The 115,343-nt window shown below is 71.2% G+C and carries 95 protein-coding genes (1 of these 95 running past the window's edge); 54 read left to right on the top strand and 41 right to left on the bottom strand.

What is annotated here, in order from left to right; all coding sequences use genetic code 11:
- Window positions 1-482 precede the first annotated feature (482 nt).
- From WME75_RS39465 to WME75_RS39455, 3 genes are all read right to left on the bottom strand, one after another.
- Entirely contained in the window at window positions 483-1,361 is an 879-nt protein-coding gene (locus tag WME75_RS39465; protein WP_437481769.1) for an inositol monophosphatase family protein, read from the bottom strand.
- Window positions 1,358-2,845, bottom strand: a complete 1,488-nt coding sequence (locus WME75_RS39460) for a UDP-N-acetylmuramate--L-alanine ligase (protein WP_437481768.1) — start codon at window positions 2,843-2,845, stop codon at window positions 1,358-1,360. The genes WME75_RS39465 and WME75_RS39460 overlap by 4 nt, the downstream gene beginning before the upstream one ends.
- Before the next feature lie 174 nt (window positions 2,846-3,019).
- Window positions 3,020-3,622, bottom strand: coding sequence for a ComEA family DNA-binding protein (locus tag WME75_RS39455; protein ID WP_437481767.1), 603 nt, complete (start codon window positions 3,620-3,622; stop codon window positions 3,020-3,022).
- A 369-nt stretch (window positions 3,623-3,991) separates the two neighbouring features.
- Between WME75_RS39455 and WME75_RS39450 the strand changes: the two genes are divergently transcribed.
- Together WME75_RS39450 and WME75_RS39445 are read left to right on the top strand one after the other, a co-directional pair.
- Window positions 3,992-5,092 (top strand): DUF362 domain-containing protein, encoded by a 1,101-nt coding sequence (locus WME75_RS39450; RefSeq protein ID WP_437481766.1) that lies wholly within the window; start codon window positions 3,992-3,994, stop codon window positions 5,090-5,092.
- Between the two features lie 190 nt (window positions 5,093-5,282).
- Window positions 5,283-5,912 carry a hypothetical protein gene (locus WME75_RS39445; RefSeq protein ID WP_437481765.1) on the top strand — a complete coding sequence of 210 codons (630 nt, stop codon included), beginning with the start codon at window positions 5,283-5,285 and terminating at the stop codon, window positions 5,910-5,912.
- A 45-nt stretch (window positions 5,913-5,957) separates the two neighbouring features.
- On the opposite strand, the gene WME75_RS39440 is transcribed toward WME75_RS39445, so the two are convergent.
- The 3 genes from WME75_RS39440 to WME75_RS39430 form a co-directional block, all read right to left on the bottom strand.
- A complete protein-coding gene (locus WME75_RS39440) occupies window positions 5,958-7,163 on the bottom strand; it encodes a serine/threonine-protein kinase (RefSeq protein ID WP_437481764.1) in 1,206 nt (401 codons plus the stop codon).
- Window positions 7,164-7,485: 322 nt separating this feature from the next.
- Entirely contained in the window at window positions 7,486-9,213 is a 1,728-nt protein-coding gene (locus WME75_RS39435) for an acyl-CoA dehydrogenase family protein (RefSeq protein WP_437481763.1), read from the bottom strand.
- Window positions 9,214-9,270: 57 nt separating this feature from the next.
- Window positions 9,271-11,118 (bottom strand): HDIG domain-containing metalloprotein, encoded by a 1,848-nt coding sequence (locus WME75_RS39430; RefSeq protein ID WP_437481762.1) that lies wholly within the window; start codon window positions 11,116-11,118, stop codon window positions 9,271-9,273.
- A 344-nt stretch (window positions 11,119-11,462) separates the two neighbouring features.
- Here WME75_RS39430 and folP point away from each other — a divergent pair, with 344 nt between their 5' ends.
- Genes folP through WME75_RS39415 form a run of 3 tightly spaced genes read left to right on the top strand, consistent with a single transcriptional unit; the run spans window position 11,463 to window position 14,657 of the window.
- A complete protein-coding gene (folP, locus tag WME75_RS39425) occupies window positions 11,463-12,404 on the top strand; it encodes a dihydropteroate synthase (protein WP_437481761.1) in 942 nt (313 codons plus the stop codon).
- Complete coding sequence (cdaA, locus tag WME75_RS39420; RefSeq protein ID WP_437481760.1) at window positions 12,397-13,722, top strand: diadenylate cyclase CdaA; 1,326 nt, start codon at window positions 12,397-12,399, stop codon at window positions 13,720-13,722. The genes folP and cdaA overlap by 8 nt, the downstream gene beginning before the upstream one ends.
- Complete coding sequence (locus tag WME75_RS39415; RefSeq protein ID WP_437481759.1) at window positions 13,719-14,657, top strand: CdaR family protein; 939 nt, start codon at window positions 13,719-13,721, stop codon at window positions 14,655-14,657. The genes cdaA and WME75_RS39415 overlap by 4 nt, the downstream gene beginning before the upstream one ends.
- Window positions 14,658-14,732: 75 nt before the next feature.
- On the opposite strand, the gene WME75_RS39410 is transcribed toward WME75_RS39415, so the two are convergent.
- Window positions 14,733-15,221, bottom strand: a complete 489-nt coding sequence (locus WME75_RS39410; protein WP_437481758.1) for a nitrate reductase associated protein — start codon at window positions 15,219-15,221, stop codon at window positions 14,733-14,735.
- Window positions 15,222-15,308: 87 nt separating this feature from the next.
- Between WME75_RS39410 and WME75_RS39405 the strand changes: the two genes are divergently transcribed.
- Window positions 15,309-16,025 (top strand): hypothetical protein, encoded by a 717-nt coding sequence (locus tag WME75_RS39405; protein WP_437481757.1) that lies wholly within the window; start codon window positions 15,309-15,311, stop codon window positions 16,023-16,025.
- A 666-nt stretch (window positions 16,026-16,691) separates the two neighbouring features.
- Here the strand turns inward: WME75_RS39405 and WME75_RS39400 are convergent.
- Window positions 16,692-16,922, bottom strand: a complete 231-nt coding sequence (locus tag WME75_RS39400) for a hypothetical protein (RefSeq protein ID WP_437481756.1) — start codon at window positions 16,920-16,922, stop codon at window positions 16,692-16,694.
- A 362-nt stretch (window positions 16,923-17,284) separates the two neighbouring features.
- Between WME75_RS39400 and WME75_RS39395 the strand changes: the two genes are divergently transcribed.
- A complete protein-coding gene (locus WME75_RS39395; RefSeq protein WP_437481755.1) occupies window positions 17,285-18,709 on the top strand; it encodes a carbohydrate porin in 1,425 nt (474 codons plus the stop codon).
- A 99-nt stretch (window positions 18,710-18,808) separates the two neighbouring features.
- Here the strand turns inward: WME75_RS39395 and WME75_RS39390 are convergent, their stop codons facing one another.
- Both WME75_RS39390 and glpK read right to left on the bottom strand, forming a co-directional pair.
- Entirely contained in the window at window positions 18,809-19,600 is a 792-nt protein-coding gene (locus tag WME75_RS39390; RefSeq protein WP_437481754.1) for a UPF0158 family protein, read from the bottom strand.
- Between the two features lie 275 nt (window positions 19,601-19,875).
- Window positions 19,876-21,387 (bottom strand): glycerol kinase GlpK, encoded by a 1,512-nt coding sequence (gene glpK / locus WME75_RS39385; protein ID WP_437481753.1) that lies wholly within the window; start codon window positions 21,385-21,387, stop codon window positions 19,876-19,878.
- 239 nt (window positions 21,388-21,626) lie between these two features.
- On the opposite strand from glpK, the gene WME75_RS39380 reads away from it, so the two are divergent.
- From WME75_RS39380 to WME75_RS39335, 10 genes are all read left to right on the top strand, one after another.
- Window positions 21,627-23,549, top strand: a complete 1,923-nt coding sequence (locus tag WME75_RS39380) for an adenylate/guanylate cyclase domain-containing protein (protein ID WP_437481752.1) — start codon at window positions 21,627-21,629, stop codon at window positions 23,547-23,549.
- A 157-nt stretch (window positions 23,550-23,706) separates the two neighbouring features.
- On the top strand, window positions 23,707-24,660 hold the full coding sequence (locus WME75_RS39375) for an acetyl-CoA carboxylase carboxyltransferase subunit alpha (RefSeq protein ID WP_437481751.1): 954 nt from the start codon (window positions 23,707-23,709) through the stop codon (window positions 24,658-24,660).
- Between the two features lie 63 nt (window positions 24,661-24,723).
- Window positions 24,724-25,125, top strand: a complete 402-nt coding sequence (locus tag WME75_RS39370) for a hypothetical protein (protein ID WP_437481750.1) — start codon at window positions 24,724-24,726, stop codon at window positions 25,123-25,125.
- Window positions 25,122-26,111, top strand: coding sequence for a Gfo/Idh/MocA family protein (locus WME75_RS39365; protein WP_437481749.1), 990 nt, complete (start codon window positions 25,122-25,124; stop codon window positions 26,109-26,111). The genes WME75_RS39370 and WME75_RS39365 overlap by 4 nt, the downstream gene beginning before the upstream one ends.
- Before the next feature lie 228 nt (window positions 26,112-26,339).
- Window positions 26,340-26,678, top strand: a complete 339-nt coding sequence (locus WME75_RS39360; RefSeq protein WP_437481748.1) for a gamma-butyrobetaine hydroxylase-like domain-containing protein — start codon at window positions 26,340-26,342, stop codon at window positions 26,676-26,678.
- Window positions 26,675-27,442, top strand: a complete 768-nt coding sequence (yihA, locus tag WME75_RS39355) for a ribosome biogenesis GTP-binding protein YihA/YsxC (RefSeq protein WP_437481747.1) — start codon at window positions 26,675-26,677, stop codon at window positions 27,440-27,442. The genes WME75_RS39360 and yihA overlap by 4 nt, the downstream gene beginning before the upstream one ends.
- A gap of 222 nt (window positions 27,443-27,664) precedes the next feature.
- Window positions 27,665-30,250, top strand: a complete 2,586-nt coding sequence (locus tag WME75_RS39350) for an NADH-quinone oxidoreductase subunit L (RefSeq protein WP_437481746.1) — start codon at window positions 27,665-27,667, stop codon at window positions 30,248-30,250.
- Between the two features lie 7 nt (window positions 30,251-30,257).
- On the top strand, window positions 30,258-32,504 hold the full coding sequence (locus WME75_RS39345; RefSeq protein ID WP_437481745.1) for a complex I subunit 4 family protein: 2,247 nt from the start codon (window positions 30,258-30,260) through the stop codon (window positions 32,502-32,504).
- 3 nt (window positions 32,505-32,507) lie between these two features.
- The gene (locus WME75_RS39340; RefSeq protein WP_437481744.1) at window positions 32,508-34,028 is read left to right on the top strand and encodes an NADH-quinone oxidoreductase subunit N; all 1,521 of its coding nucleotides are present in this window, start codon (window positions 32,508-32,510) and stop codon (window positions 34,026-34,028) included.
- Window positions 34,029-34,130: 102 nt separating this feature from the next.
- On the top strand, window positions 34,131-36,281 hold the full coding sequence (locus WME75_RS39335) for a beta-galactosidase (protein ID WP_437481743.1): 2,151 nt from the start codon (window positions 34,131-34,133) through the stop codon (window positions 36,279-36,281).
- A gap of 199 nt (window positions 36,282-36,480) precedes the next feature.
- Here WME75_RS39335 and WME75_RS39330 read toward each other — a convergent pair whose 3' ends face one another.
- The gene (locus WME75_RS39330) at window positions 36,481-36,921 is read right to left on the bottom strand and encodes a TM2 domain-containing protein (protein WP_437481742.1); all 441 of its coding nucleotides are present in this window, start codon (window positions 36,919-36,921) and stop codon (window positions 36,481-36,483) included.
- Window positions 36,922-37,440: 519 nt separating this feature from the next.
- Between WME75_RS39330 and WME75_RS39325 the strand changes: the two genes are divergently transcribed.
- On the top strand, window positions 37,441-38,583 hold the full coding sequence (locus WME75_RS39325) for an AI-2E family transporter (RefSeq protein WP_437481741.1): 1,143 nt from the start codon (window positions 37,441-37,443) through the stop codon (window positions 38,581-38,583).
- A gap of 40 nt (window positions 38,584-38,623) precedes the next feature.
- Here WME75_RS39325 and WME75_RS39320 read toward each other — a convergent pair whose 3' ends face one another.
- Window positions 38,624-39,376, bottom strand: coding sequence for an HAD family hydrolase (locus WME75_RS39320; RefSeq protein WP_437481740.1), 753 nt, complete (start codon window positions 39,374-39,376; stop codon window positions 38,624-38,626).
- Entirely contained in the window at window positions 39,373-40,185 is an 813-nt protein-coding gene (gene mrtC, locus WME75_RS39315) for a myxosortase MrtC (protein ID WP_437481739.1), read from the bottom strand. The genes WME75_RS39320 and mrtC overlap by 4 nt, the downstream gene beginning before the upstream one ends.
- A gap of 196 nt (window positions 40,186-40,381) precedes the next feature.
- Between mrtC and WME75_RS39310 the strand changes: the two genes are divergently transcribed.
- From WME75_RS39310 to WME75_RS39290, 5 genes are all read left to right on the top strand, one after another.
- Complete coding sequence (locus tag WME75_RS39310) at window positions 40,382-41,683, top strand: extensin family protein (RefSeq protein WP_437481738.1); 1,302 nt, start codon at window positions 40,382-40,384, stop codon at window positions 41,681-41,683.
- A gap of 186 nt (window positions 41,684-41,869) precedes the next feature.
- Complete coding sequence (locus WME75_RS39305; protein ID WP_437481737.1) at window positions 41,870-42,862, top strand: serine/threonine-protein kinase; 993 nt, start codon at window positions 41,870-41,872, stop codon at window positions 42,860-42,862.
- Complete coding sequence (locus tag WME75_RS39300; RefSeq protein WP_437481736.1) at window positions 42,859-44,250, top strand: serine/threonine-protein kinase; 1,392 nt, start codon at window positions 42,859-42,861, stop codon at window positions 44,248-44,250. Before WME75_RS39305 ends, WME75_RS39300 begins: the two co-directional genes overlap by 4 nt.
- Before the next feature lie 51 nt (window positions 44,251-44,301).
- Window positions 44,302-45,270: a hypothetical protein gene (locus tag WME75_RS39295; RefSeq protein ID WP_437481735.1), complete on the top strand. Its 969-nt coding sequence runs from the start codon at window positions 44,302-44,304 to the stop codon at window positions 45,268-45,270.
- A gap of 87 nt (window positions 45,271-45,357) precedes the next feature.
- Window positions 45,358-47,475: an ATP-dependent helicase gene (locus WME75_RS39290; protein WP_437481734.1), complete on the top strand. Its 2,118-nt coding sequence runs from the start codon at window positions 45,358-45,360 to the stop codon at window positions 47,473-47,475.
- A gap of 159 nt (window positions 47,476-47,634) precedes the next feature.
- On the opposite strand, the gene WME75_RS39285 is transcribed toward WME75_RS39290, so the two are convergent.
- On the bottom strand, window positions 47,635-49,302 hold the full coding sequence (locus WME75_RS39285; protein WP_437481733.1) for a nitrite/sulfite reductase: 1,668 nt from the start codon (window positions 49,300-49,302) through the stop codon (window positions 47,635-47,637).
- Window positions 49,303-49,393: 91 nt separating this feature from the next.
- Between WME75_RS39285 and WME75_RS39280 the strand changes: the two genes are divergently transcribed.
- Window positions 49,394-50,590, top strand: coding sequence for a trans-sulfuration enzyme family protein (locus WME75_RS39280; RefSeq protein ID WP_437481732.1), 1,197 nt, complete (start codon window positions 49,394-49,396; stop codon window positions 50,588-50,590).
- Here the strand turns inward: WME75_RS39280 and WME75_RS39275 are convergent.
- From WME75_RS39275 to WME75_RS39195, 17 genes are all read right to left on the bottom strand, one after another.
- Window positions 50,587-51,162 carry a response regulator transcription factor gene (locus WME75_RS39275; protein ID WP_437481731.1) on the bottom strand — a complete coding sequence of 192 codons (576 nt, stop codon included), beginning with the start codon at window positions 51,160-51,162 and terminating at the stop codon, window positions 50,587-50,589. The genes WME75_RS39280 and WME75_RS39275 overlap by 4 nt on opposite strands.
- Before the next feature lie 7 nt (window positions 51,163-51,169).
- Window positions 51,170-52,621: a sensor histidine kinase gene (locus WME75_RS39270; RefSeq protein WP_437481730.1), complete on the bottom strand. Its 1,452-nt coding sequence runs from the start codon at window positions 52,619-52,621 to the stop codon at window positions 51,170-51,172.
- A gap of 219 nt (window positions 52,622-52,840) precedes the next feature.
- A complete protein-coding gene (locus WME75_RS39265; protein ID WP_437481729.1) occupies window positions 52,841-53,329 on the bottom strand; it encodes a cytochrome C oxidase subunit IV family protein in 489 nt (162 codons plus the stop codon).
- Window positions 53,330-53,344: 15 nt separating this feature from the next.
- Complete coding sequence (locus tag WME75_RS39260; protein WP_437481728.1) at window positions 53,345-54,031, bottom strand: cytochrome c oxidase subunit 3 family protein; 687 nt, start codon at window positions 54,029-54,031, stop codon at window positions 53,345-53,347.
- On the bottom strand, window positions 54,028-55,665 hold the full coding sequence (ctaD, locus tag WME75_RS39255) for a cytochrome c oxidase subunit I (protein ID WP_437481727.1): 1,638 nt from the start codon (window positions 55,663-55,665) through the stop codon (window positions 54,028-54,030). Before ctaD ends, WME75_RS39260 begins: the two co-directional genes overlap by 4 nt.
- Before the next feature lie 19 nt (window positions 55,666-55,684).
- Window positions 55,685-56,629: a cytochrome c oxidase subunit II gene (gene coxB / locus WME75_RS39250; RefSeq protein ID WP_437481726.1), complete on the bottom strand. Its 945-nt coding sequence runs from the start codon at window positions 56,627-56,629 to the stop codon at window positions 55,685-55,687.
- A 31-nt stretch (window positions 56,630-56,660) separates the two neighbouring features.
- Window positions 56,661-57,503 carry an SCO family protein gene (locus WME75_RS39245; protein ID WP_437481725.1) on the bottom strand — a complete coding sequence of 281 codons (843 nt, stop codon included), beginning with the start codon at window positions 57,501-57,503 and terminating at the stop codon, window positions 56,661-56,663.
- On the bottom strand, window positions 57,503-58,237 hold the full coding sequence (locus WME75_RS39240) for a hypothetical protein (protein ID WP_437481724.1): 735 nt from the start codon (window positions 58,235-58,237) through the stop codon (window positions 57,503-57,505). Before WME75_RS39240 ends, WME75_RS39245 begins: the two co-directional genes overlap by 1 nt.
- A gap of 10 nt (window positions 58,238-58,247) precedes the next feature.
- Window positions 58,248-59,453, bottom strand: coding sequence for a hypothetical protein (locus WME75_RS39235; RefSeq protein ID WP_437481723.1), 1,206 nt, complete (start codon window positions 59,451-59,453; stop codon window positions 58,248-58,250).
- Window positions 59,450-60,055, bottom strand: a complete 606-nt coding sequence (locus WME75_RS39230) for a c-type cytochrome (RefSeq protein ID WP_437481722.1) — start codon at window positions 60,053-60,055, stop codon at window positions 59,450-59,452. The genes WME75_RS39235 and WME75_RS39230 overlap by 4 nt, the downstream gene beginning before the upstream one ends.
- Window positions 60,052-60,819, bottom strand: a complete 768-nt coding sequence (locus WME75_RS39225; protein ID WP_437481721.1) for a DUF3341 domain-containing protein — start codon at window positions 60,817-60,819, stop codon at window positions 60,052-60,054. Before WME75_RS39225 ends, WME75_RS39230 begins: the two co-directional genes overlap by 4 nt.
- A complete protein-coding gene (nrfD, locus tag WME75_RS39220; protein WP_437481720.1) occupies window positions 60,809-62,242 on the bottom strand; it encodes an NrfD/PsrC family molybdoenzyme membrane anchor subunit in 1,434 nt (477 codons plus the stop codon). The genes WME75_RS39225 and nrfD overlap by 11 nt, the downstream gene beginning before the upstream one ends.
- Window positions 62,239-65,235, bottom strand: coding sequence for a TAT-variant-translocated molybdopterin oxidoreductase (locus WME75_RS39215; RefSeq protein ID WP_437481719.1), 2,997 nt, complete (start codon window positions 65,233-65,235; stop codon window positions 62,239-62,241). The genes nrfD and WME75_RS39215 overlap by 4 nt, the downstream gene beginning before the upstream one ends.
- Window positions 65,232-65,927, bottom strand: a complete 696-nt coding sequence (locus tag WME75_RS39210) for a cytochrome c3 family protein (protein WP_437481718.1) — start codon at window positions 65,925-65,927, stop codon at window positions 65,232-65,234. The genes WME75_RS39215 and WME75_RS39210 overlap by 4 nt, the downstream gene beginning before the upstream one ends.
- Before the next feature lie 343 nt (window positions 65,928-66,270).
- A complete protein-coding gene (locus WME75_RS39205) occupies window positions 66,271-67,056 on the bottom strand; it encodes a phytanoyl-CoA dioxygenase family protein (RefSeq protein WP_437495014.1) in 786 nt (261 codons plus the stop codon).
- A gap of 56 nt (window positions 67,057-67,112) precedes the next feature.
- Entirely contained in the window at window positions 67,113-68,093 is a 981-nt protein-coding gene (locus WME75_RS39200; protein ID WP_437481717.1) for an aldo/keto reductase, read from the bottom strand.
- 10 nt (window positions 68,094-68,103) lie between these two features.
- On the bottom strand, window positions 68,104-68,346 hold the full coding sequence (locus tag WME75_RS39195; protein WP_437481716.1) for a hypothetical protein: 243 nt from the start codon (window positions 68,344-68,346) through the stop codon (window positions 68,104-68,106).
- A 130-nt stretch (window positions 68,347-68,476) separates the two neighbouring features.
- Here WME75_RS39195 and WME75_RS39190 point away from each other — a divergent pair, with 130 nt between their 5' ends.
- From WME75_RS39190 to WME75_RS39175, 4 genes are all read left to right on the top strand, one after another.
- Entirely contained in the window at window positions 68,477-70,492 is a 2,016-nt protein-coding gene (locus WME75_RS39190; RefSeq protein ID WP_437481715.1) for a SpoIVB peptidase S55 domain-containing protein, read from the top strand.
- 61 nt (window positions 70,493-70,553) lie between these two features.
- Window positions 70,554-72,659 carry a hypothetical protein gene (locus tag WME75_RS39185; protein ID WP_437481714.1) on the top strand — a complete coding sequence of 702 codons (2,106 nt, stop codon included), beginning with the start codon at window positions 70,554-70,556 and terminating at the stop codon, window positions 72,657-72,659.
- A 454-nt stretch (window positions 72,660-73,113) separates the two neighbouring features.
- A complete protein-coding gene (locus WME75_RS39180) occupies window positions 73,114-73,827 on the top strand; it encodes a hypothetical protein (protein ID WP_437481713.1) in 714 nt (237 codons plus the stop codon).
- 89 nt (window positions 73,828-73,916) lie between these two features.
- A complete protein-coding gene (locus WME75_RS39175) occupies window positions 73,917-75,113 on the top strand; it encodes a metallophosphoesterase (RefSeq protein WP_437481712.1) in 1,197 nt (398 codons plus the stop codon).
- Between the two features lie 13 nt (window positions 75,114-75,126).
- Here the strand turns inward: WME75_RS39175 and WME75_RS39170 are convergent, their stop codons facing one another.
- On the bottom strand, window positions 75,127-75,594 hold the full coding sequence (locus WME75_RS39170; RefSeq protein ID WP_437481711.1) for a hypothetical protein: 468 nt from the start codon (window positions 75,592-75,594) through the stop codon (window positions 75,127-75,129).
- Between the two features lie 358 nt (window positions 75,595-75,952).
- On the opposite strand from WME75_RS39170, the gene WME75_RS39165 reads away from it, so the two are divergent.
- A complete protein-coding gene (locus tag WME75_RS39165; RefSeq protein ID WP_437481710.1) occupies window positions 75,953-77,323 on the top strand; it encodes an OmpP1/FadL family transporter in 1,371 nt (456 codons plus the stop codon).
- Between the two features lie 40 nt (window positions 77,324-77,363).
- Here WME75_RS39165 and WME75_RS39160 read toward each other — a convergent pair whose 3' ends face one another.
- Window positions 77,364-78,152, bottom strand: a complete 789-nt coding sequence (locus WME75_RS39160; protein ID WP_437481709.1) for a response regulator transcription factor — start codon at window positions 78,150-78,152, stop codon at window positions 77,364-77,366.
- A gap of 59 nt (window positions 78,153-78,211) precedes the next feature.
- On the opposite strand from WME75_RS39160, the gene WME75_RS39155 reads away from it, so the two are divergent.
- The 3 genes from WME75_RS39155 to WME75_RS39145 are packed head-to-tail and all read left to right on the top strand — an operon-like array spanning window position 78,212 to window position 80,614.
- Window positions 78,212-79,273, top strand: coding sequence for a DsbA family protein (locus WME75_RS39155; RefSeq protein WP_437481708.1), 1,062 nt, complete (start codon window positions 78,212-78,214; stop codon window positions 79,271-79,273).
- A complete protein-coding gene (locus WME75_RS39150) occupies window positions 79,270-80,043 on the top strand; it encodes a 3'-5' exonuclease (RefSeq protein ID WP_437481707.1) in 774 nt (257 codons plus the stop codon). Before WME75_RS39155 ends, WME75_RS39150 begins: the two co-directional genes overlap by 4 nt.
- A 4-nt stretch (window positions 80,044-80,047) precedes the next feature.
- On the top strand, window positions 80,048-80,614 hold the full coding sequence (locus WME75_RS39145; protein ID WP_437481706.1) for a hypothetical protein: 567 nt from the start codon (window positions 80,048-80,050) through the stop codon (window positions 80,612-80,614).
- Between the two features lie 39 nt (window positions 80,615-80,653).
- Here the strand turns inward: WME75_RS39145 and folK are convergent, their stop codons facing one another.
- From folK to WME75_RS39115, 6 genes are all read right to left on the bottom strand, one after another.
- On the bottom strand, window positions 80,654-81,151 hold the full coding sequence (folK, locus tag WME75_RS39140) for a 2-amino-4-hydroxy-6-hydroxymethyldihydropteridine diphosphokinase (protein WP_437481705.1): 498 nt from the start codon (window positions 81,149-81,151) through the stop codon (window positions 80,654-80,656).
- 91 nt (window positions 81,152-81,242) lie between these two features.
- Complete coding sequence (locus WME75_RS39135; protein WP_437481704.1) at window positions 81,243-81,512, bottom strand: hypothetical protein; 270 nt, start codon at window positions 81,510-81,512, stop codon at window positions 81,243-81,245.
- A 168-nt stretch (window positions 81,513-81,680) separates the two neighbouring features.
- Window positions 81,681-82,637, bottom strand: coding sequence for a glutathione synthase (gshB, locus tag WME75_RS39130; protein WP_437481703.1), 957 nt, complete (start codon window positions 82,635-82,637; stop codon window positions 81,681-81,683).
- A gap of 86 nt (window positions 82,638-82,723) precedes the next feature.
- Entirely contained in the window at window positions 82,724-83,608 is an 885-nt protein-coding gene (locus tag WME75_RS39125; RefSeq protein WP_437481702.1) for an anti-sigma factor family protein, read from the bottom strand.
- On the bottom strand, window positions 83,605-84,291 hold the full coding sequence (locus WME75_RS39120) for a sigma-70 family RNA polymerase sigma factor (RefSeq protein ID WP_437481701.1): 687 nt from the start codon (window positions 84,289-84,291) through the stop codon (window positions 83,605-83,607). Before WME75_RS39120 ends, WME75_RS39125 begins: the two co-directional genes overlap by 4 nt.
- Window positions 84,292-84,325: 34 nt before the next feature.
- Window positions 84,326-85,069, bottom strand: a complete 744-nt coding sequence (locus tag WME75_RS39115; RefSeq protein ID WP_437481700.1) for a polyhydroxyalkanoate synthesis regulator DNA-binding domain-containing protein — start codon at window positions 85,067-85,069, stop codon at window positions 84,326-84,328.
- Window positions 85,070-85,157: 88 nt separating this feature from the next.
- Here WME75_RS39115 and WME75_RS39110 point away from each other — a divergent pair, with 88 nt between their 5' ends.
- The 20 genes from WME75_RS39110 to WME75_RS39015 all read left to right on the top strand — a co-directional run bounded on the left by WME75_RS39110 (window position 85,158) and on the right by WME75_RS39015 (window position 111,839).
- Window positions 85,158-85,964, top strand: coding sequence for an ABC transporter ATP-binding protein (locus tag WME75_RS39110; RefSeq protein WP_437481699.1), 807 nt, complete (start codon window positions 85,158-85,160; stop codon window positions 85,962-85,964).
- A 76-nt stretch (window positions 85,965-86,040) separates the two neighbouring features.
- Window positions 86,041-88,017 carry an NADH-quinone oxidoreductase subunit NuoH gene (gene nuoH, locus WME75_RS39105; protein WP_437481698.1) on the top strand — a complete coding sequence of 659 codons (1,977 nt, stop codon included), beginning with the start codon at window positions 86,041-86,043 and terminating at the stop codon, window positions 88,015-88,017.
- A gap of 49 nt (window positions 88,018-88,066) precedes the next feature.
- Window positions 88,067-89,896, top strand: coding sequence for a hypothetical protein (locus WME75_RS39100; protein ID WP_437481697.1), 1,830 nt, complete (start codon window positions 88,067-88,069; stop codon window positions 89,894-89,896).
- Window positions 89,893-91,059 (top strand): trypsin-like peptidase domain-containing protein, encoded by a 1,167-nt coding sequence (locus WME75_RS39095; protein WP_437481696.1) that lies wholly within the window; start codon window positions 89,893-89,895, stop codon window positions 91,057-91,059. The genes WME75_RS39100 and WME75_RS39095 overlap by 4 nt, the downstream gene beginning before the upstream one ends.
- Before the next feature lie 394 nt (window positions 91,060-91,453).
- Window positions 91,454-93,064 carry a hypothetical protein gene (locus WME75_RS39090; RefSeq protein WP_437481695.1) on the top strand — a complete coding sequence of 537 codons (1,611 nt, stop codon included), beginning with the start codon at window positions 91,454-91,456 and terminating at the stop codon, window positions 93,062-93,064.
- A 45-nt stretch (window positions 93,065-93,109) separates the two neighbouring features.
- Entirely contained in the window at window positions 93,110-94,657 is a 1,548-nt protein-coding gene (locus WME75_RS39085; protein WP_437481694.1) for a hypothetical protein, read from the top strand.
- Between the two features lie 531 nt (window positions 94,658-95,188).
- Window positions 95,189-96,169: a hypothetical protein gene (locus WME75_RS39080; protein WP_437481693.1), complete on the top strand. Its 981-nt coding sequence runs from the start codon at window positions 95,189-95,191 to the stop codon at window positions 96,167-96,169.
- Window positions 96,170-96,714: 545 nt separating this feature from the next.
- Window positions 96,715-98,130, top strand: coding sequence for a hypothetical protein (locus WME75_RS39075; protein ID WP_437481692.1), 1,416 nt, complete (start codon window positions 96,715-96,717; stop codon window positions 98,128-98,130).
- Window positions 98,127-100,334 (top strand): hypothetical protein, encoded by a 2,208-nt coding sequence (locus WME75_RS39070; RefSeq protein WP_437481691.1) that lies wholly within the window; start codon window positions 98,127-98,129, stop codon window positions 100,332-100,334. The genes WME75_RS39075 and WME75_RS39070 overlap by 4 nt, the downstream gene beginning before the upstream one ends.
- On the top strand, window positions 100,331-101,383 hold the full coding sequence (locus WME75_RS39065) for a hypothetical protein (RefSeq protein WP_437481690.1): 1,053 nt from the start codon (window positions 100,331-100,333) through the stop codon (window positions 101,381-101,383). Before WME75_RS39070 ends, WME75_RS39065 begins: the two co-directional genes overlap by 4 nt.
- A gap of 29 nt (window positions 101,384-101,412) precedes the next feature.
- Window positions 101,413-102,474, top strand: a complete 1,062-nt coding sequence (locus tag WME75_RS39060) for a hypothetical protein (RefSeq protein ID WP_437481689.1) — start codon at window positions 101,413-101,415, stop codon at window positions 102,472-102,474.
- Between the two features lie 167 nt (window positions 102,475-102,641).
- The gene (locus tag WME75_RS39055; RefSeq protein ID WP_437481688.1) at window positions 102,642-104,042 is read left to right on the top strand and encodes a hypothetical protein; all 1,401 of its coding nucleotides are present in this window, start codon (window positions 102,642-102,644) and stop codon (window positions 104,040-104,042) included.
- A complete protein-coding gene (locus tag WME75_RS39050; RefSeq protein ID WP_437481687.1) occupies window positions 104,039-105,097 on the top strand; it encodes a hypothetical protein in 1,059 nt (352 codons plus the stop codon). The genes WME75_RS39055 and WME75_RS39050 overlap by 4 nt, the downstream gene beginning before the upstream one ends.
- Window positions 105,098-105,127: 30 nt before the next feature.
- On the top strand, window positions 105,128-106,186 hold the full coding sequence (locus WME75_RS39045; RefSeq protein WP_437481686.1) for a hypothetical protein: 1,059 nt from the start codon (window positions 105,128-105,130) through the stop codon (window positions 106,184-106,186).
- Between the two features lie 12 nt (window positions 106,187-106,198).
- Window positions 106,199-107,737, top strand: coding sequence for a hypothetical protein (locus tag WME75_RS39040; protein ID WP_437481685.1), 1,539 nt, complete (start codon window positions 106,199-106,201; stop codon window positions 107,735-107,737).
- On the top strand, window positions 107,734-108,786 hold the full coding sequence (locus tag WME75_RS39035; protein ID WP_437481684.1) for a hypothetical protein: 1,053 nt from the start codon (window positions 107,734-107,736) through the stop codon (window positions 108,784-108,786). Before WME75_RS39040 ends, WME75_RS39035 begins: the two co-directional genes overlap by 4 nt.
- Window positions 108,787-108,815: 29 nt before the next feature.
- Complete coding sequence (locus WME75_RS39030) at window positions 108,816-109,880, top strand: hypothetical protein (protein ID WP_437481683.1); 1,065 nt, start codon at window positions 108,816-108,818, stop codon at window positions 109,878-109,880.
- 639 nt (window positions 109,881-110,519) lie between these two features.
- Complete coding sequence (locus WME75_RS39025) at window positions 110,520-110,837, top strand: hypothetical protein (protein ID WP_437481682.1); 318 nt, start codon at window positions 110,520-110,522, stop codon at window positions 110,835-110,837.
- 41 nt (window positions 110,838-110,878) lie between these two features.
- Window positions 110,879-111,355, top strand: a complete 477-nt coding sequence (locus WME75_RS39020; RefSeq protein ID WP_437481681.1) for a hypothetical protein — start codon at window positions 110,879-110,881, stop codon at window positions 111,353-111,355.
- A 10-nt stretch (window positions 111,356-111,365) separates the two neighbouring features.
- On the top strand, window positions 111,366-111,839 hold the full coding sequence (locus WME75_RS39015; protein WP_437481680.1) for a hypothetical protein: 474 nt from the start codon (window positions 111,366-111,368) through the stop codon (window positions 111,837-111,839).
- Window positions 111,840-111,873: 34 nt separating this feature from the next.
- Here WME75_RS39015 and WME75_RS39010 read toward each other — a convergent pair whose 3' ends face one another.
- Both WME75_RS39010 and WME75_RS39005 read right to left on the bottom strand, forming a co-directional pair.
- Window positions 111,874-112,938 (bottom strand): hypothetical protein, encoded by a 1,065-nt coding sequence (locus WME75_RS39010; RefSeq protein ID WP_437481679.1) that lies wholly within the window; start codon window positions 112,936-112,938, stop codon window positions 111,874-111,876.
- A 202-nt stretch (window positions 112,939-113,140) separates the two neighbouring features.
- Window positions 113,141-114,202 carry a hypothetical protein gene (locus WME75_RS39005; RefSeq protein ID WP_437481678.1) on the bottom strand — a complete coding sequence of 354 codons (1,062 nt, stop codon included), beginning with the start codon at window positions 114,200-114,202 and terminating at the stop codon, window positions 113,141-113,143.
- A gap of 349 nt (window positions 114,203-114,551) precedes the next feature.
- Here WME75_RS39005 and WME75_RS39000 point away from each other — a divergent pair, with 349 nt between their 5' ends.
- Together WME75_RS39000 and WME75_RS38995 are read left to right on the top strand one after the other, a co-directional pair.
- Window positions 114,552-114,830 carry a hypothetical protein gene (locus WME75_RS39000; protein WP_437481677.1) on the top strand — a complete coding sequence of 93 codons (279 nt, stop codon included), beginning with the start codon at window positions 114,552-114,554 and terminating at the stop codon, window positions 114,828-114,830.
- A gap of 234 nt (window positions 114,831-115,064) precedes the next feature.
- Window positions 115,065-115,343, top strand: the start of a protein-coding gene (locus tag WME75_RS38995) for a 3-hydroxyacyl-CoA dehydrogenase/enoyl-CoA hydratase family protein (protein WP_437481676.1). It continues 2,094 nt past the right edge of the window; 279 of the gene's 2,373 nt are visible here — the first part of the coding sequence; its start codon is at window positions 115,065-115,067; the stop codon falls past the right edge of the window.

Below are 115,343 nucleotides of genomic sequence, written 5' to 3'. Positions count from 1 at the left end.
TGTCGCGCGCACAAAAAAACTGCGGGCCGCGTGGGCGGCCCGCAGGGGAGAGATGTTCCGTACCGCCGAGGACGTGGGCAGAAGGACATGAACCCCTAGCATCGCTGCTAGGTGGGAGCCTAAGTACCGCTTCAGGCTTCCCGGTGAATGGTTCCGGGCCTAGCTCACCACGGTATCGTTGTTGGCTCCCTGGTTCTCGCTTACTCGGGATTCAATCGTCCAACGCCTCACGAAGTCGGCAGAGGGAACGACCATAGGATAGTTCCCTGGGCGGCTCAGTCAACCGCTCCTCCGCACGGCGCCGACATTTTGCGTTTCTCGCTTCGCGAGCGTCGCTGTCGTTTGTTTCGTTTGTTGTTGCGCTTGTCGTGCTTGTTGCGCTTGCTGCGCTTGCTGCGCCTGTAGCCCCCTCGTGTTCACGCCGCTCGTGCGCGAGCGCCCGACGCGCGTTGCGGCTGGCCCTGAGCCGGCCGTCGAGCCGCCTAGCGGGTCGGCGGGCCGGGATGCGACAAGAGGGCAACGATGGGATCGTGGACGAGGCCGTTCGACGCCATGATGTCGCCTGCGTGGTAGTCCGGCGGGCCGCCGGCGAGCGCGGTGATCACGCCGCCCGCACCGCGCACGATCGCGCTCCCGGCGGCGACGTCCCAGGCGTGGAGCCGGCGCTCCCAGTAGGCGTCGTAGGTCCCGTCGGCGACCATGCAGAGATCGATCGCCGCGCTGCCGCAGCGCCGCACGGCCTGAGCGTTGCGCTTGACGGTCATGAAGGCGTCGAAGTTGTTGTCCGGAGCCCGGTCGCGCACCGGCGGGAAGCCGGTCGCCACCATCGCGTGCTCCAGCGACGCCGTGGCGCTGACCGTGCAACGCTCGCCGTTGCGGCGCGCCTCTCCGGCGGTCGCGGGCCGCTCCGGCGCGGCGCCGCGCGGCTGCGGCTCGCGCGACCGGAAGCCCGTCCAGCGGATCCCGAGCACGGGCGCGACGACGGCGCCGGCGACGGGCGTGTCGTCCTCCATCAGGCCGACGGAGACGCACCAGAACGGGTGACCGTGGACGAAGTTCGTCGTGCCGTCGAGCGGATCGACGTACCAGACGAGCCCGCCGCGCGGCTCCGTGGCGCGCGCGGCGCTCTGCTCCTCGCCGACGACGGCGATGCCCGGCGTGAGCGCGCCGAGCCGCGCGACGAGCAGGTCCTCGCTCGCCTGGTCGAACTGGGTCACGAGATCGCGCGGCGCCTTCTCCGCCACGCGCAGGCCGCCCGCGCCCGCGCGGAACCCGGCCTGCACGAGCGCCGCTGCCTCCTCGGCGACGCGCAGCGCGATCCCGGAGAGCTCGAGCAGCTCCGCTGGCCCGCGCCCGCTCATCGCGACCTCGCCGACAGCGCGCCGCGGAGCTTGTCGTAGATGCCGCCGAACGCCCCGTTGGACAGGAGCGCGACCGTGTCACCCTCCTGCGCGTCGCGCGCGATCGCGGCGACGATCTCGTCCACCGAGCCCGCCGTCTCTGCGCGCCTGCCCGCCTGCTCCAGGTCGCGCACCAGCCGGTCGAGGTCGAGCCGCTCGCCCGCGGCGATGTCCGGCCGCCCGAGCGGCGCGAGAACGACGCGATCGGCCGCGCCGAAGGCGCGCGCGTAGGGCTCCTGGTGGAGGGCGCGGCACGCGGTCGCGCTGCGCGGCTCGAACACCGCCCACAGCGCGCCTCCCGGGTGCCGGGACCGGAGCGCGCGGAGCGTCTCGTCCACGGCGGTCGGGTGGTGCGCGAAGTCGTCGTAGACGCGGACCCCGCGCGCCTCGAACAGGAGGTCCTGCCGGCGCCGCACGCCCTCGAAGCTGGCGAGCGCCGCGGTCACGGTCGAGAGCGGCGCGCCGAAGCCCTGCGCCGCGGCCGCGATCGCGGCGACGGCGTTGCGCACGTTGTGGTGCCCCGGCATCTTCAGGGCGACGCGCCCCGCCATGACGCCGCCGGCGTACAGATCGAACGACTGGCCGTCGGCGCCGGCCTCCGCGGGCGCGGCGAGCCAGTGCGGCGGCTTCCCGTGCGTGTCGTCGCCCTCGAGCGCGAACCAGGCGACCTCTGCGCGCGCCGACCGCGACACCACCTCGACGACGCGCGGATCGTGCGCGGCCGCCACGAGGAGCCCCGTCTCCGGGATCCGCTCGACGAACCCGCGGAACGCCGCCTCGTACGACGCGGCGTCGGGGTAGATGTCGACGTGATCGTGCTCCACCGACGTGACGATGCCGACCTCGGGTCGGTAGTGCCAGAACTTCGGCGTCTTCTCGAAGAAGGCGGTGTCGTACTCGTCGCCTTCGACGACGAACGGCGTCCTGCGGCGATCGGCGCCCGCCTCGTTGAGGAGCGGCAGGCCGCGGCGGTCGCTCGCCGAGGCGGCGCTCCGGGGCAGCCGGAAGCTCGCCTCGAAGTTCTTCGGCAGGCCGCCGATGAGGAAGCCGGGGTCCCTGCCGGCCTCGTGCAGGAGCCACGCGCACATCGAGCTTGTCGTCGTCTTGCCGTGCGTGCCGGCCACGACGAGCGGCGAGCGGCCGGTGAGCATGGCGTCCGCGAGCGCGTGCGCCATCGTGGTCACCCGCAGGCCTCCGTCGATCGCGGCGCGCGCCTCGGGGTTCGTCGGGCGGCAGACGTTGCCGATCACGACGAGATCGGGCCGAGGGTCGAGGTGCGCGGGGTCGAACCCGGTCATGAGCCGGATGCCCCACCGCTCGAGGGCCGGCCCCATGGGCGGGTAAAAGGAGACGTCGGACCCCGAGACCTCGTGCCCCGCGGCCCGGAAGAGCCCCGCCAGCGCACCCATGCCGGTGCCCGCGACGGCGACGAAGTGGACGTGCATCGCGGCGCAGTGTGCCCGAGCGCCCTCGGAGGGCAAGGGGGCTCCCGCGCGAGAGCTCGCCAGGCCGCGGTCCCCGCCGTGTCCGCACATCCGCACAGGGCCTCCGCGTCATCAAACATCGACTCTGCGCGGCCCGGCGTGCTCGCAGGTCATGAGTCCGGAGCCGCCTCCAGATCAAGGTGGATCGACGAGCAGGAGCGGCCTTAACCGCTTGAGGGACCGCCGGCCCAGCCCCTTGACCCGCAGCAGGTCGTCGATCTTCCGGAAGCGCTTGAGCTTGGCGCGGAGCGCCAGGATCGCCGCCGCCTTCGCCGGACCGACGCCCGGGAGGCGCATGAGGTCCGCCTCGGTCGCGAGGTTCAGCACGACCTTTCCGTCCGCGGTCACGCCGCCGCCCGCCGGAGCGACCGCCCCGCCATCGCCGGCCGGCGGCGGCTCTGCCGCTGCGGCCCCCGCGTCGGCGGCAGGCTCGGCGGTGGCCTGGGGCGCCGGGCTCCCGGCGGCGCCGAACGGCGCCGGGTCGCCGGCCACCATCGCCAGCCCGGCGGCCGGATCTGCCGGGCGCTCCGGGAGCAGGCTCAGCGCGTGCCCGGAACCCACGAGCGCAAGCGCGAAGAACCCCGCGACGTACGCCGCGACCTTGCCGCCCAGCGCGGTCCAGGCCGAGTCCCTCAGCGCTGCCAGCGCCCGCTCCCGCCACGGGCGACACGCCTCGGTGTCTTGCCCTGCATCAGCCCGCCCATCGGGCGAGCCCGTCCCCTTCGATGTCGCTTGCATCGTGCCGCGCCTTCTTTCTGGTGCAAAGGACGTCGCCTCCGCGCACGCGAGCGGCGTTCGTCTCCTCGGCGAGGCCGCCAAGCGAGCGGCATGCCGGCGCGCGATCGCCTGAAACCCTGGGCAAATCGCGGGCGTCCAGCGCTCCCCGGCGTGGCGCCGCCATGGCGGAGGCGCACGGTAAGGTCGAGCTCGCCTCCAGGGAGCTCGGGTAGCCCCCGGGGAGGACGGGCGCCGCCGCCGGCAGGCCGGCGCCCCCGGGGGAGGACGGGCGCCGTGTCACGAGCGAGAAGCTCGGCTACCATCAGCGCCCCGGGCGCCCGGCGACCCGGCGGCATCCACCCCGCCGCAAGGCGCTCACCACGAGGTCTTATGCCCCACGATCCCCGTCGCTTTGTTGATCCCGGCCCTGCGGGTCGCTCGCGCCGAGCCTTCCTCGGCGGCCTCGCTGCCGGCACCGCGGGCGCCGTGCTCCTGGGCCCGAGCGCGGCGCTCGCGGAAGCGCCGCCGAGCCTCGCGGCCACGCCGCCTCCCGGCTTCACGCCGCTCTCCATTCCCGGGAAGATCGTGAAGGTCACGAAGTCGAACTCGATGCAGCCAAACGGCCTCTGGCCCGAGGCGTCCGCGGCGAAGGCGATGCTCGAGCGGGCCATGGCGGAGCTCACCGGGAAGGGCGATCTCGGCGCCGCCTTCGGCCGCTTCGTCCACAAGGACGACCGCGTGGCGATCAAGGCCAACGGGATCGCCGGCCAGAAGGGCGCGACCATGGCCACCAACAAGGAGCTCGTGCTCGAGATCGTGCGCGGGGTGATCGCGGCGGGCGTCCCCGCCGAGAACGTCCTGATCTTCGAGCAGTACCCCTCGTTCCTCGCCGGCACCCGCTGCGCCGACCGCACCGCCAAGCCGGCCGCCGAGTTCCCGGCCGGGATCCGCGCCGCGGTGCACGAGAACAAGGACGCGGTGATGCCGAGCATCTCGGTCTTCGGCATCCCCACCAAGTTCGTCCGCCCCTTCACCGAGGCGACCGCGGTGATCAACGTCTCGCTGATCAAGGACCACTCGATCTGCGGCTACACCGGCTGCCTCAAGAACATCACCCACGGCGCGACCATCAACCCGCACGCCTTCCACCAGCACACGGCGAGCCCGCAGATCGCCGAGCTCTACGCGCAGGACGTCGTGAAGAGCCGTGTCCGCCTGCACATCACGGACGGCTTCAAGCTCATCTACGACCAGGGCCCGCTCGACAAGAACCCGAAGCGGCGCGTCCTTCACGAGTCGGTGTACGCCACGACCGATCCGGTCGCCATGGATGTGATCGGCTGGGGCGTGGTCGAGACCTGGCGCAAGGAGAACGGGCTGCCCACGCTCAAGGAGGCGAGCCGGGAACCTTCGTACATCCGCATCGCGGGCGAGTTCGGGCTGGGCGTCTTCGACAAGAATAAAATCGCGATGCGCGAGGTCCGATTGTAGCGGCGCTGCGGGATCTGCTCGCGGGACTGCCGTCGCTGAGAACCGCTTGCCGAGGCTCGTGTTGCCCATGCTCTGCTCCAGGCCGACTGCGCGATCTTCCACAGGGTGGGGGACCGCATCGGCGGTCCCTCTCCTCGCATTCCTCGCCGCCACCGCCTGCAGCAGCACCCCCCCGTCGAGGCCGCCGGGGTTGCCCCCGACGCCCGCGTCGATCACCCGCGAGAACCCGGGGGGCGACGCGGCCGACCCCGAGCGGGCCGCGCTCGAGCGGCTGCTGGCCGAGCCATGGGGGAGGCGGCGGGACCGGTTCAACACGCTCGAGGTGCCGCTCGTCGACTGGCAAAGCTGGCGCCGGGTGCGGATCTGGACCCATCCGACGCGGGCGACCTTCCGGTACGGCGACGAGCACTACGCCGCCCTGACGGTCCTCTACTCGAGCACCGCGGGGCCGAGCGATCCCGACAGCTGCCTCGACGAGTTCTGGGCGAAGAACGCGGCGCTCGCCGACGGCTATGGCGTGCGGCTCGGGGAGGCGCAGATCCTCCGGACGACGCAGGAGATCGACGGCGAGGTGCGGCCGCTCGTGTTCAAGGTCCTCGACGGCAGCATCGCGTCGGTGTTCGCGAGCGACGAGTACGCCGGAGCGATCGCCGTCTACGAGTCGTGGCCGGGGACGTGCCTCGTGTCCGTGCTGGCCGTGAAGGCGAGCGAGCACCCCGAGCTCGCGCGCCGGGTGCGCGACCGCTGGATCGACGAGGGCGCCCCGAGGCTCCGGTGGATGTCCGGCATCACCGAGGCACCCAAGACCGACGCGCGCTGAGGCGCGGTCCGCAGCACGTCGACGGGCGCGCGACGCCCCGCCGGGTCACGGAGCCATCGACGCCGGGCTCTCCGCGGTATCCGGCGACCAGGACGCGCCCTGGGCCATGCTGTGGCAAACGACCGAAGCGGCCGCGAGGAGCAGCGCGATCGCGACCAGCCAGGGGACCCGAAGCGGCGGCAGGACACGGCTGTCCAGCGCGACCTCGCTCTGCCGGTCGTCCGGGGCGGGGTCGGCTTCGCCCGCCTCCGGCGCGCCGCCGAGATCGTTCGCCGGCGTCGCCAGCATGGCGGCCATGGTCGTCTGATCCATGGCGCAGCGAGGCGGGGCCGCGGGCACGCCCAGCGCGGCCCGCTGGATGATGGCGCTCCGCTCGGACGGCGGCGCGCCGGGGATCGCGCGCAGCGCCTCCAGCGACCGCATGGAGGCCAGCGTCTGCGCAGGGAGGAGCGCGGTGAACGCTTCCATCATCTCCCTGCCCGACGGGTGCCGCGCGTCGGGCTCGAAGGCGAACGCCCGGGAGAAGAACGCATCGACCCCGGGTGGGAGCTCCGGCGCGAGCTCGGAGGCCCTGGGGAACGAGGTCTGGCAGATGTGCCTGACCAGCTCATTGATGTTGGTGCCGGCGAAAGGACACTGGCCGGTGATCGCGCGGTAGAGGATCACGGCCATCGACCAGAGATCGCTCCGGTAATCGACCTGCCTGGGCGCCATGGTCTGCTCGGGGCTCATGTACCGGGGGGTCCCGAGGACCATGCCTGTCTTCGTGATCCGGTCGCGCGAGCAAGACGACTTCGCGACGCCGAAGTCGAGCACCTTGAGCAGCTCATCGCCGCCCGAGCACGTGAGGAAGATGTTCCCCGGCTTCAGATCCCGGTGGATCACGCCCGCGGCGTGGATCGCATCGAGGGCCTTGCCGAGCTGCGTGAACAGGAGCGCCGCCTGCGCGAGCGGGAGCTTCGGCTCCCGTTCGAGGCGGCGGTTCAAGTCCTCCCCCTCGAGGTACTCCATGACGATGAACGCGCAGCCGCGATCGACCCCGTAATCGTACGTCTCGATGACGTAGGGGCTCCGGACGCGGGCGGACGCGCGCGCCTCACGCTCGAAGCGGGCGACCAGCTCCGGCTCCGTGGCGGCGAAGCTCCGGATGAACTTGATGACCACCCGCCGCCTGAGCTTGATGTCGAAGCCCAGCCAGAGGTCGCCCATGCCACCGCCGCCGAGCCTGCGCTCGAGGCGATACTTCTCCATGACGGCCCGACCTTCAGCAGTCTCCTTCATGGCTCCGCACCTGCCACCCAATGCCCAGGCCTGGGACAAGTGATCACCCGATTCCTGTCGAAGAGTCTACGCCAACGCTACTCCCAGTAGATGATATCGCAATCCGTCCAGGTCGTGCGGTGAAAACTTCCTGAAACGGAGCGTGTCGTTCGGATTCGCTCGATACGCATCTTGCGTTGGATGCGCGGGCGAGCGCGTCGCCGGCGTGCGCCGGAGCGGCGCGGCGCGGCGCTCGTGTCCCTGGAGGTGACTCCATGTAACTGGATGTCAGCCGAGGTGCGCCGGGAGGCGATCAGAGAATATCGAACGGGTAGGCGCGATCGGCATAGGCTCGCACCGCGATGGCCTTGCGCAGCTCGTCGTCGTTCTTCTGGAAGTCCGCGACATGCTGCCTGAGCCGCTTTTGCGCCATGCCGGTGAACACGGTTGTGAGATCGATCTCACGCCGCGCCCCCTCCTCGCCGCGCCGCTCGATGGCCCGGGTCGTACGTGAGATGCACGCGGCCATACAGTAGAGGTCGATGACCATCTCCGCGATGCGGCGCTGCGCATACTGCATCTCGGCGATCTCGCGCCCGTGCTTCCGGAGCATGTCCTCGCTGTGCGTGGCGAGCTCGGCGGTGTAGTCCTCGAAGATCACCGCCTCCCGGCTGAGCAGCGGGTGCGCCTTCGACATCCGCTCGCGCCCGAGCACCGACCGCGCCTTGCGGATCGCGAAGTCGCTGAGCAGGCCGAAGCCCTTGATGGGCTCTCGCATCGCCTTCGCCACGTCCGCGAGCGCCTTGCCCGGGCCGCTCATCCCGGAGAGCGCCATGAAACAGCGCAGGATCTCGTTCGTCCCCTCGAAGATCATGTTGATCCGCGCGTCGCGCAGGTGCCGCTCGTAGGGATAGTCCTGCATGTATCCGATGCCGGCCGCGATCTGGAGCGTCTCGTTGACCACGAACCACAGCGTCTCACTCCCCATGACCTTGCAGATCGCGCTCTCGATGGAGAAGTCCGGGACCTTGGCGTCGACGAGGCTCGCCGTGAGGTAGGTGATGGACTCGAGCGCGTACGTGTGCGCCAGCATCGTCGCGATCTTGTCCTTGATGAGCCCGAAATCACCGATGCTCCGGCCGAACGCGCGCCGCTCCTGGACCCTGTCGAGCGCCAGGCGGATCAGCGTGTTGCACGCGCCCACGCACCCCGCCGAGAGCCCGAGCCGCCCGTTGTTGAGCACCTCGACGGCCACCTTGAAGCCCTTGCCGACGTCGCCGAGCACGTTCTCGCGCGGCACCCTCACGTCGTCGAAGAAGAGCTCCGTCGTCGACGAGCCCCGGATCCCGAGCTTGTGCTCGTCCGGGCCGTTCTTCACGCCCATGCCCCGCTCCACGATGAAGGCCGTGAGCTTCGGCTTGTTCCCCTCCTCGAGCGCGGAGGTCCGGGCGAACACCGTGAAGACATCGGCGATGCCGCCGTTCGTGATCCAGATCTTCGACCCGTTCAGCGTGTAGTACGAGCCGTCGGCCGACACCTCGGCGCGCGTCCTGATCGCCGCCGCGTCGGAGCCGGCGCCCGGCTCCGTCAGCGCGAAGGCCGCCATCCACTCGCCGGTCGCGAGCTTCGGGAGGTAGCGCTGCCGCTGCTCCTCCGTCCCGAAGAGCTGGATCGCCTTGAAGCCGATCGACTGGTGCGCGCCGAGCGTGACGGCGATCGACGCGTCGAGCCCGCCGACCTCCTGCATCACGCGCGCGTACGCCATGTTGCTGAGGTTGACGCCGCCGTGCTCGGACGGGACCTGCAGGCCCATCAGGCCGAGCTTCTTGATCTCGGCCAGGAGGCCGGGGTCGATGGCGTGCTCCCGATCGATCTTGGTGCTGTCGACGCTCGACGCGAAGAACCTCCGCACGCTGTCGAGCATCATCGACGTCGCCTCCCGCTCCTCGGAGGGCAGCTCGGGGTACGGGAAGATGATGTCCTCGGCGATGATGCCGTGGAAGAGGGCCTTCATGAAGCTCTGCTCGATCGTCGGGGGCATCGGACCGTCCTTTCAAGGGGCAGGCCGTCGCGCCTCCGCGCGAGCCGCGCGGCCTGCTCAGTGCGTCTTCTTCGGCGTCCGCACGGACTCCGCTGGGCGCTCGTCCTTCGTGGCCCCCCCGGCGTCGTCTCTGACCGCGGGCGCCGCCGCGGCCGCGCCTCGCGCCGTCGAGGCGGGCGGCGGGGCCGCGCTCCCGTCCCGCCCCACCGCGCCGGACGGCGGCACGGGCGTGGGCGTCGTGGGGCGCGGCGTGGCCGTCGGCGGCGCCGGCGTGTGCCCGGCGCGATCGGCCTCGCGCTGCCACGGGTACTTGATGCGCCCGTGGTACATGTTGACCAGCGTCGACGCCATCCGGCTCGTCATGATGCGCAGGTCCTCGATCGTCAGCCCGGACTGATCGAGCTGGCCGGAAGCGAGCTTCGAGAACATCACGCGCTGGATCATCTCCTCGAACTTCTTGTGCTCGGGGGGCCAGATGGTCCGCGACGCCGCCTCGATGGAGTCGACGAGCATCAGGATCGCCGTCTCCTTCGTCTGCGGCTTCATGCCGGGGTAACGGAAGTGCTCCTGCGTCAGGTCCTTCGGGTTCCCCTGCTCGACGCACTTGTGCCAGAAATACTCGACGACCTGCGTGCCGTGGTGGGTGTACGCGAACTCGACGACGGGCTCGGGGATGTTGCCCTCCCGCAGGATCTTCGTGCCCATCACGACGTGCGCCATGATGGCGTCGGCGCTCACCTCCGGCTCGAGATCCTCGTGCGGCGAGCGCTCGCCGGGCGCGAGGTTCTCGATGAAATACTTGGGCTGCACCGTCTTGCCGAGGTCGTGATAGTAGGCGCCCACGCGCGTCAGCAGGGCGTCGGCGCCGATCGCCGCGGCCGACGCCTCGGCGAGGTTCGCCATCGCGCGCGCGTGCTCCCAGCTGCCCGGCGCCTCCGCCGCCATCTTCTTGAGCAGCGGCTGCTCCAGATCGGTGAGGTCGAGCAGCTTGTCGCGGGGCACGTGCCCCATCGCCCGCTCGGCGACCTCCCTGAGGCCCCGCCCGAGCACACCGACGATCAACCCCCCGCCGATGCAGGCCAGCACGTTCGACCCGAGCCAGCGCTTCAGATCCGCGACGAGGTCGAAGCCGCCCTCGAACAGCACGGTCAGCGCGACGAACCCGATCGCGCCGGCGAGGCCCGCGAGGCTGCCCGCGACGAGCAGCTGCCGCGAGCCCTTGCGCTTGAAGAAGAACATGGTCGCGGCGATGCCGCGCACGAGCAGCACCGACAGGAGGACCACGTCGAACCGGAGCAGCGACGCGGCGATGAACGCGACGCCCACCTCGACGAGGAACGCGGTCCGCCGATCGAACGCGATCGCCACCCAGAGCGGGAGCGCGGCGACGGGCATCCAGAACTCGGGCAGCGCCGTGAAGAGCAGGAGGAGCTTCGCGACGATGAGCGAGCCCGTCATCAGGACGAACATGCCCACCTGCGTGCGCAGCAGCCGCACCCGGTTCTGCCCGAAGCGACGCAGGTAGACCGTCAGCATCAGGCAGACGATGAGGTAGATGACGTACGTGCTCGCGACGCGCGCGCCGAGCCCGGGCTGGCGCATGCGCCGCACCGTCTCGTACGCCATCGCGGCGTCGTGGTCCTCGTTGTGCTCCGAGAGGACCGTGCCGCGCGGCACGATGACGCGCGCGTGCTCGTACGAGAGCGTGAAGCTCCCGTCGTGCGTGTCGCGCACGATCCGCGGCCCGTACGGGACCCGCAGCGTCAACGGCGCGGGCTCGCCCATCTCGGGCGCGAGCGACGGGATCAAGAGCTCGCCCACGCAGAGCACGGCGAAGAGCGCCGCGAAGAGGACGCTCAAGACGAAGCCGGCGAGGGGACCTGCCCGGATACGCGTGCGCAGCATGGAACCGCTCGGTCTCGTCCGCTGGATACAGCTTGAGAAACGGTTGACGGGGCGCGCTCGCGCGTCGCCCCGCCGCCACCGACGGCCGCGGGCGGTCGCCGATGTCAAGGTGTGGGCGGGACCCTAGCAAAGAAGCGCGGCCGAGTCAGCGTCGCGCGGAGCGCGACCCCCGGGCGCCGAATGTCGGCGCCGGCGCGCCGTCCAACGCCGGCGCGCGCCCGCCGGCCACGCCAGCGACGCCGAGCGCGGCGCCGGACCTCCCTCGCGATGTTCCAATTGCTCCCGGTAAACATCGATTCGAGCAGACAATTGCCGTTCGGCGCAAAAGTTGCTACCCACAGGAAATGTCCCCGCTGCGCATGCTGCTCGAACGCCGCGGGAGCCTGGTGATCATGGGGGTACTGAACCGCACGCCGGACTCGTTCTCCGACGGCGGTCGCTTCTTCGCGGATGAAGGGACGGCCCTCGCGCAGATCGATGCGATGCTCTCCGAGGGGGCAGACATGATCGACATCGGCGCGGAGTCGACGCGGCCGGGGGCGCAGCCCGTGGCGGACGACGAGCAGATCGCGCGCATCGGCGGGAGCGTCCGCGACGCGGTGAGGAGGGGGGCCGTCGTCTCCGTCGACACGACCTCTCCCGTCGTCGCGGCGCGCGCGCTCGACGACGGCGCGGCGGTGGTCAACACGATCTCGCTCGACAGCGCGGCAGAGCTCGGCGCGCTCTGCGCGCGCCGCGGGGCGTCGCTCGTGCTCATGCACAGCCGCGGCCCGATGTCGGCGATGGCCGGCTTCTCCGCCTACCCGGACGACGCCTACGGCGATGTCGTCGCCGACGTGGCGCGCGAGTGGTCGCGCGCCGCCGAGCGGGCGCTCGAGGCGGGCCTGCCGAAGGGCGAGCTCGTCCTCGACCCGGGCCTCGGCTTCGCCAAGAACGCGCGGCAGTCGCTCGAGCTGTGCGCCAGGCTGGACGAGCTGTGCGCCCTCGGCTTTCCGGTGCTCGTCGGGCCGAGCCGCAAGTCGTTCCTCGCGCGCGCCGCGGCGGCGGAGGCCTCGGCGCGGGGCGACCGCGCGGGCGCCGCGCTCGCGCCGCCCCCGGAGCGCCTCGGCGGCACCGTCGCTGCCGCGCTCGCTTGCGCCGCGCGCGGCGCCGCGGCGGTGCGCGTCCACGACGTCGGCCCCGTGCGCCAGGCGCTCGACGTGATGCGCGCGATCGAGCGCGCGGGCCCGGGCGACCGCCGCGGCGCCGGCGCACCCCTCACCCAGGGGGCGCGCGGCGATGGTTGATGGGTTCCTCCGCCTCTTCTCGGCGAGGCCGGCGACGCAGGTCATCCGGGACCTCGTCGACATCTTCATCGTCGCCTACGTCGTCTACCGCGCGCTGCTCGTGCTGCGCGGCACCCGCGCGATGCAGATGGGCCTCGGGCTCGGCATCGTCTTCCTCATCTATCTCGGGGCGAAGATCTTCGGCCTGACGACGCTCCTCAACCTCCTCTCGTGGCTGCTCTCGTCGATCATCCTCATCGTGGTCGTCGTCTTTCAGAACGACATCCGCCGCGCCCTCATCCGCGTGGGCGGCAGCAACTGGTTCACGAGCGGCCGCGAGCAGCAGTCGCGGGTCATCGACGAGGTCGTCGCCGCCGCGACCGAGCTCGCCCGTCACCGCATGGGCGCGATCATCGCCTTCGAGCAGGACGCCAACGTGCTGGAGTTCGTCAAGAGCGACGGCATCCACATCGACTCGGTGGTGACCCGGGAGCTGCTCGTCTCGCTCTTCGTCCCCGAGTCGGTGAACAAGCTGCACGACGGCGCGGTGCTGATCCGCGACCTCAAGATCGCGCGCGCCGGCGTCTTCTTCCCGATGCCAGAGACAAAGATCCTCGACGCGAGCCTCGGCTCCCGGCACCGCGCCGCGCTCGGCATCACCGAGGAGACGGACGCGGTCGTGGTCGTGGTCAGCGAGGAGCGCGGCACGATCAGCTTCTGCTTCAGCGGCAACATCGTCTCGAACCTGGACGGCCAGTCGCTGCGGCACGCGCTGCTCGGGCTCTTCGGCCGCTCGTCGCGCAGGCGGCGCTTCGCGAAGAAGGTGGCCCAGAGCGGCCGCACGAGCCTGCCGACGCCGCCGTCGCGCGGCCCCGCGGTGAGCCCCGCGCAAGGCGCCGCCGCGCAGGGGATCGAGCCCGGCAAGCCCGCCGCGGCGAAGCCGGCGCCGATGGAGGCCAAGCCCGCGGCGCCCGTCACGAAGACGTCGTCGATGATCAAGCCGCCCGCCGAGGCCGACGCGCGGCCGGTGGCGCGGATGTCGACCTCCACGCCGATGCGCTCGGGCGCCGAGGCGCGCACGACGCCGGGGTCCAGCGCCGACCTCCGCGCCGCGGCGGGGTCCGGCGCCGACGCGCGGAGCCCGGGGAGCACCACCGCCTCGCAGGACGGGGATCGCCCGTCCGAGCGCGGCCGGCCGGCGCTCGTCGACGCCACCGCGGCGGCCGCGACGGACTCCCCGGTTCCATCGCAGCGCACCTTCGTTCCGACGGGGCAGGTCGCGACGACCGCCGCGTCCAAGGGGAGCGCGGAGGGAATGCCTCCGCGAGATGAGCCATGACGCTCGCCGGCATCCGTGAGGCGCTCCGCTCGGCGCTGCTCGACAACCTCGGCCTCAAGCTGCTCTCGATCACCTTCGCGCTGTGCCTCTACGCCTTCATCCACGGCGCGGAGAACGCGCAGCGCACGTTGTTGCTCAGCGTCGTCTTGATCCTCCCGCCCGAGTCGAGCAACCGGCAGCTCATGACGCAGATCCCGAACGAGGTCGCGATCACGGTGCAGGGCCCGCGGACCCAGCTCGACGACCTGCGCGCCGAGAGCCTCGGGACGCTGCGGCTCGACCTCCGCGACGGCACGGTGACGCGTTACGATCTGGAGCCTTCGGATTTTCACGTGCCCGCGGGGCTGGTGGTCGAGCAGATCTACCCGTCGACGATCGAGCTCAGCTGGGACGACGTGGTCGTGCGGGCCATCCCGGTGCACGTGCCGCGCACGGGGGACGCGGCGCAGGGGTTCCTCGTGAAGGGGATGGTCTCGGTCGAGCCGCCGGCGGTCAACGCCCGCGGCCCGCGCTCGGTGGTCGACGTGATGCAGCTCGCGCGCACCGCGCCGTTCGACATCAGCGGGCTCACGGAGGGCACCTACCAGCGGCAGCTCGCCCTCGATCGGCCGCCGAAGCTCGTGACGTACGACGTCGACAGCGTGATGGCGACGCTCGAGATCGGGCGCGAGCTCGCCACGCGGACCTTCGATCGCAAGGTCGAGGTGGTCGGGATCCCGCGCGCCACGGTCGCGCCGGCGGTGGTGCAGGTGAGGATCACGGGGACGCCGGAGGACGTGAGCGCCGTCAACCCCGACTCGATCATGGCGCGCGTGGAGCCCAAGGCGGCGCAGCTCGACATGAGCCAGCCGGGCAGCGACTTCCTCGACGTGCTCGTCGACGTCCCCCGCGTCACCGCCGAGGTCAACCCGGCGAAGGTCATGGTGAAGTGGTGAGCGCGACGCGCTGACGCTCCGCCCCGGCGGAGGTCAGCGCGGCGGGCATGGGCTCGAGCGGCGCCGCTCGGCGGCTCAGCCGGGCGGCCCCTCGCCGCCGTCGCCCCGGGACAGCCCGAGCTCGCCGAGCAGCGCGCGCAGCTTCTCGGGCCCGCGCTTCGGATCGGCGAGCTTGACGATCGCGTAGCGCTCCTCCTCGGTCAGCGCCGCCAGCCGGTCGAGCGCGGCGTCGTCGAGCGCGCCGTCCGGGCCGAGCCGCTCGCGGAGCCGCGCGCTGACGCTCTCCGCGTCCCAGGCGGCGCGGCGCACCGGCGCGCTCGCGAGGGGGGTGAGGTCGACCCCGGCGCGCACCGCGAAGCCGCGGAGCACGTCGGCGTAGACGGTGAGCTCCTCGTCCGTGTCGACCGGCAGGTGACACAGGGCGAGCCGCTCCGCGCGCGACAGCGCTTGCCATCCCGCGAGCGAGATCTTGAGCTCTGCGAGGTCCAGCTTCCGCCGCACCGAGAGCGGCACACAATCGAGCGAGGCGTGGACCTCGCCCTCGAGCGCGAACTGCCTGTACATACTTCCCTTCTATAGCTGCGGCCCGATCCCGCCGCGAGCCGTGGTTGCGCCTGGGACGCGCGGCGCGGTTTGCGCTAGCCTGCCGCCGTGCGCCGCCTCGGGCTCCTCTCGATGCTGACCGCGCTGCTCGCGCTCGTATCGCCGGTGCGGAGCGCCCACGGTCAGGGCGCCGCGGTCGAGCCGCCGGCGCCCGCGGCGGCCCCCGTGCCGCTCGACCGCGTCGTCGTGCGCTGGCATGCGCCGGAGACGGGCGGCGTGCGTCGCCCTCAGTTCATCTTCGAGCGGGAGCTCGCCTTCGAGGCGCGCATCGAGGCGCTCGCCGATCCCGACGCGGAGCCCGGGCTCTACCGGGACCGGCACGTCCGCGCCGCGCTCGATCGGCACATCGCCGAGACGCTGCTCGCCAGCCTGCCGATCTCGCCGGCGCCGACCTCGGTGGAGGTGGCGCAGCGCGCCGAGGCGGCCCGGTTCGCGCTGGAGCTGCGCGCCCGCGGCCGCGCGCGCCTCCTCGCCGCGGCGGCCGCCGAGGGGGTGAGCTCCGACGAGCTGGACGCGCTGCTGCGCCGCCAGGCGCGCGCGAGCCTGTACCTCGACCGCATGGTCGCGCCGATGCTCGAGCCCAGCGATTTCGAGCTCAAGCTCGTCCTGCGCTCCGGCGCCACGCCGTTCAAGGAGCAGCGCTACGAGGACGTCGCCCCGGCGCTGAAGCGCTGGTACGTGGCACAGCGGCTCGCCCAGGCGCTCGACACGTACTACCAGAACGCGCGGGCCCGGGTGTCCCTGAACATCGTGTCCGCGCGCTGAGCATGCGAGCGCGCGAGTGACGCGTGAGCGAGAGGACGCCGCGTCTACAGAGCGCCTGCAGCGCCTGCGGCGGGTACAGCGCCTGCGGCGGGTACAGCGCCTGCGGCGGGTACAGAGCCCACGGGGCACGGGCCGGGCTGCTCGAAGCAAGCAGGAGCGACAACGCAGGTCGACTCTATCCCTTGAGATCGAGGGACAACGAATCACGGCCTGCCAGAGCCCTTCGACGAGATCGGTTGGAACCGCCTGCTCGACGGCACCGACGTGAGCGTCGCAGTCGCCGGCGCGTGCTGAGCGCCCGGCGCGGCCCGCGACAGGCTCTCCCGGCCAGCGATCCGCGCCAATGCGCCTCGCGCGCCTGGGACCGTGCCTGTCCTCCGAGCGCCCGAGCGCCCGAGCGCCGCTGCCCGCACGCGGCGAACGACATGACGTGTATCGAGGCGACCGCGTAACGCCCTTCCTGGACGAAAACGCGTCCACCCCACGCTGCACTGCAGTCGCGACTGACCCGCTCGCGATCTGCGTCGCGCGCTACGCTGTTACGGCGCATTGCGTTATATTGCGTACCCAGAGCGGGCTTCATCCCGCGGCCGCGCGGCGCCGCCCGGCCCTGCGCACGCGCGCAGGGGCCTCTCGCGGTCGCCGCGCGCGGCGCGCCCGCGATCGTCAATGACGCTCCTCGGCGCCTCGAAACGAAAAACCAAGTTCGAGGTCCCGAAACAATCCGCGCCAGCGCGCTCGACGTGGCTCCGCCGCCGCACGAAAGCCCGCGTCGCCCAGGCGCGCGAATGCAGCCTTCCAGTCCGCATCGCGCGCGCCGCACTCCCCGCAACGCGCGAGGCGCCGCGTAAATTCTTTCGGCAGCGCTTCATCCAGATCGAGCTGCTTTTGGTGCATCGCGTCATCCGACGCCTCGGCTCCTGGCCCAGGAAGCGGCCGAGGTTGGGCTAACACAAGTGATTTCGGTTACTTAATAATAACGCATCGCGGAAGGCAACAAACTGCTGTGGGTGCTTCGGAGACCTTTGACATGAACAGAACGTTCCTGTTAACTGTGCCCCCCGCGAGCCCCACGTGTGTGGCAGCGGGCGGCTCTGTCGCACAGAGCCAACCTTAGATTCTCTTGATAGGCCGCTTCCTCTGCCGCGCTGGCCATCTGGCCAAATCACCTCCCCATCACCACAAGCACACTCCAGAGACATGGATAGGAGCGTCGTTCGATGACATCACTTAAGAGAGACAGGTCGTCGGTTCCCAGCATGCGAATCGCGGGTCGGCGCGCCGCAGTCCGAGCCCTCGGGCTGGTCACCGTCTCCGCTATTTGCCTCACGGCGGCGCCGAAGTCGGCCCACGCCGTGGGCAGCGAGAACTTCGAGTGGCACTGGTACTCACGCCTCGGCATGGCGTGGTCGCTCTACGGGCAGAAGGCCCAGGGCCAGTCGTTGAACCTGCTCGGGTTCGGCATCGGCGGCCGCTACGAAGAGGATGACTACTCCGAGCCGTCGTTCGTCGCGCACGTGGTGAAGGGCGCGACACCGCAGGACTTCTTCGTGAAGTCCGAGATGACCTTCGCCATCTGGCGTCAGCACGGCGGGCAGTTCATGCAGCCGGGCTCGAACGACGGCCAGGCGATCACGATGCAGTTCAACCAGGCCTACATCGAGGCCGGCAACTTCCTCGTCCCGGGCCTCAGCGTCTGGGGCGGCGCGCGCTTCTTCCGCGAGCAGTACGCGCCCATCGGCGACTACTTCTACCTCGACGACCTCAGCGGCCAGGGCGGCGGCATCACGTACGAGAACCTGAAGCTCGCCATCCTCGGGTACCGGCGCTCCGCGGACGAGACTGGCGGCCCCCCCGTCTACAACTTCGCCAACGGAGTCGAGCGCTTCCGCACCATCTTCGCCGGTAACTACAAGTTCGAGTTCGGCGGCGAGGCCAAGCACCACGTCAAGGTCCACGGCGAGTTCCACGTCCTGCCGGCCGCGACGCGCGGGCCGGATCAGGATGCGCCCGACAACGGCAAGGGTGACGTCGGCGGCGTCATCGGCGCGAAGCTCCACCTCGGGCTCGGCCAGGGCAACTGGAGCGATACGTCCGTGCGCTTCGGCACCGGGATCGCCAACGGCGCCGCCGGTGGTGGGAAGACGTACCAGACCTGGGGCGCTCCGAACGACGAAGGCACCTACTCGGGCTCCTTCGCCATCGAGGCCGTCGAGCACGTCGGCTTCCGGGTCGGCGACATCGTCGCCCTCGAAGGCCTCGGCACCTTCCACTACACGAAGGCGGCGTACGAGGCCACGGGCGCCGCGGTCGCCGAGGGCCCCCACGAGAAGCAGATGGACTTCTCGGTCCAGGCGAACGCCACGATCTTCGCGCACAAGAACTTCCACCCCGTCGTCGAGGCCTCGTTCCAGGGGCGCAAGGACGGCGAGCAGGATCTGGGGACCGCGATCAAGCTCTCGGTCGTCCCGACCCTCGTGCCGACGGGCGAGCTGAGCACCGGCGCGCGGCCGCACTTCAAGCTCATCTACACGGCCGCCATCTACAACGAGGCGGCGGTCCTGAACAACCAGTCGCCGTACATCCGCGCCTTCGGCCTCCGCGACGAGTCGGACCCCCTCAACTTCACGACCCGCTCGACCGTCGGCCACTACATCGGCGCGCGCACCGACTGGTACTTCTAGACCGCTCGGCCATCGAAGCGGTCCGCTCCCCTCCGTTCCTTCCGTCCCACCCTCAGGCCAGCGCCCCGGCGCCGCGATCGCGGCGCCGGCGGCGCGCCCTCACGCCGTGTCGCTGCGCGACTCGCTCGCGATCTCCTGCGAGGCGGGCCCGGACTCCTCGTCCGCCGGGCCCTGGGCCTCGTGGTAGTGGTGCGCGAACGACCGCGCCGCGCGGCGCGCCTTCAGGAACTCCGCGAACGCCGTGAGCGTGTCGAGATCCCGCGGGCCGAGCGCCTCGGCGATGTCGCGGAGGTTCTTGCGCAGGCTCTCCACGCTCTTGCCGCGGCGGGGCTCCCGCACCTCCTCGCGCTCGCGCTCGCGCGGCGGCGCCTCGACCGCAGGGGTCGCGGGCGCGGCCGCCTCCGGGCGAGCCGGCGCCTCCGGAACCCAGAGCGGGCGGGGGACCGGGTTCAGCGCGTGGGCGCTCAGCCACGCCTCCATGAAGATGCGCAGCCGCTCGCTCCGGAACGCGAACCAGCGCTCCCGCTCCGGGCCGTAGGACATCAACACATCCTTGAAGCGCCGGAACGCGCCCTTGCCGTCGATCGCCTGGCTGAGCTTCGCCTGGAGCTCCATGTCTTCCACCATCGGGATGTAGCGCTCCATCCACCGGTACTGCTCGCGGGAGCTCACGGGATCGATCCGGAGGTAGTTGGCATCGGCCGCGATGCGCGCGTGCATCTGCGGATCGGCCACGCCGTCGACCACTCGCAGCACGTCGCCCGTGCCGAGGTGCAGGTACGAGTGCACCTCTGGGGCGTTGTTCTCGAAGGCGTCCTCCAGCGCCTCCCAGTCGATCGGGATGTCGCGAACGGCCGTCCCGCCGGCTGAAGCATTCTCGGTAGTCGGCATGTCCTCCTCGTCTCCATCGAAAGCAGCGAGGCGGCGGTGGGCTGGCCGCGCGCCTCGGTTCAAGTGCACCAAGTTTGAACGGAAATGCGCCGTCGTCATAGCACTCTACGCTGGTTGGGGGCTTCTGGGCCTAACTCTCGCAACCTAGGGTTGATTCCTTGATCCGGAAGCCCGTTCGGTCGCCGAGCCGGGGCGCGATGACGGTTCGGGAGCGAGCTTCGGAAGACCTGGTTCAAGCGGAAAACAGCGTGGAAATTCGGAGAATCGGCGCTTCGTCATTCGCGCTGCGAGCGCGCGCGGGCGACGGCGTCGGACCAGCGGCGGAGGTGGGAGGAGCGATCCGCCTCGCTCATCGCGACCTGGAAGCTCTGCCCGACACGGGACATGCGGGCCGAGTCCTCCTTCGTCCGGAAGAGGCCGGCGCCGACGCCGGCGAGCATTGCGGCGCCCCGCGCCGTCGTCTCCAGGTCGGTGGGGCGCTCGATAGCGACGTTCGCCACGTCCGCCTGGAACTGCATGAGCAGGTCGTTCACAGCGGCGCCGCCGTCCACGCGCATCCGGCGCACCGGGTGGCCCAGGTCGTCGGCCATGGCCTGCACGAGATCCGTCACGGAGAGCGCGATTCCCTCGAGCGTCGCGCGGGCGAGGTGCGCCGCGGTCGTGCCGCGCGTCACCCCGGAGATGATCCCGCGGGCGTCCGGATCCCAGTAGGGCGCGCCGAGGCCGGAGAGCGCCGGGACGAACGTGACGCCCTCGCTGGAGGGTACGCTGCGGGCGAGCGCCTCGACCTCCGCCGCGCTCTTGATGAGGCCCAGGCCGTCGCGGAGCCACTGCACCGCGGCCCCGGCGATAAAGGCGCTTCCCTCGAGCGCAAAGACCACCTCGGAGCCGATCTTCCAGCCCACGGAGGTGAGCAGGCCGAAGCGGCTCCGGAGCGGGCGATCGCCGATGTTGGCCAGGACGAAGGCGCCGGTGCCATAGGTGCACTTGGCGTCGCCCGTCGCGAAGCAGGCCTGGCCGAAGAGGGCCGCCTGCTGGTCGCCGGCGATGCCGGCGATCGGGATGCCGTCGGGCAGGTGAGGGAAGCCGCGAGTCGCGGCGACGCGGCCCGCCGAACCGACGATCTCCGGCAGGAGCGGGCGCGGGATCCGGAGCATCGCGAGCATCGCGTCGTCCCAGCTCAGCGACGCGAGGCTCATGAGCAGGGTGCGCGACGCGTTGGTGACGTCGGTCGCGTGCACCGGCGAGCCGCCGGCCACGTCGCCCGAGAGGCGCCAGACGAGGAAGCTGTCGACCGTGCCGAAGCAGAGCTCGCCGCGCTCGGCGCGCGCGCGGGCGCCGGCCACGTTGTCCAGGATCCACTCGAGCTTCGTGCCGCTGAAGTACGGGTCGAGCACGAGGCCGGTCGTCTCCTCGACCGCCTGCTCGTGGCCCGCGGCGCGGAGCTCGGCGCAGCGCGCCGCCGTCCGGCGGTCCTGCCACACGATCGCGCGGTGGATCGGCCGGCCGGTCGCGCGGTCCCAGACGAGCGTCGTCTCGCGCTGGTTCGTGATGCCGATGGCCTTGATCGCGCTGCCGGCCACGCCCGCCGCCCGGAGCGTCTCGCCCACGGCGTCCTGAACGCTCTGCCAGATCTCCTCCGGGTCGTGCTCGACGAGCCCGGGCTCCGGGAAATGCTGGTGAAACTCGCGCGTGGCGCGGGCCACCGTCGCGCCCGCCGTGTCCATGAGGAGGGATGTCGTTCCGGTGGTGCCCTGATCGATCGCGAGGAGGTACGCGGAATCCATGCGGCCGACTAACGCGGCGGCCCGTGGGCGCATAGCCGTTCCAGGCGACACTTCCATACGGATCCCGGCTTGGAATACTGATCATATGAACAGTGTTTGCCGCTGGAGGCCGCCCTGGGCGATCGCGCTGGGTCCGGGCGCGTTCTCGCGGATCCGCGCGGTCGCTTACCTTGGCCGGTGCTGGACTCCGCCCGGAAAGATTGTCGGTCCGTGCTCGGCTGAGTAATCTCCCAGAACCGATGGCCCGCCTCATCCTGCAGACCGCTGAGGGCCAGCAGGCGATCGAGCTGCGGCCCGTGAACTCGCTGGGGCGCCACCCGAACAACTCCATCCAGCTGCTCGACAAGATCGTCTCGAAGGAGCACTGCATCATCGAGCAGCGGGGCGATCACTTCGTCCTGCGCGATCTCGGGAGCCTGAACGGCACGTTTATCAACAGCGAGCGTGTCCGGGGCGAAGCGCCGCTGAAGCACGGGGACGAGATCGCGCTGGGGTCCACGCGCGGCCGCTTCGACGACCCGGGCGCCCCGGTCGCTTCGCCGCTCGTCCCGGGTTGGCCTCCCGCGGTCAACCACCAGGGCGCGATGCCGGCGCAGCCTCCGGGCGGTTACGGACACCCGCCGCGCGAGGGCGCCTCCTATCCGGCGCCGGCGCAGCCTCCGTACGCGCGCCAGCAGCAGCCGGCGCCGCTGCCGGGCACGCCGGCGGCGCCGCCGGTGACGCGGCAGCCGCCGTATGCGCCGCCGCTGGTCGCCGGGCCGGGCGGGACCGCGCCGCTGCCGGGGCGGTCGGGGGCGCACGGCGGCTCGTATGTCGCGCAGGGCACCCGCATCGACGTGAACGATCAGGCCCGCCAGATCGGGACGCAGATCGCCGCGGTGGACAAGGGGTTCCTGGCGTTCGACCGGATCGCCAACGACATGAACCAGCTGCGCGCGGACTACGAGCGGCTGCGGCTGTCGCACGAGCTGTCCCGCGAGATCGCCGCCGAGCGCGACACGACGAAGCTGCTCGAGAAGATCCTCACGAGCGTCTTCAAGTTCATCCGCGCCGACCGCGGGGTGATCTTCCTGCGCAACGAGAGCGGCGAGCTCACGCCGCAGGCCATGCAGCGGCGTGACGGGACGACGGCGCCGATCAGCGTGTCCTCGACGATCCTGAACCACGTCGTGCACGAGCGCGCCGCGGTGCTCACGCACGACGCGGCGATGGACTTCGCGGCGTCGAAGGGCAAGAGCATGATCCTGAACCGGATAAGCTCGGCCATCGTCGCCCCGCTCGTCGCGCCGCTCCAGCACAACAACGAGGTGCTCGGCGTGCTCTGGCTCGACTCGGAGACGCTCGCCCAGTTCCAGCCCAAGGACCTCGAGCTCGTGACCGCCATCGCCTACCAGGCGGCGATGTTCATCGAGATCAACATCCTCGGGAAGAAGATCGAGAACGAGATCGTCACGCGCGAGCAGCTGCGCCGGCTGCTCTCGCCGAACATCGCCGAGCGCGTCCTCAGCGGTCAGCTCGCCGTGAAGCAGGGCGGCCAGCACGTCGAGGAGTGCACCGTCTTCAACAGCGACATCCGCGGCTTCACGCGCATGGCCGAGAGCAAGAAGCCGGAGGAGCTCGTCGTGATGTTGAACCAGTACTTCGAGCGGATGGTCGACACCCTCTTCCAGTTCGAGGGCACGCTCGACAAGTTCATGGGCGACGGGATCATGGCGCTCTGGGGCGCGCCGGTCGCTCACCGGGACGATGCGGTCCGCAGCGTGGAGTGCGCGCTGAAGATGGGCGAGGTGCTCGGCGAGTTCAACCGCGAGCGGCTCGAGCGGGACGAGCAGCCGCTCGCGGTCGGCATCGGGATCCACACCGGGCCGCTCGTCGCGGGGTACATCGGCAGCTCGAAGGCGCTCAGCTACACGGTGATCGGCGACGTGGCGAACACGTCGGCGCGGCTCTGCGCGATCGCGCTGGCCGGTCAGATCGTCATCAGCGAGACCACGTACGCGCAGCTCGGGGGCAGGTTCGAGACCGAGGAGCTCCAGCCCGCCAAGGTCAAGGGCAAGGACAAGCCGATCCCGATCTACAACGTGATCCGGAGCCGGCCGATGGTGCAGGTCCCGGCCAACGCCCTCGCCAACGTCGAGCCGACAAACGCCGCCCAGGAATGAGCGCCATGGACGCCGCGTCTCCGCCCCGGGCGGGCGAGGCGCGCGCGTGGGTGTCCGCGAGCGTGCGATCTGCGAACGCGCGAGCGTGAACGACGCGATGCGGCGCGGCAGCACAGCCCCGTAGCCGTCCGCCCGCTACAGCGTTAGGGTCCGCGCCGTGGCTGCTTCGATTCTACCTTTTGAGAAACCTGTCGCAGAGCTCATCGAGAAGGTGCGGGAGCTGCGGTCGCTCGCCGCGGCCGACCCGCGGTTCGAGCCGGAGCTCGCTCAGCTCGAGGACAACACGGGCCGGCTGGCGCGCGAGATCTTCGCCGGGCTCACGCCGATGCAGAAGGTGCTGCTCTCGCGGCACGCGAACCGGCCGTACACGCTCGACTACATCAAGCGGCTCTTCACGGACTGGGTCGAGCTGAAGGGCGACCGGCGCTTCGCCGACGACTGCTCGATCGTCGGCGGGCTCGCGACGTACCACGGGCGGAGCGTGGTGGTCGTGGGCCACCAGAAGGGGCGCGGCGCGAAGGAGAACGTGAAGCGCAACTTCGGGATGCCGAACCCGGAGGGCTACCGGAAGGCGATACGGCTCTACGAGATGGCCGACAGGTTCGGGCTCCCGATCCTGACGTTCATCGACACGATGGGGGCGTACCCGGGCATCGGCGCCGAGGAGCGCGGCCAGAGCGAGGCGATCGGCTCCGCGCTCGCCGCGATGGCGCGGGTCGGGGTGCCGATCGTGGCGACCGTCATCGGCGAGGGCGGCTCGGGCGGCGCGCTGGCGCTCGGCGTCGCGAACCGCGTGCTGGTGCTCGAGTTCAGCTGCTACTCCGTCATCTCGCCCGAAGGCTGCGCGGCCATCCTCTGGAAGGACGGGTCCCGGGCCGACGAGGCCGCGGCGCGGCTCAAGATCACCGCGCCTGACCTCCTGCAGCTCGGCATCGTCGACACCATCGTCGAGGAGCCGACCGGCGGCGCGCACCAGGACCACGACGAGGCCGCGGTGCGGCTCGACAAGGCGCTCTGGACGACGCTCTCGTCGATGGACGGGCTCAGCCCGGAGGAGCTCGTGGACGACCGGTACCGCAGGTTCCGCGGGCTCGGGTCGTTCGTGGGTTAGGCGGCGCGTCGCCCGGGCGCTCCGGCTGGCCCTCCCCGGGCGCCGGGGCTATACGGCTCGCGGATGGACTACGGCAAGGCGATGCGGACGCTGCTGCTCGTGGGCACCAGCGCGGTCGCCGCGGGCGTGGTCCTCCAGGTGCAATCGCGGTTCAACGCCTCGGATCGCAGGGCGGCGCTCGGCATCGTGCAGCAGTACCGGCCGGAGGGCGGCCGGAGCGTGCCAGAGGCGATCGGCGCGCGGCACCCGGGCAAGGCGCCTGTGTGGAGCACCGCGACCGAGTCGGCCTGCTTCCAGCACGTCCGCGTGCGCGCGACGATCGAGGGCGAGCCGAGCGCGGCGTACGACCTCCTTGTCGACATCAACGGTCCGTCGATCCACCCGGGGAACCGCGAGGGCGAGGCGATCCTCGGCGAGCTCTCCCGTCTGCCGGCCGAGTCCGCCGCCGCGCCGGGGGCGCCGTGAGCGTCCGCGTGGCGCTGGTGGGCTGCGGGCGGTGGGGGGAGAAGCTCCTCCGCGCGCTGTCGGAGAACGCGCGGGCGCGCGTCGTCGCGGTGGCGGACGTCGACCGTGGGCGCCTCGCGCGGGCGCGCGCGCTCGCCCCGCGGGCGCGGCTCGTGCGCACGGTCGACGAGGCGCTGGCCGCGCGCGTGGACGCGGTGCTCGTCGCGACGCCGCCGTCGAGCCACGGCGAGCTCGCGCTGCGCGCGCTCGAGGCCGGCGCCGACGTGTTCGTGGAGAAGCCGCTGGCCCTCTGCGCGGCGCAGGCCGACCGCTGCGCCGCGCGCGCGGCGGCGCTCGGCCGGATCGGCATGGTCGGCCACCTGCTCCGCTATCACCCCTCGGTGGTGCACCTCGTCGCGCTCGCGCGCGAGCGGCGCCTCGGCGATCTCGTGAGCTTCAGCGCGGCGCGCCTCTCGACGGGCGGCGCCTTGGGCGGGGCCCGCTCGGCGCTCTGGACGCTCGGGCCGCACGACCTCTCGGTGCTCTCGGCCCTCGACCCGAGCCCGCTCGTCGAGGCGCGGGCCCACCTCTCGCCAGGCGGCGAGCACGTCACGCTGGCGGCGCGCCTCGAGAGCGGCCTCGCCGCGCAGATCGAGCTCTGCTCGTCGAGCCCGACCAAGGAGCGGCGGCTGCGGCTCTCCGGCAGCGCGCGCGTCGCGCTCTTCGACGACGTGCGCGCGCCCGACCGGCTCGTGCTCCTCGACGGGCGCGGCGCGGCGGCGGGCGCGGTGGTCGGCGCTCGCGACGCGCTCGCGCCGGCCGGGCACGAGCTCGAGGTGCCGTGGCGCGAGCCGCTCTCGGTGGAGATCGAGCATTTCCTCCGCTGCGTCGAGGACCGCGCGCCGCCGCTGACGCCGCTCGACGAGGGCGCCGCGGTCGTGAGGCTCCTCGAGCGCATCGAGGCGACGCTCGCGCCGGTCGAGGCGCGGGCCGTCGCCGTCGGGTAGCCGCGTAGCCGCGTAGCCGCGGCCGCGCGCCGCTTTCGGGGAGCGCCCGGGCGGCGCGGCGAGGCCGGCGGCCGGGGCCGGTGGCCGCCGCGGGGACAGGCGAGGACAGGCGATCACAGGCGATCACCGTGAAAGACCGCGCGAAAAGACGCGCGGCGCGCGGTCGGGGTCCCGCTGCGCTTTGCAGCGCCGGATCGGCGTGGTACTGCCGTCGGCTGGAAGGATACGATGCCGCAGGATCCGAAGATCACACCCACGCAGCTCAAGGCGCCGCACGGAGCGCGCGTGATGGAGATCCACTGGGCTGACGGCCACCGCAGCGTCCTTCCGCACGAGATCCTGCGCGGGTACTGCCCGTGCGCCAGCTGCCAGGGGCATGGCGGCACGATCAACTTCGTGCCCGGAGGCGATCTGAACGTCCGCGAGATCGAGCAGGTCGGCAACTACGCGATCCAGTTCACGTGGGGAGACCAGCACGACTCCGGGATCTACACCTTCCGGTACCTGCGCTCGCTCTGCCAGTGCGACGAGTGCAAGCCGCAGTTCCAACCGCCCCGATCCAAGTGACCACCCGCCGCGCACACAAGCCTCAAGCTGCTCCTCCGCCGGCGCGCGCCGAGCGGCAGCTCGATCCGTTCCAGATCGTCGACGCCTCCTTCGTCGCCGGCGCGGGCTCGCTCGCGTCGCTCCCTCCGCCCGTCAGCGCGGAGGTGGCGTTCGCGGGGCGCTCGAACGTCGGCAAGTCGAGCCTCATCAACACGCTGGTCGAGCGCAAGGGGCTCGTCCGGACGAGCTCGAACCCCGGCTCGACGCGGCAGATCAACCTCTACGAGGCCCGGGCGCGCGACGGCGTGGTGTTCCAGCTCGTGGATCTGCCGGGGTACGGCTTCACGAGGCGCTCGAAGTCCGAGAAGGCGGCGTGGGCGTCGCTGATCGAGGGATACCTGCGCGGTCGCATCACGCTCGCCGCGGTGCTGCTCCTTGTCGACGCGCGCAGGGGCCTCGAGGAGGACGATCTCGAGCTCATCCACTTCGTCGAGGCGTCGCACGACGTCGCGCGACGGCCCGTGGAGCTGCTGCTCGTGGCGACGAAGATCGACAAGGTGCCTCGCTCGTCGGTCCGGCGCGCGCTCGACCAGGTGTCCGCCGCGGCGCCGCGGGCAGCGGGCGGCGCGCTCCGTCGCGCTGTGGGCTTCTCGTCGATCACCGGAGAGGGCAGGCGGGATCTGTGGCTCGCGCTCCGGCGCGCGACGCAGCTCGGCGGCGCGGCGCCGCCGCCGAACAGCGGCGCGGCGGGCGAGGACGAGGACCGACGGGCGCCCGACGGATGACCGACGGATGACCTCGCCGAGGTGCGAGACGCGCGGAGAAACGGCGCATCTCGCACCGGTGCGGGTCCGATGGAGGTATTGACCCGCCCTCTGGCCCTCCATTAACGTGCGGCTCCTCCGGCTTCGCGGGGGAGTCACCAGAGCCGACAGTTCCGCTGTCGCGCCGCGTGTCGCAGCGCAGAGCGCGCGCGCCAGCCCACGTTCTCACCGGCTGACCCTACGATGCCCGACTACTCCGGCCAGGTCACGCACGTCCACGCGTCGCTGACGCCGCTCTGGTGGATCCCGCTCCTGCCCTTGCTCGGCGCGGTGACGAACGCGCTGTTCGGCCGCGCGCTGCAGCGGAGCGCGTTCGGTCGTGGCCTGTCGAAGCGGCTCCACATCGGGAGCTTCGGCGTCACGCTCGTCGCGGTGGGCGCCATGCTGGGCGCCTTCGCCCTCGGGCTCGCGAACTTCATCCAGCTCGCCGGGCTCGATCCGGGGGAACGCGCTCTCTACAGCTTCGCCTGGCAGCTGGTCCGCATCGGGTCGCTCGACGCGAACTTCGCGTTCTTGATGGACCCGCTGAGCGGCCTCATGACGCTGATCATCACCGGCGTCGGCGCGCTCATCCACGTTTATGCCGCGTCGTACATGGAGGCGGACCCTTCGTACTGGCGATTCTTCACGTACCTGAACCTCTTCGTCTTCTCGATGTTGCTCCTCGTCCTCGGGGACAACTTCATCGTGATGTTCTTTGGCTGGGAGGGCGTCGGCCTCTGCAGCTACCTGCTCATCGGGTTCTGGTACAGCGACTACAAGAAGGCCTCTGCCGGCATGAAGGCCTTCGTCGTGAACCGGATCGGCGACTTCGGCTTCGTGTGCGGCCTCATGCTCCTCTTCTGGGGCCTCGGCGCCAGGTGGCTCGACGACGGCCGGTTCCTGTCCGATTACCGGGCGCGCTTCATCGCGGTGGCCGCCGAGGCGCGCGGCGATCACGGCGCCTCCGCCGGGACGAACGGCGGGCCGGCGGGCAAGCCGGGCGAGCGCAGGACGCCGCGCGCCGGCGCGAAGGGCCATCTCACCTTCACCGGTCACCCCGGCGCGCGCGTGTACCTCGGTATCGCCGACGCCGCGCAGCTCGCCTCGAACCCGCGGCCGTTCGGCGTATCTCCCTTCATTCGGAGGGAGATCGACGCCGGGGTGCACTCCGTGGTGATCGTGCCGGGCGACGGCGCCGTCGTCGGGGGCGACGGCCTCGAGATCGCCGCGATCGAGCGGATGCGCGTCGAGCCGGGCAAGGAGGTCGTGCTGGCGACCGTGGGATCGACGGTCACGTTCCGCGAGATCCACGACCAGCTCGTGATCAAGGACGCGGGCGGCAAGGCGTTCCTGAAGGATGCGCTCGAGTCGAAGACGGTGTGGGGCGTCGCGCTGATCACGCTGGCCTGCCTCTTCCTGTTCGTCGGCGCGGCCGGCAAGAGCGCCCAGATCCCGCTCCACGTCTGGCTGCCCGACGCGATGGCCGGCCCGACCCCCGTCTCCGCGCTGATCCACGCCGCCACCATGGTCACGGCCGGCGTCTACCTGATCGCGCGCCTCGGCTTCCTGTTCTCGCTGAGCCCGGTCGCGGGCGGGGTCGTCGCGCTGATCGGGGCCTCGACGGCGCTCTTCGCGGCCACGATCGGCTTCTTCCAGTACGACATCAAGAAGGTGCTCGCCTACAGCACGGTGAGCCAGCTCGGCTTCATGTTCATCGGGGTCGGCGTCGGGGCGTACTGGGCCGCCGTGTTCCACCTGATGACGCACGCCTTCTTCAAGGCCTGCCTCTTCCTCGGCTCCGGCTCGGTGATCCACGGGATGCACGCCGTGGAGCACGACGAGGCCGCGGCGCAGGACATGCGCAACATGGGGGGCCTCCGCCGCGTCATGCCGCTCACGGCGCGGACGTACCAGGTGGCCTGTTTCGCCATCACCGCCGCGCCCATCCCGTTCTTCGCCGGCTTCTGGTCCAAGGACGAGATCCTCTGGAGGGCGTTCGGCACCGAGAACACCGGCCCGATCCCGGGGCTGCTCATCTACGGGATGGGGCTCGCGGCGGCGCTCTGCACCTCGTTCTACATGTGGCGGAGCTACTACCTGACGTTCGAAGGGCCGCACGCTCGCAAGGAGATCGAGACCCAGGTCCACGAGTCGCCGCCGGCGATCACCTGGGTGCTCGCGGCGCTGGCGGTCCTGTCGACGTTCGCGGGCGCGGTGTTCGGCTTCTCCAGCCACTTCGTCGGCGGCCACGGCGAGCCCCTGCTCGAAGCGTGGCTCCATCCGGTGTTCGCCCACGCGGACGCCTCGTTCCGGCGCCACGGGCTGGGGCTCGAGCTCGCGCTCATGGCGCTCTCGGTCGGCGGCGCGATCTTCGCCTTCTCGCGCGCCCGCGCCCGCTACGGCGAGCGGCGCTCCGCGCGCTGGGCGGAGGAGGAGCGGCGGTTCCCGGGCTTCCGGCTCCTCTCGAACAGGTACTACGTCGACGAGATCTACGGCGCCACGGTGGTGCGCGCCGTCCTCTCGCTGCGCCTCTTCTTCGCCGAGATGGATCGGTGGATCGTCGACGGCATCGTCAACGGGGTCGCGGTCCTGGCCCGGGCCGCGGCCTGGGTCACGGGCGCCATCGACACGTACCTCGTCGACGGGGTCGTGAACCTCGTCGCCGAGGGCACGCTGAGCGCGGGCGCGAGGCTCCGCACCCTGCAGACGGGGCGAATCCAGAGCTACGTCTACTTCCTCCTGGGCGGGGTCGCCTTGATCAGCATCGTTCATTACTTCCTGCGGTGAACGGCGGATGTCGAACCTCTCCTTCGTCAACACGCGCCGTGGCGTCGCCGTCGCGAGCCCGGCCAGGTCCACCTCGATGAAGCTCCTGATTCCCCTCCTGGCCGCGCTCTCCCTCGTGCTCGGCGCGGCGCTGCCCGCGGCGGCGCAGACCCTCGAGGCGCCGCGGGCGCTCGAGCCACGCGGCCAGATCGCGCTGCGCGCGGAGGCGCCCGGCGCGCCGGTCGAGCTCGCCGCGAGCGGGCCGGACTACGCCGGCTCGTTCACGATCGAGAACCGCGGAGACGGCCCCCTCAAGGTGACGCGGGTGATCGTGCGCACGTCGCCCGAGGACCCGCGCGTCCCGCCGGGCGTCAGCGCGGAGCTCGAGGGCGGCGGCACCGCGGCGAGCCTCCCGCCGGGCGCGCGCCGGAAGGTCGTGGTCCGGTGGAGGACCGAGGGCGTGCGCGCGCGCGAGCTCTACGGGCACGTCATCGTCGAGTCGGACGCGGTCGCCGCCGGCGCGGTCGCGCCGGGGCGGACCCTGGCGATGGGCATCCACGCGGAGCGCGGGCGCGGCCTCGGCTTCGTCGGCGACCACATCCTGTCGATCCTGACGTTCCTGCCGCTGCTCGGCGTGGTCGCGATCTTCCTCGCGCACCTCCTGCGCTACAACGACGACCGGAAGCTCCGGCTGATGACCGTCGTGCTGATGGGCGTGAACCTCGTCCTCGCGGGGTGGCTCTACGCCCAGTTCGACCGGAGCTTCACGCGCGCCGACGGCAACGACGGCTACCAGTTCATCGAGCACGGCGTGTGGATCCGCTCGCTGAACGTCGAGTACTTCGTCGGCGTCGACGGCGTGTCGATCTCGATGGTCCTGCTGACGGCGCTGATCTCGTTCGTGGGCGCCCTCGCGAGCTACAGCGTCCATGACCAGCTCAAGGGCTACTTCGCGATGTACAACCTCCTCGTCACGGGGATGTTCGGCGTCTTCATCGCCCTCGACCTGTTTCTCTTCTTCGTCTTCTGGGAGGTGATGCTCCTGCCGATGTACTTCCTCATCGGCATCTGGGGCGGCCCGCGGCGCGAGTACGCGGCGATCAAGTTCTTCCTCTACACGCTCGCCGGCAGCGTCTTCATGCTGCTCGCGTTCATCTGGTTCTACCTGAACGCCGGCCACACCTACCTGGTCGACGGCCAGGCGACCGAGCGCATCTTCTCGATCCCGGAGCTCTCGCGCGTCGCCTGGGCGGCGCAGGGCCTCGAGATCCTCGGCGTCGCCGCGGTGAAGGTCGTCTGGATCTGGCTCTTCGTCGCGTTCGCCATCAAGATCCCGATGTTCCCGTTCCACACCTGGCTGCCGGACGCCCACGTGGAGGCGCCCACGGCGATCAGCGTGATCCTCGCGGGGGTGCTCCTCAAGATGGGCACCTACGGCATCCTCCGCATCAACTTCACCCTGCTGCCCGAGGCGACGCAGTGGGCCGCGCCGGCCATGGCGACGTTCGGGGTGATCAACATCCTCTACGGCGCCTTCTGCGCCATGGCGCAGAGCGACCTGAAGAAGCTCGTGGCCTACTCCTCCGTCAGCCACATGGGCTTCGCGCTGCTCGCGCTCGGCGCGATGACGCCGCAGGGCATCCAGGCTTGCCTCGTCCAGATGTTCAACCACGGCCTGATCACCGGGATGCTCTTCACCCTGGTCGGCGTCGTCTACGACCGCGTGCACACGCGCGACATCGACAAGTTCGGCGGCCTCGCCTCGGAGATGCCGCTCTACACGGCGTTCATGGGCTTCGCGTTCATGGCGTCGCTCGGCCTGCCCGGCCTGTCCGGCTTCTGGGGCGAGGCGTTGACCTTCATCGGCGCCTTCCCGCGCTACCGCGCCCTCACGATCCTCGCCGCCGTCGGCGTCATCCTCACCGCGGCCTACCACCTGTGGGCGCTCCAGCGGATGTTCCTCGGCTCGTTCCGCGCCTCGTGGCGGCAGAGCAAGTACCTCGAGCCGTTCGGCGGGAAGTTCCCGGAGATCAACGGGCGAGAGATCGCGTCGATCGCGCCGCTCGCGGTGCTGGTCCTCCTCCTCGGCTTCTGGCCGCGCCCGCTCCTCCGCCTCATCGATCGCGGGGCCCTCGAGGTGCACCGCCTCGTCGACAGGCCGGGGCCGTCCCAGATCGCCGGCGCGCCCGGCGTGGACAGCGGCGCGCCCGCCCGCGCGGCCGGCCCGGAGGCGGGCGCGGCGGCGGGCCGGGGCGTCCTCGCCAGCGCCAGATAAGCCGTGGAAACCCGCACCTTCGACAACGTGGCGAGCCTCGCGTACTTCGCGCCGGAGCTCGGCCTGATCGCCGCCGTCCTGCTGCTCGTCGTGTGGGACCTCGTGTCGCCGGCGCGCCTCAAGATCGCCGGCCTCGTCGTCATCAGCCTGGCGGCGCTCGCCTGGTCGGGCGGCATGGGCGCCTACTTCCTGGCGAAGGACGCCGGGCCCCACGAGCTCTTTCACGGGCTGCTCGCGTTCGATCGCTTCTCCAACCTGTTCCGCGTGATCTTCGCGTTCGTCACCGGGGCGATCGTCCTCTTCTCGGTGCCCCCGCGGGGGCCGGGCGTCGCGCCCGAGCTCCGCCGCGACCAGGGGGAGTTCTTCACGCTGATCCTCGTGCTCTCGCTGGGCATGAACCTCATGGCGGCGAGCCGCCACCTGCTGCTCATCTACCTGTCGCTCGAGCTCGTCAGCGTGATCAGCTTCGTGCTGGCCGGCTTCAAGATCAACGACGCGAGATCGAGCGAGGGGGCGCTCAAGTACGTCATCTTCGGCGGGGTCGCGTCGGGGATCATGCTGTACGGGATGAGCTGGATCTTCGGCATCACGGCGTCGATGCACCTCGGCGAGTGCGCGGCCCGGATCGCCGCGCTCACGGCGCAGCAGGGCAAGGTGCCCGAGGTCGTCTTTGTCGGCACGGCCTGCATGCTCGCGGGCTTCGGGTACAAGATCAGCGCCGCGCCGTTCCACATGTGGACGCCGGACGTGTACGAGGGCGCGCCGACGCCGGTGACCGCGTTCCTCTCGGTCGGACCCAAGGCGGCCGGCTTCGCGGTGCTGGTCCGCTTCTTCTCGGACGCGCTCGGCGCCGGGAGCGCGTCGCCGGCCGTCGCGACGCCGTGGCCGGTGCTCGCCGGGTGCCTCGCGATGGCGACCATGACCATCGGCAACCTCTCGGCGCTCGGGCAGGAGAACGTGAAGCGCATGCTCGCCTACTCGAGCATCGCGCACGCCGGCTACATGCTGCTCGGCTTCTCCGTGTTCAGCGACGCCGGCGTCGCCGCGATCGCGTTCTACATCGTCACCTACTGCTTCATGAACCTCGGCGCGTTCATGGTGGTGATGGCCGTGGCCGAGCAGAGCGGCGGAGACGAGACGCTCTCCGCCTTCCGGGGGCTCGGGCGCCGCGCGCCGCTCGTCGCCGCGGCGATGGCCGTGTTCCTTGTCTCGCTCACCGGCCTGCCCCCGACGGCCGGCTTCGTCGGCAAGTTCTACCTCTTCTCGGCGCTGCTCACCGCCGGGGGCGCGTGGCGCTGGGTCCTTGCGATCGTCGGCGTGGTGAACAGCGTGATCTCGCTCTTCTATTACGCGCGCGTCCTCCGCGCGATGTACCTCGAGAAGGGCGAGCGCACCGAGCCCGTCGCCGTGCGGCCGCTGCTCGGCGCGACGACATGCGCGCTCGCGGTCCCGACCCTGCTGCTCGGCGTCTACTGGGGGCCCGTTTACGACTTCGTGGCGAGCTCGCTCTCGATGCTGCGCTGACCTGCGCGCCGAGCGGCGGCCGCCCTCCTCGCCGGGCGCGCGCTCGCCCGGCCGCACGCGGCGGTATCGATCTCCCTGCGATCCTTGCTAGTGTGCGCGCGCGTGGCGACGACGCAGGACTCGAGCTCTCCAGAGGACCGTTTCACGCGAGGGGTGCGCCTTGTCCCGGGCGGCCTGGACATCGGCGGCAAGCTGGTCCCGCTGTACGCCGGCAGCCTGCATTACTGGCGCCTCGATCCGTCGGACTGGCGCGCCTGCCTCGAGGCCACGCGGGCGCTCGGCGTTCACCTGATCGACATCTATGTGCCCTGGGCCGTTCACGAGACCGGTCCGGGCCAGTTCGATTTCGGCCAAGTCGATCTGCGCCGCGACGTCGGCGCCTTCCTCCGCCTCGCGCACGAGCTCGGCTTTTACGTCATCGCCCGCCCGGGCCCGCACATCAACGCGGAGCTCACCTGCTTCGGCATCCCCGAGCGCGTCATCTGGGACCCGAGCTGCCAGGCCCGCTCCGCGCGGAACAACCCGGTCGTGCTCCCGATGCTCCCCTACGGGTTCCCGGTCCCGAGCTACGCGAGCAACGCATTCCACGACGAGGTCGCCCGCTACTTCCACGCGCTCGCCCCGGTGCTCAAGCCGTACCTCTATCCGGACGGGCCGATCGTGCTCCTCCAGATCGACAACGAGGGCGCGCTCTACTTCCGCGACGGGGCGTACGACCAGGACTACCACCCGGACGCGATCTCCCTGTACCGCGACTTCCTGCGCGACAAGTACCGCACGATCGAGGCGCTCCAGCGCGCGTACGCGCGGCGGGCGGATCCCTCGCCGGAGGGCGCCGCGGCCGAGGACGCCGGCGCGGCGCTCCTGCGCGCGGTGGCCCGCGAGCGCGCGCCCGTCGAGGAGGGCGGCCTGCGGTTCGCCACGATCACGCCGCCGGTCGCGTTCGACGCCGAGGCGCCGGCCGATCTCGCGCGCCACCTCGACTGGAGCGAGTTTCACGAGCACCTCCTCGAGGTCGCGATGGGCCGCTTCGCGAAGGCGCTCGCCGCGGCCGGCCTCGACGGCCTGCCCACGATGCACAATTTCCCGATGGGCCAGGACGCGACGCCGCTCAACCCGGCCCGCATCTCGCGCGTCGTCGACCTCGTCGGCCTCGACTACTACAGCGTCGCGAGCCCGAGCAGCCGTCAGATCATCGCCCGCCGGACGAGCGAGCTCGCCGTGCGCTGCGAGGCGCTCTCCCTGCCGCCCTTCGCGTGCGAGATGGGCGCCGGCTTCCCGCCGTTCTTCCCGCCGCTCGACGAGCGCGACAGCATCTTCGTGATGATGGCCGCGCTCGCCTACGGGCTGCGCGGGTACAACATCTACATGGCGGTCGAGCGCGATCGCTGGATCGGCGCGCCGATCGATCCGCACGGCCGCCCGCGCCCGTTCGCCGCCTTCTGGCGGAAGCTCGCCATGGCGCTCGAGGCCACGAGGTTTCACGCGCTCCGCCGCCCGGCGCCGGTGCGCATCGTCACGCCGCGCACCGAGCGCCGGCTCACCCGCGTGATGCACGCCTTCGGCCCGCTCACCGGGGCCTTCTTCTCGATCATGAACTTCGGCGCGCGCGACCGCTGCCTCGAGGACGATCTCGGGCTCGGCTACCCGCTCGCGGTGGAGCCCGACACGTTCGTGCGCGCGTTCGAGGAGGCGCTCGACGCGCGCGGCGTCCCCTACGCCCACGTCGGGGGCGAGGATCGCGACATCTCGCTCGTGGGGGCGCGCTGGGTCATCTGCGCGACCTCGGGCGGCCTGAGCCCGGAGCTGTTCGCGTGGCTCGAGGCGACGGCGGGGCAGGGGACGCTGATCACGCTTGGCCCGCGCGAGCCCGCGTTCGACGGCGCCTTCCGCCCGCTCCCGCAGCCGTACGACCTGCGGCGGCTCCTCGCCCCCGGGCAGAACCTGCCGGCGCTCCTCCAGGACGACCCGGCTGCGGCGGACTCCGCGGTGTCGCGTGCCATCGACGCGCTCGGCCTGCCGACCTTCGCGTGCGATCCCGACAGCGTGTTCGCCACGCTGCACGAGGACGCGTCCGGCACGCCGCGGGTGCTTTTCCTGCTGAACCCCGGGGACGCGGACGTGGTGGCGCGCGTCACCGTGAGCGCGTCGCGCGCGCGCGACGTCCTGGACGACGCGCACTTCGAGGCGCGGCGAGGGGCGCTGGAGGTTCGGCTCGTGCCCCGCTCGGTGCGGATGCTCGCGCTGGAGTGACGGCGTGAGAGCGAGAGAGCTCGCCCGTCTCGGCTCTCGAGTATCGCATCGACCAAGCTCGTCCCTGGTTTTGTGAGAGAAGCAGCCACAGAGACGCAGAGGGCCTAGAGGAGAGAATAAAGATCCTCTGTGCCTCTGCGGTCCTGATTCTTTCCATCAGGGAACCAGGAACGAGCTTTGGCGACGCGCTGCCTCGCGGTCAGCGCTCGAACCGCAGCGAGTTCCCTTCGGCGTCGCGGAAGCGGCCCATGCCGATCACGAGCATGTCGATCAGCGACCAGATGCCGAATCCGCCGCACGTCACGAGCTTGGCGATGCCGAGCCCGGTCTGTCCCAGATAGAAGCGATCCGCGCCCACGGTCCCCAGGAAATACGAGAGCAAGAAGAGCGTGGACTGGCTCTTTGTCGGATAACCGACGGGCGCGTCGCGCCTGAGCACGAGGCCCTGAGCGTCTCGCATGGATCCGGTGCCGATGAGGACCAGATCGATGAGGGTCCAGAATCCGAGACCGCCGCACGTGAACAGCTTCAGGAGGCCGAGCCCGGTCTGGCCGAGGTAGAGGCGGTCGGCGCCGAAGATCCCGAGAAAGGCCGCGAGCAGGAAGGCTGTCGCCTGGTCCTTGTCGGAGGTGAGCTGCATCGCGCCGGGGTGGGGCGGTCCGCTGCCGTGAGCAGGCGGCGGGCCCCAGCCGCCCCCAGGCGGCCCGCCCTGTCCTCCCGGCGGTGCGCCCCATCCTGCGCCCGGCGGCGGGTATCCTCCGCCAGGAGGCGGGTATCCTCCGCCAGGAGGCGGGTATCCCCCGCCAGGAGGCGGGGTTCCGCCCGCCGAGGAGGCGCCGCCGCCCGGCGCCACGCCCTGGCCGCCCGGAGGGCTCGAGCCCCAGCCTCCGCCGTTTCCCCAGCCTCCGCCTCCGTTTCCCCAGCTTCCGCCCCCGGGCGGAACCCCGCCACCGCTCGTGCTCATGCTCGCTCCCTCCAGCTGACGCGGCGGTGAAGGCTGCCGAGAGCCTCCGCGGTCGTCGGCCGAGCTTGACTGTATCCCGGAACCGCCGCGCTGCGCTCGTGCAACGCGGAAATCGCTGGTGGTTGCCGGGGGCCCACCCTACCTTGGCGCCCAGCGCGCCGCTGAGCGCGGCGTAACAGGCGAGCGCAACCGGCGATGAACCAAGATACCCAGTCCGATCGATGGCTGTCGTTCGCCCTCCGGGCGGGGCTCATCGCGCTGTTCTTCTGGATGGTGAAGGGGCTGCTCGTCCCCGTCCTGCTCGGCGGCCTGGTGGCGCTCCTCGTCTCCCCGCTCCAGCGCCGCCTCGCGCCTCGACTCGGCCGCTTCCGCCAGCTCGCGCCCGCGATCTCCACGGTCAGCGTGGTGATCCTCGTGTGCATCCCGCTCGCGGTGATCATCATCGAGGCCTCTGCCTCGATCAGCCGCTTCTTCTCCCGGGACTGGTCGAGCACCATCGAGGGCGTCCAGGGCCTCCTGAACGACGGGCGGCTGACGGGGCTCCTCAACAGGGCCGGCCTGTCCGGGGACGACGTCCGCGCGTACGTGAGCAACCTGTTCCAGCGGGTGGGCAGCTCGATGGCGGGCTTCGCGGGGGGCATGGTCGCCGCGGTGCCGCAGACGATCGTCGACGCCTTCCTGTTCATCGTGGCGCTGTACTACCTGCTCCGCGACGGCGGCCTGCTGCTGCGCTGGCTGCTCAAGCAGTCGCCGTTCAGGAACGAGGAGACCGACGTCCTCTTTGCCTCGATCCAGGACACGGTGAACGGCGCCGTCCTCGGCCTGCTCGCGACGGCGGCCGTCCAGGGGACGCTGACGACGATCGCGCTCTTCGCCTGCAAGGTCCCGGGCGCTTTCCTGCTCGGCCTGCTCGCCACGCTGCTCTCGCTCGTCCCCATGATCGGCACCACGCCGGTGACGCTGGGCGCGGCCATCTACCTGTTCGTCATCGGGCGCATCGGCGGGGGCATCGGCATGTGCGCCGCGGCCGTCCTCGTCGGGCTCTCGGACAACGTGATCCGGCCGTGGGTCCAGAGCTCGCACGGCGGGATGCACCCGCTCATCGCCCTGCTCTCCATCTTCGGTGGGCTCGAGCTGTTCGGCGCAGCAGGCATCTTCATCGGTCCGGTCGTCGCCGCGTTCGTCCTCTGGGCGGTCAACACCCGCGCGAGCCTCTCCCGCCCGAGCCTCCCGCTGGGGCCGCACACCTCGCAGCCGCCGCCCTCGATGGGCTCGCCGACGTCGCGGCCGCCGCCGGGCTCGCGGCCGCCGCCGGGCTCGCGGCCGCCGCCCGCGTGAGGCGACGGCGCGCGCGGCGAGCGAGCCGCGCGCGGCGCCTTCACCAGCGCTCGATCCGGTAGCCCCGCCGCTCGGCGACGCGGCGCAGCCGCGGGTCGGGGTTCACGGCGACCGGCTCTGCCACGAGCTCGAGGAGCGGCAGATCGCTGATGCTGTCCGTGTAGAACGTCGCGTCCTCCAGCCGGAAGCCCTGCGCTTCGGCCAGCGCCCCCGCGCGCGCGACCTTGCCCTCTCCGAGGCAGAGCGGGGGCGCGGCGCGGCCGGTGAAGTGCCCGCGCTCGTCGATCTCGAGCTCGCTCGCGACGAGGTGCTCGATCCTGAGCCGCCTGGCCAGCGGGCGCGAGGCATAGAGGGACGCGCCGGTCACGATGGCGCAGAGGTCTCCCGCCGCCTGGTGCCGCCGCACCGCCTCGCGCCCCGCGTCGGCGATGTGCGGCTCGACGTGGAGCCGGAACCAGTCGTCGCAGCGGGCCGCGAGGACGGTCTCGGGCACGCCCCGGAGCGCGATCAGCGCCCGCTCGACGACCTTCTCGGCGTCGAGGATGCCGAGCGTGTAGAGCCCGACCCAGTAGAGGGTCCTCAGGAGATCGCGCGCCGTCGCCTCGCCGATCTGGCGCTGGTACTTCACGTAGAGGCTCGCCGTCTCCTTGCGCAGCAGCGTGCGGTCCATGTCGAACAGCGCCGCGCGCCGCCGCGCCGCGCCGCCGTCCCGCGGCGCGGCGCCGTCCTGCTGCGCCGGCGGGACGGCGCTGCGCGCGGGGCCGGGCGCCGTCTCGTCGAACGAGGTGCTCACGGCGATTGAACGTAGCTGTTGGCGAGGGTCAGGGAGAAGAGATTGCACGCCGCGTGGAACAGCAGCGGCGCCCCGATGCCGCCGGTGCGCGCCCGCAGCCACCCGAAGAGGAGCGCGGGGAAGAACACGGCGAGCCGCGCGGGGTGCAGGATCGTGAGCACGTGGCCGAGCGCGAAGATCGCCGACGAGATGAGCCACGCCGGGCCGAGCGTCGCGCCGAGGACGCGGACGCGCGCCGGGAAGACGCGGTCGAGGGCGCTCTGGAGGTAGCCGCGGAAGAACGCCTCCTCGGGCAGCGCGACCACGAGCAGCTGCGCGGCGATCTCGTCGGCGGACGGCGGGCGCAGCACGAACGGCGAGGTCACGCCCCAGTACATCCGGTAGCCGAGCCAGAACGGCGGGAAGACGAGCGCGGCGGCCAGGGCGGCCCAGGCGACGGCGTGGAGCGCGGCGCGGGCGAGCCGCCCTGCCGACAGCGGCACGGGCTCGAGGATCCCCCCGAGCGACAGGCCGTGGGCGCGGATCGTCGCCTCGTCGTACCGCAGCACGAGCCAGAACGTCGCCGCGAGGAACGTGAGGCCCACGAGCGTGCCGGCGTAGCTCTTCGGCGCCGCGTAGGACACCGCCGTCACGGCGGCGGTCGTGATGGCCGCGGCGAGGAGCGTGCGCGCGGCGGTCGGCTCGGGAGGCCGTGGGCGCTCGCCGTGGAGCGCGCCCGCGGCGTCCACCTCGGCCGGCGCGCCGGGCGCCTCGGCGCCGGCTCGGGGGTGCACGTCGCGGCTCGGTTCGATGGGCGTCGGCGGTTGCAAGGCGTGTTCGTCGCGGAGGGATGCGCGCGGGGGATGGCGGCGTCGCGGGCGTCGCGGCCGCGCGCGCCCAGCGTAACCGCGAGCCCGGCGCTGCGCGACGGCCAGCGCGGCGGGCTCGCGCGCCGGCGCTGCTCACAGGTCCAGCCATCGCCCGTTTTCTGGCCTTCCCGCCCGGTCACGTTAGAGTGCGGCCGCTGTGGCGTTTTCCCGACTTCGCTGTCTGCTGAAGCCGCTGGCCTGCGCGCTGCTTGCGTCCTCTGTGGCGCTCGGTCCGGCGCCCGCGATGGCCGCGTCGCCGTTCCTCATGACACCGGCGGCGAGCGTCGCCGAGGCCTCCCCGGCGTACCGCTACGCCAACATGACGGACGACGAGGCGCTGGCCGAGCTGGATCGCCGGAAGATCCTGTACCTCAGGGTCGACCACGCGCCCGGCGTGCGCGCGCCGATCCGGCTGACGGGCCGGCTGAACGGCGTGTACTTCCATTCGGTGCTCCCGCCCGAGCAGCGCGTGACGAGCATGTTCGAGATCCTGGACGCGCGCCTTGCGCTCGCCCTCGACGATTTCGCGGCCGTGCTCTCGCGGCACGATATCGACGAGGTCGTTCATTACACGATGTATCGACCCAACGTGCCGATGCCGGGCCGCGGGGGGGGCGACGACGAGGGAGCGCACGGGCACGGGACCGCGCAGGCAAAGGCCGCGGACAGTGACGTTCGCAAGGAATCGACAAAGCCCGCACCGCCGGTCGAGCTGGGCGAGAAGGGCGCGCTCGACGGGACGTCGAAGGCGCCCGAGGAGCGACCGCGACGCCTGAAGGAAAAGGGCGCGGCGGAGGGCGGCGCGAAGGAGAAGGGCGGCGCGAAGGAGAAGGGCGGCGCGAAGGAGAAGGGCGGCGCGAAGGAAAAGGGCGGCGCGAAGGAAAAGGGCGGCGCGAAGGAAAAGGGCGCGGCGGAGGGCGGCGCGAAGGAAAAGGGCGCGGCGGCGGCTACTCGAAGCGCGGCGTCCAGCGCTCCGGGCAAAGCGGCGCGGACGGCCGCAGCGCGCAGTGCGCCGGTCAAGGCCGCGGACAACACCGGCGCGCGCCGCGCCGCCCGCCGCAAGCCCGTGGCGTCGACCCGGGCCACGGCGTCTCCGGCCAAGCGCCGCGGCGATGTCGTGCTGCGCAGCGACGCTGGCCAGAAGCCCCGCGGCGCGTGGGCCCCGCCCGGCACGCGTCACCCCGCGGGCCTGGCCATCGACGTCGGCGCGCTCAAGAAGCGCGACGGCACCTGGATCAGCGTCGCTCGCCACTTCCAGGGCCGCATCGGGGACAAGACCTGCGGCGAGGGGGCGCCCCAGCCCGAGCTCCCCGAGGCGCGCGAGCTCCGGTCGATCGTGTGCGAGGCGGCGGATCTCGGGATTTTCACGTACGTGCTGACGCCCAATTACAACGCGCCGCACGCCGACCATTACCATATGGAGATCAAGCCGGGCGTCCGGTGGTTTCTCTATCACTGAGCGCGCGCCGCGCCCCTGTACAGCCCTGAACGGCCCGCCGCGCCCCACTGCACATCCGTTGATTGCGCGTTTTTTGATGAGCTGAGCGGTTTCTGCGCGCAACTCCCGTCGCGAGAGCGACGATTCCCTTCCCGAACGAAGGCGCCGGCGCTCCGCCGCGCGCCCCCGCAAGGGAGGTCGACGGACATGGTGCAGAAGAAAGACGGACAGCCGCTCCCGGGGACTTCCTACCGCCTGCTCCGGAGGATCGGGGCAGGCTCGTGCTCCGAGGTCTTCGAGGTGACGGGCCGCCGCGGCCAGCTGCGCGCGCTCAAGCTGCTCCGCGCCATGCACGAGGGGTCGAGCGAGGTCGGCGCGCGTCTCGTCCAGGAGGGGCGCGCGCTCTCGGCGCTGAGCCACCGGCACATCGTGAAGGTCGAGGAGGTCGGCGTGACGAGCGATGGCCGTCCCTTCCTCGTCATGCCGCGCCTCTTCGGTGAGACGCTGCGCGAGCGGCTCGACGCGCGCGGGCCGCTCGCGGCGCCCACCGCCGTGCGCATCGCCATCCAGGTGCTCGGCGGGCTCGCCGCGACCCACCGCGCCGGCATCGTCCACCGCGACATCAAGCCGGCGAACGTCTTCCTCGTGCAGGCGAGCGGCGCCGAGCAGGGCGTGGCCGACCTGGAGAGCGCGCCCGGCGCGCCCGAGGCCGAGCACGCGGTGCTGATCGACTTCGGCATCGCCAAGGTGAGCTGCGAGGCGTTCGGGCCGCCGACGGGCTCGAACGTCCTCGGCACGCCGCGCTACCTGTCGCCCGAGCAGATCCGGGGCGAGGAGGTCGACGCGCGCACCGACGTCTACGCGGTGGGGCTCCTGCTGTTCGAGGCGATCACCGGGCGAGGGCCGTTTCCGGTGGTCGACTCGATGGCGGTGATGCGGGCGCACCTCAGCACGCCGGCGCCGCGGCTCCGCTCGCTCCTCTGGGTACCTCCGGCGCTCGACCACGCGGTCGCGCGCGCCCTCGAGAAGGACCCGGGGCTCCGCTGGCAAACGGCGGACGCGATGGCCGCCGCGCTCGCGGAGGCGCAGGGAGAAGACGGAGGCCGGGAGACGCCCGTTCACGACGATCCGGGGGGGGCCGCGCCGCCCGGCGACGCGGGCAGCGCGCGGGCGCAGCTCGCGGACGGAGGGGCGCGATGAACGGCGCGTCCGCTGAGGGCCGCACGCTCCTGTACGCGGGCGGCGCGTTGCGCGCGCCGCAGGCTCCTCGCGCGCGGCCGCTCCACGCGCTCGGCGAGGTGGAGCCTTCCGAACGCGCGCGGCTGCTCCGCGCGCTGGGCGAGGTCGAGCCTTCCGAGGAGGCGTGGCCGCTCCGCGCGCTCATCGAGGGCGAATCGCTCCCCGGTACGCCGTACGTCGTGGTGCGTCTGCTCGGCCAGGGCGGCATGGGCGAGGTGTACGAGGTCGAGCACCGCGAGCTCGGCCGCCGGTTCGCGGTGAAGCTGCTGCACCGCATCCACGCTGGCCGCAGCGATCTTTCGGCGCGCATGCGCGCCGAGGCGCGCTCGATCGCCCGCCTGCGCCACCGGAGCCTGCCCGAGGTGTTCGATCTCGGCACCACCGAAGGCGGTCGCCCCTACTTCGCCATGGAGCTGCTCGAGGGGCGCGACCTCAGGACCGAGCTCGCGCGCCTCGGCGTGGTCGCCGTCCCGACCGCGCTCCGCCTGGTCCTGCAGGCCCTCTCCGCGCTGTCGCTCGCCCACGCAGCCGGCATCGTCCACCGCGACCTCAAGCTGGAGAACCTGTTTCTGTGCGACGACGGCACGCTCAAGGTCCTCGACTTCGGCATCGCCAAGCTCCTCCACGCCGGCGCCTCGCTGACCGCCCCGGACGCGGTCATCGGCACGCCGAGGACGATGGCGCCCGAGCAATGCGCCGCCCGGCCGATCGATCCGCGCGCGGACATCTACGCGATGGGCCTCGTCCTCTATGAGCTCGTCGCCGGCCGAGGCCCGTTCGACGAGCTGCGCGGCCGGCGCGATGAGCTCCGCTTCGCCCACTGCGAGCGGGAGCCGCCCCCGCCGTCGCGCTTCGCGCCGCAGCCCATCCCGGCCGCCCTCGATCCGCTGATCCTTCGCGCCATCGCGAAGGCGCCCGAGCATCGCTTCCAGACGGCCGCTGACATGGAGGCCGCTGTGCGCCGCCTGCACGACGGAGCGCCGTCGTGCGCGGCGCCGGCGGCCAGCGCGACGGAGCTCACCCCGACCGCCTTTGACGCCTGCGCGGGCGCCCGCGCCGTCGCGCCCGCCGCCGCGCAGCGCCGGCCGCCGCTCGCCTCGCCGGGCCGCGGCGGCGCCGGAGCCGCGCTCCACCCCCGCCGCTCACGGGCGCGCTCGAAGCCGCGCGCATGCCCGGCGCAGCACGTCGCGCGGGCCGCGTCGCGCGCCGCCGCCCTCGGCGTCTGCGCGCTCGCCCTCGCGTCCGCCGCGCTCGGGCTCACGCTCGCGCAGCGCTGGATCGCGGCGGACGATCACCCCGCGCCGCGGTCCGCGCACGCCGCGGCGCAGGCGCGCTCGGCTGTAAGGTAGCCTCGTCGAGCCCGTTCTCCTGTCGACGCCGCAATGCGGAGTGGAGGGACCATGAACCGGACGCGACGAATCGGGCTGGCTTGTTTGGCGATATCGCTCCTCGCGGGCGCCGCCTCGTGCGGCGGCAGCACCGCGACGCGGCCGGCGGACTCCGCGCCGAAGGGCGCAGGCGCGACCGCCAGCGCTCCCGGGCTCTCGGACGGCGCCGCCTCCGATCCGGGCGCGCCGGCCCCGCTGCCGTCCGAGGCCTCGCCCGCGGCGCCTTCCGCCGAGCTCGAGCGACCCTCGTCCACGCGCAGCGAAGGCCGCGCCGAGGGGGCGGCGCGCAAGGCGCCGAGCCGCCAGGTCGCCCCGGAGCCGATCGACCGCCCGGGCCTCGGCACCGAGTGGGGCGAGACGCGCGTGTCCCGCATCTCGACCGCGCCGTTCGTCCGCGCCGACGTCGCGCGGCCGTTCGTGGTCGCGAGCCTGTTCTACAACGACGCCGAGGGGGCCCGCGCCATGGCGAGCGCGTCCGGCTTCCGCCGCACGTCGCCGCAGGCCTTCACGCTCGCCGGCGGCGCCGTCGCGATCGGGCTGCGCGGCGAGGGCGGCGGCTTCCTGAGCGGCTTCGTCGCCGGCGAGACGAGCCACGTCGTCGGCGAGGCCGGCCAGCGCTACAGCATCGTGCTGCGCAACCTCACGCCGAACCGGGTCGAGTGCGTCGTCTCGGTCGACGGCCTCGACGTCATGGACGGCCAGCCCGCGGCGTTCGGCAAGCGCGGTTACCTGGTCGATCCCCACGGCGAGCTCGAGATCGACGGTTTCCGTCAGAGCCAGGACACGGTCGCGGCGTTCCGCTTCGGCTCGGTCCGCGGCTCCTACGCCAACCAGAAGCACGGCGACACGAGGAACGTCGGTGTGATCGGCGTGGCCCTCTTCCACGAGCGCGGCACGGCGCCCTGGACGCTCGATGACGTCCGGCGCCGCCGGGAGGCGAACCCGTTCCCGGGGCAGTTCGCCACGCCGCCGGGACAGTGAGCCTTTCCAGCCGCATTCCGCGGCTGCGCCGCGCTCCGGTAAAATCAAGCTCCCGCTCCGGCGCCCTCCGGGCTAGTCCACGGCACGGTGTCGAGCTCATTGAACCCGTCTCAACGTGCGGCCGTCGAGCACGAGCTCGGGCCAATGCTGGTGCTCGCCGGCGCCGGATCCGGCAAGACGCGGGTCGTGACCACGCGGATCGCCCGCCTGCTCGATCGCGGCGTCTCGGCGCGCTCCATCCTGGCGATGACCTTCACCAACAAGGCCGCCGCCGAGATGCACGAGCGCGTCGGCAAGCTCGTCGGCTCGAAGGTCGCGCGCGAGCTCAAGGTCTGCACCTTCCACCGCTTCGGCCTCGACGTGCTCGGCGCCGAGACCCGCGCCCTCGGCCTGCGAGGCGGCTCCTTCGCCATCTTCGACCAGTCCGACGCGCTGGGGGTCATCCGCGAGATCCTCCGCGAGCTCCGCGCCGGCAAGAGCTACGACGTCGGCGCGATCCTCTCTCGCATCTCGAACGCCAAGAACGCGTTCCTCGACGCCGAGACGTGGGCCGAGGCGCAGCGGCAGGGCAAGGGCATCGACGATTACGACGAGATCTCGATGCTCGTGTACCCGCGCTACATCGCGGCGCTGCGCTCGTTCCAGGCCTTCGACTTCGACGACCTCATCTGCGAGGTGGTCCGCCTCTGGCAGGCGCGCGCCGACGTCCTCGAGCGCTGGCGGATGCGCTACCGCTTCGTGATCGTCGACGAGTACCAGGACACGAACCGCGCCCAGCTCGAGCTGCTGCGCCTGCTCTGCGGAGAGCACCGCAACGTGTGCGTCGTCGGCGACGACGACCAGTCGATCTACGCCTGGCGCGGCGCCGACGTGCGCAACATCCTCGATTTCGAGGAGCATTTCTCGGGCGCGAAGGTCGTCAAGCTCGAGCACAACTACCGCTCGCGCAAGCCCATCCTCGACGTCGCCAACGCGGTGCTCGCCAAGTCCGGCGCCCGGCGGCACAAGAAGTCGCTCATCGCCACCCGCGAGGAGGGCGACACGGTGCGGTCCATCATCTGCGCCGACCCCGACGTCGAGGCGAGCTTCGTGGCCACGGAGGCGCAGCGCCTCCTGGAGCGCGAGGCCGCGCGGCCGAAGGACATCGCCGTGCTCTACCGCTCGAACCTCCAGGCGGCCGCGATCGAGTCGGCCCTCAAGGAGCGGCAGATCCCGATCCGGATGATCGGCGGCCAGCAGTTCTTCGAGCGCAAGGAGGTCAAGGACCTCATCGCTTACCTGCGCGTCGCGATGAACCCGAACGACGAGATGTCGCTGCGGCGCATCCTGAACTACCCGGCGCGCGGCGTCGGCGACGCCGCGGTCGCCAAGCTCGGCGCCTACGCGACGGCGCACGACACCTCGCTCTGGACGGCGGTGTCGCGGCCGCACGCCATCCACGAGCTGAGCGCCGCCGCGATCGAGGGGTGCCGCCAGCTGCTCCGGATCATCGAGGCCTCGCGCGCGCGGCTCGAGCGCGGCGAGCCCTCCGCGGCGGTCGCCCGCGCGCTCCTCGTCGACGCCGGCTTCAAGGAGGACATCACGGCCGGCTCCTCCACGAACAACGCCGCCGCGCGCCGCTGGGGCAACCTCGAGGGCCTGCTCAACGTCTTCGGGCGCCGCGACGAGAAGGGGAAGGGGGACCGCGCGAGCTTCGCCGAGTTCCTGCGGCTGCTCGCGCTGCGGCAGGACTCCGAGGAGGACGAGGCCACCGACCGCGTGACCCTCACCACGATGCACGGCGCGAAGGGCCTCGAGTTCCCTTACGTCTTCGTGATCGGCCTGGAAGAAGGGCTGATGCCCCACCAGCGCAGCCTCGACGAGCGCGCCACCGACGCCGCCCCGATCAGCGCCGAGGGGGGAGAGGCGGGCGGGCACAGCATCGAGGAGGAGCGGCGGCTCTTCTACGTCGCGGTCACGCGGGCCCGCGATCGGCTCTACCTCATGCGGGCGAAGCACCGCGGGTCGCGCGGCAAGGTGGTGCCGAGGACGCCGAGCAGGTTCATGCTCGACATCCCCCCCGAGCTCCTGGACGAGCGCGAGGAGATCGCGGCCGTCGCTCCGGCGATGGAGAAGGTCAAGGCGGGGGCTGCCGGCGTGCTGGCCGCGCTGTCGATGAACCCGTTCGCCGGGGATCCCCCCGTCGTTCCCCGCCGCCGCACCTGAGCGCGGTCGTTCCCGCTCTCTTCCACACGGGAACAGAGCGACGGCCACCCGCACAGGAGACGGGCCCAGATCGGCGTTTTCGGCGCGCAGGCGTACTCTCGTACGCCGAGCACCGAAAACGTCGAGGTGGGCCCGTATCCGCAGCGGGTGACCGCCGCTCTAGATCGCGGAGCCCTCGGCGGCGGCGAAGCCGGCGCGGGTGATCTCCTGCACGCCCTTGCGCGTGACGAAGTCGCGGAAGCTCTCGCCCTCGGCGCGACCGGCCATGTAGTGGCGCGCGATGGCGGCGATCACCTTGGGCGTCTCCTCCTCGGGGATGCGGCCGTCGAGGCGCTCGCCGATGCGCGCGCTCGGGCCGCAGCAGCCGCCCACCCGGAGCGAGTAGTGCGGGCGCTCGACCCCGTCCTTGCCCTTCACCATCAGGCCCGTCATCCCGATGTCGGCGACGTGGTGCTGCCCGCACGAGTTCGGGCACCCCGAGATCTTGATGTCGAACTCGCCGAGGGCGCTCACGAAATCGTCGGCCTCCTGGCGGCTGCCGTTCGGCACCAGGTGCTCCCGGATGCGCGCCCCGACCTGCATGCTCTTCGTGATCGCGAGCGTGCAGTAGTCGCCGCCGGGGCAGGCCACCACGTCGGTGATGTGCCCGGCGTCCGCCTCGGCGAGGCCGATCTGCGAGAGCTCGCGGTGCAGGTTGAGCAGCTGCCCCTCCGGCACCCAGCGCAGCACGAAGTTCTGGGTGTTCGTCGCCCGCACCTCGCCGTTGGCGTAGCGCCGGCAGAGGTCGGCCAGGCTCTTCAGCTGCTCGCTCGTGATGTCGCCGAGCGGCAGCTTGACCGTCGCCACCCGGTAGCCGGGCTGCGTCTGCGCGATCGTGTTGGTCCGCTTCCAGCGCGCGTAGGCGCCGTCGCCCAGCGTCTCCCGGGACGGCGTGAGCGGGGGCGGGTCGCTCTCCCGGTACTCGGACGCGTACCGCGCCACCTCGGCCGCGAGCGCCTCGCCCCGCGCCGCCTTGATCCGATCGAACTCCTCGTCGAGCCGGCGCAGGAACTCGGCCTCGCCGAGCTTCCGGATCAGGAACTTGAGCCGTGCCTTCTTCCGGTTCTTCCGCTCGCCGTCCCGGTGGAACACGCTCACCACCGCCTCGCACACAAGCAGCACGTCCGAGACCGGGATGAACTCCCGCCAGAGATGGGCGATCTCGGGCGTCGAGCCGAGCCCGCCCGCCACGTAGACGGTGAAGCCCTGGCCGAGATCGCCGACCTTGGCCAGCAGGCCGACGTCGTTGATCATGAGCTGCGCGTGATCGCGCGCGCTGCCCGACAGGCCCACCTTGAACTTCCGAGGCAGGCGCCGGTTGTGCTCGTGGAAGAGGAAGTGCGCCGTGACCGCGTGGGCATACGGCGTCACGTCGAACACCTCGTCGTCGACGACCCCCGCGAGGTGCGACGCGGTGACGTTGCGGAGCGTGTCGGCGCACGCGCCGACCGTGGTCACCCCTGCGCGCGCCAGCGCGTGCTGCAGGTCGATGGTCTCCTCGATCTCCAGGTAGTGCAGCTGGATGTCCTGGCGCGTTGTGACGTGCGCTAGCCCGCGACCCCACCGCTCGGTCACTTCGGCGAGCGCTTCGAGCTGCGCTGCCGTCAGCTGCCCGCCCGGGATCTTGATGCGCTGCATGTGCTTCACGTGCGCGAGCTGCGCGTAGACCCCCATGGCCAGCCGAAGCGGGCGGAACTGGTCAGGGGTCAGCTCACCACGTTTGAATTTGGCGACGTTCTCGGCGTGTTCGTCGATGGCCGCCGCAAGGCGCTCGACTGGTTGCAACATGACCGATGGTATTCCCTATATTTCCGACGCGTCAAGTGCGACAATTATCAAAGCCGGTGCAAGGGAAGCACCGGGCCCCTTCCTGCCTCCCATGAAGACCGATCTGCCGACCTCGACCGATGCTGTGCACGCGGGTGTGCTCCGCGAGCGTCCGTCCCACACCCTCGCGCCCGCGATCGCGCAGACGGCGACGTACACGTTTGCGAACACAGCGGATCTCGAGCGCTACTTCGCCGGGGGCGACGTGGACCCGGAGCGGCAGGAGTACGGCCGCTACGGCAACCCCACCGTGCGCGAGGTCGAGCAGCGGATCGCGGCGCTCGATCGCGCCGAGGACGCGCTGCTCTTCGCGAGCGGGATGGCGGCGGTGACGACCACCGCGTTCGCCCTGCTCAAGGCGGGCGATCACGTCATCCTGTTCCGCGACGTGTACCGCCGCACGCGGCAGTTCGTGATCCACGTGCTCTCGCGGCTCGGCGTCGAGCACACGCTGATCGACCCGGGCGCGTTCGACCAGCTCGAGGCGGCCTTCAGGCCGCGCACCCGCTTCGCGCTGAGCGAGTCGCCGACGAACCCGTACCTGCACTGCATCGACCTGTCCCGCTTCGCCGAGATCTGCAAGAAGGCGCGCGTCAAGACGATCGTCGACGCGACGTTCGCGACCCCGTACAACTCCGACCCGATCGGGCGCGGCATCGACCTCGTCGTCCACAGCGCCAGCAAGTACCTGTCCGGTCACAACGACGTCCTCGGCGGCGCGGTGTCCGGGTCGAACGCGCTGATCTCGCTGGTCCGCGACATGCGGAGCGTCCTCGGCGGCGTCATGGACCCCCACGCCGCGGCGCTCGTCGGCCGCGGGATGAAGACGCTCGCGCTCCGCGTCGAGCGGCAGAACGCGACGGGGCTCGCGGTGGCGCGCGCGCTCGAGGCGCACCCCGCCGTCGAGCGGGTGTTCTACCCGGGGCTCCCGTCGCACCCGGATCACAAGGTCGCGGCCGAGCAGATGCGCGGCTTCGGCGGCGTCGTGAGCTTCATCGTGCGCGGCGGGCGCGAGGCGGCCTCGCGCGTCGTCGACGGCACGCGCATCGCCGCGATCGCCCCGAGCTTCGGCGGCGTGGAGACGCTCATCGAGCAGCCGTGCATCATGAGCTTCCACGAGCTGAGCGACGAGCAGCTCGCCGCGATCGGCATCTCCCCCGCGCTGATCCGCCTGTCGGTCGGCGTCGAGGAGGCGGAGGACGTCGTGAAGGACGTCCTCGGCGCGCTCGACGCGCTCGACAAGGCCTAGCTCCCGAGCTTCCGCAGCTTCCGCTGCAGCGTCCGCCGGTCGATACCGAGCAGCTTCGCCGCGGTGGCCACCACGCCGCCCGACTCCCGGAGCGCGGCGCGGATCGCCTCGCGCTCCAGCTCGTCGAGCTTCAGGCTCCCGGGCGGGGGCGTCGGCGCCGCCGCCGACGACGGCGGGGGCCGCTGGCGGTCGCGCAGGCTCGCGGCCTCGCGCAGGTTCGCGGCCTCGCGCAGGAGCTTGTCCGCGTCGACGGGCTTGCTGAGCAGCGTGTCCGCGCCCTCGCGCATCGCCGCCACCGCGAGCGGGATGTCCCCGAACCCGGTCAGCATCACGATCGCCGCGTCGGGCTGCAGCTTGCGGTAGTTGGCGAGCGCGCTGAGCCCGTCGCCGCGCGGCATGCGGTAGTCGATGACCACGAGGTCCACCGGCTCGTACTCGAGCGCCACGAGCCCCTCGTCGATCGTCGCCGCGGTCCTCGCCACGACGCCGCGGCGCCGCAGCGCTCCCTGCAGGGTCGTGCGGAACGCGTCGTCGTCGTCCACGAGCAGCGCCGTCTCGATCCGTCGCGTCATCTTCACCTCAGGCCGCCCCGGCGCGCTTCAGCGCGGGGGAGAGATCCGCGTCCATCGGGCCCGTGGTCCCGTCGAGGCGGAGGCGCAAGGTCGCCTTCGCCCCGCCGGTCTCGACGCTCTCCATGCGCAGCACAGCGTTCATGCGCGAGGCCATCATCGAGCTGATGTAGAGCCCGAGCCCCATCCCGCCCTGCGACATCTTCGTCGTCTGGAAGGGCTCCCCGAGCCGCCCGGCGATCTCGGGGCTCAGCCCCGGCCCGGTGTCGGAGACCGCGATCTCGCAGACGTCGCCGCGCTCGACGACGCTCAGCTCGATCCGCTGCTCGGCCCCGTCGGCCGTCGCCTCGGCGGCGTTGGCGAGCAGGTTGACGAGCACCTGGCGGAGCGCCGGCTTGAGCACGTTCGCCTGCACCGGCCGCGGCGTGTCGAACGCGAGCTCGCCCCGGTAGCCGAGCCGCGCGAGCTCGACCTTCGCCAGGTCGCGCACGAAGCGGGTGAGCTCCAGCGGCTCGAGCCGCTGGTCGAGCCGGATCTGGCCGCGCATCAGGCTGATGATGTCGCTCGCGCGCCTGGCCTCGCCGGCCACCGTCTCGGCCATGCGCGCCGCGTCCTCGGAGCCCGTCTCGCGCGCCACGTCGACCAGGTCCTTGCTCGCGAGGAGGATCGTCGCGAGCGGCGTGCTGAGCTCGTGCGACATGCCGCCGACCATGCGCCCGAGCATCGCCAGCCGCTCGTTGCGCTGGCTCTGCTGCCGGAGCTCCTCGAGCCTGTGCGCGTAGACGACGACGAAGAAGCCGAGGAACACCGTCAGCGACGTGAGCGAGACGAGGTCGCCGAGCTGCCGGATGCGGTCGCCGCCGAGCGGCGCGGAGTCGAGCGGCAGCGGCGCCGCGTGGGTCAGCACGGCGATCGCCGTCAGCGTCAAGAGGCCCAGGAGCACGGTCGTGCGCCGCGGGCAGAGCAGGCCGGAGAGGGCGATGTGGAAGGCGAGGAAGACGGCGAACGGGTTCTCCAGCCCGCCCGAGAACCAGAGCATCCAGGCGTTCGCGACGACGTCGCCCACGAGCTGGGCCCGCGCGAGCTCCTGCGCGGGCGCGGGCTCGCGCGCCGAGGCCTCGGCCGCGTCCCGCCGGCGCGCGCGCCGGACCCGGAAGGTCCAGGCGAGGTTCGCCACGGTGATGGCCGCGATGCCGAGGATCAGCGGCCCGAGCCTGAGGTCGGGCACGAGCTTCCTGCTCGCGACCGTCGTGGCGATCATCCCCGCGATCGCCACCCAGCGCAGCTGGATCAGCCACCGATCGGCGGTGTCCCACGACGGGGGCTTCGGTCCGGACAGCAGCACCGCGAGCCGTCGCCGCGCCGCCGGCGGCGCGCCGCTCTTGGTGGGGTCGGGACCTGCGTCAAACGACCATGGTTGAAAGGAGGATTGCATCCGCGCGCGGACAGGGGGGCTTTCCATGGCGCGGTCGAGGTGCCCGGCGTTCAGCCCGGAGCCACCTTTCGACGTTGCCTTGCATCCGCCCCCTTGTACCGCGCACGAAAGCCGCGAGCACGCGCGAGGTGCGTCCGTGCGCACTCCCGCGGGTTGGCACGGAAAACTCCCGTGATTCCCGCGACTTTCAATTGTGATCTTGCTTACATTTGACGCGTGCTGCGGGGCGCTCGGCCCCGCAGCCGGTCACTCGGTCCCCTGGTGGACCTGCTTGGGCGGCGGGGCGACCTTGTGCGGCCGCTTCACGTTCCAGTTGTCGACGGCGCGCTTTCCGTCGAACGGCGCCTTGATGTCCGCCGGCCGCTCGGCCTCGATCTTCTCGGCTCGCCCGCGGTTGTTCGTGTCGAACATGGTGAAGCCGATGAAGATCGCCAGGAAGATGAGCGACGAGGCGAAGATCAGGGCGTGGAACTTATGGTCCCACTTCAGGTGCATGAAGATGAGCGCCACGACGCCCGCCTTCACCGTCGCGATGACGACCGCGATGGCCAGGTTGGCCGCGCCGAGGTCGACGTAGCTCGCCCCCACGGTCACGACCGTGAGCACGAGCAGCGCGAGCCACGTGCCGATGTAGATCTTGAGCGGCAGGACGTGGGGCACGTGGTCTGCGCCGTGCCCGTGGCCATGGCCGTGCTCGTGTCCGTGCGCGCCGGCTGCTTCTGCGTGTGTCGACATGCTGTCCTCTAGACCTCAGCCCACCAGGTAGAGGAGGGGGAAGAGATAGATCCAGATGAGGTCGACGAGGTGCCAGTACAGCCCCACCCCTTCGACCGGCGAGTAGTAACGGCTCGAGAACTCACCCCGCGTGTTGCGGATGAGGATCCACGTGATGAGCCCCATCCCGATGATGACGTGCAGGCCGTGAATGCCGGTCATCATGAAGTAGATGGCGAAGAAGATCCCCGCGTGGGCCGTGGTGAAGCCCTCGGCGGTGAAGTACTTCCCGGGCAGGAGGCCGTCGTGGAACTTGTGCTGGTACTCGAAGTACTTGATGACGAGGAATGCGGCCGCGCAGAGCAGGGTCACCACGAGCAGCCGGGTGGTGGTCTTCTTGTCGCTCTTCTGCGCTGACCGGACGGCGAGCGCCATCGTCAGGCTGGAGCAGATGAGCACGAGCGTGTTGATGCCGCCCATCACCCTGTCGAGGTGATGGTGGGCCTCCACGAAGGAGTCGAAGAACCAGGTCCGGAAGACGGCGAACGCACAGAACAGCCCGCCGAAGAGGAGGACCTCGGTGACCAGGAAGAGCCAGATGCCCATCCTGCCGGCGTCGAACTGCGTGTCCGCGGAGTCGAAATGATGGGCGACGTGGAAGTTCGGGGACAGGACCGGCCCTGCCTTGTTCGGCCGATCGGCGGCCTCGGCGTGCGCGCTCATGAGTTCTCCGTGTTGAAGTCGTATGCGCCCTTGGTCACGATCGGGGTGCGGACGAAGTTCTCGGTGATGGGCGGAGAGGCGGTGGTCCACTCGAGGCTGAGCCCGCCCCAGGGGTTCGCCGGCGCCGGCGCGCCGGAGCGGAGCGAGCGGATGAAGCAGACGAGCATCACGAGGATGCCGGCGCCCAGGATCCACGAGCCCACGGTCGAGAAGGCGTGCAGCGGCTGGAACTGGTCCAGGTAGTTGTAGTAGCGCCGCGGCATCCCGCGGCTGCCCATGACGAACTGCGAGAAGAACGTGACGTTGAACCCGATGAAGACGAGCACGCAGGCGATGGCGGCGAGCCTCTCGGAGTACATCTTCCCGGTGATCTTGGGCCACCAGTGGTGGAGCCCGCCGAAGAAGGCGATGACGGTGCCGCCCACCATCACGTAGTGGAAGTGCGCGACCACGAAGTACGTGTCGTGCAGGTGCAGGTCCACGCTGAGCATCCCGAGGAAGATGCCGGTGAGGCCGCCGATCGAGAAGAGGATGAGGAACGACAGCGCGTACAGCATCGGCGCCTTGAAGCTGATCGAGCCGCGCCACAGCGTGGCGGTCCAGTTGAAGACCTTGACCCCGCTGGGGATGGCGACGAGGAAGGTCAAAAACGAGAAGATGATCGCCGCGAACTCGCTCTGGCCCGAGGTGAACATGTGGTGGCCCCACACGAGGAAGCCGACCAGGGCGATGGCGATGCTGGAGAAGGCGATCGCCTTGTAGCCGAAGACCCTGCGCCGCGCGTGGACGGCGATGAGCTCGCTGATGATGCCCATGCCCGGCAGGATCATGATGTAAACGGCCGGGTGGCTGTAGAACCAGAAGAAGTGCTGGTAGAGCACCGGGTCGCCGCCGAGCGCCGGGTCGAAGATGCCGATGTTGAACGCGCGCTCGGCGATGAGCAGGAGGAGCGTGATGCCGAGGACGGGGGTCGCGAGGATCTGGACGATGCTCGTCGCGTAGAGCGACCAGAGCATGAGCGGCATCTTGTACCAGCCCATCCCGGGCGCCCGGAGCTTGTGCATCGTGACGATGAAGTTCAGCCCCGTGAGCACGCTGGAGAAGCCGAGGATGAAGACGCCGAACGTGACGCTCAGGACCGAGGTCGTCGTCACCGTGCTCGAGTACGGGACGTAGAACGTCCAGCCGGTGTCGATGCCGCCCGTGACGAGCGACGACAGCGTGAAGAGGGCGCCGATCCAGTAGAGATACAGGCTGAGGAGGTTCAGCTTGGGGAAGGCGACGTCCTTCGCGCCGATCATGATCGGCAGGAGGAAGTTGCCGAGCGCGCCGGGGATGCTCGGGATGATGAACAGGAACGTCATCACCGCGCCGTGGAGCGTGAACATCTGGTTATAGGCGTTCGCGCTGATGATCGTCGCCTTCGGCGTCAGGAGCTCGAGCCGCAGGATGAGCGCGAAGACGCCGCCCATGAGGAACGCGACGAAGGTGCTGGCGAGGTACATCAGGCCGATCCGCTTGTGATCGACCGTGGTGAGCCACGACATGATCCCGCTCGTGGCCCGGATGTAATCCGCTCCGTGCCCGGCGTCGGGCGCCGTATTGACATCAAGGGTTGTTACGGTCTGCGACATGGCTGCTTCTCCGCGGCGCTCACTTCACCGTCTTCAGGTAAGCGATGAGCGCATCCACTTCTCTGTCCTTGAGGAGCCCCTTGAACGACGGCATCACCGGCGGGTAGCCGCGCACGACCTGGCCGGCCGGGTTGAAGACGCTCTCGCGGAAATAGTTCTCGTCCGCGATGACCTTGGAGCCGTCCACGAGCTCCTCCTCGCGGCCGAACAGCCCCTTGAGCGACGGGCCCTGGAGGCGCGTGCCGTCGAGCGAGTGGCAGGTCGCGCAGCTCCGCTTGGCGAAGAGCGTCTTGCCGAGCTCCTCGGGCGGGAGGTCGCTGTTGTTGTTGCCCTCGAGCCACTTCTCGAACTCCGACGGCTCCAGCACCTTGACCGTCGCCATCATGTCGGAGTGGCCGGAGCCGCAGTACTCGGTGCACAGGACCACCGTCTCGCGCGTCTCCGTCGCCTCGAACCACACCGACGTGTACGAGCCCGGGACCATGTCCTGCTTCACGCGGAACTCCGGGATGTAGAAGCTGTGGAGGATGTCCTTCGAGCTCAGGATCAGCCGCACCGGGCGACCCCGCGGCACGGCGAGCTCGTTCACGGTCGTCGTCCCGTCGGGGTAGGTGAACGTCCACAGGTACATCTCGCCCGTGACGTTGATCTCGTAGGACTCGGCCGGCGCGACGGAGGCGTGCACGTAGCCGCGCATGCCCACGAAGAAGAGCACGATCAGGATGCCGAGCGGGATCACCGTCCACGCGACCTCGACGGCCGCGCTGTGGTCGATGGGGCTCGTCTTGTCGTGCTCGCTGCGCCGCCGGTACTTGACGGCGAACAGCACGACCGCCCCGAGGACCAGGAAGAAGAAGACGACGGAGACCCAGTAGGCCGCGTCCCAGCCGGCGTCGATCCGCTCCGCGAGCGTCGAGCCCTGGCGGGGCAGCCAGAATGAGCCGAGTTCGATCGGGTTATTCATCACCATAGTTGTGGCTCCGCCACCTTGTGTCTTAGGAAGCCTCGTTTACGCGCGCCCTCGTGCGGGTGCGTTCAGTCCGCCAGAAGCGCATGAGCCAGAGCCCGATCAGCACGACGGTGAAGGCGCCGGACGCCATCATCAGCCGCTTCGTCGCCAGGACGTAACCTCGGGCGTTGGGATCGTAATGGAAACAGAACAGCAGCACCCGATCCCAGGCGCTCCCGACCAGCCCGCTGCCCGCTTCGCGCAGCGCGAGGCTGAAGTTCTTCTGCGGGAAGGAGATGCCGTACAGGGTACGCGATAGGCGCCCGTCCGGCGTGAAGACAAACGCGCCCGCAGCGTGCGCGTACTGCTTCGTCGTCTCGTCCCATCGGTAGCCGAAGCCCACGGTGTTGGCGAGCGTGCGCACCGACGCCTCGTCGCCGACAAGGAACTCGAAGCCGTCGCCGAGGATCGGCCTGCCGTAGGCCTCGATATAGTTCGCCCGCTTCTTGCGCGCGGCGTCGGGCGTATCGCGGGGATCGAAGCTCACGACGAGGGTGCGGTACTCCTTGCCCGCGCTCCAGTCGCTCTCCTTCATGGCCTGGAGCACGCCGTTGAGGACCAGCGAGCAGAGCATCGGGCACTCGAAGTAACCGAGCACCAGGACGAGGGGCTTGTCGCCCGTCGCGTACCGGCCGAGCTCGACCTCTTGCCCCGACTGATCGCGGAGCCGGAGCTCGCGCGGGAGCATGGCTCCCGGCCGCTCCTCGATGTCGACGCCGACGAGCTCTGTTGGAATGGTCGTGTCCGCCGCCCGCGCGCTCCGCGCCGGGGTGACCGTGGCCACCACGAGCGCGAGCACAGCGAGCAAGGCGGACAGCGGGCGAGACATCACTGCACCGGAGCGGACGGCGCCGGGCTGGCGGGCTTGGGCGCCGCGCCTCCAGGCTGCGCGGGCTGGGCGGGCTTGGGCGCCGCGCCTCCGGATTGCGCGGGCTGGGCGGGCTTGGCCGCGTCGGCAGGCTTGGCCGCGTCGGCGGGCTTGGCCGCGTCGGCGGGCTTGGCCGCGTCGGCAGGCTTGGCCGCGTCGGCGGGCTTGGCCGCGTCGGCGGGCTTGGCCGCGTCGGCGGGCTTGGCCGCGTCCTTGTCGCCCGGCTTCGCTGCGTCCTTGGGCGGCTGGCCGCCCTCGGCGCCCGGGGGCGCGGCCTCGCTTGCCTTCGTGTTGCTCTCCTCGGGCTGCGCGGCCTGCTCGGGCGTGGTCGCAGCGGGAACGGCCGCGCTCCCCACGCGCTTCTCCTGGTAGTCCTTCAGGGTGAGCGCGACGGCCTGATCGATCGGGATGCGGACGACGCCGTCCTTCTCGTTCGCCCACTGGTAGCGGCTGAGGCGCTCCTGCTCCATGGCCCGCAGGCCGCGGAGCGCGCTGCTCGGCGGCTCGAGCACCTTGCTCGAGATCTCCCGCTCCATCGTCGACTTGAAGACCTCGTTCACGAAGAGCACGGTCACAACGAGGGACGCCAGCGTGGCGATCACGATCACGAGGATGAGCGAGTTGTTCGGCCGATCCGCCTCGGCGTGCTCGGTCTCGGCGTGCTCGGTCGCAGTGTTGTCAGTCGCTTCGCTCATGGCCGGCTCCTTACGGGTTGTCGATCCGAGCCGCTTCGGCAAGGTGAGGGTCATTCAGCGGATACAGCGGGCTCTTGGCCGCTTGAAGCGAGAGCACCCAGGCTCCCACGCCCAGCGGGCCGAGCAAGCCGGCGAGGTCGATCCAGCTCAGGTGCGCGCCGTGGTGGTCCATGTTCGGCATGATCAGCCAGTAGAGGTCGACGTAGTGCATCACGAGGAGGAGCACCGACGCCGCCCCGAGGACCAGCGGGCTCCGCTTGGCGTGCCGGGACAGGAGGACGAGGAACGGCACGACGAAGTGCCCGAACAAGAGGGCCAGGCTCACGACCTTCCACGAACCCTCCCAGCGGTGAAGATAGAAGATCGTCTCCTCCGGGATGTTGGCGTACCAGATGAGCAGGAACTGCGAGAACGCGATGTAGGCCCAGAAGATCGTGAAGCCGAAGAGCAGCTTGCCAATGTCGTGCTGGCGCTCGACGTTGCTCACCTTGCGCAAGAGCCCCGCCTTGTGGAGCGCGATCGTGATCAGCGCGAGCGCCGAGAGGGAGCTCGTGGCCGCGCCGGCGAACACGTAGACGCCGAAGATCGTCGAGTACCAGTGCGGGTCGATGCTCATCAGCCAGTCGAACGACGCGAACGAGATCGTCAGGGCAAAGACGATCACGGCCGGGGCGCTCCCGGCCCGCATCTTCGCCGTGGGGCGGAAATCGGCGCTCTCGTCCTGCGCGCGGGAGGTCTTGATGAACCACAGCGACAGGGCCGCCCACGCCGCGAGGAACACCCCGGCGCGGATGTAGAAGAAGGTCGGGTTCAGGTACGGCGCCTTCTGCTGGAGCAGGTGGTCGTTCGCGGCCTGGGGCCCCATCCAGTGATGGTAGATGTCGTGGGCGAGCACCGCGACCGGGAGGAACAGCACGGCGCACGCGGGCAGGACGCCGCTCATCCACTCCATGTGACGGCGCGCGGCCGCCGACCAGCGCGCGCGCGTCAGGTGCTGGATGATCACGAAGAACAGGGCGCCGAGCCCGATCGTCACGACCCAGGTGAAGCCGGTGAGGTACGAGAACGCGAAACGCTTCGTGTCGACGACCGCCGCCAGCGCCGAGAGCGCCACGCCGGCGATGGCGAGCACCATGCTCCTCGAGACGAGCCGCTTCGCGACCGCCCGATCGAGGACCTTCGTGTCCTCGGCCAGAGCACTTCCGTGAGACTTCATGGAGTTCCGCTCTCCTTCGCGATGTTGCCCCGCTGGGTCTCCGGGACGTCGTCGATGCGCCCGTGCTGGCTGCGCTGCAGCACGCGCACCCACGTGACGATCGCCCACCGGTCCCGGGCCGGGATCTGCTTCCGATAAGACGGCATGTTCCGGACGCCGTTCGAGATGACGTGGAAGATCTCGCCGTCGGGCAGGCCGCGCGCCCTTTCGGACGCGAGGTCGATGGGCGGCGGGTACCCGCGCTTCACCACCATGCCCTGCCCGCTGCCGGCCTGGTCATGGCAGGGCGCGCAGTAGATGTTGAACCGATCCTGGCCGCGCCGGACCACCGTCTCGTCGACGGTGACAGGCGCCATCGCCAGGAACGTCTCGCCGTCCTTGCCGGTGCGGTAGGCGTCGCTCTCGTCGAGCGCCCCCTGGTGCACCGTGCCCTGCACGAGGGGCCGCATCGACCGGCCGTCGGGGAACAGGCGGTTGCCCTCCTCGGGCTGGAACTTGGGCTGCCAGTCCATGTCCCCGAAGACGTGGATCGGCGGGTCGCTGCTCGCCTGTCCGCGGCAGCCTGCCAGGACGACGAGGAGGGGAATACACCAGCGTTTCACGAGGAGACCTCCCTGATGCCCTGCGCGCCTGCGCGCTGGAGGAGGTTGCGCGTCTCCGTGGCATCGAACTTCGGGTCGCTCACCTCGACGCTGATGAAGAAGGCGTCGTCGGTCGCGCGCGGAAATGAGGGGTGCGTCATGGTGGGGTGGAAGAAGGACGGCAGACGCCCGAGCGCGAAGAGCCCGAAGAAGCACGTGAGCGCCGCGACGAGGACCGTGAGCTCGAAGAAGATCGGGATGAAGGCCTGGTACGAGAAGGCCGGCTTGCCGCTGATGATGAGCGGGTAGTCGTAGAGCTGCGTGTACCAGGCGAGCAGGATGCCGCCGCCGAGCCCCGCCGCCCCGCCGCCGAGCACGAGCCACGGCAGCGGCGACGCCTTGAGCCCCATCGCCTTCTCCAGCCCGTGCACGGCGAACGGCGTGTGCGCATCGAAGCGGCTGTACCCGGCGTCCCGGAGCGTCTCGCACGCGTGATAGATGTCCTTCGGGGTCGTGAAGTAGCCCATCAGCGCGAACGGGGACGACGCCGCGGCCGCCTCCTCCTCGGCCCGGTGCTCCAGCTTGCGCTCGATCGCGAGCGCCGCTTTCCCGTGCGGCCCCTCCTCGTGGGGCTTGTCGTATTCCGCCTCGTCCTCGGGCACGAAGCCCTGCGGCTTGTCGTCGGCCGGGCCTTCGCGATCGGAGTCCTTGAGCCCTCCTGCCTCCTCGGTCGAGGCAGGCTCCCCGGAGCGCTTCCGGCTCGGAGAATCGCTGTCACGCTGCATGATGAGCCTCGTCGTTGCTGTGCGAGCCGTGAGGATCGGCCGCCGCCGTGATCGCCTTCACCTCGCTGAGCGCGACCATCGGGAGGTAGCGGACGAACAGCAGGAAGAGGGTGAAGAAGAGGCCGAACGAACCGAAGAACGTCGACATATCCCAGATGCTCGGGCGGAAGTAGGTCCAGCTGGACGGGAGGAAGTCGCGGTGGAGGCTCGTCACGATGATGACGAAGCGCTCGAACCACATCCCGATGTTGACCAGGATCGAGATCACGAACATCGCGGGGATGCTGGTGCGCACCTTCTTGAACCAGAAGAGCTGCGGGAAGATGACGTTGCAGCTCACCATGGTCCAGTAGGCCCACGAGTACGGGCCGAGGATGCGGTTCGCGAAGGCGAACCGCTCGTAGCCGTTGCCGCTGTACCACGCGATGAAGAGCTCCATCGCGTACGCGTAGCCGACCATGGTGCCGGTCGCGACGATCACCTTGTTCATGTTCTCGAGGTGCCGGGTGGTGATGAGGCCCTCGAGGCCGAACGCCTTGCGCGCGAACACCATCAGCGTGACGACCATCGCGAACCCGCTGAAGATGGCGCCGGCGACGAAGTACGGCGGGAAGATGGTGGTGTGCCAGCCGGGCACGATCGAGACGGCGAAGTCGAACGACACGATCGTGTGCACGCTGAGCACGAGCGGCGTCGAGAGCCCGGCGAAGATCAGGTAGGCGCGCTCGTAATGGAGCCAGTGGCGGTGCGAGCCGCGCCACCCGAGGCAGAGGATCCCGAAGACGATCTGCTTCGTCCGGCTCGTGGCCCGGTCGCGGATCGTGGCGAGATCGGGGATGAGCCCGACGAACCAGAAGAGGGCCGAGACCGTCGCGTAGGTCGAGACGGCGAAGACGTCCCAGAGCAGGGGGCTCTTGAAGTTCGGCCAGATGCTCATCTGGTTCGGGATCGGGAACAGCCAGTGGGCGAACCAGATCCGGCCCAGGTGGGCCACCGGGTAGATGGCGGCGCACGCGACGGCGAAGATCGTCATCGCCTCCGCCGCTCGGTTGATGCTCGTCCTCCACTTCTGGCGGAAGAGGAAGAGGATGGCGCTGATGAGCGTGCCGGCGTGGCCGATGCCGACCCAGAACACGAAGCCGGTGATGTCCCACGCCCAGTTGACCGTGGTGTTCAGCCCCCAGATGCCGATGCCCTTCCCGACGAGGTGGACGAGCGAGCCGCCGAGGACGAGCAGGAGGCTGATGGCGAGGCAGAACAGGATGAGCCACCCCGAGGGCGGCTTGGTGAGGACGATCCCCGAGATCTTGTCGGTGAGCGAACGGAAGTCGTCCTTCCCCTGCACGAGCGGCGCCTCGTCCAAGAGGGCGGCGCGGTCGGAGACCCGGGGGGGGTCGACCTGGAGAGGTGCTGTGGCGCTCATGCGTCGGCGAGCTCCGGGTTCTTGTTGCGGATCTTGGCGAGGTAGGTGACCCGCGGCTTTGTGTTGATCTCGTCCAGCATCCTGTAACCGCGCGGGCTCGCGGACGTCACGGACACCTGGCTCGTCTGGTCGTTGAGGTCGCCGAAGGCGATGGCCTGCGTCGGGCAAGCGCCCTGGCACGCGGTCACGACCTCGCCGTCCTTGACGTGCTCCCGTCCCTCTTTCTTGGCCTCGATCTTGGCGCTGTTGATCCGCTGCACGCAGAAGGTGCACTTCTCCATGACGCCCCGCGATCGGACGGTGACGTTGGGGTTGAACTGCATCTTCCGCGACTCCGAGTCCGGCTGGCCGTATTCGAAGAAGTTGAAGCGACGCACCTTGTACGGGCAGTTGTTGGCGCAGTACTTCGTGCCGACGCAGCGGTTGTACGCCATGTCGTTCAGCCCCTCGGGGCTGTGGGCCGTGGCGGCGACCGGGCACACCTGCTCGCACGGCGCGTTCTCGCAGTGCTGGCAGGGGAGCGGCTGCTGGATGCTCTCGGGCTCGTTCGGGTCGGTGCCCTGGAAGTAACGATCCACCCGCAGCCAGTGCATCTCGCGCGTCTCACGCACGCCCTCGATGCCCACGACAGGGATGTTGTTCTCGGCCTGGCAGGCGATCACGCACGCGTTGCACCCGATGCAGGCGTTGAGATCGATGCTCATGCCCCAGGCGTGTCCCTGCCGGCGGTTCGGCTCCTTGAACAGGCTGAGGAGCGGCGGCACGTGGACCTGCTTCTGGGCGAACGCCGGGTCCTTCTCGAGCTCGGCGAGCGTCCCCTCGCGCGCGAGCGGGCGGCCCTCCATGACGAAGTGCTCCTGGGTGCGCGCGAGCTCCGCCACCGCGCCGGTCTTCTCCAGCGAGAAGCCGACGGCGAGCTCGAAGGCGTCGCTCTTGCGGAGCGGGGTCGTGTCGACGCCGACGCCGCGCCCGACCCGGAGCTCTGCGCGCCGGCCCTGGCCGACGCCGATGGCGACCGAGTCGTCGGCCTGCCCCGGCGCGACGACGACGGGGATCCGGACCGAGGCGCCGGCGCCCGACAGCGTCACGACGTCGCCGTCCTTGAGGCCGAGCCGCGCCGCGGTCGACGGCGAGAGGTTCGCGCCGCTGCCCCAGGTGAGCTTGGTCATCGGGTGGGGCAGCTCCTGGAGCCACCCGTTGTTCGCGAACCGCCCGTCCCACGCGTGCATGTCGGGCCGGAAGGTCACCTCCAGGCCCTCTGCCGCTGCGGGCGCGAACGCCCGCAGCGCGTCGACCGCGGCCTGCGTCGTGGCGGTCACCTGCTCGTCGGCGAGCTGGCTCCCCGCGAAGAGGCCGTCGTGCAGCGCGCGGCGGAGGTCCTGCTCGGTGCGCTTCGCGCCCTCGGCGTTCAGCCAGGTCGCCCTCACCAGGTCGTAGGCGGTCCGCGAGCCGCCGAGCAGCAGCTCGATGATCTCGGCGTCGGTCCTGCCGCCGAAGAGCGGCGCGATGAGCGGCTGCGCGATGCTGGCCGTCCCGTCCTCCGCCCGGACGTCGCTCCACGACTCCAGCGGGTGGGCGCGGTTCAGGTGCCAGCGGGAGCGCTCGCTCGTCTCGTCGACGTGCGTCGAGACGTGCACGCTCACGGGCACCTTGGCGAGCGCGTCGGCGAAGCGCGCGTCGGCGGGCGCGTCGAAGGCCGGGTTGCCGCCCAGGATGATCAGCGTCTCGACCTCGTTGCGCCCGATGGCGCCCGCGAGCTCGACGAGCGCCTCGGGGCCCTCGCGCGACTCGTCGAAGGGCGCGACGAGCCGGACGGCCCTGCCGGTGTTGTCGAGGGCGAGGTTGATGAGGTGCGCGACGGCGTGGACCTCCTTCGGCAGCGAGCGCCCCACCACGAGCGCGCCCAGGCCGCGGTTCGCCGCGAGATCGGCGGCGATGGCGGCGACGTGCCGGGTCGCCTTGGCGTCGAGACCGCCCGACTTGCCCTCGAGCGTCTTGAGCAGATCCGCGTCGAGCGCGACCCCGCGCTTGCCGAGCTCGGTCGCGAGCGCGAAGGCGAAGGCGGGGATCTTGCGGCTCTGGATCCGGAGCCGGTGATCCGCGGCCGCGCCGGTGATCGAGAAGGTGCTCTCGACGGCGTAGAGGCGGTTCATCGCCTTCGGGTCCTTGTCGACCGCGCGGCCCGCCGCGAACGCGCGCGCCTGCTTGATCGGGCTGCCGTCGGTGCCGAACAGGTCGGCGTCGAGCGCGACGATGACGCGCGCCTTCGTCAGGTCGAGCGTCGTCTCGAGCGGCTTGCCGAACGCGAGCCGCGCGCCCTCGCGCGCGGCGTCGCGGGAGAACGGCTCGTACCGGACGATGCGCGCCTCCGGCAGCGTCTTGCGGAGATCGGCGAGGCGCGCGGCCAGCGTCGGCGACCTGTGCGCCTCGGTCAGGATCGTGAGCCCCTTGCCGCTGCGGCCGCGGAGCTTGTCGCCCTCGGCGCGCAGGAACGCGGCCGCGTCGTCCCAGGACTTGGCGGCCGCGCCCTCGCGCGGCGACTTGCTGCGGTCGGGATCGTAGAGGTCGAGGACCGCGGCCTGGGTGTAGAGGGTGGTCGCGCCGAGGCTCTCGGGGTGCTTCGGGTTGCCCTCGATCTTCGTGGGGCGCCCCTCGTGGCTCTCGACGAGGACGCCGAAGGCCGTGCCCATCATCGGCAGCGCGGTCGCGAAGAACAGCGGCTGGCCGGGGATGACCTCCTCCGGGGCGCGCGAGTACGGCAGGATCTGCTCGACGGGCCGGCGGCAGCCCACGAGGCCGCCGAGGGCGAGCGACGCGCCCATGAGGCTGAGGAACGTGCGCCGCCCGACGCCCTCCGGCGGCTCGAACGCGGCCGGAGGGAACTCGCGCCCGAGCGCATCGACGAAGTCGGGCGAGCCGGCGAGCTCGCTCAAGCTGCGCCAGTAGGTTTTCCCAGAGATGTCCTGGGCGAGGGGGAGAGGAGTTCGTTTCATCGGTGGCACCCCGAGCAGTGGAGCGGCGCCTGCACCTGCCGCCCGGAGGTCGTGACCGCTGGCACACGATCGTTGTAAGGTTCCCCGGTCGCGGGGACCCCGGCGCCCGCCATGACGGCCGTCGATGGCGCCATATCCATCTTGGTGACGTCGGCGGGATTGCGGAGGTGGGGACCCGGATTGCGGTGGCAGTCCAGGCACCATCCCATGGAGAGCGGCGCGACCTGTCGGACCTTGTGCATCTGGTCGACGCGGCCGTGACAGCTCACGCAGCCGACCCCTGCAGCCAGATGGGCTGAGTGGTCGAAATAGGCATAGTCGGGCAGGTTGTGGACGCGCACCCAGGGGATGGGTTGATCGTTCGCCCAGCTCTCCTGCACGAGCAGAAGCATTTCGCTGTCCCTCCGCACCTTGGCGTGACAATTCATGCACGTCTCGGTGGGTGGAACTGCGGCGAAGCCGGATACCTCCACTGTGTTGTGGCAGTAGCGGCAGTCCATGCCGAGGTCGCCGGCGTGCAGCTTGTGCGAGTAGTCAACCGGTTGATCCGGCTGATACCCGACCTCGATATGTTTGTTGGTACCGTAGTACCAGAATCCGCCGATCACAGCGGTGCCGAGGGGCAGGACTCCGAAGAGCAGCCCGAGCGGCACCACTTTGTTGGCCCATCGTGGGAACAGGAACCGAGCCATAGGGTTGTGTGGGGCGTCGGAGGGACGCGCGGGCGCAGTTATGGCTTGCTGGCGGGGTGCGACAAGACGGCAAAGTGCCGCGTGACCGCGGCAGATTGCCGCGGTGGATAACTGAAGCCCCGTGGCGCGGCAGGTCGCCGCTGGGCGCGGCAACTTGCCGCGGCTGTCGGCGTTCGTCCTTACGATGCGCCGGTGAGCCCGGCCTGGCGCTGGAACGAAAAAAAACGGCCGAATCGTCGACGTCGGCCGAGCGCCTGGCGAGGCCCGTGCCGCGGGAGAGGGCGGGGGGCCCGTCGCGGGAGGGGCCGTCGCTGCCGCCGGGCCCGCTCTCCCGGGGGCGAGCTCAGAACACCGGGGTGAACGCGCGTGGCGCCTTTTTCTTCCTGAGGCAGCGGGTCGCCCGGCTCATGTAACAGACGGTGAGGGCTCGCCGCGGCTGGCCGCTCCGGTTCACGGCGGAGCAGTGCCAGAGGTAGTTGTGGATCAGCAGGGCCTCGCCCGCGCGCGCCGGCAGCGCGATCTTGCGGGCGTCGGCGTCGGCCGCGCGCACGAGCGCGTCCGGAACGACGCCGCCGAGCGGCGTCGCGAGCCCGCCCAGATGGCTGCCTTCCAGCACCTCCACGCAGCCGCCGCCGGCGGGGGCGTCGTCGAGCGCCGTCCAGATCTGCAGCTCGGGGGCGCGATCCAGCCCCCAGTAGCTGCCGCCGTCCTGGTGCCAGGGCAGCGTCGTCCCACCGGACGCGGCCTTGTTGAAGAGCACGGCCCGGTAGATGGAGATCTCCCCCTGGATGAGCGAGCGGGCGACCCTCTCGAAGAGCGGGTTCTCGATCCAGGCGAGGAACAGCGGGTCCTTCTCGAGCTTCTCGAGCTTCCGGTACGACGTGCTCGGCCCCTGGTAGCCCTTGCCGTAAGGCAGATCCTCGTAGCGGCCCGACGCGGCGTCGTGCTGGAAGAAGAGCCCGGGGTACGTCACGCGCCCGAGCATCAGGTCGTCCGAGCGCGCGCGGAGCGCCGCGAGCCCCGCGTCGGTCATCACGCGCCCGAGCCGGGCGGTCCCGCGGGCGGCGTAGTCGGCGAGGGGGCCCGCGAGGTCGAGCGCCCTGGCCTCGGGTAGCAGGAGATCGTCCATCGCGCGGCCGTTCATCGCGCCGTCGTTCATCGCGCCGTCGTTCATCGCGCCGTCGTTCATCGCGCGTAGCTCGCGTCGGTGCCCAGGTGGTCGCGGTAGAGCGCGTCCATGCGCCGCGCCGCCTCCGGCGAGAGCGGGCGCTGGATCGCGTCGGCGGCCGCGTCGAGGTGCTCTGCCCGCACCGGACCGACCAGGATGGAGTCGACAACCTCCCGCCCCGCGAGCCACGCATACGACAGCGAGAGCAGGCTCATCCCCTCGTCCGCCGCCACGGCCGCGTAGCTGGCCGCGAGCTCGAACATGCGCGCGCTCCAGTACCGGCGCTGGTAGAGGCGGTTGCCCTCGAAGCGCGAGCTCGCCTGCGCCGCCTCCGGCCCCGCGTGCCGCCCCGTCAGGAGCCCGCCGGCGAGCGGGTTGTACACCGCGGTGGCCACCGAGTATCGCCGCGTGAACGCGGCATACTCGAGGTCGAGCTGGCGGATCAGCGCGTTGTAGAGCACCTGCGAGACGGCGGGGCGCGCCTTCCCCTCGGCGTCGCGGCGCGCGATGATCTCCAGGATCTGCCACGAGGCGTGGTTGCTGACCCCGTAGTGCAGGATCTTCCCCTGATCGAGCAGGGCGTCGATCGCCGCGAGCGTCTCCTCGACGGGCGTCTCGGGATCCGGCGCGTGGAGATAGCAGACGTCGACGCGGTCGGTGCCGAGGCGCCCGAGGCTCTCCTCGACGGCGCGGATCACCTGCGCGCGCCCGAGGCCCTCGGCCTTGCCCCGGACCCGGCGCAGGCCGACCTTCGTGGCGATCTGCGCCTCGGCCCGGCGGCCGCGCAGCGCCCGGCCGAGGATCCGCTCGGACGCGCCGTCCTGGTAGAGGTTGGCCGTGTCGAACGCGGTGATCCCTCGCTCGAGCGCGCGGTCGACGATGCGCTCGGCCTCCTCGGGCGGCGCGCGGCCGCCGAAGTTCATCGTGCCGACGACGACGCCGGGCGGCGCGCCCGGGCGCCGCTTCTCCGTCATTCCAGCCTTCACCTCGGAGGTCACGCCACGCTCCTCACGCCCGCGCGACGAGGAGCGCGAGCACGTACACGATGAGCCACACGAGCCACAGGGTGCTCATCCGATGCCACCCCTGCCGGAAGCCGTACATCGGCGCGAGCGGCGGCACCACGAGCGCGACGAGCCCGCGCCATCGGGGCTCGCTCCGGAGCACGAGCCGCGCGGCCAGCGCGACGTGGGTGGTCACCCACGTCGCGAACGCCAGGATGAGCGTCGCGGTCGCCGCGATATCCTTCACGGGGCGCAGCGTAGCGTCGCCGGCGCGCCCCGCCCCTGGAAATCAGCGACCCCGGGCGGCGCGGCGACCTTCCCGCGCTCGGCGAGCCCCGGCTCTGTCGCGCTGCCAAATCCGGGCTAAGCTTGGGCCCGTGCCTCTGCGCGATACACCGTGTTTTCGTCCGGGTTCCTTCCTCTCCGCGCGCGCCGTCCCGCTCGCGACCCGCTGCGCGACAGCGATCGCGGGCGCCGCCCGCGCCCTCGTCGATCGCGAGGGGCGCCTCATCCCCCTGAGCCTGCTCGCCGGCGCGGCGTGCAGCGTCGCTGTCGGCCTCGGCGCGGCTCACGCGATCTCCACACCGCCCGATACGCTGCCGATCGCCGAGGTGAAGCCGGGCATGAAGGGATACGGCCTCACCGTCTTCTCCGGCACCACGCCCGAGAAGTTCGATGTCGAGATCATCTCGACGCTCCGTAATTTCCGCCCGAACCAGGACCTCATCCTCATCAAGACCCAGCACCCGCGCCTCGAGGTCGCCCGCACGGTGGCGGGGATGAGCGGCAGCCCGATCTACCTGAACGGCAAGATGATCGGCGCCTACGCGTACGGCTGGCTCTTCGGCGCCGAGGCGATCGCCGGCGTCACCCCGATCAAGTCGATGCTCGACGAGCTCGCGCGGCCGCTCCCGCGGGGGATCGCCCCGAAGGTCGGCGGCCCGCTGCCCGCGCCGGTGAGCCGCATCGGCGGCGCGCCGCCGCGCGCCGCCGCGCCGGCCCGGCTGCGCGGGGGCCGCGGCTTCGTGGGGCCGGTCGACGCCTACGATCTCGCCGGCCACGCCAGCCAGCTCGCCGCGCGCGTCGCGCCGGCGCTCGCCCCGCCCCAGTCGACGAGCCTCGCGCGCGCCTCCACGCCGGTGATGCTCGGCGGGCTCGGGGGCACGTCGCTGCGCATCGCGAGCGACCTGTTCGGCCCCATGGGGCTCGAGCCGATGCAGGCCGGCGGCGGCTCGTCGGCGAACCCGGAGCCGGGCGCGCCGACCCGGTACGTCGACGGGGGCGCGATCGGCGTCGAGCTCGTGCGCGGCGACATCTCCGCGATGGGCATCGGCACGGTCACGCGCGTGTCGGGCGACAAGCTCGTCGCGTTCGGCCACCCGATGATGAACGGCGGCGTCGCCAGCCTCCCCACCGCGATCGCCCGGGTCCACTGGATCCTCGCGAGCCAGAACCGCAGCTTCAAGATCGGCGAGGCCGTGCGGTCGGTCGGCTCGATGGTCAACGATCGGCAGGCCGCGATCGTCGTCGACAGCGCGGCCAAGGCGCCGGTCTTCCCGATGCGCGTCCAGATCGACGGCGTGGAGGGCGCCCCGCACCCGACGTGGAACGTGGAGGTCGCGCACGATCAGTTCCTCGCGCCCTCCTTCGTCTCGATGGCGCTCGGCAACGCCGTCGAGGCGACCACGGCCGAGCGGCGGGACATGACGTGGCGGGCGGTGAGCCAGCTGAGGATCGGGCGCTACGGCACGATCTCGCTCGTCGACTTCGGCGCCGGCAACGGCACCCCGCTCAGCGCCGACGACTTCGTCCGCAGCCGGCTCGTCCGGTCGATGGGGGCCCTCCTCAACAACCCGTGGGAGGACGTCTCGATCGAGCGCGTCGACTCCCGCGTGAAGGTCACCTTCGACCGCGAGGTCGTCCTGCTGCGCGGCGCGAAGGTGCTCGAGCCCGAGATCGACGCGGGCGCGCCCGCGCGCATCCGCCTGGATCTCCAGCCCCACCTGGGCCCCATGGAGTCGCGCGTCATCGAGGTGCCGATCCCGCGCGAGCTCGCCGGCAGCCAGGTCGACATCGATCTCGCGCCCGGCTACGAGGTCGAGCGCCCGATGGCGACGCCGAACAACGTCGCGGAGCTCGTGGCGATGCTGCCGAACCAGAACCACGACGCGGAGAGCGTCGTCGCGACGTTCAAGCTCCGGGAGAACGGCGCGGCGTACCGCGGCAAGGTCGCCTCGCGGCTCCCTCCGGGCGCGATGGACACGCTGCGCCCGAGCTCCGACTCCGACGCGCCCGAGACCTTCGGCGCGCACGTGCAGGTGCCGATCTCCCTCAAGCGCTTCCTGGTCGGGAAAGACACCGTGAGCGTCACGGTCCGGCCTATCCTTCGCTGAGCCGCGCCGGCGCTCCCCGCCGCCGCCTCCTCCTCCCTGACCCCCTCCTCTCTGCGACCCCATGAGCACAGATCGCTCTTCTGCCCGTTCCCCATCGTCTCGCCCTCTCGCCGTCCCTTCGCCGCGCCGGCTCCTCGCCGCCGTCCTCGCCGCCGCGGGGCTCGTGGCGCTCCCGGCCCACGCGGTCGGCACGCGCAGCTTCGAGCTCAAGTCGCTCGAGGACCTGAAGGGCGGGGATCTCACCGGGGTCAGCGTGGACTCGAACGGCACCGTGCGCGCCGGGCTGACGCTCGGCGCGACGCCGCTGCCGGACGCGACGTCCATCTGGAGCTCCGTGGTGCTGCCTGACGGCACGGTGCTGCTCGGCACGGGCAACGAGGGCAAGATCTACAGCGTCGCCGGCGGCCGGGTGACGCTCGCGGCGACGACCGGGCAGATGGCGGTCAGCGCGCTCGCGCTCGTGGAAGGCGGCGACGTCATCGCGGGGACGTTCCCCGAGGGCAAGCTCTTCCGCTTGCCGCGCGGCGCCGGCAACGGCGGTCCGGCGAAGCTCTTCGCCGAGCTCCCCGGGACCGAGGACGTGTGGGGGCTCGCCTACGACCCGAGGGCGAAGGCGCTCTATGCGGCGACCGGCTCCGAGGGCAAGCTGTTCCGCGTCGACGCCGCGGGCAAGGCCCAGGTGTACTTCGACAGCGACGAGCCGCACCTCATGTGCGTCGCGGTCGCGGACGACGGCGCCGTCTATACCGGCTCGAACGGCAAGGCGCTCCTCTACAAGCTCACGGCGCCCGGCCGCGCGACCGTGCTCCACGACTTCGACGCCGACGACGTCAAGGCCATCGCCATCGCGCCGGGCGCGAAGGGCGGCGCCATCTACGCCATCGCCAACAAGTACACCGAGGCGTTCGCCCCCCCGAAGCGCAACCGGAGCGGGCCGCCGTCGCCGCAGCCGGCGCGGTCGCCGAAGCCCGGCAAGGGCGTGCTCGTGCGCTTCGATCGGAGCGGCGTCGCGGAGAAGATGATGAGCGACGACGACACGCACTACGTCTCGCTCGGCCTCGGCGACGATTGGATGCCCTACGTCGGGACCGGCGCGGAGGGCCAGCTCTACACCGTGAGCGACAACCACGTGGCGCGGCTCGTCGCCGACACCGACGAGCGCCAGGTCGGCGCCGTCATGATGGCCGGGAGGCACAGGTTCGTCGCGACCACCGACCCCGCGGTCTTCCACGAGGTGAAGGGCGTCGGCGGCGCCTCGGCGGTGTGGACGAGCAAGGTGCTCGACGCCGGGCTGCGGGCCACGTTCGGACGCCTGACGTGGCGCTCCGACGGGGCGCTGGAGCTCGAGACCCGCAGCGGAAACACCGACGCGCCGGACAGCACCTGGAGCCCGTGGTCCCCGGCGCTCGCCGCCCCGGGGGACACGAAGAGCCCGCCGGCGCGCTTCGCGCAGATCCGCGCGCGCTTTGGCCGGGATCCCGGCGCCGTGCTCCGCGAGGTGAAGCTCTCGTTCGTCACCGACAACGCGCGCGCCGTGGTCACCTCGATCGAGGCGGCGCCGAAGGGGCAGACGAAGCCCCCTCGCACGAGCCTCCCGTCGTCGGGCGGGGAGGCGCCGAAGCCCGTGAGCTCGCTCCAGCTGACGTGGAAGGTCGACAATCCAGATCAGGACGACCTGCGCTATCGCCTCTCGTACCGCATGGAGGGCCAGTCGACCTGGCGCAGCCTGCTGAAGCCGGGCGAGAAGGTGACGCGCGCCGAGCACGTATGGGACACCACCGCCCTGCCCGAGGGCGAGTACCGCCTCCTCGTCGAGGCGAGCGACGAGCTGGCGAACCCGCCCGAGCGCACGCAGCGCCACAGCCTCGAGTCGGGCACCGTGCTCATCGACAACACGCCGCCGGTGTTCCGGGCGCTCGCGCTGCAGGGTCGCCGGCTCACGGGCGAGGTCGCCGACGGCCTCGGCCCGGTCGGGCGCGTCGAGGTCTCGATCGCCGGCCTGGAGGAGTGGCGCCCCATCTTCCCGAGCGACGGCATCTTCGACGAGCCGGTGGAGCCGTTCGAGGCGGACCTCGGCTCCATCGTGCCGCCTGGCTCGCATCTGCTCGCGGTGCGCGCCTACGACAGCGCGGGCAACGTGGTCACCCGCGACATCGAGGCGCGCTAGCCGCCGCCACCCACCGTGGCCGCCGGTCGCAACGCGCGGCGCTCGGCGCGACACGGGCGTCATGCTTGCGCCAGGAGCGCCGGCAGGCGCGGCGCACCTGCGTTCCCGCGCGCGCGCGGCGCATGCACCCTGACGTCCCAGGCCACCGGGGCATCGGTGCCCTGGAGAACACACGCCGGGACGGCACATTCTGTGGATGTCCGAGGGCGACATGATAAGCTCACTCCACTTGTTCTTTTCTCGTATTTCTGGATTGAGCTCACCCCGCACCGTTCTGCTCTGGGGTCTCGCGGCGATCTCGGCCTTCGTGGTCTCCGCGTGCGGGATGTCCGAGAGCGACTCCGCCGGTGGGATCGCCGAGGACAATGGGTCGGAGACATGGGGTGCCGGGGGTGCGTCGGTCGGAGGGACTGGAGCGGGCTACACACCTCCGTTCGCCGGCGGAGGCGGAGCCGTGGACGAGAGCGTCAACATCCCGGGGCACGCGGACTCGCCGGACCTCACCACGCGCTTCGCTCACCTGTGCGGCGACGGCTGCACGCCGGGGGGCGACCCGACCGAGTGCTCGTCCAGCGACGGTGCAGGGTCGGGCACGGGGGGCCCCGTCGCGCAGCCGATGCATTGCCAGCTCGTGCTCGGCGAGGGCGACGCGATCCCGAGCTGCCGGCCGGTGGGGCGCTACCAGGCGGGCGGCCCGTGTCACCGGGGCATGGATTGCGCTGCCGGGCTGGGGTGCGCGGCAGCCGACGGGCAGGGCGGCGTCTGCCGGCAGTACTGTTGCGGCAACGTCGAGAGCTGCGCGGCTGGAACGTACTGCGATGAGCGCCCGATGGCCGAATCGCTCGCCGAGGGGAGCACCCCGCTTCCGATCCCGGTCTGCGTCCCCGCGGTGAGCTGCGAGCTCCTGGACGACAGCGTGTGCCCAGCGGGCCTGACCTGCACGATCGTCCGCGAGGACGGCACGACGAGCTGCGTTGTGCCCGGCGACGGGCGAGCCGACGATCCTTGTCCGTGCGCGCCCGGCCTCGTGTGCTCGATGCTGACCCACCAGTGCAAGCAGCTCTGCCGGATCGACGGGAGCGCGCAGGACTGCGGCATGAACGCCAAGTGCCAGGGCGGCAGCACCATCTACCCCCCTGGGTTCGGCGTATGTGTCAGCACGTCGTAGCCGGGGTCGCTTCGTAAAAAAGTGTTGGCGTGTCCGGCTCCGGCGTGAATCGAGCGGCGGGCGCGCGCTGCCGTGGTCATGCTGGACCCGTGCAGCGTCCCCTTCTCTCCTTCGTCCTCTTCATCGGCATTTTCAGCGCCATCGTGGCAGGCGTTCACTACTACCTCTGGCAGCGCCTGATCCGCGCGCCCGAGCTCGGCCCGCTCTGGCAGCGCGTCGGCAGCGTGGCCCTGGTGGTGCTCGCGGTGCTGGTGCCGGTCGGCCTCTTCGTCACCCGCGCGCTGCCCCGGCACATCGGGGGCATCGTCGCCGGCGTCGTCTACACGTGGGTCGGGCTCGCCGTCCTGCTCTTCTTCCTCCTGCTCACCTCGGAGTTCGTTCGCCTCGGCGCCCACGGCGTCACGGCGCTCCTGAACCAGCCGCTCGACGGCGAACGCCGGACGTTCCTCTCACGCGCCATCGCGGGCACGGCCGGAGCGCTCGCCGCGGGCTTCGGCCTCGCCGGCGTCGCGAGCGCCCTCGGCGAGGTCGCCGTCCGTCCGGTGCGCGTCCGCCTCCGCCGCCTCCCCGGGGCCATGTCGGGCTTTCGCGTCGTCCAGCTCACCGACCTTCATATCGGTCCCACGATCGGGCGCGAGTGGCTCGAGCGCGTCGTTGCGCGGGTGAACGCCCTCAAGCCGGATCTCATCGCGATCACGGGGGATCTCGTCGACGGCTCCGTCGAGGAGCTCCGCGAGCACACCGCCCCGCTCGCCGATCTGCGCGCCAGGCACGGTGTCTTCTTCGTGACGGGCAACCATGAGTATTACTCCGGCGTCGAGGCGTGGATCGCGGAGCTCGGCCGGCTCGGCGTGCGGGTGCTTCGCAACGAGCGCGTCTCGATCGGCGACGGCGATCACAGCTTCGATCTGGCCGGCGTCGACGACTGGAGCTCCCGCGGCATGGGCGGCGACCATGGCCCCGACCTCGCGCGCGCGCTCGCGGGGCGGGACCCTTCTCGAGAGCTCGTGCTGCTCGCGCATCAGCCCAAGCAGATCCGCGAGGCCGCGGAGCGGGGGGTGGGCCTCCAGCTCAGCGGGCATACCCACGGCGGTCAGATCTTCCCCTGGGGGCTCTTCGTGCGGATCGACCAGCCCTACGTCGCCGGGCTGTCCTCGCACGGCGCGAGCCAGATCTACGTGAGCCGCGGGACGGGCTACTGGGGTCCGCCGATGCGCGTCGGCGCGCCGTCCGAGATCTCGTTGATCGAGCTCGACGGCGCCGCCGTGACGGAGGCCCTGGCGTAGCGCGACCCGGCGCTCACGGGAGCGGGCGCGCCGGGTCCTTCTTGCAGTTGATGACCGCCGCCGGGTAGCTGCTCGGGTCGGTGATGCGCTCCATGGCGAAGGTCGAGCCCCTGAGATCCAGCTGGATCGGCCTCGCCGCGGTGCCTGTCACATCACCACAGACGAAGTCGGCGGGTGCGCAGAGCGAGCCGGCCAGCGTGATGGTGGCCTCGAGCTCGCTGCCCGAGATGGGGTTGGCGTTGCCCGGCACGACGATCGTCGGCAGCTCCGCGGTGAACGTGCCGTCCTCGGACAGCTCGTAGGGGCCCACGTCGACCGGCGAGCCCGTGGGCGTCCGGCGATCGGCGGACTCCAGCGGCTGGAACGTCATTGAGAAGCTCAGCCCGCCGTCGCTCGCCTCGGTGGTCAGGCTGGCGAGGAAGACGATAGGGGTCTGCGGGCTGAGGTACGCCGAAAGGTTGAAGAAGAAATCGCCGTCCACGGCGCCTGCCTCCGGCAGACAGCCGTCCCCACCGCCACTCCCGCCGCCGCCGCCAGCTCCGTCGCCGCTGCCACCGTCGCCGCCGGCATGGCTTTCACGGATCGCTGTATCGCGAGCTTCGAAGTCATGGAATCTGCCCCCCGGGTCGGCGCATCCGATGAGGAGCGCAGCGCAGGGGAGCGCAGCGGATGCGAGCGTTGTCCGGGTGGAGCGGGAGAAAAGCATTTGACACCGTGCAAGAGGTGACATTTGACTTGAGCGGGTCGAACATCCCGCGACCTGGCAGGTGATGCAACCCTACCACGCAGGGTCTGTCGCAGGCGCCGTATTCCTCCCTCCAGAATCGAGAACACCGGCAATGCCCATCCACCGCCACCGTCTCGCGCTCTCCGTCGGCCTGCTCGGCGGCCTTGTCTGGACCGGGCCTGCGCTCGCCGGCGGCTTCGCGACCGCGCGGTTCGGCGGTGAGCACGGCAACCCGATCACGAGCAATCCGACCGCGGTCTACTACAACCCCGCTGGCATCGCCGAGAGCGAGGGGATTCACCTGTTTCTGGACGGAAATCTGGCGCTGCGCGCCGCCTCCTACACACACACGCAGGCGGCGTCCGATGACGTGACGGTGCCGGAGGCGAACACGGGGGAGGCGAGCCTGTTCAACCTGGCCGCCTCGCCGATGCTCGGCGCGTCGGCCAGGCTCGGCGACCTGGCGCTCGGCGCCGGCGTCTACGTGCCCTTCGGCGGCGCGGCGTCCTGGGACACGAACAGCGCCTTCGAGGAGAATGGCGAGCTCGCCGGGCCGGTCGACGGGGTGCAGCGCTGGCATTCCATCGAGTCCTCGCTCCAGGCGATGTTCTTCACGCTGGCCGCCGCCTACAAGATCCCGGCGCTCCCGCTCAGCCTCGGCGTCTCGGGGAACCTGATCCGGGCTCAGGTGAAGACCGTGCGCGCCCGCAACGCCTCCGGCGACAACGCCCTTGCGACCGAGGGGCGCTCGCTGCTCGAGGTGAGCGGGCTCCACGCGAGCTTCGGCGTCGGCGCGTTGCTCGAGGCGATGCCGGAGAAGCTCTGGATCGGCGCGTCGTACCAGTCGCGGCCGAACGTCACGGGGGGAGAGACGCTCGAGGGCACGCTCACCAACCGCTTCAGCGGCGTGTCGAGCGGCGCGACCGACGTCGAGCTGCACCAGGACCTGCCCGACATCGTGCGGCTCGGCGCCCGCTTCGTCCCGGCGGAGCGCCTCGAGGTCCGGCTCTTCGGCGACTGGACGCGCTGGAGCTCCATGGAAAACCAGTGCCTCACCCAGGTCGGCGCGGCGTGCGAGATCCGGAGCGACGGCTCCGCCGCCGACCCTGCCACCGTGGTGCAGAACATCGTCCGCCGCTGGCGCGACACGTTCGGCGTGCGCGCGGGCGTCAGCTACTGGCCGCAGCCTGCGATCGAGCTCCTCGGCGGCGTCGGGTACGACTCCAACGCGGTTCCGGACGACACCCTGGATCCCTCGGCCACCGATTTTCACGATGTCTCGTTCGCCGTGGGGGGACGCTTCCAGGTCGCGAAGCAGCTGCACCTCGGGGCGTCGTACACGCACCTGTTCTACGTCAGCCGGGACACCGCCGGGAAGAGCATCACCGCGGGCCTTTCGGGCAACTCGCGGGCTCCCGACTCCGGCGGGCTCTACACGCAGACCATCGGCGTGCTCAACCTCAACGTGGATGTCGGCTTCTGAGCGCGCCGGGCGTCGCCGCGTCTCGCCGCGGCGAGGCGCTTCAGGGGGCGCTGCGCCGGGTCCGGCGGAGCAGGCTGAAGATGCGCGCCCCCAGCTCGGGGGCGCGGAACGGCTTCACCATGTAGTCGTCGGCGCCGCTGGCGAAGGCGTGGACCATGTCCTGCGACGAGGCGTTCGCCGTCAGGAAGAGGACCGGCAGATCGCGCAGCTCGGGCTCCTGCCGCAGCGTCCGGCAGAGCTCGATGCCGGTCATCCTCGGGAGGTTCCAGTCGAGGACAACGAGGTGGAACGGCGAGCTGCGGACCCGCTCCAGCGCTTCCTCCGCGCTGGCGGCGGTGAGCACGGCGAGCCCGACCGCCTCGAGCATCGTCGTCAGCATCTCGCGGATCTGCGGATCGTCGTCGACCACGAGGATCCGCGAGCCCTTGCCCTTCAGCCGAGGGGGCGAGGGGACCCGGCCCGTCGCGCCGGCGCCCTGGATGCCGGGCGGCGCGGCGGGCTGGCCCTCGCCCCCGGCGCGGAGGAGCGCCGCCGCGTCGGTGTCGGGCATGGAGCCGGGGCGGGGCGCCTCCGTCCGCGCGAAGTCGGCGAGGCGGCGCCAGTCGCGCGGCTCGAACGTGAGCCGCGCCCCTTCGGGCGAGACGGAAGCGCACGCCGCGGCCGATGTCGCGCGGCGGTTTTCGCCCAGCTCGAAGATGGCGAGCACCCACTCGCCATCCGCGACGACCTCCCCCGCGGGCAGCCCGAGCTCGAGGTCGCCCTCCTCCGGGTCGCCCACGATTTGCTCGAACTGTTGCAGATCCGGGAAGCGGTAGAGGACGCTCCGCACACCTTGACGCTACACCCGCGCTAGCATCTCGCAAAGGGTCCGACTAAGCTCGCGCCGCGATGTCATTCCTGCGCTGGATGCCGCCGGTCCTCGCGTTGCTTTCGCTCGGCGCCACGGGTTGTCCTGGGAACTCCGGCTCGAGCGAGCCCAAACCGGCCCCGAGCCCCGAGGTGTCGGTCTCGCTTTCCGGAGTGGACACCTCCTCGCTCACGCCCCGCGAGCGTCGGGAGTGGGCCGCCCAGGTCTCCGAGCTCCTCTCCCCCTGCCCGGACACGCCCGTGAGCATTGCGCAGTGCGTGAAGGAGCAGCGCCCGTGCAAGGCGTGCCTCCCTGCCGCGCAGCTCCTGCTCAAGCAGGTCAAGGAGGGCCGGTCGAAGAAGGAGCGCGAGGAGGCGTTCCGCATGCGCTTCGACGCGAGCAAGATAAGGACGCTCGCGACCGACGGCTCGCCGGAGATGGGGCCGCCCGACGCGCCGATCACGATCGTCGAGTGGGCCGACTTCGAGTGCCCGTTCTGCCGGCTCATGTCGCCGCTGCTCGAGGGGCTCGTGAAGCGCTTCGACGGGCAGGTGCGGCTGGTCTTCAAGTTCTACCCGCTCGCGGCGCACGTCCACGGCGAGTCCGCCGCGCGCGCGGCGACCGCCGCGCTCAACCAGGGCAAGTTCTGGGAGATGCACCACCTCATCTTCGAGAACCAGGACAAGCTGGAGCAGGCCGACCTCGAGCGTTACGCGCAGCGGCTCAAGCTCGACATGGTGAAGTTCCGCGCCGACCTCGTCTCGCCCGAGACCAAGGCGCGCATCGAGAAGGACAAGAAGCAGGCCGAAGAGGTCGGGCTCGAGGGGACGCCGCTCGTCTTCATCAATGGCCGCGAGGTCGACCTGCAGCTCCTCACGAACCCGGGCGACGATCTCGAGGCGTGGGTGAAGCTCGATCTGGAGCTCCTCGGCAAGGAGCCGCGGCCCGCGCCGCCGAAGCCGGCCGACGCGCCCGCCTCCGGCAGCACGACCCCCGCCGGCAGCGCGATCCCCGCCGCCAGCGGCAGCGCGCCGGCAGGCAGCGCGGCGCGCCCCGCGGCCTCCGCCGGGCCCGCTCAGCCCGCTCAGCCGAGGAAGCCTTGAAGGTCGCCGACCCGTGCGGCTGCTTCCCGACGGGCCGGCACTACCCTGGGATCGCGCACCTCCTCAAGGTGCGCGCCATCGGCGTCGCCTCCGAGATCGACGCGGGCAGCGCCTGGATCGATCAGCCCATCGCCTTCATCGACGTCGAGACGACGGGGCGCGATCCGGCGGGTGACCGCATCATCGAGCTCGGCATCGTCATCGGCCGCGCCGGCGAGATCCTGACGCGCTACAACTGGCTCATCCATCCGGGGCGGCCGATCCCGGCGGAGAGCACCGCGATCCACGGGATCAAGGACGCGGACGTCGAAGGCAAGCCGTCGTTCGCCGAGGTCGCCGAGGAGATCCTCGCCTGCTTCAAGGGGATGATCCCCGCCGCGTACAACGCCTCCTTCGACCGCTCGTTCCTGCTCGCCGAGCTCGAGCGCGTGGGCATGCGCCCGCGCGAGCCGCCGCCCGCCATGCGGCGGGAGGTCGACTGGATCGATCCGCTCACGTTCGCGCGCGAGCTCTACAAGAACGAGGAGAGCCGCGCCCTCGGCGACATGGCCGCGCGGCTCGGGATCACGCTGGACAAGGCGCACCGCGCGACGGACGACGCCGAGGCGGCGCTGCAGGTCCTGTACGCGCTCGCGAAGGATCCGCGGGTGCCCCGCGCCTACGGCGGCCTGATCCAGGAGCAGCGGCGCCTGGTCCGCCTGCAGGACGAAGCGCGGAAGCTCTGGCGGAAGGCTCCTGCCGTGGCGCCGCCGACCTCGAAGCCCAGCTGACGCCATGGTCGACGGGCCGAAGCGGCGCCTTCCGGTCGTCGGCGGCGGAGCGCCCGGCGCGGCGCCTCTCCGCGGCGGGACGGGAGGGCCGGAGAAGCGCAGGCTCCCGGTGCTGCAGAGCGGCGGCGATGACGAGGGCGAAGAGCGCCCGCCGTGGCACTGGATCGCGCTCGGCACGGTGGCGACGTTCATCGCGTGGCTGCCGCTCGCGGGGCTCGCGAACACGCTGCTGCGCCGGATGATCGAGCGCGCGGGAGACGCCGGGGCGCAGGGCTCGGTGCGGCTCGCGATGGTGGGGCTCAACGCGCTTGCGTTCGCGCTCGCCGGCGTCGCCGGCGGCTACCTCGTGGGGCGGTTCGGCGGGCGCGCCGGGCGGCGCGAGGCGGCCGCGAGCGGGGCCGTGGTCGCGGCGCTCGCCTGGGCGCTCGCCCTCGCCCAGGGCGCGCCGGCGGGCGCGCTCGGATGGACGCTGCTGCTCGCCGTGATGGTCGCGATCGGCAGCGCGGCGTCGTACGCCGGCGGCCGCGCCGGCCTCCGGGCCCGCTCCGCCGGAGCGCCTCGCTCGAGCTGAGCGTCGCGCCCCGCGCAGCCGCGGCGCGCGGCGGGCCGTTCAGATCGGATCGAGCCGGCGAATGGGCGCGCTCGCCTCGGGGAGCGAGGCGTACGCGACGGCGGTGCGCGGATCGCGCGCGTCGGGGGCGACGTCGAGCAGCGGCCTCAGCGCGAAGGCGCGCTCGCAGAGCCGCGGGTGCGGCACCACGAGATCCGGCTCAGCGACCGCTTCGCCCTCGATCCAGAGCAGGTCCAGATCGATCGTGCGCGGCCCCCACCGCACCGGATCGGGGCGCGTCCGCCCGAGCGAGCGCTCCACGGCGAGCGTGCGCTCGAGGATCTGGCGCGCGGGGAGCGAGGTGGCGATGAGCACCGCGGCGTTCACGTAGTCGCCTTGCGGCGGGCCGCCTGCGGGCGGCGACTCGTAGCGCGACGACTCGCGGATCACGTCGAGATCGCGATCGGCGCCGAGCGCCTCGATCGCCGCGCGGAGGGTCGCCAGGCGATCGCCCAGGCTCGACCCCAGCCCGATGACGACGCGCCGGTGGGACGTCATGGCGAGACCCTACCACGCCGCTTCCGGCGGCTCGCGACACCTCGCGCCGCGGGCGATCGCCGCGCGCCGGGCGCCGGTGCGACCTTCGCCATCACTCCACCGGATCGTTGGTGCGGCGCCCTATGCCGAGCCGCCTGCCTTCCGGTCGCGGGGGAAAGACGCGCCGATCGTCGGGGTTCCGGCGCGGGATGGGCGAGCGTCGTTCGATGGACGCATCGCGCGGCGACGCCTGCGCGCCGCGCTGGAGCCCCACGAAGAGCTCGCGCATCTCCTCGAACGTCTCCGGCATGGCGGCGGCCACGGTCGCGGCGTGCGTCCGGCACAGGCTCAGCGAGCGTCCCTGGATGACGACGCGCGCCATCCGCGGCCTCGCGCGAGGATCCCCGGGCGCACCGCGCTCCCGATCGCCCAGCTCGCCGTCCTCGCATACGGCACATCGCTCGAATGAGTCGCCCATGGGGGAGCCTTCGCAGACCCGGGGCCCCCGGGCCAACTTCCGGCACTGCGGCGGCTCACGGCGCGGGGCGGGTCAGGCGGCTCGGCCGCGCGCCCGCTCCTCGGCCCAGGCGATCACCGTGTCCGCGGGATCCGCGCCGGTGAAGCGCCCGAGCTCCTGGATGCCCGTCGGGCTCGTGACGTTCACCTCGGTCAGGCGCTCGCCGATGACGTCGAGGCCCACGAAGTGGAGGCCGTCGGCGCGCAGGCGCGGCGCGACCGCGCGGACGAGCTCGAGCTCGCGCGGCGTCAGCTCCGTCGAGACCACGCGCCCGCCGACGTGGATGTTGGAGCGGTGATCGTCGTCGCGCGGCACCCGGAGGATGGCGCCGAGCGGCTCGCCGTCGAGCAGGAGGACGCGCTTGTCGCCCTCGACGACGGCGGGGAGATACTCCTGGATCATCGCGAGGCGGTGCCCCTCGCTCGTCATCATGTCCGCGATGGCGCGCGCGTTCTTGTCGCGCTCGTCGATCTGCAGGACGCCGAGGCCGCCGGCGCCGTCGAGCGGCTTGATCACCGCCAGGCCGCCGAGGGCGCGCACGAACGCGTGGATCTGGTCGCGGTCGGCCGTGACCAGCGTCCGCGGCGTCCACTCGGGGAAGTTCAGCGCGTAGAGCTTCTCGTTGGCGTCACGCAGCCCGCGCGGATCGTTGACGATGAGCGGGCAGCGCCGCGCGCGCTCCAGGATCAGCGTCGCGTACAGGTAGCTGCGATCGAACGGCGGGTCCTTGCGGATGAAGATCGCGTCGACGTCCCCGAGCCTCAGCCTGCGCGGGCCCCCGGCGACGTCCAGCGAGATGAACGGGGGCGCGTCGCCGATGATCACCGGGGTCGCCGACGCGTGCGCCTCGCCGCCCTCGATCGAGAGGTCGCGCGGCAGGCAGTGGTAGCTCTCGTGGCCGCGCGCCTGCGCCGCGCGGATGAAGGCGAACGACGTGTCCTTGTCGTGCGCCACGCGGCTCAGCGGATCCATGACGAAGACGAAGCGCATGCGGTCTCTCGCGGGGTGGGGGGGTCGAGGGGAGGGCCGGGAGGGGAAGGCCGGGAGGGACGAAGCGCCCGCTCGCGCGGGCGCGCTCACTGCATCGCGGCGAGGACGAGCTGCGTGCTGAGGTCGTCGCCGAGGTCCGAGGCGAGCGCGTAGCCGACGCCGCTGTGCTCGGCGGCGACGACCGAGTAGCCGTTGATCTTGCCCACGTAGACGGGGCGCTCGCGCACGACGCGCGCCTTCAGGATCGGCTGCGCCTTCTGCACCGGGACCGCGCGCGAGTTGAAGAGGTAGACCGTCACGCGGTGGTTGCCCTTCACGACGTACTGGAGCAGGGCGGCGCGCCGATTGCGCATCGTGTGCACGCGGGCGCCCATGAAGTTCGCGTGCATCGACTGGAACTCCGGCCTGCGGACCGGCACGCCGACGAACGGATCGAAGCGCGGCAGGTCGGCCGGGTCGGTCGTCTCCGGCGGGAGCGGCTGCGCGTGCTGCATGACGAGATCGTCGAGCAGGACCTCGACGCTCTCGCCGCGCGCGAGATCGACGTCCACCTTCGTGTCCACCTTCGCCGTGTCCGCGGGGGCGACGGTCCGCTGCCGCGTCACGCCCACCATGAACACGACGCCCGCCGCCACGGCGAGCGCGGCGGCGTACCCCTTGTGCACGAGGCGCGGCCTCGCGTCGGACGCCTGCGCCGCCTGCGCCGCCTCACGCGCCGCGCCGCGCGCGTGCTCGTGCGCCATCGCCGCGGCGACGCGCGCCCGCAGCACGTCCGGACATGCCGCCGGCTTCGCCCGCCTCAGGCTCCCCCGCAGCGAGCGCAGCAGCTTCACCTGCTCGAAGCACGGAGGACACTGGACGAGGTGGGACTCGAGGTCGAGCGCGTGGTCCGGATCCAGCTCGCCGTCGGCGTAGGCCGACAGCGCGTAGTCGAACCGCGCACAGCTCTCGATCGACTTCGCGGCGCTCATGCGACACCCCGCTTCCGCTTGCGGTACGCGTCCAGATCGGCAGGCGCGTCCTTCGCCGTGTCGGCGCTGACGATGCCCATCAGGATCGCGTGCTCGCGCAACGTCTTCTGGAGGAGCTTGCGGCCGCGGTGCAGCCGCGACATCACCGTGCCGATCGGGCACCCCATCGCCTCGGCGATCTCCTTGTAGGAGAGCTCCTCGATGTCCGACAGCACCACCGCCAGGCGGAACTCTTCGGGCAGCTCGTCCAGGGCGCGCTGCACCTCCGCCTCGACGAGGGGCGTGAGCGCCTGGGTCTCCGGATCGCGCATCGCACGCATCGTCGTCGCCCCGACCCACCCGTCGGTGAGCGGCTCGGCGTCGGGCCCTTCGAAGATGCCCCGCTCGAGGCCCCCGCGGCGGTACCGGTTGATGAACGTGTTCGTCAGGATCCGCAGCAGCCAGGCCTTGAGGTTGGTTCCGGGCTCGAACTGATCCCGGGCGCGCATCGCCTTGACGATGGTGTCCTGGACCAGGTCTTCCGCCTCGGTCGAGCTCTTGGTCATCCGGCAGCTCACGCCGTAAAGCGTGTCCAGATGACCGAGGAGCTCGACCTCGAAGGCGTCAGCGCGGCCTCCCTCGCTGCTGGCCAGCGACAGGTCCTGCGCTACGGACGCAGGTTTCTTGCTGAAGAAGAACGGCATAGGCTCGACGGGGGCAACAGGGGAGCGGTCAGGGCTATTCCAGCCTGCTCTCGCCCCCCTGACCCTCGCCCGCGGATTCGTCCGCGGCAGAGCCAGCCTGGAGAGGAGCGGCGCCCTCGGTGGGTTCACCGCTGTGTCCCTGGAGCTTCGCCTCCAGCTCGTCAATGCGCTGCGATAGGCGCTTGACATCGGACTGAAGATCGCGAACCAGGCCGAGCCCCGGAAGGATGGCGCGGATGCGCTCGTCGACGGCCTGCTGCCATTGATCGAGCGTCTGCTTCGAGCTCTCGACGATCCCGCTCAGGCGCCCCTTCGCGTGGCTCGACTTGTCGGCGTCGAGCGGCGGGGGCGGCTGCGACGGCGACGCGGACGCCGCCGCGGGCTCCGCCGCGGAGGCCTGCGCCGTACCCGGCGCTGCCACCCCGCCCTCCCCGGGGACCGCGCCGGGGATCAGCCGGCCGATCGGGCCCTCGCGCAGCTGCGAGAGCAGCCGCTCGCCGCGCTCCTGGATCAGATCCCTCAGCGTGCCGAGCGGAACCGAGCGCGGCTGCGATTTGAGATCTTCCGAGATGATCAGCGCCAGCGTGACCTCGGTCTTGTCCTCCTTGGTCGCGTTGTCGATGATCTGGACCTCTTCGCCAGCCCGGACCATCTCCCCGATTTGCTGCAGGGTGACGTAACGACTGTCCTTCGTGTCGTAGAGCTTCCGATTGGAGTAGCGCTTAATAACGCGACGCGGTACCTCGCCGCCTCCCAGAGTCTCCTTCGCCGTTTCCATCTCCTCTACGCCTCGAGATCGATTGGACCACCGCTAGAAACCTCGCGCAAGGGAAGATCACTCGATATCACTCGATAAATCAGACGACGTGCAGGAGCCGGCGATCGAGCTGCGAGATGTGGCCGCGAGCTATCCCACCGGGCGGCTGGCGCTGGAGGGGATCAGCCTGGAGGTGCGCGCGGGCGAGCTCTGCGCCGTTTTGGGGCCGAACGGCGCGGGCAAATCGACGCTGGTCCGGGTCCTCTCCGGGGCCCTGCGGCCCGCGCGGGGCGGGGCGACCCTGCTGGGGAGGCCCCTCGACGCCCTGGACCGGCGGGCGATCGCGCGGTGCGTGGCGGTCGTGCCGCAGGGGATCGCCTCGGCGCCCGGCTTCACGGTGCGGGAGGTCGTCATGATGGGCCGCGCGCCCCACCAGGGCGCCTGGATGCGCCCCTCCGGCCGGGACGAGGAGGCGGTCGCCCGCGCCCTCGGGGCCTGCGATCTCGTGGAGCTCTCGGGGCGGCCCGCAGCCGAGCTCTCCGGCGGCGAGCAGAAGCGGGTCGCCATCGCGCGGGCGCTCGCGCAGGAGGCGCAGGTGCTGATCCTCGACGAGCCCGGGGCCCACCTCGACATCCGCCACTCGATCGAGATCCACGAGGTCGTGCGCCGGGAGGTCGCCGAGCGGCGCCTCGCCTGCGTCGCGGTGCTGCACGACCTCAACGCGGCCGCCCAGTACGCCGACCGCGTGGCGCTCCTCAAGGCCGGGCGGCTCGTCGCGCAGGGCACCGTCGAGGAGGTGATGACCTACCGCCGGCTCAAGGACGTGTTCGAGGCGGAGCTCTACGTCGGGGTGAACGAGCTCGACGGCAGCCGGTACTTCCTCCCCGTCCGGGGCGCGCGCGAGCCGCGGCGGTAGGGAGGAATCACCGCGGGGCGGCGCGACGTTCTCCGCAATCTCGACCGCCCGCGCGGCGCAGTTTATAAGCGGCGCCATGCGCGGATCTCCACCCTGGAGGGCTCTCTCTCGAGGCTTCCTGCCGTGCCTCCTGGCCCTCCTCGCCCTGCTCGGCGCGGCCGGCTGCGGCCAGAGCAGGACGGCGCCCGAGCTCCTGAGCGTCATCGACGTCGTGCCGCGCGAGGTGGACCTCGGCGATCGCATCGAGATCCTCGGGACCCACCTGCCCACGGCGCAGGCGAAGGAGGCGATCGTCACGTTCCGCGGGACGCTGAGGCGCCCGGGCCAGGCGCCGCTCACCGGCCAGAGCATCGAGATCGACGGCGCGCAGCTCAGCAGCAACAAGGTGTCGCTTGTCTTCTCCGACGGGCTGCAGGCGCGCTTCGCCGGCCGCGGCGACGACGCGGTGCACACGACCTTCCACGGGGACGTGACCGTCGAGATCCCCGCGACAACGCAGGGAGCGCTCCCCGTGTCCGGCACGGTGAGGGGCGTCACGCTCGACTTCATCCCGCCGACCCCGCGCCGCGCCGTCATCGCGGCGCGCGAGAAGGAGGGGGAGCGCGCGCTCGCGTTCTTCGGCGTCGAGGTGGCGGCCGAGTCGCCGCCCGCCGGCGGGCTCGTCGTGACCGGCGTGCGCGACGGGAGCCCCGCGAGCCGGGCGCAGCTCCTCGCCGGCGACGTCATCACGAGCTTCGAGGGCGTGAAGGTCCTGTCGAAGGCCGACGTGAGGCCGGGCGGCCACGAGCGGCTGTCGCCGGTCGGGATCCGGCGGGGCGCGGCCCCGCTCGAGGTCAAGCTCTCGACCGAGGGGTTCCACGCGAGCGCCCCGACCGATCTGCTCGGCGCCGGGATCCTCCTCGGCGTGGCCGCCGCGATCATCCTGCTCTTCATGGCGCCGACCGCGGGGCTCATCACCTGGGTCGAGCGCCGCGTCTCGGCGCGCATGCAGTCGCGCATCGGGCCGAACCGCGCCGGGCCGCAGGGCCTCCTCGTGTGGATCGCCGACGGCATCAAGTCGATCCTCAAGGAGGACATCATCCCGGCCGAGGCCGACAGGGCGCTCTTCCGGCTCGCGCCCTACCTCGTCTTCGTCGGCGTGTCGGCCACGTTCGTGGTCATGCCGTTCGGCCAGTACCTCATCGCGGCCGACCTCGACATCGGCATCCTCTTCGTCATCGCCGTGACCTCGCTGGTCACGATCGGCCTGATGACCGGCGGCTGGGCGTCGAACAACAAGTGGTCGCTCCTCGGCGGGATCCGCTCGGCGGCGCAGATCATCAGCTACGAGATCCCGGGCGCGGTCGCGATCGTGTGCATCGTGATGATGACCGGCTCGCTGCGGCTCCAGGACATCATCGCCGCGCAGGGCGGCACCGGGGCCTCGTTCCTCGACGTGGGCGGCTGGCCCTGGCACTGGTTCGTCTTCCGCAACCCGATCACGTTCGCGCTGTTCTTCCTCTACTTCACGACGGCGCTCGCGGAGGGCAACCGCGCGCCGTTCGACCTGCCCGAGGCGGAGAGCGAGCTCGTCGCCGGCTACTCGACCGAGTACTCGGGGATGCGGTACCTCTTCTTCTTCTTCGCCGAGTGGGCGAACGTCTTCGTGATGTGCGGCATCGCGAGCGCGCTCTTCCTCGGCGGCTGGCAGATCCCCGGCGTCTCGCCGTCGCAGCAGGAGGCGAGCTTCGGTCTCCAGCTCCTCGGCGTCTTCCTGTTCCTGCTGAAGAGCTGGTCGCTCGTCTTCGTGGTCATCTGGATCCGCTGGACGCTGCCGCGCGTCCGGATCGACCAGATGATGAACCTCTGCTGGAAGTGGTTCGTCCCGCTCTCGTTCCTCGCCTTCCTCCTGACCGCGCTCTGGATGGTGATCGGCGTGAGCAAGACGGTCCAGCTCGTCATCAGCGTTGTCACCTTCGCCGTCTGGGCCTACCTGCTCATCCACTTCATCCGCAGGGTCCAGTACAACCTGCGGGAGGCCAAGGTCGCGCTCCACCTGAATCCGTTCCTGTGACAGCAAACCCCGGTGTCACCTCGGCCTTGCGCTGAGGTATGCTGTCGGCGTGGCGGTCCCCTCGAGCCCGGCCTCCGACTTCTGCGCAGCGTGCGGTTTCCCGCTGCGCGGGCCGCGGTGCGAGGCGTGCGGGGTCGACCGGTCGCCGGCGCTCTCGCTCTCGCGCAGGCCGCCGCCCGCCGACGCCGACTGGGACGGCAGCTCGGTCGATGCGTGGCGCACGCGGGACCCGGTGCGCTTCGTGGCCCACTGCGCCTCGGCGGAGGCCGGGACGAACGTCCAGGCGACGACGCTGCAGGAAGGCGTGGGGTGGATCGTTCCGTTCGGGGCGACGACGCTCTTTGTCGCGCTCGACGCGGCGAACGAGCGGATGTCGATCGACGTGCCGGTCGTCCGCGTCGCGGAGCGGCAGCGGGTGCCGCTCCTCCGGACGGCGCTGGAGCTCTCCGGCGGCTCCGAGCCGTTCCGGCTCTGCCTCCGGGACGATCTGCTGCTGCTCCGCCGCGTCGGTCGCGTCGCCGCCTTCACGCCGGAGGCGCTGCGCGGCGCGCTGCGCGAGAGCGGCGAGGCGGCGCAGCGGCTCGCGGCGACGATGGCCGCCTGGTTCGACGCGCGACCGCCGTTCTCGGAGGAGCAGCGGGCGAGCCTGACGTGGGCGTCGGCCGGCCGCGCGCGGCCGCTCAAGAGCTTCTCCAGCCCGCCGGCGCCTGGCCGCTCTCAGGGCGCTCCGTCGGTGCGGGCCGCCGGTCCGCCGACGCCGGTCTCGGCGGCGCGGGCGCCGCTCGAGGAGCTCTCGGCGTGGGCGGCGCCCCCGTTGCCGCGCCTGCCCGAGTCGGTCGCGCGCCCGATCCGCGAGGCGGACGTGCTCCCCGACATCCTGTCCCCCTCGCTCGCGTCCGCTCCGGCGTCGCTGGGCGTCGCGTCGGGCGCTCTGTCGGTGAAAAACGGCGGCGCGCCCACGCCCAAGTCCGGCATCCTGCCGCCGGCCCACGACGGCGGCGCCGCGTCCAGGGCGATCGGCAGCATGGCGATGCCGGGGTCCGACGGCGGCGCCGCCAAGCCGCCGGCGGCGGCGGGCCCGGCGGCGGGCCCGCTGTCGGGCGAGCACGCGCCGGCCGCGGACACGCCGGGGCAGGCCGGCGATCGCCGCAGCGCGCGCACCGTCCCGTTTCGCCGCTCGACCTCCTCCGTCATGGCCGCCGTGACCACGCCGGTGTCGGTGCGTCCGCCCGCGCTGCCGGAGGTCGAGATCGATCCTCCGTCGCGCCAGAGCATCCCGTCGCGCCCCGAGGCGGCGAACGCGCCGGCCGATCGGCTCTGCCAGCTGCTCCGGGACGCGCAGGTGCTCGGCGCGGCGCTCAGCTTCCAGGAGCGGCCGGGCGTCATGGTGCTCCTCATCCGGTGCACCGTGTTCCGGGCGATCTACGAGCACGGCGAGGCGATGCCCGACGCGGTGGCGCACCTCTACCGCTGCACGGCGGCCGCGACCCGCGAGCTCGTCCAGGCCGAGGGCGGCTCGCGCCGCGCGAACACCGCGGGCGTCGCCGAGCCGGCGTTCCTCGTGATGGAGCGCCTCGTGACGCTGCGCGGGCAGGTGCCCGAGGAGAAGCGGCTGCACATCGATCCGCTCACCACGGCGGCGCTCGCGCGCGAGCACCTCGGCCGCTACCTGCGCGAGATCGAGCGTGCGCCGGCCGATCCGGTGCTCCGCCACTTCCTCGCGCTCGGCGCGCTCTCGGAGCTGCTCGTGCGCACGAAGCTGCCGGCCAAGACGGAGCAGCGGCTGCGCGACATCGTCGCTTACGCGCAGCGTGACGGTGCCAAGCCGGGCACGATCGAGCTGCTGATGACGGCGCTCTCGAGGATCGTGGCCCAATGACGTCGCAGCTCGCGGCGCACGGCGACGGCGATCTGGCCCTGCTCCACGAGCGCGTCGCCCGCGCCCGCCGCTCGGTCGTGGCGATCCGCGCCGGCGCGCTCGTCACGACCGGCTGGGTGGCGCTCGGCAACGGCGTCGTGGTGACGAGCCGGCGGGGGCTCGGCTACCCGACCGAGGTCACGCTGACGTTCGAGGATGGCCGGAGCATGGTGGGGCGCGTGATCGCGGCCGACGTGGGCCGGGACGTGGCGCTTGTCGCGCCGGGCGAGCCGCTGGGCGTCGCGGCGCTCGCCGTCCGCGCGCCGGCCGAGCCGCGGCTCGGCGAGCGCGCCGCGGTGCTGAGCTGTCTCCCGGGGCAGAGCCTGCGCCTCGCGGTCGCGCGGGTCTGCCATGCGGCGCGCAAGGTCGACGGGCAGCTCCCCGGGTTCGAGCTCGACGTGGCGGCGCCGCTCGGCGCGCCGGTGCTCGATCCGGAGGGGCGCGTGATCGGGGTGGTCGCGGCGATGTCCGGCGTCCTCGGGGAGCTGCCGGGCCACAGCGCCGTGCTCCCGGCGGGCGCGTTCCAGCCGCTGCTCGCCTCGGTGGATCGGCCGCTCGCCGAGCTCCGCGACCGGGCGCCGGTGTACCGCTGTCCGGTGTGCGAGGAGCCGTTCGACATCGAGAGCGACCGCTGCCTGGGCTGCGGCCGGCTGCTGCCGCACGCGTTCGCGCCGTCTCCGGCCCGCGCGGGCGTCGAGCGGGTGATCCGGCAGGGCCTGTCGGCGCTCGGGATCATCGCCAACCGGGCGCGCGTCGGCCCGAGGGCCTGGCGGATCGCGCAGCGGCCGTTCCCGGCGGCGGAGACGGCGACGCAGGTGGACATCGAGATCGACGAGGCGGGGGGTCTTCTGTCGCTTCGCGCGCCGGTCGTGGGGTTGCCGGCGGCGAACCACGAGCCGTTCTACCGGTTCCTGCTCACGATGAACGACCAGACCACGGGGGAGTTCCGGGTGTCGCTCGCGGGCGACGAGGTCGCGGTGTCGTGCGTGGCGTCGCTGGAGGGCTTCTCGGATCACGATGCGGCGCTGCTCATCGACGGGCTCGTGCAGATCGCGGACGAGTACCGGCGGACGCTCGCGGAGACGTTCGAGGCGGCGCCGAGGTTCGAGTCGGCGGGGCGCTGAGGAGGCGGGGCGGGAAGGCGTCGGACGCGTGCCGGAGGGAGTCCGTCACGCTCGCGAAGGCGCTCGTCGCCGGAACGAAGGTACGCGCGGCGCGCGACGCCTTCGCCGAGAGCCTGCCCGCGGGGACGGTCGTCCGCGTCGAGTGAAGCGCGCCGCTCTCGCTCCGCCTGCCGGCGTCGGCGCGCGGTGGCGCTCGTGTCGATCGATGGGACCGGCGCGCTCGGTGCCGCGCGTGGCGGTGCCGTACGTCCAGGCAATGCCACCAGGTACCCATTGCCTCATCTCGACGGGTTTTCTCATGCCTCGAGGGCTTGTCCTCCCTCTCCGCCTCCTTGTCGCCTCCAGCCCCAGCGTCGTTGCAGGCTCTTACTGCGGCCGTGTAACGTCGGGCGCCATGAAGCGCGTTGTCGCGGGCGCGTCGGGAGCGTCGATCACCGCTCTCGCGCTGAGCTGGGCGATGATCTCGTGCGGCGCCGTCGTCGGCTATTCCGACGACTGCGCCGAGACCTTGAGCTGCGAGCCGCCGCCGTCCTCCCCGCTTTCGTGTGCCGGCGACCCCGCCACGACGCCAGCGAAAGAGGCGTGCGGCGTGTTCGTCGCGGGCCGCGGAGACGACGCCCGCGCGGGGACGAGGCAAGAGCCCGTGAGGACCTTGCAGCACGCGGTCCAGAAGGCGCTGCTGGAGGGAAAGCCGCACGTCTATGCGTGCGCGGAGGACTTCCACGAGGCGGTGCGCCTGCCGTCGGGCGTCGAGATCTGGGGAGGCCGCGCCTGCGGGCGCGAGGACTGGGCCTACCTCGGCGCGGACCACCCGACCGTCGTCGCGCCGCCCGCCGGCCGCGTGCCGGTCCGGGTGCACGCCCATGGCGCCGTCCTCTCGGACCTCTTTTCCAGCGACCCGCGCTCGCTCCTGTTCGGCGTGCGGCTCGTGGCGGCGGACGCGACCGAACCGGGCGGCTCGTCGATCGCGCTGATCGTGACGGACGACGCCGACGTGGAGGTGAGGTGGAGCGAGATCATCGCGGGCAACGGCGCGCCCGGCGCGCCCGGCGAGGACGCGCCGCTCGAGGTCGCGGAGGACGGCGCGCGTGGGAACCATGGTGATGCGGCCTGCTCGGAGGAGCCCGTGCACGGCGCCTTGCCCACGGTGACGCTCTGCCCCGACGGCAGCACGTCGATCGGCGGTCGCGGCGGTTTCGGCGATCGCAGTCGCGGCGGCGACGGCGAGAACGGCGCGGTGATCGAGCGTGATCCCGCACTGGCTCCGCGGGTCGGCGGCCAAGGCGGGAAGGGGGTAGCCGGGACCGACGCGTGTGACGCGGGCGAGGCCGGACAGGACGGCGCAGCGGGCGCGTCGGGCGAGGGCGGCGAGCAGAAGGCCGCGCGCGCCAGCGCCGAAGGGTGGCACGGCGCGTGGGGCGAAGCGGGGACTCCTGGCACGATCGGCCGGGGCGGTGGCGGCGGCGGCGGAACGCGAGGGAGCGGCGTCTGCGCGAGCACGGAGCCCCAGAGCGGCGCATCCGGTGGCTCGGGCGGGGGCGGCGGCTGCGGCGGTCGCGGGGGCGGCGCCGGGCAGGCGGGCGGCTCGAGCATCGGCATCCTCACGGTGGGGGCGGAGGTGGTCGTCGAGCACTCGAGGATCACCGTGGGGATGGGGGGCGACGGCGGGCGCGGCGGACGCGGGCAGGCCGGGGGCTACGGGCGGGCGGGCGGCATCGGAGGAGCGGCCGGAATGAACGGGGGACAGGAAGAATATGCCTGCGAGGGCGGCCACGGAGGGCGGGGCGGCCCGGGCGGCGGCGGCGGCGGCGGGCTCGGGGGGTACTCCCTCGCCGTCGCCCGAGTGCACGGCGGCATCGATCTCAAGGAGAGCACAGTCGTTACGCTGGACAAGGCGGGCAAGGGAGGGGCGGATGGCGGCTCCGACCGACGGCTCGGCCGAGGAGACGATGGCCTCGCCCAGGAAATCTGGTCGTTGGAGCAGCTGATCGAGCCACCGCGGTGAACCGCGGCGTGCCCATGCCGAATCGCCGATTCACGAGGGAGAGCGATGCAACAGAGGGTAGTGGCGGGGGCGGTGGTGCTGTTTGCGCTCGCCTCCGCGGGGTGTGGAACGGCCGACCGCTGCGACGGCGGGGTGGGGTGTGGTGGGGCGGCGCCGACGGAGGCCGACTGCCTCGAGGCGCTCGCCGCGCACAGGGCGGTCGACGGCTGCGGCGTCTTCGCTATCTCCGCATCGGTCCGGAGCGGGGATGGCACGATGGCGAGCCCGGCGACCTCGCTGGAGCGCGCGATCGAGCTCGCACGCGGCGGCCGGCGCCGCGTGTTCGCGTGCAACCGAGTCTACCCGGAGATCCTGACCATTCCCTCCGGGATCGACATCCACGGCGGGTTCAATTGCGATAACGGCTGGCAGTACGACGCGAACTGGTCGCGGACGATACTCCAGGTCACGTGGACACAAGGCCCGCAGACCATCGTGCCGGACGAGGGCGAGCGCCAGGGATTCGACGACGGCATCACGACGCTCACGGATGTGGACTTCAGACAGATCGGCCCGTTCGACACCGTCGATGCCGGCCAGACCGCGTACGGGATCGTCGTCGAGTCGAACGCGGCGGTGGAGCTGATCCGGAGCGACGTCGTGGTCAACCATGGCGCGAGGGGGCCCCACGGAAACAGCACGCGCGTCGACCAGCCGGAGCGAGCGCGCAACGGAGCGCCCGGGAACCCGGGGAACGACGGCTGCTCGGCCAGCACCGTGCCTGGAGGCGCACCGGTCGCCACGGTCTGCGACGACGGCTCCGTGTCCACGGGCGGCAAAGGGGGCGATGGCCACGCAGATCGCGGCGAGGCCGGGAGCGACGGGATACCGCTGCCAATCCCGAACCCTGATGGCCATGGCCTCGGAGGCAGCGGGGTGAGCGCGGAGGAGAACCGGTGTGAGCACGGGAAACCGGGGCAGGAAGGGGAGCCCGGCGCGGACGGCCGGAGCGGACGCGGCCCGGGGCGGATGACCCGGGCGGGCTGGGTGGGTGAGAGCGGAACCGACGGCAAGGCCGGCGCGCCCGGAACGGCCGGCGGGGGCGGGGGCTCTGTCGGCGGCGCGGCCGCGTGCGGCGCGTCCCCGAAAGGCGGCGCGTCCGGGGGCTCCGGCGGCTCCGGCGGTTGCGGCGGCAACGCGGGCGGCGGGGGCGGCTATGGGGGCGCCAGCATCGGCATCGTCGCCTTCGCGGGCGCCAGAGCGACGTTGCGCGAGGTCGCGATCGAACCGGGCAGCGGCGGGCACGGCGGCCGGGGTGGTCGCGGACAGAACGGCGGGTATGGCGGGTCCGGTGGAACCGGAGGGCAACTGCAGGCAGATGGTTCTCGGGCCTGCAAAGGCGGCTCGGGTGGCTACGGCGGCGTCGGGGGGCACGGCGGCGGCGGTACGGGGGGGCCATCGATCGGCATCGCCTACGTGTCCGAGGATCAGCTCACCCTGGAGAACGTCACCATCGAGCTCGGCGCGCCGGGTGAGGGCGGCTTGACTGACAAGCTGGACGGTGACAAGGGCGACGACGGCTTCGCCGCCGAGACGTACCGCTTCACGCCGTGAGGCCGGCCGGCGCCGCCCCCGTCGGGCTCGTTCGCGACGCGGCGTCCGACGGGCAGGAGCGGTAGCCCGGCCTATCCGGCGAGCGGATGACGATGGGTCTCCGCCGGATGACGACAGGTTCCACCTCGGATGACGATGAACCCCCCGTCGGATGACGGCGGGTACCCGCCTCGATGACGACGTCTCCGGGCCGGATGACGATGGCTCGCCGCCCGATGCCGATGGGGTCCGGCCGGATGCTGATGGGCTCCGGCCGCATGCCGGCGGGCCCCAGCCTCGATGCCGATGCCTCCGGGGCGGATGCAGATGGCTCCCGGCCGGATCACGACGACGTCCACCTCAGATGACGATGGCCCCCTCCCGGAATGACGACGCCCTCCGCCGCGATGCCGACGATTCCGCGCCGCGCGCTTGCGCGTCGGGCGCCGCGCTGTCGCCATCCACGGGCACGCTCCCCGGCGCTCGCTTTCGCCATGGCCAGATCTTGCCACTCCCTCGACATGCCGCTCCGCACCCCCTTAGCCTGCGCTGATGGCCAAACCTATCTCTCCTCCCGAAGAGACCGATGACAACGATCCCACGCTCGAATCCCTCGCTGCGCGGCTCGGCAAGCCGGAACCCGGCATCCTCGAGGCCTTGCTCGACGGCACGACCGAATCCCAGCTCGTCGAGCGAGGGCGGCAGATCGCCTCCTCGCGTGTCTTGACCGATCTGCGCCGCCTCTACGCGACGGCGCACGCGTGCTGGTCGGGCGCGTCGAAGGAGAAGCGGGAGAAGCTGCGCGGCTTCTCGCCGGAGCTGCTCGCGCTCGCGGTCGAGCAGGCGCTCGCGCTGGAGCGGCTGCTCGAGGCGCACGAGAGCGCCGGGCAGAAGAAGGACGCGGCGCGCGCCACGACGGACGCGGCGCTGCGCGAGCGGCTCTCGCGCGCGCTGCTCCTGCGCGACCAGGCCTACGAGGTCCTTCGCGGCGTCGCCGGCTCGGGCAAGGCGGCGCGCGAAGAGCTCGCGCAGGCGGTCGGCACCGCGGAAGATCCTGGCGCGCTCGCGCGCGGGCTCACCCAGCTCGCCGCGCTCGGCAAGCGCTACCTCGCGCAGAAAAAGGGCCCCCTCGCCGTCCGCGCCAAGCTGATGCGGCTCGACCAGGACTACGTAGAGCGCCTTGAAGAGACCGGCAAGGAGCTGACCCAGGCGGCGAAGACCGCGGCCGCGCGCCCCGCGGGCCAGAAGGTCACGAGCGGCGATCTCGACCGGGCCGACGGCATCAACCTGATCCTGCTGGAGCAGATCGTGCGGGTGTTCGAGCGCGCCAACGAGCAGGATCCGAGCATTCCGCGGCTGGTGCCGATCGCGACGCGGCGGCTCTTCAGCCGGAGCACCAGGAAGAAAGCGACCGAGACGTCCGGCGGAGGAGGCGGCGGCGCGGCTGGCAGCGGCAGCGCTGGAAGTGGCGGCGCCGGCGGCGCGCCGCCGGACGAGGAGGATCCGCTCGAAGGCGACGACGCGGTGGTCTGAGCCAATAGCGCTCTGCTCGGAGCCGAGCGTCGACCGAGGGCTCAGGCTGCAACCTGGGCCCTCTTCCTTTTCATCACGCCCTCGCCGGCGCCTTTACGGGCGGACCCTCGCCGGGGGCTAACTCGCATCCATTTCCCGTGGATCTACGTGGCCAGCCACAGTGGACGAACAGCTGCGCAGCAGAGGTGGGTTTCTACCGCTGATTTTGCAACCAGCGCGCGTGGGGGCGCCACCGGCGCGGGGCGCATCGGCCCCGCCTGCGGGACGTCATGAAGCTGTTCCGACTGACTGCGCCGCGTGCCGTGAAATCGGCGGTCAGGACCTACTTAGCGACTGAGGCACAGGGCCACGGCCGGTATGCCGAGGGCGGAGGAAGGGAGAGCGGGGACGCGTTCCTCGGCCGAGCAATGTCCTACCGCTTTCGTGAGGACGCTTGCGTCTAGAAAACGTGCGGGTGAGCGTGCACGGGCGAGAAAAATCGCGGGGTGGAGGGAATGAGCATGAGCGAGAGATCGAGACCGTGGCGACGGAGGACGATCTTTGCGGTGGCTGTTGGCGTCCTGGCGCTTGGCGCGGTGGGGGCCGGGTGTTTGTGGGAGCGGGAGGACCGCACGTTCGGTAGCTTCTGCGCGGCCTCGGTGGGCGGCGAGGAGCACTGCGTGGGCGAGAACCTGGGCCCTGGCGCCGCGTGGACCCAGGCTGAGAAGGATGGCGCGCTGCCCATCGAGGTGTGGGCCACGTGGCCGAACAACAAGACGCTGGAGGAGATCGTCGCGAGCGACTACTCGCTCGACGTCTGGTTCCGCCATGTGGACGAGGCGATCGACTACGTGCGGGACGACGCGAGGAACGCCGAGTCGCTGCGGGCGACGCTCTCGGGCAAGCTCGAGTCGCTGCTCGACGAGGCGAGGGACCGCCAGAGGGCGCTGCTCGCGCAGGCGCCGGTCGACGCGACAGGCAGCTTCAAGGCGGCGATGATCGAGAAGGCGAGCGCCGAGACGGAGCCGCTCGCCGCCGCGCTCGCGGCCGACAAGCAGGCCATGGCGGTCGTGCAGGCGATCTTCGACCAGGCCCGGAGCGACGCGGCCCCGCTGCGATCGAAGTACGCGGGCGTCGCGGCGCGCTTCGCCGCGTACCGCGCGACCGAGGCGGCGGAGACGGCGGCGTACGCGGCGCTGTCGGAGCAGGCGTCGCGGTCGGACATCGACGGCCTCGACGGCGTGGAGCAGGCGGTGCTCGCGGCGGCGCGCGAGGCGAGCCGGGCGCCCGGCGAGCTCGCCGCCGAGATCCTGAGGTCGTCGGCGGCGCTCCAGGTCTTCGCGGCCTCCTTCGACGAGGTGATGGCGCCGCACCGGGAGTTCCTCGCGACGCACGGCGCGGTCCTGCCGGACATGACCTCGGGGGCGCTGCGGTCGCTGAACGCGATGCTGGGCTACGCGGAGCGGCGGGTCGCCCGGAGCGACGCGACGGCGACGGCGCTGCTCGGCGGCATCGCGCTGCGCCGGCAGGCGCTCCGCGTGCTGCAGATGGACGAGGGGACGCGCGAGGCGATCGCAGGGGCGCGGACCCGCAAGGCGTCGGACGCCTTCGGGGAGCGTGCGCGCGCGCAGGTCGCGGCGCTGTCGGCGGCGCCGCCGGTGAGCGAGAAGCTCGGGCTGCCGCTGCTGGCCGAGCGGTGCGGGGAGCTGGCGGGGCTCGTGCAGATGCGGCCGCTCTGCGGGACGGCGGGGTCGTCGTGGCGCGAGGCCGGGTGCGCGGCACTTCGGGAGCGGTTCGACGTCGCGGAGGCCGAGCTCAGGACGGGGCTGCCGCGGAAGATCGCGGAGGGCCTGGCGGCGCTGCGGGAGAAGGGGATGGCCGCGGCGGCGCTCGACGCGGCGCAGGCGAGGCTCGACGCGGGTGACGTGAAGGGCGCCGCGATGGCGTATGACGCCGCCGTGCGCGGCGCGGAGGGGACATGAGCCGGACGAAGAAGGTTGCGCGGCGCCGCTGGAGCGCCGCGGTGTTCCAGAGGCTCGTGCTGGTCACAGCGCTGGCGGTGGTGTCGCCGTCGTTCGCGTGGGCCGGCACGTCGTACACCCTCGACTGGGTCTCCACCCAGTTCAACCCGGGGTGCCTCACCCCCGAGCTCCTCAACCCTGGAGCGGCGTACTTCCGCGTGAACGATACGCCGCTTCCCACCTACGAGGTCCCGGGCGAGTTCGCGTTCCATGACGACGGCTCGGAGAGCAATCGGATGGAGGCGGCGTTCGATTCGGTGCTGCTCGGGATGGGCATGAACGACTTCCACTTCCACGTCAGCAGGGAGGGGGGCGACAACACCTGCGTCAACGCGCGCGAGGTGGTGAACCTCGTGTCGGTGCCGCTCGGGCTGAACAAGCCGCTCTTCGACGTCCGGCGGCGCGGGGTGGCGTTCTCCGGCGACACGACCCTCGACCTGAGCCTCGCGGAGATCAACCCGGCGCTCGCGCGCGACATCGAGATCCTGCTCGCCGAGATCGCCAAGGAGCGCAAGGCGCTCGTGGCGAACGCCCCGCGGGTGGCGCGCCTGGCGGAGAAGATGGACCTGCTCCAGCAGCTCGACACCGAGCTGAAGGACCTGGTCAGCCGGCCGCTCGACGAGATCTCGAGGACCGATCTCGACGCGATCCTCGACCGGTACAAGGACGCGGTCGGCGCGGAGACGCGCGCCGCGATGGAGCAGCTCGTCGACGATCTGAAGAAGAGCGTCAGCGATCTCGAGGACGAGCTCGCGCGGCTGATGGACGAGTTCGGCGCGCAGGCGGACGAGGTGGCGGACCTGGCGACGCAGGACGCGCGCGACGAGGGGTGGAACCCGGACGACGCGGGGGCGTACGCGCTCGGGGAGAGCGAGGTGCCGTGGGTCGAGGTGCCGGACATCTCGGCAGTGGACGGGGCGTTCGACGAGGGGAGGGACCCGTACGCGGCGTACGCGGACGCGGTGATCGCGGCGCTGGAGGCGGACGTCAGCGGTCGGGTGGTGGTCCTTCGGGCGGACTTCGTGGCGAACGTGAGGGCGTGGCGGGCGAACAGCGCGGCGCTGGAGATCGCGCTGCGCGATCGGATGGGGGTGTCGCTGACGGAGACGAACGCGTTCCTGAAGGCGCAGAACCGGATCACCGGGTTCGTGCGGCAGTTCATGGATGCGTCGGACTGGTTCGAGGACTCGCCGGTGCCGCCGGACCTGCGGGCGCAGGTGGACAGGGTGCTCAAGCCGCGGTTCGATGTGCTCGCGGATCAGATGAAGGACAGCCTGAACCAGTGGACGGGGGACGGGCTCGACCTGGAGCAGACGCAGCTCTACCAGACGATCAGCGCGTTCGCGGGGGCGATGTCGACCGTAGGCGAGGGCTTCGAGGCGTACGGCGAGGTGATGCAGACGCTGGTGCACGCGACGACGCGCATCGGGGTGGGGTTCGTGCCGGTGGTCGGGCCGGCGCTCGACCTGTGCGAGGCGGTAACGGGCAAGGAGTGGTGTGTGCCGTCGGGGCGAGAGCTCAGCGACGAGGAGCGGATCTTCTCGGGGCTGGGCTTCGGGCTCGGGGCGGTCGGGCACATCTGGCACGGCGTTGCTGCCGCCGGCGCGCTACCGCCGCGTGGGATCCGGATCGCCGGGGAGATCGCGGAGGTCGATAAGGTCGTTGTCAAGGGGTTCGAGGTATGGAGGCTCCGCGGGTACAAGACGCTGGAGGGGCACGTCACGAAGAACGGGTTCAACACCTTCGAGAAGGCGGCGATCAGTTTCATGACCCGCGACGAGCGGGCGCTCCTCGGCGTCGGAGACGGCGGCGTGCGCAAGATGCTCGGCCTTCCAGACGAGTCGCTCCCCGGCATGTCCGGTGGGAAGGCTCCTGACTTCGTGACGGTCACCCGCGGGCAGAAGCTGATCGTGAGCGAAGTGAAAGGGGGCAACCCGGTTGAGCTAGACGATGTGTTCAAGCAGTTGTCGAACGGGATGGAGGGGCTACGGAAGAAGGGAGTCGCGGGGGATGTCGAGCATGTCGAGCTCATCATGACGCGCGGTGCGAAATTCAAGCCGAAAGATACCTATGCCGTCAAGGATGGGTACCTCTTCAACACAAAGACGCGCAAGAAGGTGACCCTGAAAGGATTCAATCACCCCATCAAGGTGACCCAGCTATGAGTGAATCAGGGCCGTCGTTCTTCGCCGGGTGTGATGCGGCAGAGACGCTCGACGCGTTCCTGGCGGCGCTGCCGGCGCTCATGCATCCAGGGACTCGTATCAGCATGATGACAGACGGCGGCCTATTCTACACGACCTCCATGGACGAGGCGGTCGCGATGATCCGAACCGAGTTCGCCGCAGGTCCTTCCGGTGGAGCAGGCCTCGACGTCGTGCTGGGCGGCACCAAGCGCCTCTTCGGTTGCAGCTGCCACTGTTACACCGAAGAGGCCGCTCGTGACATCTCGGCCGGCCCCATCCACATGACCACGTGCGACCAGCGTACGTTTCTCTGCTCTCTCCTCGAGCTCGCCTGGGGCAGGGGCCCGCGCTCGATCGAGGCCGAGGCCGCGGTCGCGTGGCACCTGCTCCGGGATGACCTCGAGGACCTCCTGCTCCGCCTCTGCGCGCCGGACGCGAGCGGCCGCGTCCGCACCGGCGCATGCACGAACGCAGGAGACTGGATCGCACCGGTGCGCATGTGCGCGACGTACAACGCGGACGCGCGGGACATCGCGCGCGATCTCGCCCTCTCGTGGCTGCAGCGCCACGACAAGGAGATGGTATCGCGCAACGCGGGCCTGTCGCTGGAAGCGCTCCGCGCGCGGGTGGAAGCCGCGCCGGCCGGGGCGCGCATCCCGCTCAAGGGCGGAAGCGACCGCGCACACTCCCTCTCCCGCGAGACCGTCCTCAAGGCGCTGGCAACGCCGCCCTCCGCCCTGCTGGAGGCGCTCGAGGCCGCGGCGGCGCCCGACGAGGCGTGGCGCGCCGCCGAGCCGCGCGCGAGAGAGATCCTGGCGCTGACGAGCGAGATCGCGGAGACGGGCGAAGGCCCGCCGACGTGGCAGGTGCACACGGACACGCGCGCCCACGTCCGCTTCCTCCGAAAGCACGCGCCTTTTCACGTGCGCCGCCTCGCGGGCGGCGGCGTGATCCTGGCGACCCACCCGTTCCGCTCGCTCTGGCCGCTCTGGGTCGACGCGCTCTTCTCGCTCGGCCTGATGCCCTGACCCAGCAACCTCATGAGGGTGAACCAAGGATGAAACCAGGGCCGTACTTCTTCGCCTGGTGTGACGAGGCAGAGCGGGTCGACGCGTTCGCGGCGGCGTTGCCGGCGCTCGTGATCCCGGGGAGGTATATCAGCGTGACGATGGGCTCCGACGTGGATCGCACCGTGAACTTCGTGGACGAGGCGGTCGCGATGATCCGCGCCCACTTCGGACGCACCGATGCCGACACCTACTTCGCCATGGAGCTCGACGACCGGCGCTCATTCTATGGCCACTATCGCTGCTTCACCGGCAAGAGCGAACGTCTCAAGCCGAGGGGCCCCATCCACCTGGTCTCTGCCGACATGGCGGACATTCTCCCGCTGGATTTGTACCTCGCCCTGGGCAGCGGACCGCGCTCCGTGGAGGCGGAAGCCGAGCTCACGTGGCACATCGTTCTGGACTACCTCGAGGACCTGCTGCTCCGCCTCTGCGCGCCCGACGCGAGCAGGCGCGTCTCGACCGGCGGCTGCACGAGCGCGTGGACCTGGCTCGCGCCGGTCTCGATGTGCGCGACGTACAACGCGGACGCCCGCGACATCGCGCGCGATCTGGCCCTGTCGTGGGTCAGCCTCCACGACAAGGAAAAGGTCTCGTTGATCGCGGGCATGTCGCTGGAGGCGCTGCACGCGCGTATTGACGCCGCGCCGGCCGGGGCGCGCGTGGTTCCGACGGACAAGAGCGGGCGCTCGATCCCGCTCTCCCGCGAGACCGTCCTCAAGGCGCTGGCCATGCCGGGCTCCGCCCTGATCGAGGCGCTCGTGGCCGCCGCCGATGTGCCCGACGAGGCGTGGCGCGCCGCGGAGCCACGCGCCGAGGAGATCCACAACCTGACGGTGCAGGCCCGGGCGCGCGGTGAGGGGTTCACCCGCGGCGGCGGGTCCCTCACCTGGGTGGAATTGACGGGCGAGCACGTCTACTTCCTGGTGGATCACGCCCGGTTCCACGTCCGGCGCCTCCCGAACGGTGGCATCTTGCTGGCGACCCACCCCTACCGCACGCTCTGGCCGCTCTGGGCCGACGCGCTCTTCGCGCTCGGCCTGATGTCCTGACGCAGGTCGTGCATCCGCTCCCTTCTCCGGACTTCACACCCCGGCTCTCCGGACTTCACACCCCGGCCGCAGATACCAGACGGCGCCCCCCTCCCTGAGCGCGCGGAGCGCGCGATTAGGGAGGGGCGGACCGCGCGCAGGCGCGGAGCGCCGAGCACGGGCCGGGGGTGGGCATCCACTCTCTCGGAGCTATCCGCCACCGTTTCAGAGCCGTCCGATCGACGGCCAACACCGAGGGGTGGAACCCGGACGACGCGGGGGCGTACGCGCTCGGGGAGAGCGAGGTGCCGTGGGTCGAGGTGCCGGACGTCTCGGAAGTGGACGGTGCGTTCGACGAGGGGAGGGACCCGTACGCGGCGTACGCGGACGCGGTGATCGCGGCGCTCGAGGCGGACGTGAGCGGCCGGGTGGTGGTCCTTCGGGCGGACTTCGTGGCGAACGTGAGGGCGTGGCGGGCGAACAGCGCGGCGCTGGAGATCGCGCTGCGCGACCGGAGGGGGGTGTCGCTGGCGGAGACGAACGCGTTCCTGAAGGCGCAGAACCGGATCACCGGGTTCGTGCGGCAGTTCATGGATGCGTCGGACTGGTTCGAGGACTCGCCGGTGCCTGCCGACCTGCGGGCGCAAGTGGACAGGGTGCTGAAGCCGCGGTTCGACGCGCTGGCGGACCAGATGAAGGACAGCCTGAATCAGTGGACGGGCGACGGGCTCGACCTGGAGCAGACGCAGCTCTACCAGACGATCAGCGCGTTCGCGGGGGCGATGTCGACGGTCGGCGAGGGCTTCGAGGCGTACGGCGAGGTGATGCAGACGCTCGTGCACGCGACGACGCGCATCGGGGTGGGGTTCGTGCCGGTGGTGGGGCCGGCGCTCGACCTGTGCGAGGCGGTCACCGGGAAGGCGTGGTGCTTGCCGTCGGGAGAGGAACTGAGCGACGAGGAGCGGATCTTCTCGGGGCTGGGCTTCGGGCTCGGGGCGGTCGGGCCGATGTGGCGCGCGGTCAAGACCAGCAGCGGCCTGCGGCCGGCCGCGATCCGGGTGGCCGGGGAGATCGCCGAGATCGAGGAGGCGTTCGCCAAGATCGTGAAAACGAACCGCGTCCGGGGGTACAAGGGGCTCACCGGGGCGATCACCAAGTTCGAGGTGAACATCTTCGAGAAGAAGGCGGCCAAGTTCCTGGTGGACGACGGCCGATCGCTCGTCGGGGTCGGCGACGATGCCGTGCGCGACGTGGTCGGCATTCCGAGGGAATCGAGCCCTGGGGGTAGCGAGGGGGCGGCGCCCGACTTCGTGTCGATATCCAGCGGGCACCAGCTGATCGTGAGCGAGGCCAAGGGCGGGAAGATCGATGTCGGCAAGGTTCGCGATCAGCTCACGAACGCGATGATGGCGTTGAAGAAGAGGAGGCTCGATGGAGATGTGGCCCGGTACGAGCTCATCATGGAGCAGGGCGCGAAGTTTAATGATCCGAACATCACGGTTCGGGACGGCTACCTGTTCAACTGGAAGACGGGCAAGAACGTGACCTTGATAGACTCCGATAGATTCATCATGGTAATCCGGCTATGAGCGAATCAGAACCTTGGTTCTATGCGTGGTGTGACGAGGCAGAACGGCTCGACGCGTTCGCCGCCGCCCTGTCGGCCCTCGTCAGTCCGGGGGCTCTCATCAGCCTGATGATGAGCCACCAGCAAGGGTGCCGGACACGCTCCGTGGACGAAGTGCTCGCGATGATCCGCGCCCACTTCGGAGGAACGAACAACGCTCACCTCCTGTCCGGCGTGAGCCTGAGTGACTCCGAGCGCGGCATGCTGTTCGGCCTCAAGTGCTACACCGATGAAAGCGAACGTCTCTGTCCTTGGGGCCCGCTCTGCTTGAGTGCGGGCGAACGGAAGTGGGATTTTTACCCCTACGAGATCCCCGTGGGCATGGGCCCGCGCTGCGTCGAGGCCGAGGCCGCGGTCGCCTGTCACCTGGTTCAGGGCGACATCGCGGAACTCCTGCTTCGCCTCTGCGCGCCGGACGCGAGCGGGCGCGTGCCGACCGGCGCCTGCACGACCAACCAGGACTGGAGCGCCCCGGTCGAGATGTGCGCGACCTACAACGCGAACGCCTCGGAGCTCGCGCGCGACGTCGCCCTCTCGTGGGTGAGCCTCCACCACAAGGAGAGCGTCTCGCGCATCGCCGGTACGTCGCTGGAAGCGCTCCGCGCGCGTGTGGAAGCCGCGCCGCGCGGCGCGCGCGTGCCCATGAAAGGCACGAGCGAGCTCACGCGTTCTCTCTCGCGAGAGACCGTGCTCAAGGCGCTCGCGACGCCGTCGGCCACGCTACTCGAAGCGCTCGAGGCCGCGGCGGTGCCCGACGACGCGTGGCGCGTGGCCGAGCCAAAGGCGCGCGAGCTCCTGGAGCTACGCCGCCAGCTCGAGGACGAAGCCGCGGGGGAGGTCCCACCCGCCTTCTGGATAACCATCACGACGCGCGAGCACACCCGCTTCCTGGAAGAGCACGCCCCCTTCCACGTCCGCCGCCTCCCGAGCGGCGGCGTCATGCTGGCCACGCACCCGTACCGCACGCTCTGGCCGCTCTGGGCCGACGCGCTCTTCGTGCTCGGCCTCCTGTCCTGACGCAGGCTACCTCATGAGGAGGATCGATCGATGAGAGAAGGGCCGTTTTTCTTCGCCTGGTGTGACGAGGCACAGCGGGTCGATGCGTTCGGCGCGGCGCTCTCGGCACTCATCAAGGAGCAACAGTACTTTATCCGCGCGATCATGGATCGCGACACGGAGTGCAACACGACCTCCGTGGACGAGGTGGTCGCGATGCTCCGCGCCCACTTCGGGCGCACCGACGCGGAAACCTATTTCGTCGCATCGTTGAGTTACGACCACTTCGTCCATTGCATCCTTCGCTGCTTCACCGACAGGAGCGAACGTCTCAAGCCGATGGGCCCCATCCACATGCACGGCCGCCGGATCGAGGCCTTTGCCCCCATGCACATGGACCTCGCCCTGGGGAGGGGCCCGCGCTCCGTGCAGGCCGAGGCCGTGCTCGCGTGGCACATGGCGCTGGAAGACATCGAGGATGTCCTGCTCCGCCTCTGCGCGCCGGACGCGAGCGGGCGCGTCCCGACCGGCGGCTGCACGACGGCGCGAACCTGGCTCGCCCCGGTCGCCCTGTGCGCCACCTACAACGCGGACGCCCGCGACATCGCGCGCGATCTCGCCCTTTCGTGGATCTGCCTCCACGACAAGGAGAGGGTGTCGCGCACCGCGGGCCTGCCGCTGGAAGCGCTCCGCGCGCAGGTGGAAGCCGCGCCGCCTGGGGCGTGCGTCGCGCTGAGACATAGCAGCGGGCACTCGAGCTCGCTCTCCCGTGAAACCGTTCTCAAGGCGCTGGCGACGCCGTCCTCCGCCCTGCTCGAGGCGCTCGAAGCGGCGGCGGAGGTGCCCGACGGCGCGTGGCGCGCCGCAGAGCCGCGCGCGCGCGAGATCTACGAGCGGACGCTCCCGTTCAGGGGGCGCGACGAGCAGGGCAACGGCTCGCCCCTCTCGCAGGTCGAGATCACCCTCGATCACTTCGAGTTCCTGGTCCACCACGCCCGGTTCCACGTCCGGCGCCTGCCGAGCGGCGGCGTGGTGCTGGCGACCCACCCGTACCGGACGCTGTGGCCGCTCTGGGCCGACGCGCTCTTCGCGCTCGGCCTGATGTCATGACAGAGGCCGCGCATGCTCTCTGTTCTCCGGGCGTCGCACCCGGGCGCGCACGCGCTGGACGGCGCACCCCTCCCTGAGCGCGCGGAGCGCGCGATTAGGGAGGGGCGGGCCGCGCGCAGGCGCGAAGCGCCGAGCACGGACCGGGGGTGGGCATCCACTCTCTCGAAGCTGTCCTCCACTCTTTCGGAGCCATCCTCATCGATCAATACCGCGGGGTGGGACCCGGACGACGCGGGGGCGTACGCGCTCGGAGAGAGCGAGGTGCCGTGGGTCGAGGTGCCGGACATCGCGGAGGTGGACGGGGCGTTCGACGAGGGGAGGGACCCGTACGCGGCGTACGCGGACGCGGTGATCGCGGCGCTGGAGGCGGACGTGAGCGGCCGGGTGGTGGTCCTTCGGGCGGACTTCGTGGCGAACGTGAGGGCGTGGCGGGCGAACAGCGCGGCGCTGGAGATCGCGCTGCGCGACCGGAGGGGGGTGTCGCTGGCGGAGACGAACGCGTTCCTGAAGGCGCAGAACCGGATCACCGGGTTCGTGCGGCAGTTCATGGATGCGTCGGACTGGTTCGAGGACTCGCCGGTGCCGCCGGACCTGCGGGCGCAGGTGGACAGGGTGCTGAAGCCGCGGTTCGATGCGCTGGCGGACCAGATGAAGGACAGCCTCAACCAGTGGACGGGGGAGGGGCTCGACCTGGAGCAGACGCAGCTCTACCAGACGATCAGCGCGTTCGCGGGGGCGATGTCGACGGTCGGCGAGGGCTTCGAGGCGTACGGCGAGGTGATGCAGACGCTGGTGCACGCGACGACGCGCATCGGGGTGGGGTTCGTGCCGGTGGTGGGGCCGGCGCTCGACCTGTGCGAGGCCGTGACGGGCAAGGAGTGGTGCCTGCCGGCCGAGCGAGAGTTGAGCGATGAGGAGCGGATCTTCTCGGGGCTCGGCTTCGGGCTCGGGGCGGTCGGGCACATCTGGCACGGCGTTGCTGCCGTCGGCGCGCTACCGCCGCGTGGGATCCGGATCGCCGGGAAGATCGCGGAGGTCGATAAGGTCGTTGTCAAGGGGTTCGAGGTATGGAGGCTCCGCGGGTTCAAGACGTTGAAAGGGCACGTCACGGAAGCCGGGTTCAACACCTTCGAGAAGGCGGCGATCAGCCACATGACCCGCGAAGGGCGGGCGCTCCTCGGCGTCGGCGACGAGGGCGTGCGCGAGATGCTCAAGATGCCAAAAGAGTCGCTCCCCGGCATGTCCGGCGGGAAGGCTCCTGACTTCGTGACGGTGTCCCGCGCGCAGAAGCTGATCGTGAGCGAGGTGAAAGGGGGCAACCCGGTTGAATTAGACGACGTGTTCAAGCAGTTGTCGAACGGGATGGAGGGGCTACGGAAGAAGGGGGTCGCGGGGGATGTCGAGCATGTCGAGCTCATCATGACGCGCGGTGCGAAATTCAAGCCGAAAGATACCTATGTCGTCAAGGACGGGTACCTCTTCAACACGAAGACGCGCAAGAAGGTGACGCTGAAAGGATTCAATCACCCCATCAAGGTGACCCAGCTATGAGCGAATCAGGACCGTCGTTCTTCGCCTGGTGTGACGCGGCAGAGACGCTCGACGCGTGCCTCGCGGCGCTGCCGGCGCTCATGCATCCAGGGACTCGGATCAGCATGCTGACAGACGATGGCCTATTCTACACGACCTCCATGGACGAGGCGGTCGCGATGATCCGCACCCAGTTCGCCGAAGGTCCTTCCGCTGGAGCAGGCGTCGACGTCATGCTGACCGGCTCCAAACGTCTCTTCGATTGCAGCTGGGACTGTTACACGGAAGAGGCCGGCCGCGACATTTCGGCTGGCCCCATCCACATGACCACGTGCGACCAGGAAGGCTTCCTCTTCTCCTACCTCGAGCTCGCCTGGGGCAGGGGCCCGCGCTCGATCGAGGCCGAGGCCGCGGTCGCATGGCACCTGCTCCGGGATGACCTCGAGGACCTCCTCCTCCGCCTCTGCGCGCCGGACGCGAGCGGTCGCATCCGGACCGGCGCGTGCACGAACGCAGGAGACTGGATCGCACCCGTCCGCATGTGCGCGACGTACAACGCGGACGCGCGGGACATCGCGCGCGACCTCGCCCTGTCGTGGCTACAGCGCCACGACAAGGAGATGGTATCGCGCAATGCGGGCCTGTCCCTGGAAGCGCTCCGCGCGCGGGTGGAAGCCGCGCCGGCCGGGGCGCGCATCCCGCTCAAGGGCGGCAGCGAGCGCGCGCACGCGCTCTCCCGCGAGACCGTCCTCAAGGCGCTGGCAACGCCGCCCTCCGCCCTGCTGGAGGCGCTCGAGGCCGCGGCGGCGCCCGACGAGGCGTGGCGCGCCGCCGAGCCGCGCGCGAGAGAGATCCTGGCGCTGACGAGCGAGATCGCGGAGACGGGCGAAGGCCCGCCCACGTGGCAGGTGCACACGGACACGCGCGCCCACGTCCGCTTCTTCCGAAAGCACGCGCCTTTTCACGTGCGCCGCCTCGCGAGCGGCGGCGTGATCCTGGCCACCCACCCGTTCCGCTCGCTCTGGCCGCTCTGGGTCGACGCGCTCTTCTCGCTCGGCCTGATGCCCTGACCCAGCAACCTCATGAGGGTGAACCAAGGATGAAACCAGGGCCGTACTTCTTCGCCTGGTGTGACGAGGCAGAGCGGGTCGACGCGTTCGCGGCGGCGCTGCCGGCGCTCGTCATCCCAGGGATGTATATCAGCGTGACGATGGGCTCCGACGTGGAGGATCGCACCGTGAACTTCGTGGACGAGGCGGTCGCGATGATCCGCGCCCACTTCGGACGCACCGACGCCGAGACCTACTTCGCCATGGAGCTCGACGACCGGCGCTCATTCTATGGCCACTATCGCTGCTTCACCGGCAAGAGCGAACGTCGCAAGCCGATGGGCCCCATCCACATGGTCCCCGCAGCAGTGGCGAACATTCTCCCGCTGGATTTGTACCTCGCCCTGGGCAGCGGACCGCGCTCCGTCGAGGCGGAAGCCGAGCTCACGTGGCACATCGTTCTGGACGACCTCGAGGACCTGCTGCTCCGCCTCTGCGCGCCCGACGCGAGCCGGCGCGTCTCGACCGGCGGCTGCACGAGCGCGTGGACCTGGCTCGCGCCGGTCTCGATGTGCGCGACGTACAACGCGGACGCCCGCGACATCGCGCGCGATCTGGCCCTGTCGTGGGTCAGCCTCCACGACAAGGAAAAGGTCTCGCTGATCGCGGGCATGTCGCTGGAGGCGCTGCACGCGCGTATCGACGCCGCGCCGGCCAGGGCGCGCGTGGTTCCGACGGACAAGAGCGGGCGCTCAATCCCGCTCTCCCGCGAGACCGTCCTCAAGGCGCTGGCCATGCCGGGCTCCGCCCTGATCGAGGCGCTCGTGGCCGCCGCCGATGTGCCCGACGAGGCGTGGCGCGCCGCGGCGCCGCGCGCCGAGGAGATCCACAACCTGACGGTGCAGGCCCGGGCGCGCGGTGAGGGGTTCACCCGCGACGGCGGGTCCCTTACCTGGGTGAAACTGACGGGCGAGCACGTCTACTTCCTGGTGGATCACGCCCGGTTCCACGTCCGGCGCCTCCCGAACGGTGGCATCTTGCTGGCGACCCACCCCTACCGCACGCTCTGGCCGCTCTGGGCCGATGCCCTCTTCGCGCTCGGTATCACGTCATGACAGAGACGCCAGGCGCCGCCTTGCGGCGCGTGAAGAGCGGTGGTCGGAGCCCTGGCAGTGAGACAGGCGTCCTCAAGGTCGTCGACCCATGAATCAAGCGCGGAGTGAACGGGGACCCGATTTCTATGCGTGGTGTGACGAGGCGGACCGGTTCGACGCCTTCGCGGCGGCCCTCTCCGCGCTCGTCTACCCGGGGGGACTTTGCGATGTCAGCCTCTCCACGCCTGGATCCTCCGAACACCTGTGGCGCAGCAAGGTTCCGCTCGACGAGGTCATCGCGGTGACACGTCCCGCCTTCAAGGCACGCTCGGAAATATGTGTGAATTTCGGGACGAAGTGGAGGTGGCTGGCCAGGTATGGCCTGAGCCTGGAGTGCTATGGTGAAGCACACGAACGCCGGTGGGCCAGCGGCCCTCTGCGCGTACACACCTACGAGTGGAAGGGGCTCTACCCGTATTGCCTCGAGATCGCCATCGGCGACGGTGTGCGCTCCGGAGAGCCGTCGAGCGCGTCGGCGAGCACTGGGGCCTCGACCGCGATGCGTCCCGATCGCGGGCCGAGCGCCCGACTCGCCCCGACGCCATTCGGCGCGTCCCACGTGCCCGTCTCGCAGGCGACGAGGATCTCACGCGCGAACAGGTGCTCGCGGCGCTCTCCATGCCGCCGGCCACGCTGATCGGCGCGCTCGAAGCCTCGGCGGTGCCGGACGAAGCATGGCGCTCCGTCGAGCCTCGCGCGCGCGAGCTCGTCCAGGAGATCATCGAGGAGCCCAGGGAGGGCGAGCCCTCCTACGAAGTGGATGTCGCCACGGGGAGACACGTCCGGTTCATCGAGCGCCATTCGCCCTACTACGTGCGGCGCCTTCCGAACGGTGGCCTCCTGCTGGCCACCCACCCCTTCCGCACGCTCTGGCCGCTCTGGGCGGATGCCCTCTTCTTGCTTGGTATTATGTCGTGAGCGGCGTCATGGTCCCATGTGCTGCATTCCGTTCAGCATCAATGATTTCTCCCTTCCGTTTGGAGCACGTGCCCGGCAAGATGCCGCGCCGTATGACGAAATCCACCAAGATCCTCTCAATCACTGTCATCGCAGGCATGCTCGGAGCGTTCGCTCACGAGTACACCGTAGCCCCGGCTTACGCCGAGTCTCTCGGCAGCTTCTGCGCGGCACCGGTCCAAGGTGAGGAGCACTGCGTCAGCTCGGACCGGAGCCCGGCCGATGCCTGGAACCGGGCTGCGGCCGACGGCGAGCTGCCCATCGCGATGTGGGCCAAGTGGCCGAGCGGCCTGACGGTCGACGATATCGCCAAGAGCCCCGCCCGGCTGAGGGCGTGGCTCGCGGACACCGACAAGGTCCTCGCGTACGTGCGCGACACGCAAAGGAACGCCGAGTCGTACAAGGCGAGCCTCGCGAGGGTCGCCGTGTTGCATGCCGAGGTCAAGGCGCGCCAGGCAGCGCCCCGCGAGACCCGCTGAGAAGCGCTCCATGAGCAAAGATCCTCACGCGAAGCGGTTCGAGATCCAGCGGCTCGTCGAGCGGTCGCTCGATCTGGCAAGGCATGCGCTTCTGCAGCAGGGATCGTTCCTTCCCGGATTCATCGCCGTCCAGCCCAACGGGATGTACGACATCGGGGTTGCAGCGCAAGGCGGCTCCGAAGGATCGAACCTGCTGATCACCCGGCTGAGGCAGAAGGCAACGGCAGAGCACCTCCGAGCGGCCGCCGTCTACCGGGACGTTCGGGTCCGGCCCCGAGGCGCATCGGAGGACGTCGACGCCATTCAAGTCGTGGCCGAGTTCGCGTCGGGCGAGTCGCTCAACGTGTTCCAGGTGTACCGCTTGGACAACGAAAAGGTGGTCTTCGAGGAGGACCCGGAAGTCGAGCAAGTCCCCTCCGTCATCTTCGCGGAGGCGGCCCGCATCGCGGCAGCCGGCAGGCGATGGTGGGAGTTCTGGACGTAGCCGCCGCGACCTCTCCCTCGCACGTCCCCGCCATTCAGCCAGGGCACGCCGCGTCGCACTCCCCACCGCAATCGACGCCCCGCTCGCCGCCGTTCTTCACGCCGTCGGTGCACGTTGGCGCCGCGCAGGCACCGGCCCAGCACGTGCCGCTCGTGCAGTCCGCGCCGGTCGTGCAGCCGCCCTCCGGAGCGCAGCGCGGGCACGGCGCGCCGCAGTCGACGCCCGTCTCGGCGCCGTTCTTCACGCCGTCGGTGCACGTGGGCGCCCTGCAAATGCCAGAGTCGCACACGCCTTCGAGGCAGTCGTCCCCCGTCGCGCAATCGAATCCCATCGGGCACGGCTTGCACGAGCCCCCGCAGTTGTAATCGGTCTCCCCGCTGCCCGGATCGTGCCGATTGTTCACACAGTGGTTTCGCACGCACAGCGTGCCGTCGCACACCAGCCCGTTCGGGCACGGCATCGTCGGATCGCTATGAATGCACTCGACACACTGCGCCTCATGACAGCGCCCGGCCCCCGAGATGGGGCAGAGCACGCCGGTGAGCTGCGCATTGATCGGCGTGTCGAAATCGCAGAGGTCGTTCGTGCACTCGTTCCCATCGTTGTAGACGTCGTACGCCGCCACGCTGACCACACGGCCGTCCTTCGAACACTCGTCCTGCTTGCAATCGCCGCGGATCTGCGAGGCCAGCGGCCCCACCGCGATCTCGACCTCGCACGCGCCGTCCACGCACCGCCCCGCGCCGCACCGCGCATCCGGCGGTCCCGGGCACGCCGCGTCGCTCTCGCAACCCCCTGACGGCTCGGGCTCCCCCGAGCACTCCGCCGGCCTGTCCTCCCCGCACTCGCCGCACGAGCGACACTCGAGGATGCACCCCGGCTCCTTCTCGCCGCGCGCGCAGCAGACGACCTTCCCAGGCTCCCAGCACTCGCACAGCCCATCGACGCAGATCGTGCCCGGCACGTTCTGGTGCTCCGAATGGCAGTCGTCCGTGACCTCACAGGTCGCTCCCTGGTAAGGCCCACCGCAGGCGAAGAAAAGTGTCGAGCTGCTGAGAAAAAATGATGCGATAAGGCAATGCGTGAAGCGCGTCGTCATGCGTCCAGTCCTCCGGCACGAGGCTGAGTCGCGGACGCCCCTGCGGCCCCAATCCGCCGAGGTGTCGTTGGCCAGGTCGTTCGACCTCCCGACTATGCCGCGCCGGGCGCGCGTTCGTCACGCAAGTTTTCGCCAGCGCCGCCGCGGCACCGCGGGCGCGCCGTCACGGCGGGGCGACGACGGGGCCGGCAGCGGGCCGCGATCAGAAGACGCCCGTCACCGCGATGCCCTCGGCCGACACCGTGAGCTCGGCTTGCCCGCGCGGAACCAGGGCGTAGGTGAGCGTGGCGCCCAGGGCAGCGCCCCCCGCGACGAACGCGGCGACGCCGACGGTCCGGAAGGCGCGCATGTCGCCGTAGGCCGAGGCGGAGTCGCGGCACATCGGCCAGGTCACCCGGAAACATCCGCTCGGGCCCGCGGAGCGGGCCGCCGCGCGACCGGCCGCTTCCTTCTTCTCCGTGGCCATCCTCATCACGCCCCCGAGCGCGGCGAGCGTGACGGATAGCCCCACGCCGCCGACGATCACGTCCGGCCGCGCTCCCGGTCGGGGAGGCGAGGGGCTCGGCCGCGGGCCACCCGCCCCCACCGCGGCGCCAGGCCCGCCTGCGGCGCCAGTCCCGCCCGCGGCGCCAGTCCCGCCCGCGGCGCCAGTCCCGCCCGCGGCGGCGGGTCCGCCCGCGGCGGCGGGCTCCCCGGAAGGCGCGGCGAACGTGAGCCTCACCTCCCGCGTCCCGCCGCGCGGGACGTCGATCTCCTCCACCGCTGCCCTGCCGTTCAACGACGCCCGGACGACGTGGCGCCCAGGGAGGACCGGGACGGGCTTGCCGTCCTCGAGCTCGACGGGCTCGCCGTCGATCGTGACCGCCGCCCCCGCGGGCGCGACGACGCGGAGCTCGCCGACGAGCTGGCGCGCGCGGGCGAGATCGGCGAGCCGCGACTCGTAGAGCTCGCGCTCGCCGGGGGTCCTGGGCTTGCGCATGATCTCCTTGCACAAGGACAGCCAGCGCACCGCGGCGGGCGCCTCGCCGAGCCGAAACGACAGCGCACCGAGGTTGCAGGCGGCCACCTGGGAGCGCTCGACCTTCCACACCGCCATCCACAGGTCGCGCGCGTCGGCGAGCCGCCCCTCGTCGACCGCGGCGTGCGCCTGCGCCATGAGACGGGCGCTCGTCTCGGAAGGACGCTCGGCCGCCGCCACCGCCGCGAGCGTGAAGAGTGCAAACCCCAGCCCGAGCGGAATGCCAAGACGAACACGGCTGTGCACAGGTGTGGACCTCCTCGCCCGGAGCTCGCGCTCAGGCGCGCGCCAAGGCCGGCTCGAACGGCGTGCCGGCAGGCCTCGATGACTCGATGAACAGACCGAGCGCGCCCGCGAGAGCAACGGCGGCGCGGAGAGGCGCTCCGCGCAAGCCTGGTACGCACAGCACCTAAAGGAAGTCAACCTACACACGCCCGCGCGGCGCCCCGCCCGAGGGCGACGCCGCGCCCGCCGATCCCACACTGCGGCGTCGCTGCGCCCCCGCGCAGCCCGCAGGCGCCCGCGCCGCGCGACGCATGATAGCGTGAGCCGCGCCAGCACGATCCGTGCGGCCACCCCCGTCCCCGAGGAGATCATGAAGCGAGAAAAGCGACTGACCAAGCGCGAGCGGAAGGCGCTCGCGCCGGCGCGCCCGGCGGCGCAGCAGCACGAGCATCAACACATCCACTGCGTCGCCTGCGGCAAACACCTCGATGCGGTGGAGTTCGGGGTGCAAGGGACAGCGACATGGATCCAGTGCCTGCACCGGTCGCGCTTCGCCTCCTGCACCCAGTGCGTCGAGATCTCGAAGCGCCTCCTGGCCGAGCACGACCGCACAGGACAACCCGTGCAGTCCGCCCAGGCCTGGCACTGAGAGCGGAATCACAGCGCTCCAGCCCGTCTGGCCACGCCAGAGGCAACGCCAGAGGCAACGCCGGCGGCAACGCCTGAGGTCGCTCGCACCACAGCGCACCACAGACGGACGGTCTGGACAATCGTCAGCACACATCCTCTCCCGCTCACCCCGGCGGCCGTCCTCCCCGGATACGCTTGCGCTCGGCGCCCTTTGCGCCAATGGTTTGCGCCCCATTCATCTCGGAGGCTCTGCATGACAAAACCAATCCGCCGCGCGGGCGTCATCGGCGCGGGCGTCATGGGCAGCGGCATCGCCGCCCACTTCGCGAACGCCGGCATCGAGGTCCTGCTCCTCGATATCGTGCCCCCGAACCTCAGCGACGCCGAACGGAAGGACCCGGCCGCCAGGAGCCGGTTCGCCGCAGGCGGGCTCGAGAAGGCCCTCAAGGCCAAGCCCGCCGCCTTCTTCCACCCGTCCCACGCCCGCCTCGTGCGCACCGGCAACACCGAAGATCACTTCGCCGAGCTCGCC

The organism is Sorangium sp. So ce1014 (assembly GCF_051521505.1).
Lineage (GTDB): Bacteria > Myxococcota_A > Polyangia > Polyangiales > Polyangiaceae > Sorangium.
The sequence above is the reverse complement of the archived record's forward strand: the minus strand, read 5'-3'. Positions and strand labels throughout refer to the sequence as shown.

Excerpts from the sequence above, each read along its gene's own strand:
- WME75_RS39120 (WP_437481701.1), bottom strand. The coding sequence starts at position 84,291 with ATGCCGTTCTTCTTCAGCAAGAAACCTGCGTCCGTAGCGCAGGACCTG.
- WME75_RS39370 (WP_437481750.1), top strand. The coding sequence starts at position 24,724 with ATGGACTACGGCAAGGCGATGCGGACGCTGCTGCTCGTGGGCACCAGC.
- WME75_RS39465 (WP_437481769.1), bottom strand. The coding sequence starts at position 1,361 with ATGAGCGGGCGCGGGCCAGCGGAGCTGCTCGAGCTCTCCGGGATCGCG.
- WME75_RS39265 (WP_437481729.1), bottom strand. The coding sequence starts at position 53,329 with ATGTCGACACACGCAGAAGCAGCCGGCGCGCACGGACACGAGCACGGC.
- WME75_RS39440 (WP_437481764.1), bottom strand. The coding sequence starts at position 7,163 with ATGGAGAAGTATCGCCTCGAGCGCAGGCTCGGCGGCGGTGGCATGGGC.
- nrfD (WP_437481720.1), bottom strand. The coding sequence starts at position 62,242 with ATGAGCGCCACAGCACCTCTCCAGGTCGACCCCCCCCGGGTCTCCGAC.
- WME75_RS39135 (WP_437481704.1), bottom strand. The coding sequence starts at position 81,512 with ATGGCGCGCGTCGTCATCCAGGGACGCTCGCTGAGCCTGTGCCGGACG.
- WME75_RS39240 (WP_437481724.1), bottom strand. The coding sequence starts at position 58,237 with ATGAGCGAAGCGACTGACAACACTGCGACCGAGCACGCCGAGACCGAG.
- WME75_RS39280 (WP_437481732.1), top strand. The coding sequence starts at position 49,394 with ATGAAGACCGATCTGCCGACCTCGACCGATGCTGTGCACGCGGGTGTG.
- WME75_RS39325 (WP_437481741.1), top strand. The coding sequence starts at position 37,441 with ATGAACCAAGATACCCAGTCCGATCGATGGCTGTCGTTCGCCCTCCGG.
- WME75_RS39125 (WP_437481702.1), bottom strand. The coding sequence starts at position 83,608 with ATGAGCGCCGCGAAGTCGATCGAGAGCTGTGCGCGGTTCGACTACGCG.
- WME75_RS39300 (WP_437481736.1), top strand. The coding sequence starts at position 42,859 with ATGAACGGCGCGTCCGCTGAGGGCCGCACGCTCCTGTACGCGGGCGGC.
- WME75_RS39050 (WP_437481687.1), top strand. The coding sequence starts at position 104,039 with ATGAGCGAATCAGAACCTTGGTTCTATGCGTGGTGTGACGAGGCAGAA.
- WME75_RS39205 (WP_437495014.1), bottom strand. The coding sequence starts at position 67,056 with ATGGACGATCTCCTGCTACCCGAGGCCAGGGCGCTCGACCTCGCGGGC.
- WME75_RS39275 (WP_437481731.1), bottom strand. The coding sequence starts at position 51,162 with ATGACGCGACGGATCGAGACGGCGCTGCTCGTGGACGACGACGACGCG.
- WME75_RS39295 (WP_437481735.1), top strand. The coding sequence starts at position 44,302 with ATGAACCGGACGCGACGAATCGGGCTGGCTTGTTTGGCGATATCGCTC.
- WME75_RS39450 (WP_437481766.1), top strand. The coding sequence starts at position 3,992 with ATGCCCCACGATCCCCGTCGCTTTGTTGATCCCGGCCCTGCGGGTCGC.
- WME75_RS39035 (WP_437481684.1), top strand. The coding sequence starts at position 107,734 with ATGAGCGAATCAGGACCGTCGTTCTTCGCCTGGTGTGACGCGGCAGAG.
- WME75_RS39040 (WP_437481685.1), top strand. The coding sequence starts at position 106,199 with ATGCTCTCTGTTCTCCGGGCGTCGCACCCGGGCGCGCACGCGCTGGAC.
- WME75_RS39350 (WP_437481746.1), top strand. The coding sequence starts at position 27,665 with ATGCCCGACTACTCCGGCCAGGTCACGCACGTCCACGCGTCGCTGACG.
- ctaD (WP_437481727.1), bottom strand. The coding sequence starts at position 55,665 with ATGTCGCAGACCGTAACAACCCTTGATGTCAATACGGCGCCCGACGCC.
- WME75_RS39115 (WP_437481700.1), bottom strand. The coding sequence starts at position 85,069 with ATGGAAACGGCGAAGGAGACTCTGGGAGGCGGCGAGGTACCGCGTCGC.
- gshB (WP_437481703.1), bottom strand. The coding sequence starts at position 82,637 with ATGCGCTTCGTCTTCGTCATGGATCCGCTGAGCCGCGTGGCGCACGAC.
- folP (WP_437481761.1), top strand. The coding sequence starts at position 11,463 with ATGTCCCCGCTGCGCATGCTGCTCGAACGCCGCGGGAGCCTGGTGATC.
- WME75_RS39015 (WP_437481680.1), top strand. The coding sequence starts at position 111,366 with ATGAGCAAAGATCCTCACGCGAAGCGGTTCGAGATCCAGCGGCTCGTC.
- WME75_RS39185 (WP_437481714.1), top strand. The coding sequence starts at position 70,554 with ATGAGCACAGATCGCTCTTCTGCCCGTTCCCCATCGTCTCGCCCTCTC.
- WME75_RS39390 (WP_437481754.1), bottom strand. The coding sequence starts at position 19,600 with ATGCCGACTACCGAGAATGCTTCAGCCGGCGGGACGGCCGTTCGCGAC.
- WME75_RS39090 (WP_437481695.1), top strand. The coding sequence starts at position 91,454 with ATGAAGCGCGTTGTCGCGGGCGCGTCGGGAGCGTCGATCACCGCTCTC.
- WME75_RS39010 (WP_437481679.1), bottom strand. The coding sequence starts at position 112,938 with ATGACGACGCGCTTCACGCATTGCCTTATCGCATCATTTTTTCTCAGC.
- WME75_RS39380 (WP_437481752.1), top strand. The coding sequence starts at position 21,627 with ATGGCCCGCCTCATCCTGCAGACCGCTGAGGGCCAGCAGGCGATCGAG.
- WME75_RS39235 (WP_437481723.1), bottom strand. The coding sequence starts at position 59,453 with ATGAAGTCTCACGGAAGTGCTCTGGCCGAGGACACGAAGGTCCTCGAT.
- WME75_RS39330 (WP_437481742.1), bottom strand. The coding sequence starts at position 36,921 with ATGCAGCTCACCTCCGACAAGGACCAGGCGACAGCCTTCCTGCTCGCG.
- cdaA (WP_437481760.1), top strand. The coding sequence starts at position 12,397 with ATGGTTGATGGGTTCCTCCGCCTCTTCTCGGCGAGGCCGGCGACGCAG.
- WME75_RS39285 (WP_437481733.1), bottom strand. The coding sequence starts at position 49,302 with ATGTTGCAACCAGTCGAGCGCCTTGCGGCGGCCATCGACGAACACGCC.
- WME75_RS39270 (WP_437481730.1), bottom strand. The coding sequence starts at position 52,621 with ATGGAAAGCCCCCCTGTCCGCGCGCGGATGCAATCCTCCTTTCAACCA.
- WME75_RS39225 (WP_437481721.1), bottom strand. The coding sequence starts at position 60,819 with ATGCAGCGTGACAGCGATTCTCCGAGCCGGAAGCGCTCCGGGGAGCCT.
- WME75_RS39410 (WP_437481758.1), bottom strand. The coding sequence starts at position 15,221 with ATGTACAGGCAGTTCGCGCTCGAGGGCGAGGTCCACGCCTCGCTCGAT.
- WME75_RS39020 (WP_437481681.1), top strand. The coding sequence starts at position 110,879 with ATGATTTCTCCCTTCCGTTTGGAGCACGTGCCCGGCAAGATGCCGCGC.
- WME75_RS39070 (WP_437481691.1), top strand. The coding sequence starts at position 98,127 with ATGAGCCGGACGAAGAAGGTTGCGCGGCGCCGCTGGAGCGCCGCGGTG.
- WME75_RS39065 (WP_437481690.1), top strand. The coding sequence starts at position 100,331 with ATGAGTGAATCAGGGCCGTCGTTCTTCGCCGGGTGTGATGCGGCAGAG.
- glpK (WP_437481753.1), bottom strand. The coding sequence starts at position 21,387 with ATGGATTCCGCGTACCTCCTCGCGATCGATCAGGGCACCACCGGAACG.
- WME75_RS39415 (WP_437481759.1), top strand. The coding sequence starts at position 13,719 with ATGACGCTCGCCGGCATCCGTGAGGCGCTCCGCTCGGCGCTGCTCGAC.
- coxB (WP_437481726.1), bottom strand. The coding sequence starts at position 56,629 with ATGAATAACCCGATCGAACTCGGCTCATTCTGGCTGCCCCGCCAGGGC.
- WME75_RS39145 (WP_437481706.1), top strand. The coding sequence starts at position 80,048 with ATGGTCGACGGGCCGAAGCGGCGCCTTCCGGTCGTCGGCGGCGGAGCG.
- WME75_RS39060 (WP_437481689.1), top strand. The coding sequence starts at position 101,413 with ATGAAACCAGGGCCGTACTTCTTCGCCTGGTGTGACGAGGCAGAGCGG.
- WME75_RS39460 (WP_437481768.1), bottom strand. The coding sequence starts at position 2,845 with ATGCACGTCCACTTCGTCGCCGTCGCGGGCACCGGCATGGGTGCGCTG.
- WME75_RS39045 (WP_437481686.1), top strand. The coding sequence starts at position 105,128 with ATGAGAGAAGGGCCGTTTTTCTTCGCCTGGTGTGACGAGGCACAGCGG.
- WME75_RS39345 (WP_437481745.1), top strand. The coding sequence starts at position 30,258 with ATGTCGAACCTCTCCTTCGTCAACACGCGCCGTGGCGTCGCCGTCGCG.
- WME75_RS39095 (WP_437481696.1), top strand. The coding sequence starts at position 89,893 with ATGACGTCGCAGCTCGCGGCGCACGGCGACGGCGATCTGGCCCTGCTC.
- WME75_RS39395 (WP_437481755.1), top strand. The coding sequence starts at position 17,285 with ATGCGAATCGCGGGTCGGCGCGCCGCAGTCCGAGCCCTCGGGCTGGTC.
- folK (WP_437481705.1), bottom strand. The coding sequence starts at position 81,151 with ATGACGTCCCACCGGCGCGTCGTCATCGGGCTGGGGTCGAGCCTGGGC.
- WME75_RS39400 (WP_437481756.1), bottom strand. The coding sequence starts at position 16,922 with ATGCACCAAAAGCAGCTCGATCTGGATGAAGCGCTGCCGAAAGAATTT.
- WME75_RS39085 (WP_437481694.1), top strand. The coding sequence starts at position 93,110 with ATGCAACAGAGGGTAGTGGCGGGGGCGGTGGTGCTGTTTGCGCTCGCC.
- WME75_RS39430 (WP_437481762.1), bottom strand. The coding sequence starts at position 11,118 with ATGCTGCGCACGCGTATCCGGGCAGGTCCCCTCGCCGGCTTCGTCTTG.
- WME75_RS39245 (WP_437481725.1), bottom strand. The coding sequence starts at position 57,503 with ATGTCTCGCCCGCTGTCCGCCTTGCTCGCTGTGCTCGCGCTCGTGGTG.
- WME75_RS39210 (WP_437481718.1), bottom strand. The coding sequence starts at position 65,927 with ATGGCTCGGTTCCTGTTCCCACGATGGGCCAACAAAGTGGTGCCGCTC.
- WME75_RS39000 (WP_437481677.1), top strand. The coding sequence starts at position 114,552 with ATGAAGCGAGAAAAGCGACTGACCAAGCGCGAGCGGAAGGCGCTCGCG.
- WME75_RS39455 (WP_437481767.1), bottom strand. The coding sequence starts at position 3,622 with ATGCAAGCGACATCGAAGGGGACGGGCTCGCCCGATGGGCGGGCTGAT.
- WME75_RS39080 (WP_437481693.1), top strand. The coding sequence starts at position 95,189 with ATGGCCAAACCTATCTCTCCTCCCGAAGAGACCGATGACAACGATCCC.
- WME75_RS39030 (WP_437481683.1), top strand. The coding sequence starts at position 108,816 with ATGAAACCAGGGCCGTACTTCTTCGCCTGGTGTGACGAGGCAGAGCGG.
- WME75_RS39215 (WP_437481719.1), bottom strand. The coding sequence starts at position 65,235 with ATGAAACGAACTCCTCTCCCCCTCGCCCAGGACATCTCTGGGAAAACC.
- WME75_RS39435 (WP_437481763.1), bottom strand. The coding sequence starts at position 9,213 with ATGCCCCCGACGATCGAGCAGAGCTTCATGAAGGCCCTCTTCCACGGC.
- WME75_RS39305 (WP_437481737.1), top strand. The coding sequence starts at position 41,870 with ATGGTGCAGAAGAAAGACGGACAGCCGCTCCCGGGGACTTCCTACCGC.
- nuoH (WP_437481698.1), top strand. The coding sequence starts at position 86,041 with ATGCGCGGATCTCCACCCTGGAGGGCTCTCTCTCGAGGCTTCCTGCCG.
- WME75_RS39165 (WP_437481710.1), top strand. The coding sequence starts at position 75,953 with ATGCCCATCCACCGCCACCGTCTCGCGCTCTCCGTCGGCCTGCTCGGC.
- WME75_RS39155 (WP_437481708.1), top strand. The coding sequence starts at position 78,212 with ATGTCATTCCTGCGCTGGATGCCGCCGGTCCTCGCGTTGCTTTCGCTC.
- WME75_RS39360 (WP_437481748.1), top strand. The coding sequence starts at position 26,340 with ATGCCGCAGGATCCGAAGATCACACCCACGCAGCTCAAGGCGCCGCAC.
- WME75_RS39260 (WP_437481728.1), bottom strand. The coding sequence starts at position 54,031 with ATGAGCGCGCACGCCGAGGCCGCCGATCGGCCGAACAAGGCAGGGCCG.